The following is a 114,135-nucleotide window of genomic DNA, read 5'->3' as shown; positions in this document are numbered from 1 at the left end:
AGACTCGTGGTTCATTTGAGCGTCCATGCTCGCCCTGAACTCCGGGCACACTATAAGTGATGTCGGTGACCCAGACCTGATTGGCCCGGACAACGATAAACTGCCGCTGTACGCGATTAGGGGCAACCACCGAAGGTCGGCCGGCGATACGCCGTGGTGCTTTATAGCCCCGCACGGCTATAATCCGGTTCAGTTGCATAATACGGCCCACCCGGTTTTTGCCGCAGGTTTCCCCGATTTCGTTCAGATCGCCATGAACCCGCCGGTAACCGTATAGGCCTCCGCTCAGTGAATATGAATCATGGATAAGCGTCAGCAGACGCCGGTTATCTTTATCACGCGCCTATAGAGGCTGTGTGCAGAAACACTCAAACGGTCAGATACTTCGGCAACGGAATAACCGCGTTCCGTTATCTGACGGACAGCTTCTTCCTTAAATTCAGGTGTAAATCGTGGTGTGCCCATACGCTCCTCCTATGCTCCAACTATAGGGCAGGATCGTCTACCGGGGTGGGGTCAGTCAAGTTAATAATTAATTATCTCTTGACATCAAAACCACAAGGATAAATTCAACTTTACTGATAAAAAAACCAGATATGGCTCCATCTTTTAATCACCAGAAATTTAATTACGTTGCCTATATAGTAAGGCTCTAATTTATATCTCCATCCATCAAATAATTCAGATATTCTTCAACTTCCATTTTTTTCAAACCAGCATTAAACCTTATCCGCACCATTGTCTCTTGGGTGAGGAAATTGCTAACATCTAAATAACCCCCCCCTTTAACTTCCACAGCATTTTTAATACCTTCTCCAAACAAAAGCCAAGAAAAATTTACATTTAATGCATGGGCAAGTTTTATGATCGCTTTGCCACGGGGCTTGTGCTTACCTGACTCATAACGAGAGATCTGAGTCGAGGCTATTCCTGTAGCCTTAGCTAATTGCTCTTGGGATAGTCCAAGTTCTGCTCTGCGCTCAATCATTCGCATTGCCAAACTATTATCTTTAATCACAAATCCTTCCCGAATATTTTCAATACACTTGATAACTTATTGGTTATTCATACAGCCATCAGAAAATAAAAATCTTCAACTAATGATAGATGATTAAGAAATTTAGGCATTAGCATACGTCTAATTGGATAATATCCCTATTAAATCTGCACCAATCATAGCATACGCAAGATCCGGTTCAGCAGCGGCCCCAGCACTTTGAACGACGCCGGCGAAACGATATCGACATGCGCGCAGTCGAGCTCGTGCGCCTGCAGCGCATCGACGTACTGCGACCAGGTCTGCTGCACGTCCATCCCTGCCTGCAACGTGCGTTTGGCGACGAACAGCGTCGCCTGGCCGTGGAAGCGGGCGGTTCGTGTGTGCGACAGCAACCGCACCGAATCGGCGTAGTTGGCTTCGATGTTGTCGAACATCAGGGTGCGCGTCTCGCCCAGCGCCGGATCGAGCGTATCCTGCGACACCGCCAGGAACTGTTCGCGCTCGCGCTGCACTTCCTTCAACACGTTGTCGTCCAGCATCACGTCCCAGTTTTGGGTCTCCGGCGGATAGGTATCCAGCAGGCCGAGGAACGCCACCTGCTCGCCGCGCGCCTGCAGCCGGGCGGCGATGCCCTGGGCCAGCGTGCCGCCCAGCGAGTAGCCGATGAAGTGGTACGGCCCGTGCGGCTGCACCTGCAACACCGTCTGCAGGTGGGCATCCACCACCTGATCCATATCTTCGCTCAGCGCCAGCGGGCCGTCCGGCCGCGGCGACTGGATACCGACCAGCGACCAGTGCTGATCGAGATAGCGCGGCAATACGCTGAACTGCCAGGAGAAACCGGACGCCGGGTGCAGACAGAACAGCGTCGGCCCCTCGGTGACGCGCAGCGGCAATACGCTGTCGAAGCCGCTGCGATCGGCCTCTTCCTGCGTGCGATCTTCCGCCAGCAAGGCGGCCAGCTGCTCCACGCGCGACGCCATCATCACCTGGCCGACGGACACCGCCTTGCCCAGATCGCGGCGCAGCTCTGCCGCCAGACGCATCGCCAGCAGCGAATGGCCGCCGAGCGCGAAGAAATCGTCGTCGGCGAACACCTGCTCGCGCTGCAGCAAGCGGGCGAACACCGCCGCGATCTCGCTTTCCAGCCCGGCCTGCGGCGGCCGCCCTGCCTTGCGTTCACCGCCCTGCGGTTGCGGCAAGGCCTTGCGATCCAGCTTGCCGTTGGCGCTCAGCGGCAAATCGCTCATTTCCACCAGCGCCACCGGCACCATGTGCGGCGGCAGACGGTCGGCCAGCGCCGCGCGCAGGGCTTCCGCATCCCAGTTCGCGCCAGGCTGCATCACCAGATAACCCACCAGTTGGCGCGCATCGCCGCCGGCGTCCACCGGCGTGCCCTGCAGCACCCGCGCGTGCGTCACCGCCTGGCGTACGCCCGGCAGCGACAGCAAGGCGTGGTCGATTTCGCTCAGCTCGATACGCTGCCCGCGGATCTTCAGCTGATCGTCGCTGCGGCCCAAATATTCCACCGCGCCGTCCGGCAGCCAGCGCGCCACGTCGCCGGTGCGGTACATGCGCCCGCCCTCGCCGAACGGATCGGCGACAAAGCGGCTGGCGGTCAGATCCGGCCGGCCAAGGTAGCCGTGCGCCAGCTGCACGCCGGTCAGATACAGATCGCCCGCCACGCCCGGCGGCACCGGCCGCAGGCGCGCGTCAAGAATGCGCAGCCCGGTGTTCCACACCGGCAGGCCGATCGGCACGTTGGCGCCGGTCACCTTCGCCAGCGCGTCGCCGTAGGCCGGATGCCAGGTCACATCCACCGCCGCTTCGGTCGGGCCGTAGAGGTTGTGCAACGGCACCGCCGTGCGGCTTTGCCACAGGCGGCACAGCTCCGCCGGCAGCGCTTCGCCGCTGCAGAACACCTGGCGCAGCGCGGCGCAGCTCGCCACCGCCGCGTCGTCGTCCAGGGCGGCCACAAAAGCCGCCAGCATCGACGGCACGAAGTGCAGCGTGGTAATGCGATGTTGCGCGATCAGCTGTTGCAGCTGCTGCGGGTCGCGATGCGCCTCCGGCGGCGCCATCACCAGCCGGGCGCCGACCATCAGCGGCCAGAAGAATTCCCACACCGAGACGTCGAAACTGCACGGCGTTTTCTGCAGCACCGCGTCGTCCGCCCCCAGCGGATACTGGTGCTGCATCCACAGCAGGCGGTTGACGATCGCCTGATGGCCGACCAGCACGCCTTTCGGACGCCCGGTGGAGCCGGAGGTAAAGATAATATAGGCCGCATGGTCCGGCGTCGGGCCCGCAATCGCCACCCCGGCGGCGTGATCGGCCGCCAGCGGCGCGTCATACAGCAAGATTTCGCCCTTGTCGGCGAAACGCGCCTGCTGCGCCGGGTTGGTGATGACCAGCCGCGGCGCGGCGTCTTCCAGCATCATCGCCAGCCGCTCGTCCGGATAACCGGTGTCCAGCGGCAGATAGGCGGCGCCCGCTTCCACGATCGCCATCAACGCCAGCGACAGGAACACCGAACGCGGCAGCGCCACTGCCACAATGTCGCCCGGCCGCACGCCCTGCGCCACCAGCTCGCGCGCCAGCGCCGTGACCTGCTCGCGCGTTTCGCGGTAGGTAAAGCTGAAATGCGCATCCGCCAGCGCCGGTGCGTCCGGCGTGGTTTGCGCCTGCTGCGCCAGCAGCTGGCTCAGCGTGGTCGCCGGCACCGGGTGCACCGTGTCGTTGACCCGCGCCAGCAGCGCGTGATCGTCGGCGGTCAGCATATCGGCTTCGCCGATCGGCAACGTTGCCTGCGCGGCGAACTGCGCCAGCAGCAGCGGCAGCCGCTGCAGGTGCGCCTGCAGTTCCTGGCGGCTGTATCGCTCGGCGTTGGCCAGCAGTTCCACCTTCAGCTGATGGTGCTCGTCGATAAACAGCGCAATCTCCAGATCGCGCACCGGTCCGGAGGCCAGATCGTGGGTGATGCCTTCGATACCGGCGAAGTCCAGCTGGTAATCGAACATTTTGAAGTTGAAGACCGTGCCGTACAGCGGTTCGCCGTCGCCGATGCGCCCCAGATCGCGCTGCACCTGTTCGGCGTCGTAGCGCTGATGGCGGCGCACCGTTTTCAGCTCGCGGCTGATGCGTGCGGCGGCCTCATACAGCGTGGCCTGCGGCTCGAGATGCATCTCCATCGGCAGCACGTTGATCACCGGGCCGGCGGCGCACAAGGCGGCCGAGCCGGTACGGCGCATGAAGATAAAACCGGCGCTGAAGCTCGGTTGGCCGCTCAGGCGCGAGACCCACAGCGCCACCAGCGCCACCGCCATATCGGCGGCGTTCAGCTTCTGCTGCGCGCCGCACTGCACCAGTTCGGCGAAGGCCTGCGGATCGCAGCGCTGTTCCAGCCGGTGGATGCGCGGCGTGGGGGTTTGCCCGGCCAGCGGCTGCGGACAAAGGGTCGCCGGCGGCGGCAGCTGCTGCGCTTTTTCGAGCCAGAAATCGGCGTCGCGCTGCCAGGCCGGCGCCTCCCGGTAAGCCTGGTATTCCGCCACCACGTCGCTGAACGCCGTGAAAGGCGTCGGTTCCAGCGCGTCGCCGCGGCAAAGATGGGTGTAAATCGCCGCCACGCGGCGAGCGATGGCGGTGAAGCTGAAACCGTCCACCAGCAGATGGTGATAGCGCTGATACCAGAACCAGCGGTCATCCGCCAAACGCATCACCACATGGCGATACAGCGGCGCGCCGCTGCCGGCGCGCAGATCGCTCGCGAGATCGATATCCATCAGCGCGCGCGCGGCGGCGTCGGGGTCCGGCGACGTCGTCAGATCGACGAGTTCCGGCTCGTGCACCGCCAGCGCGTCGTCCAGCCATTGCACCGGCACGCCGTCGCGTTCCGCAAAACGCAGGCGCAGCATGTCCACCTCGCCCAGGCCCTGGGTAATGGCCTGCAGCAGAGGCTCTACGGCAATGGGGCCGTTGAGTTCGATGGCGTGGGCCACCGCGTAGGCATTGCGATGCGGGGAAATTTGATCGGCGACCCAGATGCCGGGTTGCGCCGCGACCAGCGGCCATTCGCCCGCAAGCACCGGGCCGCTGAGAGAGTTAGGGGTATGTGGCACTGATACTTACTCCTGTGATTATCTAGCATCCATTCAAGTTTTTAACTTCCATAGCGCATATTCTTACCCATAAAAATACATCCCAAGCATGCGCTGCTTATTTGCTTATTGCTGTTGTTATGACCTCACACAATACAAATGATAATGATTTTTATTTGCATTGCAATGTATCTTAGTGAATCAAATTTCATAATAAAATAATTAGCAGGGTAATAATATAGGGTTCCATAAACATCCCCTACAAGCGCCGCCGCTCAGCATGAAAGTCCGCTTACCCCTACTTAGTTGTTCAATGGGCTCTTAACAACCATTGCAATCCACAAATGATATTGGTAATAGTAATCATTCTTATTTGTATTTATCTTTTATCGGTCCGCGACGTGGAGAGGGATTTTCTCATGCGTATTATGTTTATAGGTCCGCCACTGTATGGGCTGTTGTATCCAGTTCTATCTCTGGCACAGGCCTTCCGTGTTAATGGTCACCAAGTACTGATTGCCAGCAGTGGGAAATTTGCACAGAAAGCGGCAGAAGCGGGGCTTGTTGTGTTTGATGCGGCGCCCGGCTTCGATTCTGAAGCCGACTATCGCCGCCGGGAGGCATTACGAAAAGAAAGTAACATCGGGACTAAAATGGGAAACTTCTCATTCTTCAGCGAAGAGATGGCTGATGACCTGATTGAATTCTCAAGGCAATGGCGACCCGACCTTATCGTTTACCCGCCTCTTGGTGTTGTCGGGCCTCTGATTGCCGCGAAGTATGACATTCCAGTGGTGATGCAAACTGTCGGTTTCGGCCACACACCATGGCACATCAAAGGGGTCACAAAATCACTCTCTGATGCCTATCAGCGCCACGGGGTCAGCGCCCCACCACAGGATCTGGCGTGGATAGATGTCACCCCACCGAGCATGAGTATCCTACAAAACGACGGCGAGCCAGTCATTCCCATGCAATACGTTCCGTATAACGGCGGCGCGGTATGGGAGAAGTGGTGGGAGCGCACACCTGGTCGCAAGCGGCTGCTGGTGAGCCTTGGTACCGTCAAACCTATGGTTGATGGCCTAGATCTGATCTCCTGGGTGATGGACTCCGCTAACGAAGTTGATGCCGAGATAATTCTGCACCTTTCAGCAAACGCTCGCTCGGATTTACGCTCTCTACCGTCGAATGTCCATCTGGTCGATTGGATCCCGATGGGGGCCTTTCTCAACGGCGCCGACGGTTTTATCCACCACGGCGGCGCGGGCAATACACTGACGGCGCTGCATGCCGGTATTCCGCAAATCGTCTTTGGTGAGGGTGCCGACAGGCCGGTCAATGCCCGCGCCGTGGTTGAGAGAGGATGCGGCATTATTCCCGGCAAGAACGGGTTAACGAGCAGCATGATCAATGACTTCCTTAGCGATCGTGCGCTTCGCAACGCGTCGCAGGAGGTGGCTGCGGAAATGGCCGCGCAACCATGCCCAACCAAAGTAGCCAGCCAACTTATCGCCACACTACAAAAAGGCTAACCACTGCAGTTAAGTCACGAGATTAAATCACGCGATGGCGGCAAAGATCAGCCGCAACCGTGATCGCTAATTGTTCACAGATGAAGGAGGCGTAATGCCTGCGACTCACTCCCCGATACCCGCTCGCGCCTGGATAGTTCGCCTTGCTCGCGTGTGTTGGGAACGCAAAAAACTAAGCACCATTGTCATTGTGGCATCGGTATCGACCATTCTGCTGGCCGCCCTAACGCCGCTGCTGACGCGTCAGGCGATCAACGATGCCATGGCTGGCGAGCCGACACGGCTGCCGTGGCTCGCCAGCGGCCTGCTGCTGATTGCCCTGTTTGATTTTATCGGAAACTACGTACGCCGGGGTTATGCTGGCGAACTCTCACTTTGGGTGCAACACACCCTGCGCAGTCGGGCGTTCGACAGTGTCCAGAAGCTCGATGGCTTAGGCCAGGATACCTTGCGCACCGGGCAGGTCATTTCACGGACCAACAGCGATCTGCAGCAGGTACATACCCTGCTGCAAATGTGTCCAGTGCCTCTCGCAGTATTTACTTATTATATTGCTGGGATCGCGGTGATGCTGTGGATGTCACCATCGATGACGCTCATCGTCGTTGGCGTGCTGGTGACGCTGGCTATCACCGCCCTGCGCGCCCGCCGCCGCGTGTTCGCACAAACTGGGCTCGCCTCTGACAGGCTGGCGCAGATGACGGAACACATGCGCGAAGTACTGGAGCAAATCTCAGTGGTGAAATCCTGCGTGGCAGAGTTGCGTGAAACGCGCTGGCTCGACCGTCAGTCGCGGCAGATGGTGCGCGTGCGCATCGGCGCGGCTATTTCGCAGGCGATACCGGGCGCAACGATGCTAGCGCTACCAGTGCTGGGGCAAATCGTCCTGCTATGCTACGGCGGCTGGTCGGTGATGAACGGGCGCATCGATCTCGGGACCTTCGTCGCTTTCGCCAGCTTCCTCGCCATGCTAACCGGCCCAACACGCGTACTGGCATCATTCTTGGTGATCGCCCAGCGCACTCAGGCCTCGGTGGAACGAGTCTTCACGCTAATCGACACCCGCTCGCTAATGGAAGACGGCACCGAGCCGGTCAAAGGCCAAGTTATCGGCCTGAAAGTAGATAATCTAAGCTTCCACTACAGCAGCGGCCGCCGCATCCTCGATGATGTCTCGTTTTCCATGCACGCCGGTGAAACAGTGGCGGTGGTTGGTGCGTCCGGCTCCGGTAAATCGACGCTGTTGATGCTGTTAGCACGTTTTTACGATCCCTCCACAGGAGGTGTGTGGCTTAACACGACAGGCGGACAGCAGAATATTCGCGACCTGCAGCTGGCAGCGCTACGTCGCAAGGTTGGGGTAGTGTTTGAAGATGCCTTTCTGTTTGCCGGTACCATCGCGGAAAATATCGCCTATGGGCATCCGCAGGCAAGTCAGAACGATATCCGCCGCGCTGCCGATGCCGCGGGCGCCAGTAACTTCATCAACGCTCTACCGCAGGGGTTCAACACCCGTCTAACAGAACGCGGCAGCAACCTCTCTGGAGGGCAACGTCAGCGCATTGCGCTTGCCCGGGCGTTAATTACCACGCCGGAGCTGCTCATTCTCGATGATACCACCTCTGCGGTTGACGCCGGTACCGAAGCGGAAATCAACACCGCCCTTGAGCGCTATGCCGATGATCAACATATGCTGTTGGTGATTGCACGCCGTCGTTCCACACTGCAGCTTGCCACCCGGATTGTGGTGCTGGAGAAAGGCCGCGTGGTGGATAGCGGAACTCACGCGGAACTGGAAGCGCGCTGCCCGGCGTTCCTTGCGCTGATGAGCGGCAACGGTGACTTCCTCGAGCCCACTCCCGCCGGGCAGCACGAGCTTTGGCCGGACTCTACAGCTTCACAGGGTGAGGACGTAAATGCGCAAGATATACCTGTCGGGAAAGGCTTTATCGAGCGGATGACCCGCGTGCCGGAAAGCGCTGTCGACATGGCTCTCGCAGGCAAAGGGCAGCGTGTCTCATCGCTGCTGACTCCAGTTGCCTGGATGTTCATCATCGCCGCACTGCTTATTGCCCTCGATTCTGCCGCAGGCGTCGGTGTGCTGGTGCTTTTACAACGCGGTATCGACGCCGGTGTTGCCGCCGGGGATATGGCGACCATCGGCATTTGCGCCCTGTTTTCCCTGTGCCTGATAGTTATCAGTTGGTGTTGCTATGCACTGCAAACGGTCTTTGCCGCCCGTGCGGCGGAGTCGGTTCAGCATACGGTGCGACTACGCAGTTTCGGTCACTTGCTGTGTCTAGGTCTACCGTGGCATGAGAAGAACGTCGATTCGCGTCTGACCCGCATGACTGTCGATGTCGATTCCCTCGCCCGTTTTCTACAGAACGGTCTTGCCGGGGCACTCACCAGCATAGTGACGATGATCGCTATCGCCGCTGCTATGTTCTGGCTTGAACCTGTCCTTGCGCTTACTGCGCTCAGCGCCGTACCGGTGGTAGTACTGGCGACGTGGATTTACCGCCGCCTGAGCTCCCCGGCATACGCGCAAGCGCGTCTCGAGATTGGCAAGGTTAATAGCACGCTACAGGAGAAAGTTTCCGGCCTTCGGGTGGTGCAGTCCCACGGTCAGCAGGAGCAGGAAGCCGCCAGAATGCGAGCGTTATCCGACAAATTCCGCGCTACCCGCGTGCGGGCACAGAAATACCTGGCCGTCTACTTCCCGTTCCTCACTTTTTGCACTGAGGCCGCGTATGCCGCAGTACTTTTGGTGGGGGCATCGAGAGTGGCCGAAGGCGAGATGACCGCCGGGGTGTTAGCGGCGTTCTTCCTGCTGTTAGGGCAGTTCTATGGCCCGGTGCAGCAGCTGTCAGGCATTGTTGATTCTTGGCAGCAGGCGACCGCCAGCGGTAAACATATTAATGAACTTCTGGCAACCGAGGGCGAGGAGAGTGTCGAACCATCGGCGATCGCGCCAGTCAGCGGCGCACTGCACCTCGAGAAGCTTACCTTCCGATACCCTGAAAGCACACAGCCAGCGATTGATAACCTTTCACTTACAATTCCGGAAGGAACGGTCGTCGCAGTGGTCGGGCGAAGCGGCGCAGGCAAATCGACACTTATCAAGCTGCTGGCGGGGCTCTACTCTCCCACCGGGGGGCAAATCCGCATCGGCGAGGGCGTCATTGATGGTGCATCGCTCATCGATTATCGCCGCCAGACGGGCCTGGTCTCTCAGGATGTGGCGCTGTTCAGCAGTGATATAGCTGAGAATATTCGCTATGCGCGTCCCACCAGCAGCAACGCGGAGGTAGAAACCGCGGCGCGGCGAGCTGGCTTGCTTGAAACGGTGCAAAATCTCCCGAATGGCTTTCGTACCCCGGTGAACAACGGCGGTGCTGATCTGTCCGCCGGCCAGCGTCAGTTGATTGCCCTTGCCCGCGCTCAGCTGGCGCAGGCGCACGTGCTCCTGCTCGACGAAGCGACAGCTAGACTGGATCGCACCTCTGAGGAACGGTTAATGACCTCGCTTGCCGAAGTAGCGCACAGCGAAAAACGCACCGCGCTTATCGTCGCCCACCGACTGACAACCGCCTGCCGCTGCGATTACATTGCTGTGGTCGACAACGGGCGCCTCGCCGAATACGGCAGCCATGACGAGCTAATAGCCGCATGTGGCCTGTACTCACGCCTGTGGCAGGACAGCCGCGCACACGCCCCCCAAGGAGAGATCGTGAGATAATTTTCATCAACAACATTATATGATAAGAATACCTGCCGGCGGCTGTTCCCTCGAACAGCCGCTTTAGCTTTTTATACTGATAAACAAAATATCAATGAGATGGTATGTCAAGAATGAGACTGAGTCCGCCCGTAAACCCCATTGCCCTGAGGACTGCCGCACGCATTCGCGATCAGCTTGTCGCTGGAACCCCAATTGACACCGCACGTTTCTGGGGGGACGTTAAGTCAATCTCAGCGCCGCTAGTGAGCGTGATTGAGGGCAAGAATGACGAGCGGGAGGTCACTTTTCTGTGGCGCGCTGCTTACCCGTTGCTGAGAGTTTATTTGTGCCTAAACCGCATCACCGACAAAAACAACGTGGCGAAAGGGATGATGGAGTGTCTCCCCGGAACGGATATCTGGCACTTGACGCTAAGCTTACCCGCCTCCTACTGCGGCTCCTACACTATGGTGGAAATCCCGTTAGGCACTGCTGAAGAGACAATTTCACTGCTGGGAAGCCGCTTCGCGACCCTCATCGGAAAGGCGGATCCACTGAACCAGACGCCGAGAATCAACGTCCGGGGGGATACGCTGGAGTCTGTACTGATGCTGGATAGTGCCCCCGCACAGGATGAATGGGCAGATAACCACGCCTGTAACGGGCAATTTTTCACCTCAGAACATCGGCTCGCCGGGCAATCTCGACGGGTGCGGCTGTATATTCCCGCGGTTCCGGTCTCACAACCTCTGGGCCTATTGGTACTGACAGATGGCGAAACCTGGTTCAACAACGTTGGTGTGTGTGCCGCCATCGACGCGGCTATCCGACGTGGGCGAATCCCGCCGCTTGCCGTGCTCGGCGTAGACAACTTGGATGAGCGCGAGCGCACCGCGATACTCGGAGGCCGCCGCGAGCTGGTGTGCGATATCGCCGAGCGTTTGCTGCCAGCCATCCACACTGAATACCAGGAGCGGCAGTGGGTCGGCCGTTCGCTGACAGTGCTGGCCGGACAAAGCCTGGGGGGCGTGACTGCGCTGATGGCCGCCCGTCATGCGCCAGATAGTTTTAGCTTGGTACTTAGCCACTCGCCATCGATGTGGTGGACGCCGGACAGTAACAGTCGCCCGAGCCACTTCGGAGATAACGATGTCTCCTGGGTGAGCGAACATGTGCTTTATGCCCCTTCGCCCAGTGTGCGCACACATTTGTGCGTCGGTTCATTAGAAGGCTCCACGGTGTCGCAGGTGCAGTTGTTGCATCAACAGCTTCTTGCCGCCGGAGTAGAAAGTCACTGCTGCATCTATACCGGAGGACACGATTATGCGTGGTGGCGCGGCGCACTGATTGATGGTCTTAGTATGCTGAATAAATAAAGATATCACCTGCGAATAAGGAATAATCATTTGATGTCTGGTCGTGAGCAACACAAAAAGCGTCGCAGCACGGCGTTATTTTCCGCCAGTTTGTGCTACGTACTCAGCTACAGCACGGCAAGTTTTGCCAAACCGGATATGCAACCATTAGGCCCGAATATAGCCGATAAAGGCTCTGAATATTACCATTTCAGGGTCAATGACTTTGATTCTGTTGATGGCGCAAGACATTACCGGGTATGGACAGCCATACCCAAAAAAAACGCGCCTGCTTCAGGATACCCAGTTCTGTATATGCTCGACGGTAATGCAGTAATGGATCGCCTACCAGAAACGCTGCTCAAACAGTTAACCGAGTACTCGCCGCCGGTGATTGTGGCGCTAGGCTATCAGACCAACCTGCCGTTCGATCTCAACGGCAGAGCCTATGACTATACACCTGTACTCAAGACCGCAAGCGCCGGTAATGAGAATAATCCGCGTTTTACCCGTAAAACCGGCGGCAGCCCTGAATTTCATCAGCTTTTGGAAACCATCATCGCCCCACAGGTAGAGCAAGGACTGGCGATAAATCCCGAGCGGCGCGGGATATGGGGTCACTCCTACGGGGGGCTGTTTGTCCTCGGTGCGTGGCTGTCGTCATCGTTCTTTCATCAGTATTACAGCGCCAGCCCATCGCTTAGCAGAGATAACTTTGCTCTTTTAACCCGTATGACGGCGGTCAATCCGGTGCAGTACTGCCATAAAAACCTCGTTATAGCGGAAGGCTCGACCACTACCAGTGACAGCAGGCAAAATCAGATGGTCGAGATACTGTACAAAATCCATTCCACCGTCACTACTCTTGAGAGTAAGGGCGTGAACACCGCTTTTCAAGATTATCCGGGCCTCGGACATGGGCCAATGTTTAAAGTCTCATTCCGCGACGCGCTACTCGATATCAGCCGTGAAGCGGTGCCTCAAAACGCAGCTTGTCCTTAATTCAGTAGCATAATAAATGCCCGCCAATGGCGGGCATACACCATCAGAATGAAGCCGTCACCCCGGCATAATAAGCCCGCCCCGGTTCGTTATAAGTGTTTGCCCCTTCGGAGGAGCGATAAATCTGTTTATCGAAGATATTGCTAATACCCACGTTGAGGCGTAGGTTCTTATTGAGATCGTAATTAAAGTTGGTACCAACCAGCGAATATGCGCCTAACTCTTTGCCGGAGAGTCCCCCTGTATCTTCGCTACGCGACTCCGCGTGGGTACGCGGTTTCTGCTTGCCGTATAACGTCCAGTTGACGTTCGCGGAAAACGCGCTGGTGATGTTCCAGTCGAGGGAGGTATTCACCGTATATTTCGGGATGATTGATAACGGGTTCCCAGTGTCTTTCTGTTCGGAAGTTATCATGTAGGTGGCATTGGTATTCCAGCTCAGACGTTCCTCTACCAGCGGAATAGCCATGCTGGCCTCCAAACCTTCAATCAGCGCTTTCCCGCCGTTCTGCCACTGCAGAATATAAGCACCTGACGACGTTTTACCAATAATGTTGTCACCGGCGACAATCTTATTTTGATAATCGTTACGGAAATACGTCAGGCTGGCGTGGTAGTCGTCTACGGTTAATTCCAACCCGATCTCTTTATTGATACTGATTTCCGGATCAAGGTTTTTATTCCCGATCAAGTAGCAGCCACCCGAGGTAATATCTTTCGGGCACCCGTTACCTTTTGAGAAGAGCAGATACCCTTCGCTGGTCTGATAAAGGTTCGGTGCTTTAAAGGCACGTGCGATGCCCGCCTTCACCTTGAAGAATTCTCCTAACTCCTGAGACAGATTAAGGCTGGGGCTAAAGTTACCTCCTGACTCGCTCAGGTAGTCAAAACGTAGGCCTGGAATAACGTTGGTTCCGGCTAGCGGTTCGATATTATCTTCCACATACAACGCGCTGATTTCCGACTTATTTTTACTGCTTCGGTTGTCCGCCGAACCGGAGATCCCTGCGATGTTGTTATCTTTCACCGTTAGCCCTGTCGAAGCAGGATCATTAAGTTCATCGCGGTTCCACTCGGCGCCGACGGTGAGTGTTTGCTCGAACAGCATCATCATCGGGAAATTCACTTCGCCACTGGTGCGATACGAGGTAAGACGGTTAGTGGTGAATTTCTGATCGTTGTTGATGCGTCCCTCACCGCCACCGGACAGCCCCTCATCCATGCGGGTATTGTTGGTTTTTTCATAGTAGAATCCAAGACGGCTCTGACCCCAGTCCCAGATACCGTTATGGGTAAGACCATAATTCTGCCGATACAGGCGGTTGGTCTCCTGCCCCGACTGTGCCAGATTTTTGGTGACTGCGCTTGAGGAGCTGTTCTGAGTATCGCCCGCATAGATATTTCCCTGACGGCTGTATCCCGCTTCAAAATCAAATATCTGCTGCGGGGTCAATTTCCATGAGAAGATACCGTTAATATCTTTATTTATGACCCCTTCACGCCCGGCGGCATTTTTGCTCCCGGCGGAGGAGTTAATATCCCAACTGTCAGCGTCTGTTCTGTTCAGGTTACCGTACAGGCGCATCGTCAACGCCTCGCCAACCAGCGGGCCGCTGAGGCTGAAATTACCGCGTCGGGTATCGCCCTCTTTGCTGTTTTCCGGCTGGTTGCTGTATAGAGACAGCGAACCGTGCCAGTCTTTGGTTGGGCGTTTGGTAATTATATTCACCACCCCGCCTGCGGCGCCGGAGCCGTAGCGTGCGGCGGCCGGCCCGCGGATAACTTCGATACGTTCTACCTGTTCGGGCGGCACCCAGTTAGTATCACCACGGGTGTCGCGCTCCCCACGCCAGCTGTAGCGTAGCGAGTTGCGTGACGTGACCGGCACACCGTCAATCAGCACTAAAGTGTTTTCTGGCCCCATGCCACGAATATCAATCTGGCGGTTATTGCCGCGCGTGCCCGAGGCGCTGTTGCCGGTGAGGTTAATCCCCGGCATCTTGCGAATGATCTCAGAGAGATCGTTAACCGGCGGGTTCTTTTCAATATCTTCGCGGGTAATAACAGAAACCCCTGGCTGTTGTTTTAATACTTGCGCAGCGGTGGATTCAACTACTATCGTTTCATTGTCGTCATCTTCGGCGGATTTAGCCAGCGATGATGAAATATTAAAAAGCACTAATACTAAGGTTATTGGCCAAGCAGCCTGGTTAACTCTCATAATCATTCCCTATAAAACGCTAATATTCGTTCGTTATCCGTTAGCACACATTTCAACCAGATCTTATAGTTTATAATAATGAAAATTATTATCATTTAAAAGCGGAAAAGACAATCGCAGAGATTTAAAAGTTCACTAAAACCTCCCTCTGTAGGCTCCAATTAATTTTTAACTGATTGAATAAACAGTGATTTTTAAAATATCGGCGATGGTAAACTCATTGTCCGCATTTTCTGACGGAGCAGCACATGAGCCCATTTAAAGAACACCATTTTCAGTACAACGTTATCTTGCAGGAAGTACGCTCGTACTGCCAATATGGCATCATCTACTTGGGCTTCAGTAGATACTGGTCGAGTATGGTGTAAATGCTGACTAAGCCACCATTTACCGCTGGGTTCACCGTTAAGTGGCAGAAATGGAGAAACGGCTACGCTGGGTACTGGCAAAAACTTCAGGCTTGTGCCCCTGAAATCTCGATGGAACTTATAGCAAAGTAAATGGCAGATGGGCTTATTTGTACCAAGCCGTAAAACAAATTTGCATATCAATTTCTGAGAAAGATTTTGAACAGCGTGTAAGACCGGCAATTCCCTGCGTCATCAACACCGACAAACCTTCACCTATGGTCGTGCGCTGGCATTGTTGAAATGAAAAGGCCAATGTCCGTCTGATAGTTAGCATCAGATAATAAAATACTGGAACAACGTGATTGAGTAAGATAACTGAAAATTGGAACCGATAAACAGCCCACGCTGGGGTTTATAACCATGAAGATGGCGTATAACGCCATTCATTAATGCATGCAGGAACTATATAAAGAGTAGGTCTCAGCTTATCGTCATAGTCCCCCAGTTGAGATGTACCTGGGAAGCAGAGTTATTGAAGTGTAATACATTTCGATAAGAAGAAAGACTACTAATCGCGAATTTTGCAACAACACGCCCCTTTATTAATTTAATTGTCATCGAGAAAGGCCAAATTAACTTGGCCCAAAGGCGTATTTTTCTCTTCACCGTATGAGGAGAAAAATTATTAATACGGATATAGGATTCCAATATATCGATATCTCTTTATTTCTTATTGCGAATGACTAAAACGGACTGTGTATCAGTGTCTAAGATTGTCGAAAATGTCTCCGGTGCCTTTTTATCACAATCAAGCATGTGTCGTGAAGATTCGGCGTACTCAGATAAAAATGGAGTTTTAGGATTTGTGTAACCACTAGTCTTTCTCGCCTTTTCCAATTTTGTCAATGAGTTACAAGGATGCTCTAATCCTTTAATTATTTTATGCCTATGTGATAAATTGGAAAAAATGAAAGGTGCCATCTTATAAACGAAACACGAGATTGGAAAGTCATACATAAGATCATATTGACAATGATATTTTTTTATTAATGGATTCTCTTTTGTGACAACCCCTTGTAACATCGTTTCTGTGATGAAATCCTTAGATTTTTTTACATCTATCTTTATCAGCTTGTTTCCTCGCTTGATATAATATTCGATATCCAATATGGAAACTGAGACATCTTCGACTAATGAACAGCCCCCAATTAATGCTTCCTTCAGAGTTTGATCTTTCCCATTACAAAGACGTACTGACACTCTTCCTTTGGGATCTTTGATTATTCCTTTTGCATAAGCCTCATAAATATTCTTTCCAGTAACGGATTCAATAGCGGCAGAAGTTGCTGCATCTTGGACGGCCAGTGACGGGATAAAATAAAAAGGATCGGCGAAGGAAGAATAAGCATTCAATCCCCCAGAAAACAGCATACAAAGAACATAACATAGTATTCTACTGAAAACGAACATAGGCTCACTCCTTGAAGATCTGTATGAATAAACAGGGAATTCAATTCTACTTCCGCCGCCCATCCCTGTCAATGAATGAAAACTATTATCATTAACGGTGGATTATGCCGTGTGGTGAAGTTTGGGAAAAAACGGAGCGGGAACGCTTTTAAGCGGTTATTAGACACAACAATCAACATACAAAACAGTAAGTTATTGCATCAAGACTAGGAATCGTTAGTTATTCTATTATGTATCACTCACAATACATTAAATGACAGTCATTATCTGTAGTCACTCCTATTTATTGGTAATGATTTATCGTCAGATAATGCCCAATGACTTTGCCGTGCAGTTCAACCGATTTTGAGAACGACAACAACTTACAGCCAAGCCCTGCCAGGTGCTGTCTCCGATTCAGGTTATGCAACTCAATTCGCGGCGTGTTACGCTTGCTGATAACGTGAAATTTTCCCTTCAGGCGCGACTCATACAGCGGCCATCAATCCTTCACCCATACCATCACTTCAAATGGCTACAACGGCCTCAGAAGTCGCTCTGTCGAGTATATCACCAGTCAGGAACGGACGGGCATTGAAGCGCATCCGCCACAAGTCCTGCGCGGCTCCCCGGGCAACACCCGCATGCTGATAGACTCCCTGGCATTCGAGCACCGGTACACCTCCGGGATGCTGTCGTTTGTGCTATCTCCACGCCGACCATCACGAGCTGCACTTCTTCACGCCTCGCGAGGAGCTGAGCACTGGCAAGAGCCTGAACATTCGGCCGCCGGGGGAGATGGCCAAACAGACCTTCGATGGCCTGCGCAGCGAAATAAGCGCGAAATACGGCCTCAGCGCCCCCAAAGACCTGTCAAGGGTAAAAGACGTGGCTACGTGTAGTGACGCCTGACCACATCCAGAGAATTGCCGCAGAAGACCGTAAGAGGTTATCGGGTCGCGCAGGGGAACTTCCCTCCTGCGCAACCCGATAACCCCAACTATAGCATTACGGCCTGCTAATCTTTTCTCACATTATGTAAATGATAACTACTATCATCCATTGACAGTCCATAGATAAGCGCGTAACTTTCTTTATTGCTGTATGCATATACAGTACTTATTATTGAAATCAAGAAGGAGTTTAACGATGGCTAAATCAGGATTGGCAGACAGTGACGGCCTTGAATGGAAAAAAATGCTTGAGCTTGGGTATGAATGGAACGGTGAGTCGTGGGGCTGGCCGACAACGGGCGTCGATACGCCGCCCGGCATAGGAGATACGGAACCAGGGATGACTGTTTGGCCTTCAGGGAGTACTCCCCCAAGCGGTTACACCAACCTCAACGGATATGGCACCAACTACGTCGCCGGACGTCCTGACTCATTGGGGGTTGCGGCCAATGCCAAAAAGGCAGCGCAGTTCGAACAGGATCTAATGTTCTTTCAGAACGTGGAATCCGACGCGTCACAGAAACTCGAGGCAGCGCGTCAGCGCATGCGAGTCCTCAGCGATGAGGCCAGCCGCTTAACCGGTGCGGATAAGCTCAGGAAGGAAGCAGAGCAGGCAGTTGCCTCGGTGGATGAAATGGCGCAGGAAATTACGCTTGATGAAGCCAAAGCCAACAAACTGAATGCCGACTTTGAAGTCTCTTTCGCCCGCTGGCGGGAGAATCCGCGTGATGTTCGTCTCGATGGCGACCGGCAGAAACGGCTGATGGACGAGCGTGACGCACTGCGGAACGGTATTCCGGTGAAACAGAGTGAAAAAGACCTGCGCGTGGCCCGCCTCAACAAGCTGATGGCGGACGTTGCGGCGCTGGATGCGGGGCAGGATGTACGAGAGGTGAATGCCGCGCGTGAACTGGAAGACGTTCGCAATCAGGCTAACGCCCTGGAGCAAGAGCGGCAGCGTCTGGAGGGGGAGGTCAGTAGCAAAAACGCCCAAGCCGCCCATGAGCGAGAAGAAGAAGCCAGGAATCTGGCGCTGAAGGAAAAAATTGTTACGCCTGGCGATGCGTTGAGTCTGGAGCAACGCAAGTGGGAAGAAGACCGATGGAACGACGCGCAGAGAAACAAGGCGGAAGCCGAACGGCTCTCGGGAGAAGCGGCAGCCAGTCAGGGCGCACTGAATGATGTGAATCGCCGGTTGGGCGAAGCACGGAGTCAGGAAAGTCAGAAACAGCAACAGCTGAACGATGTTCAGGCGCAAATCGCGGCGGAAAAGGCCGAAGCGGCTCGACGTCAGGAAGAGCAACGTCAGCGTGAAGAGGCTGCCCGTAAAGCCAGGGAAGAAGCTGAGAAATTAGCTCGAGAGGCAAAAGAAAGGGAGGAGAAAGAAATACAAGATGCTGTTAAATTTACTGCGGATTTTTATAAGGAAGTTTTCAAGGTTTACGGAGAAAAAGCTGAAAAGCTTGCTAAATTATTAGCAGATCAGGCTAAAGGAAAAAACGTTCGCAATGTAAACGATGCGCTGAAAGCCTATGATAAATACAAGGCAAACATTAACAAAAAAATCAATAAGAAAGATCGCGAAGCTATTGCAAAAGCTTTGGAATCGGTTGACGTTAAGCAAGCGGCTAGGAATATAAGTAAATTTGGTAAAGGGTTAGGCTATACTAGCCTTGCTATCGATGCTGCAGAATGGGCCGGAGCTTTAAAAGAGGCAATAGAAACTGATAACTGGCGCCCGTTTTTTGTCAAAACAGAAGCTATTGCGGCAGGCATGGCCGCCTCTGCGGTTACGGGTTTTGCGTTTAGTATTATCCTAGGAGGACCAGTAGGGCTATTGGGCTATAGTCTAATAATGGCAGGAGTTGGTGCGTTAATAGATGATGATGCAATGGAACAAGTGAATAAATTTATCGGCATTTGAGTTGTAATTATAGAAAAGGCTGCTTACTTGCTAAGTAGCCTTTTCATAAAAATAACAAAAACAAATATCGTTATTATTGGCATTGATAATAAAAAAACAGTTCCATAGTAAATCGCCAGTCCGCCCATTTTCCCAGGCGTATCCATAAACAAACCTCTATTCCAAAATTCTTTTGTCGTGAAGGTCAATATAAAACTTTCCACTATCCATTTTGAAACGGGATAAAACACCAATCCAAAAATGCTCACCGATAATAATATATATTTATAATTAAATTCACCTCCCCAAGACAAGTAAAAAAAACATAAAAACATAAAGCATCCAAAAGGCATATTTCGGATATAGTATTTCTTATTCATTTACCCTCCACGGAGCTAGCTATTTAAATTGAACGTCAATGCAATCACCAGAAGTATCCTTTCGCTCTATTAAAGTAGTAAACGCCATTCCATCTCCATTAAACACAAAGTGTGGGTTGATATAATAAAACTCTTTTCTGAGGGTCTTTGCAATAATTTTGCTAGTTTCTAGTTCGGGGTGTTACGCCGGAACCCCAAGTAGGGGGCAGTTTGGCCATCATGGATGCCACACTCCAGGGCGTAAAAAACTGCCCACGGTGTCTATCACCAAGTTCCAGATTCATGAAAGCCATGCCAAAAAATCACAAGGTTTAGCGGCCAGTGCTATTCGTACCAGAGCAAGTAAGTGCGCCAGGCGTTCGACATCCTCACGTTCATACCCTTTGATGAGCGACATGTACTGCTTCTCCAGCGCGTCGTCCGGACAAAAGCGGTTGTGCATTGCTATCGCGCCGCACTGAACAAAGTCAGAAAAGACCTTGTACCGGTGATGGTAGCGTGCCGTTTGGCCAAAGAGGCCGATGAATTGGTTTTGTGCTTCAGTAAACGTCAGCATGGTGAACTCCATTAATAAGGGAGTTCACTCGCCGAGGGAGAACTCCCCCACGGGAAAAAAAGGCCACCGGGATACCGGTGGCCATAGGTTAGTGCTTCAGCAAAAAACGGTGATTAGCCAGCTGCTGCATTCGGTGACAAGGGAATAGAATCCTTGTCGGCGTAGGTCAGGTGGATCACCTCACCTGTCCCACCTTCAGCCGCTATTCGTCCACCATCAACATGCTCACCACGGTCGTAGCGATCGTAGCCGCTGCGTTCCGCATCGGACATATACCAGGCATGCTCCACCTGGCAGCTGAACAATTCCGACACTCTCCCGATAACCTCGCCGGCCGGCGGGTACCACGGAGAATCAAAGTGCACTGTCAACGTGTTAATGCCATCCCGTACGCAGCCGACATTATGGCCTGCCGGCCATTCGACGCCGTACTGTCGACCATAGAGCTCGACAGTGGTCGGCACATCACGCAGCAGTCCACCAGAGCCATTCAGTTCGGTCGCCAGACGCGTCGGGATCAGCATCAGCATATCGCACGGTGCGGTATATTCAGGCATCATCCCCAAACGTTCCCAGCAGATGCCGGCATCGATATCAGGGCTAACCCCCACCAGACCGAACCAGTCCGCATACTGGCGCGACAGTACATCCGCCATATGCGCCTTCGCGACGTTGGGGATGTTCTCCCATTTCACCGCATCGATACCCGACTGGCGGTAGAGTCGCTCTATCAGGCGAATGTTCTCGCCCGTTAACGGTACATCTGCCTTCAGCAACCCAAACCAGTGTTCAAAGGCCAGATTCTGAGGCGATGCAATCCCCGGTTGCGTTAACAGTGCCGGGTAAGGCACGTAAACACCGGGTTTTATCGTCGCCGGCTTCAGTATGCCGGCACACCCGGCCAGGAACAGCCGGCAGCTTTGTTGAACCGCATGACGGTAGTCAGGAATCACATGGCCATTGACCCATTGCTGCAGTTCATCCACAAAAACGGATTGGCCAGTGATCACTAAACGGTTATTGCACCAGTTCGACATGGTCGTTCTCCTCTTCTTACAAGAAAAAAGAGGGAGCTTTCCCCAGCGGGGGAAAGTCTCCCCCGTTGGGTTAGGTGTTACCTCATGATGGCCAGGACGCTGCTCCTGTCCTTAGTGGGCGTGCTCGCACTAGTGAGCCCGGTATACCTGATGTTCGTCGCCATTAGCGACCAATCCCAGCTGTACCAATATTCCGCGCTCCCTCGAGCCCGGACGTCGGCTACCATCGGCGATACTCGCCAGAATGTAATGGATCAGGCCCTCGACATTCTCAAGCTGAACAGCGGCGCCACAGGTCTGCTGAAGCTTCAGCATGTAGGCCAGCTCGCGGGCAATCTCAGGATCAACGGTTATCTGCAGCCCCTTGTTGGTGGCTTTAGTCATTGGTTATCTCCTGTTCTGTTTCACCGATCACGCCCAGCTCTTCCACCTGGCGCAGATACGGTGATGATGAGGTAAAGGGATTGGCGCCGAGGCGTACCAGGTGGTATTTATCCACCAGGTTGTTGATCGCCTCAAACGGCCGTACTCCCGCTTCCTGTAAAGCCATCACGCACTCCGCCTCACACAGATCGGTATCGTTTAACGCCAGGCCAAAATATTTGGCCAGTAACCTGCCGGCAATGGTCTGCCAGTAACGTTGTTCAATCGTCATCACCAGACTCCTCATGCCGCAACGGCTGGATCGGTTGTCACCGGGTCCGCCAGAGGCTTCAGCAAAAATTCTGATGCCTCACGGGCCTGTTTGGCCGCACGAAACAGCGCGCGCTTATCTTCACGCAACACCCTGAGCCAGTGCTCAAGGTAGCTGTCGTGCTGGATGTCACCAAAGACGCCAAGCTGCGCGCACATAAAGGCGCTGCCCAGCTCGGCCACCAGTTCCTCGAACGCATACACCGGGTCGCCGAACCGACGGGAGGAAGACGTGATGCCCTCACGGTTGAGCCGTGTTGCATGACCGGTGCTGTGCACCAGTTCATGCAACAACGTCGACCAGTAATCCGCCTCAGTCCGAAATTGCTGAGCCTGTGGCAGGACAATCTGGTCCCGGAGCGGGGAGTAAAACGCCCTGTCCTGGTAAACCTGTTCAATCCGAACGCCGCAGGCCTCAACGAGGGTGTTAACCTGAGCCTGCGTTTTCGCATCAACCGACGCATCACCCTCATCCGTCTCGGTTACCGGCATAACGCCGACAACGGTTTCCGGGAGGTTGTTGCATTGGGCAACGTTAAACAGGTACAGCGGCTTCAGCATAGGTATTCGCGTTTTCAGCGGTTTCCCCTCTTCGTCAAACAGCTGCCGGCCATCAGCGTCCTCCACCTGCTTATCCCAGGGTTTGAATACCACGGCCAGGGTTGCCGTCTCGCCGGCACGTACATGGCCACCGACGGCTTCCGCCTGCTTATAAGTCAGCCAGCGATTGGAGTGAAAACCGCGTTCTTCCGCAGCTATCCACAACAGCAGCACATTTACGCTGCTGTAGTGGTAACCCGTCGTTCCGTTCTGCGGCATGACAGACCCGGTATAAATCCGGTTCCGGTCAGTCCGCCAGGGCTTGCGCCAGGGTAAGGTGCCACGCTCGATGGCGCCGATGATGTTGTCCGTGACCTGTTGGTACAGGTCTGGTCGTTCGCGACGGGCTTTTGCTGGCCGGCGTGATGGTGATGTTTTCTTCATGGAATGCTCCTCAATGAAAAAGGCGCATTCCTCCCCTGGCGGCGAAGAATACGCCCCAGGGGACAGGAAAAGTGGTTAGAGCGCGGGGTAACGCAGCGCCCCTTTCGGATTCACTGTGTCAACACGCTGTTTAAGCCGTTCGAACAGAGCCAGGTAATCGTCTCGATCGGCGGGTTTTGCCCGTTTGCAATCGGTATGACAGGCCGTGGCCAGCAGGTTGATGGCGCGCTCACGCCAGTGTTTAAACTCATCCTGGCTGACGCAGACCGAGTAATGGACCTCGGCCAGCTGCAGCATGCACGCGGTCACCCGGCGATAATCGGCGACACACACCCAGTTAACCGTGGCAACGTGCATATAGACCGTTTCGGGTAACAGATGTATCCAGAGCTCATGGCCTTGCGACAGTATTCGTTCGATACAACTGTCGTTCAGCACCAGCTCCTCGCCAAAGTCGTCGCCGCCGGCAAGATGCCGGGACGTTTCATACCAGGCCTCATCCTTGTCAGGATGACACCCGTCGGCATACGCCAGGTGTTTGATACGGCCGGTGGCGTTTCGTTCGCCCACGGCCGGCATCAGATAGACGCCATTATCCTTGGCCAACACCAACGCACACTGATTGGCGCGGACTTCAGCCACGACGGCGCGCAGCTCTGCAGGGTTAAAATGCAACATGATAAGTCTCCTGAGTTGCGGAGACGGACTTCCCCGGGAGGGAAAGCCCCTCCAGGGAAATGAAACGTTATGGTCAGTGGGTGGTATTACCACGAAGCCCGGAAGTAAAGGTGGTCCCGACTGAAATCAAAACCGGCAAGAACGTTGTTAACGTACGCCTTCAGTAAATCGACCTGCGTCCAGTAAATACCGTCGTAGTCACGAGATTCAGAAGGAAACTCTTCATGGCAGTTCGCTTCATTCAGCCGCGACAGACACAAATCCAGCATCTGGACGTCGTTGCGGTCGAACGCCATCAGTTCACCGCTTGTGACGTCCCCGACACTGTTTTCCACCCAATACATCAACGCAGTAAACCCGCGAAAATGACAGGTGTGAACCAGCAGCGGCGGATGGTAGTGGTTACACGTTTTGTGGTTGTATCTTCGCGGCGCCTGCGCACAATCACCGCCGTCCTCCAGCCACGCTGGTGAACACGGCACCCAGTCACCGATGGGTGTCCAGTCGCCGTTTACCGGCAACATCGGATAGTCAGCCTTACGCTGACGGAAAAAGTTGATATCAAGCCCCATGGGTCACTCCTCTTGGTATACGGACAGGAGCTCCCCTGCAGGGAAGCCCTGCCGGGTGAATCAAAAAATCGCGACTATGCCGCCGAATGCGCCTGATTCAGACGCACCGCCAGCACTTCATCCATGCCGACAATAGCGCGCCAGCGACAAAGCAATTCATCGGGATCATCGTTATGACTGTTATACCCTTCCAAATGGTAAAGAATGGAGTCATCAGCCAGTGCCGCCTCATCCACTTCACCCGGAGCAAGAAGTTCCGGGCGTTTAAGGTGGTGGCGCAACCAGAGTAGTGGCAACTCCCATCCTGGATTTTTGGAAAGTCTGGAGTCGTTCCGCTCTATCCGTACAGAGCCAGGGCACAGGTTATGAATCAGTATCAGAACCAGTCGGTGAAAAAAATCAGGGCGCTGAAAGAACCCCACACGTTCTTCGACGTAAGGCATCGGTTGCATCGGGATATTTTCCTCTGCTCCCGGTGATACACGTAGACCGGCCGTTTCGAAGATCATGCCATCAAACAGCTGACCGGCTTCCGTGATACCTTCTGGCCGGGCCTCTTCAGGCAACAACCAGAACACCTCGGTCACCGCCAGGGTGAAATCAATCCACGCGTCCTGGGATGGTGATGCGACAAAATAAACGTTCATACTCACGATAAATCCTCCGGTAACAAAAAATTGGGGGGATTTATCCCCCGGACGGGAATAAATCCCCGTCAGGGTGTGTGTCTGTCAGGCGGCCGTACCGATCACCAAACCTCGAGCTCGCCAATCGCAATGTCGGCTTCGACATCGCGCTTGCCTTGCTCCACGGCCTGAGCCCAATATGACGCGTGAATATCTTTGCTCAGAGTATCCAGGCGAGCCATAAGCGCTTGCCCGTTAGCGGAAAGTGTCGATATATAGCCGTACTGCATGACGAGCAGGAAACCACCAAAGGCCTCACCCGCATTGATAACGGCATTTTCCACATCATTCAGCTCAGTGGAATTTTCACGTTCAAGACCCAGTCCCAGACGCTGGCAAGCCCGGATACTCATGAGCTTGCCTTCAACCAGGCAAAGGAAATGAAACGCATCAAGCGCGGTTTTCACGTCAAGTACGTTGGGTAACGGGGTATGCATCGATAAATCCTCCATAAAATGCCGAGGGATTTATCCCCATAACGGGTGTAAATCCCCGTCAGGGTATTAAGTGGGTAAACCGACCGCTCTAAAAGCGGTAACGCAGTCTGGCCAAATGCTCAGCATGTTGGCTGGCGAGTCGGTAAGCTTTTCTGCGCTCGGTATGCTTGCAAGACAGCACAACGTGGGTGCTTGCGTAGGTATATTCGCCTTTGTACCAACCTTTGCGCAGCGTCAGTAACGCGCTGACCGAACCCTCATCACTGCAGATAACATGCGCGCGAACGGCAAAATTACCTGCTGCATTGACGTACCAGTCAGTAAAACGCGGCGGCGCCATGCAAAAAGGTATTCGCTGGACAGCCGATTTGACACGGTGCAGGGTTGAGAAGAAATCAGGAACAACTGAAGAAGTAAAAACAGACATGGTGTTTCTCCTGTAAAAAAGGGAACACCGCTCCCAGGGGAAAGGTGTTTCCCCGGGGGATCAGATTGCAGCAACCGCAGTCGTTATGACATCGGTCAATACCTTCATCACCGTTAAGTGATCCCTGTTCTCAAAGGTTAAACAGGGTTACCGCCACTGGGGCTTCCTCTTTCAGGCTACGAGGATATTCGCAGTCGCCCGAAGGCGTTTCTCACAGACCGCTGAAACTTTGGTTGGCACTCACCCGAAGGCGCTTCTCACAGAGTGCTGAAGCATTGGCTGGTTGTCCGAAGACAACGAGTAAGCATGTTTATTTTCCGAGCAAATCGCTGATCTGTCAAGAGGCCATGCGCACCTGTTTTTGGAATAATATTTCCTGATATCCTAATAACGTAACGTCTCAGTACCATTATGATTTTGAGGTCGCAGCCCTGTGAGAGCTGCGACCGTTATGTACGAACCATCATATTCACGTATACAGTTGAGAAAATTTTAAATTAATAAAACCACGCGCACTTAAAGAAATTAATCCGTTACTCCACATCACCTTTGAAATAGACTTGCTTAATATAACGACCTCGGCCATCCCCATGTCCCAAATCCATCGATACCAATGCCTCCGCTTCTACACGACTCATTCCATTTTTAACATGATGAGTCACCGCATCGCGTGAATAAGCGTATCGCAAACTATGGGGAGCATCTTTCCCTGTCATTCCTGCTTCACGAACAATATTTCGATAACGTTCTATTGCTGTATGCAATGAAGGTTTATCAATCAATTTTCCATTGTGGTCATCACAATGCTTTATTGCAGCATCTAAAATAGATAAAACCTTCTCACGATTAAAAATAGTTGTATCGCGAGGGCGACCTCCTTTCGTACCAAAAATAACTCGTACACGCTCGTCGCCATTAATTAAAGCCTGCCGCCATGTTTTTAATGACTTTGCTGACTGAACAGTTTCTTCCGTTCGCAAACCTACATAGCGAGACAACTGAACACCCAATGCTACCCCTGCATCTTTTTTTAAGACGTGATTTATGACAGCAGTTAACTTCTCATCCGAAATAGGAGCTTTTGTTCCATCACGGTTAGCACCTGAAATCCCTAAAGCCTGGTTGCTCAATTTCTCATGGTTGGGATCGGCCAGTTTATTTCGCCCAGCAGCGGACATGACTGAACGCACGACTGCCATCTCGTTTTGCAATGTGCGAAGCGATATGTTCTCAGCCTGCCGGCTACGAATGTACTTTTCGATATGGGTCGTTTTAATGTGTTTTACATCCCTGATTTGAATATTCAACTTTGCCAGACGTTCAGAAAAACGGTCTGCAATTCTGGAACGGTCAGCAACGGTTTTAAAACTCCCTCGTCCCTGACGAGCTAGCGTGACAAGTTGTTTTCCCAGCTGTTTACCGAATCTGGACATCTTAATACCTCCAATGGGATACACGTCCTTCTGCTTTTAAAGAAGCAGACGGATCTGTACCTCAGTAATTTCAACCCCGACGACACGGTTGCTTTTGCGCTTCCTGCGTCTCGACTGGTATCTGTGCATCGGGGCGGCGAAATGTTGAGTTCTTGCGAGGCACCCCAGATCTCTGATCTGTTTGCTGCTTATGCAGAGCTGACTTTCGTCAAGCTGCCTCCAACACTACTGTTCGTAGTGTCGCCATCGATACCGAGTCGATTTCCTCCTTTTTAGATAGTGAAACGTTCAAAACGGATTTCCCGTCGTAATTACGTTGAAGTGAATGAGTGTTTAAGACCGTACTGACACGGACTACATGTTGGTCAGATGGTAGTAAAACGTTGAAAGCCACGTCGTGCGTGGGTTGAGACGTTATGCGCTACGCGCGTCACTTGGTAGTGTCTTCGCCACTTCACAAGTGACGCGCGCTCCTCTGCTCCTAATGAGACTCACGTAAGCGGCCAAATGTACCCAATGGCCTTATACGTGCGTTCAAAAGTCGCATCGTTAGCAACTCGTCATAAAAGATAAGAGAATCAAACCGTTGAAGCGTAGAACATCGCCATAGCGAGCTCTATAGCTGAAAAACGTAATACATACGTTATTGGTGAAAGGAACCGTACCAGGACTGGCGCGGTTGAGTCGCAAATGAACCTTCATCACTGCCGTGATCTCCGTTCTCAAAGGGTAAACGGAGGTACCGCCACATGGGCATCCTCTTCCAGGCTACGAGGATATTGTGACCACCCGAAGGCGTTTCTCACAGGTCACATGAAACATTGGATGGCACTCACCCGAAGGCGTCTCTCACAGAGCGCTGAGACATTGGATGGTCGTCCGAAGACGACGATACAACTCGAGTAGGGTAAGCGATCCTATCGAATCCCGTCAATCACTTGACTTGATTTCGTTCGCTGGTTACGGTGTATTACACTACATAAAATTGCATTACACAAAAAAGAAAATAACATGAAAGTACCTTCATCCTTTCGTTTCCCTGAACGATTAATGAATAGTTTAAAGGCTCGTACAGAGTCACGAAATAAATCGCTGACTGAACATGTTCAGACTGTCCTGGAAGCAAGCTTGGACAACGAAGACTTTGAGAAGAAACATTACTTTGAACTTATGGAGAATCCAGATAAAAGCATTTCCGACATTTACATAAAACTCTTCAGTACAATAAACACACAGGCAACGCGCTTAAGCCTGTCTGAGCTAAAGTTCATTATACACCACTGCCATCAGGCCTATCTCTTTCACAGTCATGCTGTTAGTAATGATTATATCAAGGTAATTATTGACATATCATTAGACCTGGTTACTGTTTCAGCACGTGAAAATATTACCTTTGATAAACATTATGTCTACCGTTGTTTTGACCTATCAGATGAAAACCTAGATGAAACTATCAGCAGTATAAAATCAGTTATTAATAAATGCATCGATGGCACCTACGCCGAATATTTAACCCGCCCATTGGAAAGTGGAGCATTTAACTTTGCGCAGTACCCAAAAGAAACTATAGATTTAATATTTACCAAAGCAAGATTACAAAAATTATTCCCTCTTGTTACACGCGGAATCATTCAAAAAAACAAAGAGAAATGGAGGGTAAAAGAACTTGCTCAAAACATCCCTTCGCATAGAGTGGATTTTTGCGTCGATGATTTAAATTTTTCTATAGTTTGCCATGGCAGCGAACTAAGATATGATGACCCTGCATCCGTTTTCTTGGTTATCGAAGGAAAGCACTTTATCAAGCCATACTCATTAAAGCACCTACTTGCGATCATTCGCTTAATAAACCGGGACGAATTAGACGCTTTTTCCAGATCGTATAATGACTCTGATAAAGTAACCATCTGGCCACCGCACTCCACTGATAATAACGGAACGATAGACATAGATTCACTCAGGTTAATATACGTATCAGAACTCTATAATGAATTTAAAGAGAAGTTTCTGAAGGCCATCGGGGACGAAAAAATGTCAGTTATAATTAACGCAATGAAGATAATGCATGGGGATATTTGACCTTGCTATTTAGGGCGCAGTCAGCGCCCTTACTTTTATCGATATACGCACCTTTAATTTTAGTATATAAGTACATTTAGTTACCCCACTGCCGATAAGTGATCTCGACGCATCTCACTGTCAGTTTTAGAGCGCTGTATTTTTCCTGCAAAGCATATAGAACCATTGATGAATAGATTGATAAAAATGCATAAAGAGTATCCATCCAGATTATTAATATAAACGAATCATTTTTCCAAAAAGAGTCTATTCGTAGAGTTGGTGTAAAGAATTTTATCATCAAAATTATTTTTTATGTTGGAGATAAAAACCAACGCAGCACCATGATCTCCTCCTTCTATTTTAAATATTTTCTCTAGTTCGCTCTCAAAATAGTTCATCCTCCCTTTAGCAGGATCCACAACTTGAAACCACCCATCTTTATAACCTGTATACACAATGAAATGCCCTCCGTTTGTACTGGTTTTCAAGATGGCTGGTGATTTTAATCTTTTTAACTCATTCAGTTTGATTTTTAATCCAACCGTTACAATATTAAATGTGTTAGCGGTTTTCTTCAAATCCCCCAACGAATATTCAGGCTTTAAACCAATAAAGAAAAATAGATTTTTCTCCGAAGTGCTTTTGTCATAGTACTTATTCAGAACAAAAGCCAATGATGCAATTCCGCATGAATTGTCAAACAGTTGTCTTTCTATATTCTTTGTCTTTGCTTCAGAAAAGTACTCCTTCACTTTATCTCGAGGCCTTTCAATGGCAAAAGCCTCACTATACAATCCTAATACTAGAGAAAAACCCAATATAAACACGAATCTTTTTTCATTCATATGTATCCTTTAAACAATTTAACAACTAACCAATAAACCACCTAACTAAGCAAACAGTTAAAAATGCAGGTATAATTGAATATATTGCGTTTAACCACTTATATTTACCACTCAAAATTTTAAATAAAAAAAACCACATGACATAAATAAAAACGATATAAATAAAGTTCATGATAGCCCCTTTAATGACAAGCCGTACATCTTTGTTTCATTAACTTATTCCATGAAGCAGGATCGTCCACAGCTTTCTGCATTGCTTCTTTGTAGCGGCCTCCACTAAGACCAGGCATATTTTTAAAATGACTATCACCCCAGTTAGGATCATTCAAAATTTTGTTTAAATCCGCTTGAGACGGAACAGAATCTAGAGCAGGCCCAACCTTATTTTTATTTTTCCCTAGATATTCACCAGCCAAGCCACCAAATAACAATCCACCAGCTTCAGTGAGTAAAAATTTATCAGCCATTAATGGGGCGCCGCCCACAGCGCCAATACCTGCGCCAACAGCCGCTGCAGCTAGTGCTTCATTGAATTTCACTTCATTTCCAGCTCCAATTGTTTGCGCTAGATAAGCGCTTAAGTTTACAGTGGCTCCTTGAGCTGCTGCCCATAAGATAGGTACAAGTACAACCGGAATGGCTTTTCCTTTCGTACTATTCAACTCCGCATCAGTCATAACTTGATAAGGTTTATATTCAAGATCATCGATCTTTTGTACAGTTGAAGCTGTGGAATTAAAGTTTAGTAGACATAATGAAAGAATTAAATATTTAAAAGTTTTCATTCTTATTTCCATAATTATACCCTCCATGAAAAGTCGATAGAAAATGTGTTTGAATCCATGCCACCTAGTTCATGATCGATGCTAAAATCAGCAGTAAAATCCTTCCAGCTATTGAAGGTGATGCCGGTTATTAATGAACTAGCTGTATCCCAAGATGGAGAGTGAGGCTTCTTTTTTTTCATGCTGTAAATATCTTTAGAGGCACCAAACTTAATGTCTATATCATTATTTAAAGCAACACTTATAATTCCTGTAGTTGAGAAATAGCGGTATTTAACATCATCTTTCCTATTAGATATACCATCGATATATGAAGGATATAAAGTAAGCACAACGGGATCCAAAATCCAACTAAAAGAGGATGATAATGTGTAATTATTAAGGCTACCAGCCTTAAACCCCGTACCAGCGCTCACCACTGTAAGTGGATAAAAATTCTCTATCCGATATGAAACCCCAAAGTTATAGTTGTCAACACTATGTTTGTTTTCAGTGTTAAGCTTAAATTGCTCGTCGGTAGTGTCTTTTTTCGTGTATTTTCCAATAACTGTTCCACGAAGTGATAAATTATTGCTAACGCCATATTGAAAAGAAGTATATCAGGAAAGTTGCTTTGTATTAGTGGTAATTATAGAGACGGAGTTGTCTATAAAAAAAGAACCTAATGAGGTGATGTTTAGTGAGTACTGCGGTGATGTGTTAGTTTTAGTATTTTCATAAATTGAAATGCCAGAACTTATTGTCCACTTATTTTCCTCTGGTAGGAAGTCTTCAACTTTGTAGATACCTCCTGCACCAACGACAAGATTAGGTATATTTTCTGCATAAGCAAGCTTTGTGACAAAGCACAATGCTAACATTGTAAAAGGAGCTAGTTTTTGCTTCATATCTGAACAACGTCCATTGTTGATAATGATTATCGTTATCTTTGTGTGGATTTTGCCATATACATACAGATTGTCAATAAGTGAAAGCAAAGGTTTCTTAACGATACGATTTGACAGCCTAAGTTAAGGCAAAGAACAAGAGACACACCGCACAGCTCTAAGCTGTGGGTGTGTCCGACAGATCCTTAAACCAAGAAAAATAGTTTAAAATTATATAGTTATTATTATATCGTTCGTTTTAGTTCCATCCCCCCCCCCGAACACAAAAAAGCCTAGCTGCTTACGGCCTGATGAGCCAAGTAGTCATTGATTATTATTTAAGCTACAATTGAAGTCTGGTTATCATCTGGCTAAAAAGTGAAAATGTGATGATGAACAAAACAAGACAGTACCACGCCTATCGGCGTGGGGTACGTATGGCAAGCCTGTGGAAACGTCTTCAAGATACGATTTTGAAATGGGACTCGTTCTGGCTGACAAAGGCTCGTAATTACAACCTACCAGCTTGGTTAGGCCATATGCCTGTCGCCGTCGCATTACTGGGATCACTCACCATTATGTTGGTAGGTGGCGCGATCATTACGGGCGCTCTGCTTTTCATCTGGGCGATCGCGTTCATATTACAGAGTATTGCCTCTCAAGCTTTTGATGACAGCGATTCCAATAAGCAGGCAACCTCAGAGTATAGAAACGGAGATCAGGGCTTTGGATTATATTCTGGCCCTGATAGTTTGATTACGTCACATAGAATGGATAATGAAGAAGACTAAGGAGATGAAGATACATCTCCTTAAATAGGAACGACTATAATTTGACAGTTTTTTTCAAAGTATCTACCGCATCCCCACCTGTGCTTTCAGCCTTCTTAGAGCCGGTGCTGATAGCATTACCAATTGCTTGACCCACACTTACTCCAGCCCAAGACAGCGCTCCTAACCATAAGGCTGGTAGGACAATAAACATACAGCCCATCACCAGATTCATAATCAGGTCATCGGCACTATTCTGGAACCCGGCCACATTCCAGCGGCTGTGCGAGTCCGAACTGTACAATGCCTCCAGTAACCAGCTGTCCAGCCAGCGCGCCAGTTCCCACCAGAATGTCAGGAAATTCAGCGCAAACACCACGAACGTCACCGTAATCACCGTCTTGTACTCGTAGGCAGCGAACGCCAGGATAAGCGGCACCATGATGTAGACGGCCATCAGCAGCACCGCCTGCACCATCGGCAGTGCCTGACGCATCGCATCAAATGCCGGGTACGCCGCCAGGCTCCCCAGCGCGGTTCCGCCCAGCGACGCGAGCCGGTTAACCGAGTTGTCCAGGGTAAAGTCTGCATTGCCTCCGTAACCGGCATAAGCGCGTCCGCCCTGGGAGACCGTCAGGTTATCCGGACTGACCAGGCGGCGCACCACCGCCTCTTTATAGTCCGCATCAGGTTGCCCCATCATCTTCAGCGCGGCAGACATCCGCAGCATGACGCCCGGATCGACCTGTTTCACCACGCGGGCTTCCAGCCCCGTTTCGCCAGATGACCACCACTCGCTGCAGGTTGGATATCCCCCTCGTCCAGTGTTTGGCTGGCCGCTGTCCCGCCCCTCATTCCAGGGGAAACTGGTACGCGGAGTTTTGGACTGCAGGTTGTTGTAGTACCCGCCGTTCAGGAAGGTTTTCGACCCCAGCCACTCGATGTCACGCAGGGTGGCTTTGTCCGTCGTCTGGCCCTGGTCGCGGTTCTGCCAAGTATATAATGCCAGCGCGTAGCAGTCGTTGGTGAAGTCCTGCAGTTCCTTCGCCAGCGCCGGGTTGTTGACCCGACTGTGTTGGACTTCAAAACGGACCTGCCGCAGATCTGGCCTGCACGGAATGGTGGCTACGGCCGCCGACGTGATCCCCTTCGACAGCTTATGCATCAATAACCACCACACCGGCACCTTCGCCGTCTGGCCATTCAGGCTCGACATGATGTTGGCGTAGCCCGTTTCATCCGGCTTCTTCGGCGTCCAGGTGCCACAGGTCGCCGCCCGGCTGCTGTCGTACTTGATGGTGTCGAGGCTGACATTCATCAGCGGCAGGCAGCAGGCTAGCATCACAAAAAATGCCCCGTAGAGCAGGTTTTCGATGCGTGGCAGAGACAGCATCCCTTTGTTGCCCTCATCCTCCCCTTCCTCACGCACCCTCAGCCAGATGGCCACTACCTTGAATAGCAACGGCAGCACAAACAGCCCCGTACTGACCAGCAGCTCCCACAGGCCATTGTTAATCAGCCAGCCAAGCAACGTCAGGAAATACTCCAGATAGCTATTGGTCATCATAACGACAGCCCTCCACCAAAGAGGCTGTATTCACAGGCCAGGGAAAATACCGCGCAGGCGATGGCCATGCGTTTGAGGGGTTGCCGGTATTCTGGTTTGCAGCCCGGCGCATGCCAGACTTTCCAGAACCCCCAGGCCAGCGCCGCGTAAAGCGCCAGGCGCCAGCTCAGCCAGCCATAACGGGTGCTGTGCACCCAGTCACGCAGCGCGGCACTCTCTCCCGGGTGATTGACACCCCAGTGAGCCATGCCCAGCGCGACTATCATCGCTATCACCAGCATGCCCAACATCTGCAGAACACGCTTTGCCCGCAGACCAAACCGGCGCCTCCTGGTAGGCGTCACCGCTTTTTTCTCTGTTCCGGTCATTGATTCATCCTCACAATTACTGGTCGCTTTCCGGCACGGCCAGCTGGTTGAATTTAGTATCCGGGCTGTCAACCGACTGACGCTGCGGGTTGGTTTCCGCCCGGTTGTTCTCCCTGTCGATGATGGTCAGCACCGCGTTACGCGCAATCTCACGCTTCATCTCCATCTCGTTCTTGAGCGCCGTGATCTCACGATCCAGCGCCTCGATACGCCGATCGCCTTCTTCAATCGCGACTTTCTGCGCAGAGGCGTTCGGCTCAGACATCCCAGTGGTGATCATGCGCCGCATGATAAAGGCTGTTTCGATGGTATCCGCCATCGCCAGTTCACTGGCCAGACGCCCAACCAGAGCGGCATTATCCGGATCGCGCTGCAGTGCCTTGATAACGCCGGCGGTCACTGCCAGACTGCCCGTTTTGAGTTTGGCCAGGTTGCCCGCGGTGGGTTTTTCTGCCCCGTTGACCAGTCTGGCCAACTGTTCGTTATTCGCCTTGGTTGCCTCTTCCAGCATCGGCGCAAAACCTGTACCGGCTACGGTGCTGCCTGGCTGTTCGGTCCCTTCGCCACTGGTGCATTGCGCTGCGTCCTTGCAGGTGCGCAGCGAGGTGTCGCCCAACACCTTCACCACAGCGGCTGCCGCTTCTTCACTGCTGGCATATTTGGTACAGGCTCCGCCGGTACAGCTGCTGCCGAATACGTTGGAGGTACTGGTGACCGGCAACGCATTCATCATGTTGTAGCCGGCTGCAGCCAGATCGTGCGTCGGTTTGATGGCCGGCTGACCGGCGCCGCCGCGCTTCTGTCCACCGATCCAGGTCTGGCCGGATTGTCCGGTCACTTTCTCGGTGGCGTTCATCGATCGGATCGCATCCGCATCCCCGTTGTTGACCAGGCTTTTGGCCTCCTCCATCGCCGCCGCCTGGCTCCAGCCGCCGGTATCCACCATATCCATCATCCGTTTGGAGAGGTTCTGGCAATTGAGCTGGGCTTTGTCGAATGCCACGTTGGCCTGCAATACCCCGTTTGTCAGCATTTCATACAAGCCAGGGTTAGCACGCTGGATAGCCATCGCCGGCAGACTGGCTACCGCACCGGTAGCACCCTGAATAACGTTACCCATCAGGCTCTTGAACCCGTCCGTCACGCCATTGAGCTGGTTACCGATGGTGCTCTTCAGGTCGAAGTTGCCGCACATCAAATCCGAGCTCCAGCCCAGGTTCATCCCCAGGCGCTGCATATTGCCACGCGTCGCCGGCTGCGATATCACCGAGCCTCCGCCCAGGGAATAGAACAGCTTGTCCGAGACCGCGCCGCTGGCGTTCTTCCCGTAACCGATATTGCTGTCATTCACCTGGGGCAGTGAAATACCAAACAGGGTGCCGTTATCGTCATTGTCGTCAGCGTGTGCGCTCACACCGGCCATCGCCAGGCTGCCGGCAATCAGCAGAGACAGCAGGCTGCGCCGTCCCCAGAGAGATTTATTCATCGTGTTTTTCATCATTTATGCCTCAGAAATCTGTGCTGTAGAGGAAACGCTGCCCGCGGCGCTGGCAGCAGCTGTAGGGTTGCCACAGGGCAAAGGCAGCGTTCGCATCCGCAGCCGGCGTATGGTCACCGTCCGGGAATACCGCGCAGGACTGGCTGAGCTGCGGCGCAAGGCGTTGCCATTTGTGGTTGCTGGTTCCGGTATTTTCCTGAACTGCACCTGGTGGCCAGTACCCTTCCGAGCGCTGGCCCATCAGGGGCTGGTAGACGTGCGGCTGACCAGAGCGAGTGATGATGTCCGCCACACGCTGTGCCACCAGAGCACCCGCCTTGTCGTCATCGACCTGGGTCACAAATCCCGAACGGGGATAGACGTTGCCCCACATATTCGCGGCCGCCTGACTGCCGACCTCACGCTGACCAGGCACCAATGCTTCGGGATAGAGGGATTCCGGCATACCAGTACGCCATGCCAGGCTGTCCAGCGTACTGAGGAAATACGGCACGAAGGGGGTCGCGGCACTGCGGCACGAATAGCCGGCAATGCTGCCGCCAATCAGGGTCGTCGCCGGATGACCAATGGCATCGGCATACTTGAAGTGAAGGTTGGTTTTACGCTGCCCGGGGGTTTTCAGCTCATTGTTGCCACCGCCGGCTGCAACGCCGCCCAGTGCGCTGGTGATACTGCTCTCGAGTCCGCCGGCGGCCTGACTGACCATCGACATCTCACACCACGGGTTGCCTCCCGGAGTGTTATACGCCGACACCACCGCCTCCGGGATGAAATGGCTAACTTTGACCGAAGTTCGGACAGTGCAGCCGCCCCAACTGCAGAACAACCAGTAGCAGATACCGCTGACGCGCCAGCTGATGCAGGACTGCGACACCGCACTGGCAACAATCTGTGCGCTGTTGAGCGCGGCATTCGCCGCCGGCACGCCGGCCGCAGACAGCATCATGGCTACACCGAGGGATTTAAGGGTCAGCCGGGGTTGTCCGGAAGACGCCAACTGCAAGGGAAATCGTTGCATGTCACTGGCCCTCCAGTGACTTCGCGCGCAACGCGGTGGCCCGGGCGATATCAGCGGTGCCATACACCACATCCCGATCGTCAAACACGACCGCGGGGACTTTTTTGACGCCCAGTTCCCAGGTGCGCACCACCGCACGGTAAACCGTCTCCAGCTCCTGTTCATGCGCCTGCCATTGTGGTGACTGAAGTACGGCTTGCGCCTGCCGCTGCGCTTCATCCGGGTTCGACGACAGTGCGCCGAAGAGCTGCGTCTGCAACTGCTCCGGACCGTCAAGATAAATCACGGTCACGGAAGCATCATTATTCGTCGGAGGATGGTGGGAATCGGTATACAGTACCGTGCCGGCAAGCACCGATGCCGGCATCAGCAGAGGAAACAACGTCAGCAACGTGTTGATTTTCATGGCGTGCACTCCTGCGTGGATAGAATCCACACAGGGTGCTATGGAGCGCTCAGAAAGACAGCAAAGAAGTCTTTATTGGATTGCGATAATTTTACTACGCTAACGCTGAATCTATGCTGCAAGAATTTATGCAATTGAGTAGACCTTGTTATATGATTTTGGTCGACGGTATGACAAATCGCTTATGAGGGTATAAATGGATATTTCACTGCTTACAGGGCAACGGACTAACGCCTGGTCAGCAACCATGATTAATCTGGAAGCTCGAAAACTCATTAATACCGCGAATACCGTTGCGTCTCACCATCTTCAGGATGGGCTCACAAAAATCAAGTTCATGGAAGATATTAAATCCTTCATATCACAGCAATTTTATCTTGCTCGTCAGGCAAAATCTGAAGAGGAAGGAATTTCCTATTTAAAGAACTTAAGAGCAGAAAATGAAAATCTTCTCGAGCAAGATCGCTTACTCAGAACAAAAGCCGCCAAACTGTATGCAAAGGTAGAATTTATCAAGGAAAACAACAACGTCGTGGGTTATGCCATCACGGCAGTTAACGTCGTCTTGGCCGGTCTGGAAGTTGTAGGTGGATTTGCAATAGCAGCGACAGGAACCCCTATCGGCGTCATGGCGGGAGTAATACTTATCGCTGATGGCTTCAATACGCTTTCGCGAGAATTCGATCAGCAAGTACAAAGTAAACCTGATTCTGAAGGGATCCTCGCTAATGGTGTCATGGCAACCGCTGAGTTTATGGGATTCAGCCGAGATAGTGGTCTCGGTGCTTTTAAAGCAGTAACCCTCACAGCTAACGCTTACAGCATATTCGGATTACTCAGAAGACCTGGAACATGGCGGCTGTTCCACTATCTACCGACTGATTTTTATCGCAAGGTCGAAACCATGAACAGACCTATGTTGACAATGAAAATAGTAGGCTATGGACTTAAGGCAAAAGTTGTATTCGATTTAATGACAACGACAACAGACTCAGCTCATTGAGCCCGTTTTCTGAAACGCCAGGATTTATATGCCAAGCCAGCCGGAACAGTTAACCAACCGATGGCTAAAACGAATAAACCGGCAAACACACCAGATAATGCGCTGTCAACAGACCCCAGAATCAGCGCTATCAAACACACCAAAACAACCCCAAACGTCACCCAGACATTGATCAAGAACCGCTTCGCTAGGTCTGAAACAATGACATCTACAGTTGAACCATAATTGGCACTGTTATTTCGGAGCTTCTGTATATCTTTCGTCGTAAAACCTGACTTCGATAATGCTTCTTCAGTTATCGCCACGTCATCTCCTCCTGTAATAGCGAATAGTATACCGCTATCCGGATAAAAAAAAACCGGCCAGAAGGCCGGTGATCTAGTGAAAACATACTCTCAAAAATTGGCTCAGATACCAGATAGTATGAAGTGTTCGTTAACTTCTACTGTGTTATCAGTTAACCCTAAATCGCTCACACAGCTCGCTCAGGTGGAGCAACAGATACACCACATCGGCCGCATCCGGCACTGTGACATACCAGCGTGGATGCCGGTATTCGTCCGACTGAGGCCACAGCGTGTTACCGGCCACGGTGATAAGAACATCGATGCAACGCCCCAGGTGCCCCTCAAGATGCAATGCTACGCTGGTACGACTCCCGATGCGATGTGGATGAGCGGTAAGTCGAACTGGCCCTGACAACCGAGCCCGAATAGCCGTACAGAACGTGTCGAGTCCCAGCGCATCTGTTGCGCTCAGGGTAGCTACCCCCTGCGGGGGAAGGGTAAACAACGCCGGTTCTCTAATGACCTGGTCTTGAGAACGAACAACCGGTTCAGGGTATTTCAGGGTCATCATGCTACCGCTGCCTCCCCGTTAGCCGCCAGGCCGCGCAGGCGGTCAAGCTTTTGCGCCACCTTGCGCGCCGCCTCGAGCTCGCTGCAGCCAAATTCCTGCATCAGCGCGCGGCGTTCGGCCTTCTCTTCTTTTTCGGTCATCCCCAGCGCCAGGTACAGGCTCGGCGGTACTGCACGGAACAGCGCCTCGAGTTTTTTCGACAGCACCACACCTTCGGTATAACAGCCGGAGAGTTTGCTGGCCGACAGCAGCACCGCCTTTTGCTCCTCGGTCAGCGCCTTGAAGCGCGCAATGTCGTTGACCTCCTCCGGCGGCATCGTCAGACAAACCCACCACTCCGCCATATTCAACATTTTCTCGGCAATATCCGGGAAGTCTTTCAGGTTCTGCGTGGCCAGCCACAGCCAGGCGCCGAGCTTACGCCACATTTTGACGATTTTGGTCATGTACGGCGCCAACAGCGGGTTCACCGTCACGATGTGCGCCTCATCCACCGCGAACACGATATCCCGCTCCGAGTACTGGTCCCGTTCGGCAATGTTGTTGATGGTGTTGGTCAGGCTCACCATCGTCAGCGCCATCTGCGCCTCATAGCCTTCACGTGCCAGATGCCCAAGGTCAATCAGGGTCACATCCGCCTCTGGCCACAGGCTGCCTTCGCGGTTAAACAGCTCCGCTTCAAAACTGCCGGCCTGGGTAAACATCCCGAGCGACTCAGCCATTTCCGCCGCTTTGGCCCGGCGCTGCTCATTACGGATATCACTCCCTTCGTCTTTGGATATGGCATACAGCGCCTTCTGCAGGTCTGCCGGCAACATCTGCCGCCCTTCGTCATAGGTCTGCCGCGCAGCCATCAGCAACGCCTCGCGGATCATCGCGCGGTCGGCGCGTTTCAGTTCATGTTCTTCCTTCGCATCGCCGCCGGTGATCATCATGCGCGCCGAGATCTCCATTTCCCCCAGGTAATCGCGCTTGTCCTCATCCTCGTCGTCATCGGCATCGATGTCCGGCAGGTCATTTTCATCCAGGGCCAGCGTCGTTAATTCGTCTTCGACCAGCTTGTGCGCGTAGGAAAACGGCGGCAACGAGACGCCACTGCCCGGCTTGATGCTCACCTTGTTGACGCTGAGCCCCTGGCTCTCGAAGTAATCGGCGAGCAGTCCGAACGAGTTCCCCGCTTCGGCAATAAACAGCCGCGGTCGGTGTATTGCCATCAGCTGCGACAGGGTCGCACACAGCGTCGCAGATTTCCCCGCGCCGGTCGGACCAAAATACAGCATGTGCGCATTCTGACTCCGGTCGTGCTTGTTGAGCGGATCAAACGTCAGCGTATCCCCACCGCGGTTGAAGAAGCTCATGCCGGGGTGACCGGTCCCGGTTTCGCGGCCAGTCACCGGTAACAGGCCGGCCAGATGCTGTACCCAGGTCAGGCGGGTGTACCAGTGTTTCTTGTCCGTCTCCGGGTTAAAACACATCGGCAACGCCCGCAGATAGGTATTGAGCGGCGCCACATCAAACTCCGGGCGAACCGGCTGCAGGCCGGCGCCAAGCAACACGTTGGTGAGCTCGACACGTTTGTGATTGAGCGTGGTCAGATCGCCGGCGCGCAGCAGGAAGGTGATACCGGCACGGTACAGTTTGTGGCGATTGCCCAGGTACTCTTTCACCTGCGCCACGTCCTGGCGCACGCGGCCAGATTCAGTATTTTCACCGACGGCATTTTTGGCAAGCCGGTTAAAATCGTTTTCCAGCGTGTCTTGAGGCTGCACCACAATCGTCATGCACACCATCGTCCCCTCCGGGAACAGATCCATCAGCGCATTGATTTTCTTTTCTCCGCGTTTCATTTCACCTGTGATTGTGCCCGGCTCCGGCGGACGGCGCAGTTTCTCGACCGGAATGGCGCAATGCGCCTGGGTATCGAACCACCATACGCCGTGATCAGGATCGGATACGGGCGGGGTGAACAGCAGGGTTTCGGCAAAATCATTCTGCACCGGCATCGCACCTTCCGGCGTGACACGGCTGTCAAAATAGGCGGCATCGCGGTACAGCGTCTCTTTATCCACCCACTCCGGGCTGGGGTTAAAATGACGCAGCAACCAGTCATGGACCTGCGCCCCGTTCTGGCGCACGCAGGCAACGCCGGCACCGGCCAGGGCACCGGTCACGCGCTCACAGGTCTGATTCAGCATGGCAATCGGTGGCATCGGATCATGATTGCTCTTACCAATCCAGCGATAGACCACCATGCGGGTCCGTCGCTGCTGCCCACGCCACGGCTGGTCTGTTATCAGCGTATCTTTGAACAGGCCTTCCGGACGGGCAATCCCGCGCAGATGGCGCTCGGTCTCTTTCAGCCAGTCTTCAGTAAACGCACTGCCCTGCGCGTGGGGTTTGACATACTGTCGCAGCCTGTCGATATACGCCTCGACATTGTTCTCGTCCTGGCAGAAGAACTGCACGATCCAGGGGTTTTCATCATGTTCGTCAAACGAGTCCTGCAGAGCATCCTCCACCGTGTCACGCATCTGCTCCAGGCGATCGTCCGTCCGCCCTTCGGTCGCCACCGGCGTGATGTCAAACACAGCGCCGACAGATATGCCGTCATCGAGCAAGATACACTGCTCACGGTCGAGAAACTCCGCCCAGGGCAGGTAATCAACGATGGACGGATTGGCGTGATACACCTGCTGCTCATCCTTTACCGTCATCTTGCCCTGGCGCCGTAATGGCTCACGGCCGTCGACAGACAGTGGCACACCGTCCTCGGTCACGTTCAGTGCGTCCTGGGCAGCAGCCGCCGACTTTTTACGCGTCAGGCGCTTTTTATCAAACAGGGAAAACCGCATCAGTAGGCCTCCGTCCGTTCACCCGGCATCGCATACTGCACCTGGCTGTAGAAGGGAAACACGGTGCTGTACCCCGGCACCGGCGCGTTGCCACCCGCCAGGTGCGGGAACACGTACATCACAAGATCGGGATTCGGCAGGCGCGGGAACTGCTGGCTGATTTCGCTTTCCTGCGTGCGGCTGTAGCTGCGATCGCTCGCGGCTGTTGCCTGGCTTTCGCTCTCGGTGAGCGGCCGGCGCAGGCTGTCGCGCGCTGCCACCGCATTGCGCGCCGTTCCGCCGCCATCCTCACCCTGCCACAATTCCAGCATCGAGCTGTCCCCCGGTGGCAGCATTTCCTCTTTCGACGTCGAACAGCCGGCCAACGCCATGACGCTGACAATGACAGTGATCGCCATAACTCGATTAAACAGATTTTTCCGCATGATTATCATTCTCTTATAAGCAAACACAGCAGGAGCAGCACACCCAGCCAAAACGCGCAGCAGGACAGCAAAACCAGCGCCCAACCCTGTGGGCGATTCATCCTTTCGCATTGACGCCACAGCATGCCTTTTCTCCTCCGAATGACGCGTTAATCCAGCCCGCCGGTGTTGCCGTCTTCGCCAGGCAGGCTGAAGTCGTCGTAACGCACCTTGCGCCCTTTGGTCTCAAAGTCGATCGCCAGCTGGCGAGTAATGTGCACGGCCAGCTTCTGGCCCGGCGGAACGTACACGGCGTCGAACATCATGCCGTAGCGCTCACGCACCCAGTCGGCGGTCTCTTTCATCCCGCCTGACAGCGCCTTGCCTAGCACGGCCTGGCCGGCATTACCGGTCATGGTCGAGGTGATGCCATTCACATTGTTTTGCGTGGTGTATTGCCCCTGACTGATCCCTTCCCCGGCGGCGCTGGCGGCCGACAAGGCGGCGATCGTCGGCAGATAGGTCGAGGCATTGGACTTACGCTCTCCACCGATGCACGGGATACCGTTGTCATCGGAGATCCAGCCGATGCCGGCGGTGGTGCTGACCTCCTTCGCATTACTGCCGGCATTATTGTTACTGCCGTTGGCATTCATGTTGGTGTTGGGTTTTGGCAGGGTGCGGACCGTCCCGTCCGCAAACACGAAGGTGATGCTGTTGACCTGGCCGCGCACGCACGACAACGTCCAGTCCCCGCTGGCGGTCCCCGAGACAATCGCACCCTCGACGTCCGGCAACTCGATGCCGTTCGCCGTCAGGTTGTCTTTGCCAATCATCAGCTTGAACGGGTACGGGTCAGTCACCGTGCCGTTGATCGGCACGCGGCCCAGCAGCGCCGTCATGGCGCGGCTGCCCACCAGGGTGGAATTCTCAGGCAGGGTAAACACCGGCTCGGCGTTCTCCTCCGCCCCTTTTTCATTGGTATGTCCTTTAACCTGCTGCTCATAGGCAGCTTTTTGGCGTGTGATCGCATTGTCCGACAGGAACGACGTCGGGAACTGCGGGCCGTCTTTGACGCTGTTCGGATTACGCGGGTCGGGTTCTTTCATGTCTTTCGGACCGACCCACATCAAGCCATCCTGACCAGGAGCGGCCCCACCGTCCCCGGCACCCAAGCCATCCAGTCCCAGCCCCAGCGGAATATCACTGTCGCTTTTTGCCTTGTCCTTGTTCGCACTCAACTGCTCGGTCAGCGTCTGGATTTTTCCCATCAGCATTTGCTGCTCTTGCTGAAGCTGCTGCTGGCGCTGCTGTGCTTGTTTTTGGAAGCCGGCCACGGCCTCATTGACCTGACCGGACACATTGGTATTGCGCTTGCGAAGTTCTTCGTTTTCTTTCAGCACTTTATCAATGTTTTTCTGCAACTCGGCCTGCTGGGTTCGGGTAGTACGTAGGGTGCCCACCAGGGTACGCAGCGTATCTTCTGGAGTATCCCCCTCTACACCCAGCGCCCGCAGCTCTTCCGGCGACATGCTGGCCAGCACGTTATGCGCCTGCTGAGTCTCCTCCTGTGCTTTACCGCCGCTGCAGGCCTTAAGCCCGACGATGATCGCGGTGGCCAGCACGCCGAACACAATGACCTTCGGCAGCATGTTGGATTTCACCTCAGCCATGATTAGCCCCCTTCTTCACCGCTTTTACGGCTTTGCGAACCGCCGATGGTTCCGCGACAAACGCCCCGTCCGGGCGACCGGCGGTAACCAGGTACAGCGTGGTGGTGTCTTCCGGAGTCCCCACCGGGCCAAGATAGCGGTGCTGGAACGTCGCCGTCACAAACTGCCCCTGCAGTACCCGGGGATCGAGCGTGATTTTGCGGCTGGCGGTGTTTTGCACCTTCAGCGCTACCACGTTGCGGCTGCCAACACCCCAGCCGCCCAGCGGCGTGATGGTCACCGGCTCTGACGGGTACAGTGTGGTGATACGTTTCGGCAGGTGCGGGTTGACCGGATGAATGCCGGGCACCGCTTCAACCGTACGCACCGGGCCGTACAGGCTTTGTGCTGCGTAACGCGTCAGGACAACCGGCAGCGGCGCGTTGTATTTGACTTTTTTACGCTTCGCCTGGGTACCGTTATCCGCCCCAGGCGCCGCGTTGTTTCCCCCTGAAGCAGCTGACGCGTCACTGCTGCTAACTGAGGTCACGTCACCGCTGTAGACAATACGCACCGGTTCGGCCGAGCCTTTGTCCGATGCCGTCACATCAAGGAGAATAACCTCCCCGTTTTCCACGTCCTGCAGCTGCAGACGCGTTGGCGGGAAAGCGGCATCCGCTTTCAGATAAACCGCACCGCCACTGCTTTGCACTCGCAGCTTACCGTTCAGCGCCGGCGGGAAGCCGACGCGGACATTTTTATCGGCAAACAACACCCGCTCCTTGCCGACGGCCAGCGGGATTTGCAACGGGATACGCTCCCATTTCATCAGCTCTTCCGCCTGCGTAACCGGCACGATAAACGTCGCCGCCAGGGGAAGTACACTCAGGGAAAGCGCCAGAACACGTGCTTTCATCATTGGAATACTCCTTTTTTCTCAGGCGCGGGTTCCGCCGGCGCCGCAGCAAGACGCTGTGGCATGCTGTCGTAACAATCCAGTGCCAGACCAAACTCATTACGTTCCGGATCCCCTTCTGCGCGCACCACTTTCAGCGGGTAACGTGTCAGTGCGCGTTTCACCGGTTCGCCGGCAAAGGACTCGTCCGCCACCAGATCAAGGCGTACCACCCAGTTATCACGGCCTTTGACCGTCACCGGGCTCTGGTTATAACGGCCGTTGTAACCATGCTCAGGGATTTCGAATACCACGCGCGTCCTGCCGGCAAGTTCACCGCTTTCGCTACGCTTTTTGGCGTCCGCCTTCAGGAAACGTGCGCAGGAGTCGGTCAGATAAGGAGACAGCGCGGCAATTTTGGCCGGGTAATCGACATCACCGTTCTTAGGCCAGGCATTGAGTTGCTGGAAGATATAAAAACCGAAGCTGTAGACCGTGGACGGTGGTACCTCCCACCAGGCGCGGGTAGAGCCGCTGCGCAGGTCTGGCGGGTTATGGATGGTCAAATTGTCTGGCGCCCGCATCCAGCCGATGCTGGCTACCAGAAGGAAAACGACCAGCACGCCACAGGCAACACGCAACGTGAGAATATGCTGATCGCGGTTTTTAACCGCATGTCTGAAACGGCTCATGTGGACCTCTTAACAACGCGGCTGCGACGCAACGACCAGCCCTGTTTGTCGATAATCAGGGTGGGATCCCCCCACCCCATGCGACGTTTACGCGCCTCGAGACGCTGCCAGATATAATTCTCCGGTTTACCGCGCTTCAGACGCGTCAACCGGCTGCCCCCAAACCAGATGACGAGAAGCGGCGTCACCAGCATGCCGGTGGGTATCACGACCCAACCGGCAAGGGGAAGAAACGGCAACGACACGAGCAGACCCAGCCCTACGCCCGCCAACGCCGCCAGTCCCATCTCCGGGGTGGTGAACCCCCGGAAGACGACTGGCTCTGCGTTAAGACGGTCAGGTAAGAATCGGATAGTCTGCATGGCCGGCCACCTTAGAACAGGATTTCGGCGGACTTGCCAACCAGCCAAATAACGGTGACCAGCAGCACCACACCAACCAGCACGATGGCGCCGAACTTGGCCCAGGTCGCCTTCTGATCACGGACCTCGGCAAAGGTATGGATCGCAGCGTTGGCGACAATCAGGAAAGCCACCGCAGCGGCGACCAGACCGATAATAACGATCCCGTCCTGGAAATAGCCTTTGATGGTATCCATCAGACTACCGCCACCACCGGAGGACGGGGGCTCAACCGACGGCAGAGCCGCCTGCACCGGCTGGCTGGTGACATACGCCAGGGAAGTGGCTACCGCGGCACGCGCGCAGAGTTGACGGAAAAGACGAACTGCAGCATTCATAAAAAATTCCTTATGGGTGTGTGAAAATAACATCGTGAAATACGGTCCAGCGCCTCTTGCGCCTCTTACAGGTCAGCTGGCAAACATCCAGATTGAAACAACCAGCAACAGCACGGTTTTGATGACGAAGTGAACCAACGCCCCATTGCGTACTTTTTCGTTGCTCCAGCCCTGGTAAACATCAACCAAAGCCCAGGCCGCCCAGACAAACAGCACCGCCAGTAACCCACCGATGCAAATCAGCGACAGAATATTGACTTCAACACCGCCGCTGGCCGCCTTGAAGGCCTGCTCCTGCGCACCGGTCATGGCCATCAGGGGCGCTCCCGACGGTAGTTGCCGGCCACCGCACTGCCATCACGTGGTTGGGCACGCGAGGGTTCCAGATAGCGGTCAATGCCGGCATTGATGGTTTTGAGATCGGCGGTAGCGCGGGCATAGTCGAAGAAGAAACGACCGCGCTCCGACGGGTCAGCCTGAACGGCGGCAACACGCGCACGTTCAAGTGCTGCCTGCACCTGAATCAGCATGCGCTGGGCAGAGGCCAGCTCATCTTTTTCAGCGGCAAAGGCAGGCAGTGCGGTCAGCAAAGTCAGCCCCAGCAAACAGCCGGCACCGAGACCACGAACAACGGGGATAGGCATACACAAGCACTCCTTGATGATTTAGGGTGCTCTCAGGGTGCGACAGATGGGGCGGGAGGTCAGCGGATAACTCTTTATAGAATTTTGATAATTTTTAGCCAGGGGAAGCGCATGAAGCTAAATAAGCGGTCTGCAGACACTATTGTTGTAAAAAGGCCTATTTTGTACATCAGCAGCAATAAGAGAAGGGGGTATCAGTTTGCACCGTTGGTAACACCAACGGCAGTAATACCAGTATCAGAATCAGCCCGACCTCATAAATGCATCACGACACTGAAAAGGAACATAGATCCCCCAATACACAAGATCGCAAGTACTTGCAGGACACGTAACCAACGTTGAACACGGTTTTCCGGAGGGGCTTTCTCTAAAATAGGTTTAAGCAGTGTGGCTAGAATAACAGCCTCAAGAGCAATAACAGCGCAAATATACAGATTCATTCAACACCTCGTTTTCGATTAAATTGCAGAGCCACAAAAATATTTAGGGGACATTCAGAGGACAATAAATGGTTCGAACAAGAAGGACAGCAGGTAACTCGTTATGAAGTTTTGATGGTTTTTAAGCCTGGAAATACTGCCGCGCCGCACAGCGGCTTGTCTGCTGACGGCAGCGCACAAAAGCCAGTTTTGTACGCCGCCGTCCAGCTCGAGTTTTCGCTCTAGAGATACTTTTTAAAGGAGGCTGTCGTTACCGTTACCGCAATGCCGAGCAGAATAGCAGCCGGCAACAACAGCAGATTGGGGTATACCGCCGTTGGCCATGACAGGTACAGCATGCAGGGGATATACACCGCCGGCTTCACCATCCGCTTGGCATGGTGGTACACAAAACTCGACTCATAGCCGGCACCGTAGCGCCGAATATCACGTCGCCCCAGCCCCTCGGTCAGCGCGACCAGCATCACCAGGATAAACAGCGGGATGGACAGCACCAAAATGGTCACACGTACCAGGGTGATGACGGTGACGTACACCGTCGCCATCAGGTACTCTTTAAGCGTGGTAGCCAGCCAACCACTCCAGCTGTTCAGTTCCCTGGCAACCGCATTCTGACTGTGTACCTGGGTGTCATACGCCTGCTTAATCCAGTCCAAAAAGCCACTGTCCACGAAGGTCCATTGATACGCCATCATAATCCAACGGGTGACGGTCACTGACGGTTCAGACAGCAGCAGACTGCGTGTAAACTCAGAGGACAGGTACCCCAACTCGGTGTTCATCACCGCTTCACTGTGCGATGCGCCAAGCTCTGGCCAGAAGAAGGCCATCCCGACATATTCGATCACCAGGCTCACCAAAAGCGAAGCTAGGAACATCCCGATCAGCATCCAGGGCCAGCCCCACAGCACGTTGTAAAACAGCCCATGCTTACGGGGTTGTACGGGCTGCTGAGGTTGATTATTCACCGCTTGCGACATTCAGCCCCCCTTTGATGGCAACATCCGGCATTACCGTGCTGGCAGACCACCAGGACTCGCTGGTACGGTAGTTGCGCTGCATCTCCTCGGCAATCTTCTGCAGGTTGGCAGGCATCAAAGCATCATCCCTGTCACCGCTGGGCAGTGGCATCCGAATTTTCCACAGTTGACCACCTTCCAGTAGCGCGAACGCCTGCCCTTTCGGGAGGTTAATCACGTCCGCCGGGGCAAGCAGAGGGGCTTTCACAGTACCGACACGGTCCTGGGTATTGGAAGTAAAATCCTGTCCCTTCTCCACATCGGCCGTATCGGCATGCCCTGATACCAGGGTTTTGGTGTAAATATCGACCTCCGGGAGCTGTGTTGTCAGCAACTGTGCGGTCCGGTTCTCACGCACACGCAGCATAATCAGGGTATTGAAGTTACCTGTCACCTGAGCCGCCTTCGCGGTACTGCCGATGCGCGCCTCGATATCTGACTCGGTTTGCGTGTAGGCCGTCACCTGCATACCGGCGCCGCCGCCTTTGTTGATAAGCGGGATAAATTCGTCCCCCATGAGCTCGTTGAACTCGTCACAATGCAGGTTGATCGGCAGTTTACCGTCTGCCCGGGTCGGCAACCCGCCGTGCATACCGTGTTTATAGATATGACCGGCAACCGACACCAGGTCAGCAAACATGCTGTTGCCGACGGCAGAGGCGACCACCCCGTCCGACAAGGCATCCAACCCCACGTAGACAATACCGCGCTTGCGGATAACCTGCTCCCAGTCAAAAATGGGCCTCGGGTCGCTCATATCCATATAGTTCGGCGCCAGGAGCTCGGCGGTCTTGCCGGTGGTGAGTTTTTCCAGCAGCGGTAACAGGGACGCCACAATTTTATCGAAGTAGGTACGGTCATAACGGACGGCTGACCGCAGACCATCGAGAATGGGGTCATACAGTTGCTTGCCGGCCTCGGAACTCAGAGCCATTTCCACCGCCATGATTTTTATCGCGTTCGGCTGGCCCTGCATATTTCGCGGGACATCGTCCTCCGTCAGCACCTGCAGGCTGTTATCGATTTGTTGCTGCAGCGCTGGCATACGCGCTTCAATCACTTTCTTTGCGTAGGTCTCATACAGCTCGCTGATGTTGTTCACGTAACGTGTGATCAACTGATAGTCCGGACGCTGACCCAGCGCGACCAGGGCACGCGCCACAATATTGACGAATCGCCAGGCAAACTCACGGAACGCCGCACTATTGCCCTCTCCGCTCAGTTGCCCGGAAATACGCCCGGCCACTTCGGACACACGCTCAAAGCGCCCGACGGCGTTATAGCGTGCCGAGATATCCGGCCAGCCCAGGTGGAAGATGAACAGCTCATCCCCACGGCCGGCACGGTGGGCTTCAGCCCAAACACGCCGCAGCAGGTCAGCATCCCCTTTTGGATCAAACACAATGGTGATGTCACCGCGGCGTATATCCTGGGTGATAAGCAGCTCTGCCAGGCGGGTCTTGCCTACGCGGGTAGTGCCCAGCACCAGGCTGTGGCCCACACGTTCGCCCAGCGCCATCGAGACATCAAGCTCATCGGGTTCAATGCCGTGAATGGCCGGGTTTCCTCCAACCGGTGGCAACGGCCGCACCGGGTTCAGCGGGGAGTCCTTGCGCAGCAGTTGGGACAACCACGGCAGGGTATATTCGGTTTTAAGCTCCAGTCGGCGCGCCACCTGGTACATTTTTGGCGGCTGAACATATTTCTCAACCTCTGGACGGCGGGTATCCATCAAACGCTGGGTGTGCTTTTGCTGCCAGCGGAACCCCCGCCCCAAGAACAGCCGCTGCCGGCTAACCGGGATCTGTGCGCTTGTCATGACATAGCGCGGCAACCGGCGAAGGTTACGGCGATAGCGGATCACACGCATGCCCTGGCGGGTACGAATGGCAGACAACACCGCAAAGCTGCCGGCGGTGACATAGTTCACCTCTGGTGCCAGCGCCACCGACCAGGGCGCTACCGCACAAACCACAGCGGCGGCCCCTGACACAATCGCCGTATTGAGCTCCACTGCAGGGCGCAGCAAGGCTTCCATCACGTGTCGGTTACTCATTGCGACCTTCCTTATTATTCGCGGGTTTGTCATATTGGAAGAGCATGCTGCGCTCCCCTTTTGCATTGATAGATCCGTAGTAAACAGCGTTCCGACTCATCTGGCGGCGCCTGATCAGCAAAGAAAGCAGTTCGACCAACAATCCCAATGCGACCAACCCACTCCCGATGACGATAATCAGATGCCGTTCCTTCGCAGCAACCTCTGCAAACGACTGCGGATAAGGTTTACAGTCCCGTTTTTTAATCGGCACCGCCGACGATTCAGTCAACGGTTTTACGTCAGGGGCATCTGGATACGGACAAGGCTTAACCATAACCATCCCCTCGGGGGCTGCACGGTAATTTTGCGCAATGTTGGCCATGCGTGAGGCAGCCTTCTGCCCGCCGGAATCACCGAGCGTTGAGACAAAAAACATGAAGCCTATAACAGCCAGCACAACGCCAGGCCAGACCAACAAGACTCTGAGAACCGCAGACAGAAAGTGGATAGCCACAACAACATAATTAGGCTGATGAAACATTTGAGGCACTCCGTTTGGTTACCGTGCTCCCAGGCAGAAATGACAACCACTCCGCATTGCCGGCAAGCAACGCCAGCAGCTTCTGGCCACTGACCAGATGAACGTGAGGATGGTTCTGCAGCAAAGCACGGCTCAGCTGGCCGGTACGGCCGGTATGAATGAAAAAACCCTGACAGTGGTGATGCCGCAGCAACGCACCAAAACGCGTAATATGGGACGGTGTGATAGCCCGGCCGTAACGCTTGGCCTGGATGAGGTATTTTTGGTCACCGATGATGACCTGACCATCCAGACCACCGTCACCGCTGTATGAGGTATTGCGGATAACCGCATACCCCTGACGCTCGAACGCCAGGAGCAGCAGCTCTTCAAAAACGTAGGGATTGATTTTGCGCAGATAGGCCAGACGCTGACCATTGCCGCCCAACTGGGGCAGTCGCTGCAGAACACGGGCAGCAGCCGCACGGTAACGCCGGTGGCGGCGTACGGAGGCCGACTCACGGCCACGCAGATTCAACCCGGCCATCACCGCAATAAACAGCCCTGTCAGCAGGACGGCCAGCACCGGATTCGCCATCAGCGCGATACCGACATGCTGCGGAGACATCATGGTGTGACCTGCTGGGACAAACCGGTATCAGTGATGAGTACCGGGTAATTCGACAGCTGCAGCCGGCGCGCCAACTCACTGCCGGAGGCTGGCGCCATCGGCACACCCGGCGCCAGCTCACGCAGCGCCTTCAGGGCAGGCAGGTTGCTGACGTTAACGATGAGACCTGCAGCATGCAGGGATTTGAGTTGTTCCGCATTCGCCTGCAGCCAGAGACGACTGGCATCGTCATCCCCCACAATAAACAACGAACCAATCCCAGGCAGTTGCAGTGGGCGCGCCGCTACCACACCCGGCGTCAGCTCCGGTGTCGTCACCGGCAATACGGTCACTTCAACTTCATCAGCAGAGGCAGGGGCTTGCGGCATGGCCGGCGGCGCTTCCGCATCACTCTGCCGATTAATCCCCTCAAAATAAGGTGATGCGTCATCGCCACCGACATCGGCGATCACGTTCAGGTTGGCCAGCGCAGTGGTGGTCACCAGACTCAGGCCGAACAGCAGAAAAGTCATTTTTTTCATGATTATGGGTTCCGTGGTTCAATCCAGGTCAGCGCCACCGTTTGTGCCGGTAACACCGTAGCCGTGGGGGTTGTACTGGTCACCTGGAGCGGGGCGGAACCCCTACCGTTCAGGCGTGCCAGCTTGCCGCTCACAATGGATTTATACCGGGCTGCAGGCGCACCGCCGGCGGGATGGTGATAACACCCGGCGGCAACCAGCCAGCTCCCAGGGTTGCGGTCATAGCATTCCCGCAGGATGGCCGCTGCCGCGTTGAGGTTGGTGTAAGGGTCAAACGCCTCCCAGGTCGACGTGAAATGATGGCCGTTCCAGCCCAGATTGACCTGGGCAATCCCGACATCGATGCGCTTGCGAGGATGTGTTTTCAAAAAACGCTGCAGTGCTTCCCAGGCCTGCAGGCGGCTGGCGTAACGATACCCTTTGCCGGCCACGTTAATGGTCCAGGGCCAGGGACGTTCCACATCTGGGGCCGGGCCAGCCCCGCGAGTCACCGAGATGATGCTTTTCGGCGCCATCGATGTCTCGGCCAGTGCCACCGAGTACAGGGACTCCGGCGGCACCCCGTGGCGCAGCGCCACCTCCCGATAACCGGAAGGAACCTGTTGGGTGGCGGCGTGAACGACGCCACCGCTCACAACGGTGAGGAGGGCAAACAGGGGCAACAGCCCCCGGGTCAGAATGCGGCGAGTGTCCATCCGTTCTCCCCTTGTTGCAGCACCACTGGCATCAGGCCGTTGCCGAATTTCATCCAGCGGCCACCATCATGATTCAGCGTGATTTGACGTGCGCGCACCTTGTCGACGGGAATGTGATGCGCCCGAGCCCACTCGCGCAGCAGACTGTCATTACCCTTGCTGTCAACAAGGTAAATGTCGACCGGCCGGTTATCTGCCAACACCGCCGCCAGGCGTGCATCGCACTGCCCGCAGTCCTTCGCTTTCACGAACAGCGCCAGTCGCCCGCCGGTGTCATGTGCGATACCGGCCGCATTCCCCATGTTCACCGGCAACACACCAAGGCGCTGCCAGGCCGCATCCACCTCACGCTGGAACTTGAGTTCTTTCTCTGTACGGGCGAACTCCTGCTTTACCCACAGCTGCGCGTACTTTTTACGCTCGGCATCGCTCTGTGCCTCGATGCCAAGGGCAGTTAGCGGATCAAGCCCCGGAGACTGCATCCCACGAGGGCCATCCATCAACTGCTGATAACGCTGGTACTCTTCCCCACTGAGGCCCCACTGCCTGCCCTGCTGCGCCGTCTTGTTCGCCTGGCTCTGCTGAATCTCGCTCAGGGTTGACTGGCTGTTATCGATGGCCGTCTGCTGCGCCGCCTGTGATAACGGGCTCAGCAGCATCAGGGAAATTACGCTGTATTTCAGTTTCATCACGCTCTCCTTATTGGGCGCTGACGGTCTGCAGGCGACCGTTCACACGAAACGTCGCCTGCCCGTAGCCGGCACTGACCAGGATCCAGCCGGCGACCGACTCCCCTTCCCCGATTAACCGCACCTGCGACAAATCACTGAACCCCTGCGGCGCCACAGCCGCAAAGGCCGACGTCCCGCGCTGCTCCACCCCGGTCAGCACGAATGGCGCTTTGCGCGCCGTACCAGGTACCGCATTACGCGGGGAGGATTTAATTGGCGTGGGCTTGTGCTTTGGGATGATTTTGGCGGTGGCTGACGGTGCAGCGGGTACGTCCGTTGAGGGTGCCACTGCCGGTACAGGCTTTTCAGTCGCTGACTTTTTCACGGACTCAATGCTGTCTTTCAGCGCATTCAACTCAACCTGTTGCGCCTGCAACTGCTGCGCAAGTTTTTCCGGTAACCCATTGGTTAGCGTCAGCGCACCAATCTGCCGCATGAGCGAGTCCTGGCGTTCAGCCAGGCTTTTAAGCTGTTTAGCCTGCGCCTGCAGCTCATCGGCCATAGAGTTCATGCCATCCTGCGGCGCCAATGCTTTCTGTGCCTGCTCAAGCAGGGCAATACGCTGGTCGACATGCCTGATAGTCCCTGAGCCGGCGAGGCCTGCAACCAGGACAACAACGACGCCGACCGTTGCCCCCCAGAAGGTCTTGCTCCGCAGCAACCCTTTTTTTGCCGGTGTCATCGGCACCATTTCGTCATTATGCTCAGTCATTTTTTCAGCCACCCGCCGGTTGTCGGTACCGCGTTAACGGGCGGAGGTGCAATGACCGTCGCAGCAGGATGCGCTGAAACCGGTGCTGAAACCGCCCTGGCCGGCGCCACCGTCACCAGCGGCAGCTGTGTCGCCGGCAACTGATACCCGTCACGCAGGCTGTGGCAGACAACACGTTGCACGTCGTCTACCTCAAGCTGCCACGCGGGGCCTGCCAGTACCTGCAGCGCGGTACGCAAACGCATCGGTCCCAGTTGGTACTGCACCGCCGGCAGCGCCTGGCGGTACAGCACGCCGTTTGCCGATCCGGTCGCGCACAGTGAATAGCCCGACTGGCGCAGCGCATAACGCAGCGCGTCAGCCACCGTCGGTTTTACTGATGCCGGAATACGGATATCGATGATTTGCGAGAGCGGATCACGCTGAACGGCCGCCGGGTCGGTGCTGACCAGTAAATAACGGTCGTAGCGCACGACCTCAGGCACCTGCCCGTAAGCATCAGGGCTGACCGGTTGAACGTTGCGGGTGACGGTAACCGAAGGCGTGACAGGGGAAATATCGCGTTGCTGCAGTGGCTGCTGAGTAACGCACCCGGTCAGCATGAGTGCAGCCAGGGAAGAGAAGAGAATTGTTTTTTTCATCCGGAAGATTTCCTGTTCAGTGACAATTGGCAGGTGTCACTGTGCGGTTACCGTCCGGGAGGCTCAATTAACAACTCTTTATTGCTATTCAAAAAAAAACGCTAACCCGAAGGTTAGCGTTTAGTGTCAGATGACGAGGAACAACATCAAGGTAATGAAGGTGTACGAGTAATACCTTTCGCCCCCATCAGCAACCCTTCCGTACTTAAGTCCTCATCCAGATCTGGCCAGTGTATACCCATTCCAGCCCCGCAGAGCTCCCAGTTTTCCCGTTGTGCAGGCGTACCAGCCGCAAGCCGGGGATACCAGGCTAACGGTGCCGAAATAGTTCGGCCATCCATCAAATCAACCGACAAACGGTCATCATCGATGCGGACATTCATTACACGCAGATCATTTTCATTGCGTAAAGTAAGCATCCCAGGCCTCCTGTAAAAGTGTCCGATGTTCAGTCACCAGACGCTGCAGTATGCGCAGTTCATGTGATGCAAATCCCACACTACGCGCAATACTGACATCATGTAACCATATTTTAGCGGTTGCATTGCCCTTATCAATATGGACATGCGCCGGTTCATTAGGTTCATGACTGTAAAAGTAAAAGCGAAAACCACCTACTCTAAGAATTGTCGGCATAATGTCTCCCGACAATCACAGAGCGTAAATGGCTGATTTTGCGATACCGTAACCAAACCCAAGGAACGGTATGTCATCGTCAAAATCCATCGGCGCGGCATTTCCACCCGATTGAGCTGGCTGGGGTTGCTGAGCCGGCGTACCGCTGTGCGAAGGTTGCGGTTGCTGAGGTTTCCCCCAACTGCCCTGGCCTGATTGTCCTGCGTTGGCAGGTTGCGAACGCCCCCCCAACATCTGCAGAGTGCCGCCAATGTTGACGACGATTTCAGTCGTATATTTTTCAACACCGGCCTGATCGGTCCATTTGCGTGTCTGCAGGGAGCCTTCTATGTAAACCTGCGAGCCTTTACGCAAATATTCACCGGCAATTTCAGCAAGCTTGCCGAACAACACAACACGGTGCCATTCGGTTTTTTCTTTCTGCTCACCGGTTGCTTTATCGCGCCAGCTCTCAGAGGTCGCCAGGGTAATGTTAGCAACCGCACCGCCATTTGGCATGTAACGGACTTCCGGATCCTGGCCGAGATGGCCGACAAGTATGACTTTGTTTACGCCGCGAGACGCCATAATCGAATCCTCATAGGGAATAGAATTAGAAAGGGAAAAACGCCCCGAAAAATCGAGGCGTAGAGGGCGTTATCAGAAAGAATTTTCCGCGTATTGTTGCTGTGCGGAACCTTGCTGAGGCGGCATAGAGTCGGATTTCTCAGCCTGGAAGACCTTTTCCTGACCGATCTTAATCCAATCGACCTTGATAAGGCGGGCTTTGAGGCTGACGCGCTGTTCACCGGCATGTTCGCCGCTGTTGAGGGTGAAGATGTCCGTTTTGGGATTGCTGAGCACAAAACCAATCAGAACCTTTTTGTCTTCATCAACCGACTTTTGACAGCGGTTGATCAGGCTGCTGGCTTCTTTACCGGCGACCGTCACATCGAAACGCGTGTAACTGGCGTTATCGGTAGGACCGGATAGTCCATTGATGACACAGCTGATAAAGGTGCCATTCGGGCCATTAACTTGACGAATGTTGCTGAGGTACCCCATCCCTTTGATAGTCAGGTTGAAGTATTCAGTTTTGGTGGATGCTTGCTGAGATCGGGTAGACATGATGTTTTCTCCAGGAGTAAAGATTCGGTGACGGAGAAATACACCTTCCCCGACGGGAAAAGTATTTCCCGTCGGGAGCCAGGTATGGGTATACGCCATAACCTGACAGTCTGATCAGATTGAATAAGCCTTAATCGTTACGCAAAGTCGCGCTCACTATCAACGATATCTACTCTCAAAGGCGGGCAGATGTACCACGCAGCTAAGCTACGTACTCCCTCTCAGGCTAAGGAAGCGTTCTTTTGTTACCACCCGAAGGCGATCCTCACAGGTAACGGGATCATTAGTGGCTGTCAATTAACAGCAGGGTCACCCGAAGGCGCTCATCACAGACCCACTGAGCATTGGTGGTTGTCCGAAGACAACAAGTAAGCCTGTTCATTTTTAGTTCAGGTGCTGCTGCTGTCAACCAGGAATATCAATTTTGTGAATTGAGAAAACAAAAACGGCACAGTCAAAGACTGCGCCGCGGAGTTTGCACCATAACTGGTAGTAGATCTCATCTGACTTCGAGGAGAGATAGTAAACTCCTGGCGCGCTTTTCACGAAGTCGCATGCGCTTAATCAATCAACCTGAGTGTGGAGGCCATCGATACGGGCTGAAGCAGAATTGTCCATGCATTAAACTTTCCTGCCATCCGCAGCCACGGGGTGCTCTGCATCAAAGCTCGCCCACATTAGCAAAACTTTCAGCTATGTACACCAGACAATCTCTTACTCCGCTCCGATTGTTTTATTTTTAGCCGGTGATTTTGCTTTATAGCGCTTAGCCTTACGACCACCTTTTGCATCAATGTTGATGATACCCTGGCAAGTGGGATAATTACTGCAGCCCCAGAAGGCACCGCTACCTTTCTTACCTGCACGCCGGCGCATCGTCCCACCACATGTCGGACACGGCGGTGAAGGTGGTGCAGTGAACTTCACCGCCTGCGTCTTCCCCTTCTCCACCAGATGGCCCGTCCACTGTGCCTGACGGCTCATGAACGTATCGAGTGTCATCTGGCCCTGGGCAATCTCGTCCAGCGCCTGCTCCCACAGCGCCGTCATCCCGGGGTTGGTCAGCGCGGTCGGTAACGCATCTATCAGTTCGCCGGCAATCGGCGTGGAGAGCAGGATTTTTCCCTTCTTCTCCAGATAGCCGCGTTTAAACAGCGTTTCCAGGATACCGGCGCGTGTCGCTTCAGTACCCAGTCCCGCATTCTCTTTCAGCACCTTCTTCAGTTGCGGGTCACTGACGAACGCCGCAGCATTTTTCATGGCGGCGATCAGTGTCCCGTCAGTGAAATGCCCAGGGGGCTTCGTCTGCAGCGTTTTAAGCTCCGCGCCGGCAACCGCGACGGATTCATCTTTTACCAGCGCCGGCAGCCGGACATCATCCGTGTCGGCCGACTCCTCTTTCGCCTCGCTCACGTCATGCTGGAACAGTGCTTTCCAGCCTACCACCGCCTCGACCTTGCCACGGGTTCGGAACAATTGTCCGCCGATATTAAAGGTAGCCTCAGTTACATCCACTTCATGTAACGGCAGGAACTGTGCCAGGTAATGCTGACGGATCAGCTGATAAACCTTCAGCTCATCGACAGACAGCTTGCTCAAATCGAACGGCTGCTTGGTCGGGATAATCCCATGGTGCGCCGTGATTTTTTTGTCGTTCCAGATGCGGGAAACAAAGGCCCTGTCGAGCCTGGCCACGTTTTCGCTCTGCGTTGGATCCGTGCGGGTAACCGCACTCAGCACATCGGCAACCTCTTCCCGCATCGATGTCGGCAGATAGCCGCAATCCGTCCGGGGATATGTGGTCGCTTTGTGCGTTTCATACAGCGACTGCGCGATACTCAGCACCTGGTTTGCGCTCATCCCCCACTTGCGTGAGCAAGCCTGCTGCAGCGTTCCCAGGTCAAAGGCCAGCGGCGCGGATTCTTTCTTGCGATCGGTCCCTACCTCAAGCACAACGGCATGACCTGTTTGCTGACACAGCTGCACGACGGCCTGCGCCACATTCTGCTGAATACAACGCTTCTCGTCATCACAGTAGTTAGCGGCCGGCACCCAGTTCGCAGGAAAAGTAATGCCATCCTTTTGCAGGTTCGCCCTGACTTGCCAGTAGGGTTTGGAAATAAAGTTGGCGATTTCGCGGTCACGGTTCACGACCAGCGCCAGCGTGGGGGTCTGTACCCGCCCGATCGACAACACCTCGCCATATCCCTGCTCACGGGCCTTGAGCGTGTAAAGTCGGGTTAAATTCATCCCCGTCATCCAGTCAGCCCGGGCGCGTGCCAGGCCGGCCTCATAAAGAGGAGCGGTCTTCTCGCCAGGGAGTTTGTTTGCCAGAGCATGCCGGATACTGGCCTCGTCCAGCGCAGACAACCAGAGCCGTTGGACCGGGCCGGTAAAGTGGCAATGCTCCAGTAATTCGCGTGCGATCACTTCCCCCTCACGATCCGCATCGGTCGCAATCACTACAGAATCAACCTGTTTGAGCAACCCACGGATGACCGCAAACTGATCGGCAGTGTCTTTTTTTACCGTCATTTTCCACTGAGCAGGCACGATAGGCAGCACAGACTCCCGCCAGGGGTTACCGAATTGTTCACCGTAGGTCTCCGGCTGAGCCTGCTCCAGCAGGTGCCCGATAGCCCAGGTAACGATGACGCCGGCGCCCGCCAGATAGCCCTGCTTACGCTGGGTCGCCCCGAGAATGGCGCCGATATCTTTACCCTGGCTGGGTTTCTCACACAGGTAGAGCTGCATCAGATAACCTCCCTCAGCCCTGACCTTTGGCAACCTGCTGCAACTGCGTCATCAGTCTCCCAAGGTAAGCATCGGTCAGGTGTGACGCATCCGGTGAGCTGTATGTCACTTTCAGACGGCTGCCAACGCCGGACTTGACCACTTCGAGCTCAAGGCGATCATTGCCTTTCCATTCCTGCCCCATCTTGTAATAACTGCCCCGATTTGCTGACCAGACCGGACGTGCTTCATCAATGGAGCTCGCACTCCAGTCACCGTGCTGATCACGCTGGCGCAGACTTTCAAGCTCCTCGGAGGAGATGAACTGATAATGACTTTTCAGCCGCGCCGCCGCGGTATCAACATCCACCGGGAGGCTATACGTATGTTGCACGTCCTGCCGGGGCCCCGAAATACCGGCCCGGGTCATCCAGGGCATGCTACCCTCACTGGAGCCGCCGCTGCCACCGGTTGCCAGCGAATGGGCAGCGTCACTGATTTTTTTGTTCCATTCACCCAATTCGGTGCCTGCGCACCCCGTTAACAATAACGCGGTGCAGAGTACACCTGGCATCAAAAAAGACGTTACCTGTCGATTCATACTCATGATTTAGCTCCTTTTTTAGAGGAAATTAATGCAGAGGTCTTGAGTGGTGGAGAGAAAGAGGAGCGTATTGCGCCCGACATAATATCTTCGTCAGGCATACCCAAACGGGTGATCGCATCCTTACCTGCGGGCGTTTCGAGACGAATATCATCTCGAGTCACCTTCACGGGACGATAGTGTTGGACGACACCGTATACGCTACGGATCCAATGCCCCCCTCGGTCCAATAGAGTGTCGCGTTCCGAACGTGATATAAGCCCATAGTGCCAGGCTTGAAAGGCTTTCATCGCAAGCTGGTCATAACCGACCAGAAGGAAAACACAGCGATATCCCACAGGAGTGCGACTAAATACACCAATATTTAAAGGAGACACGGAAGCAACATCTGAAAGAGAAATTTGTGCAGGGATGTTTGCCAGTGTTTTGTCCAGCTCGGCAACAGCCTGTTGAAGTAACTGCGTACCTTTATTTAAGGTCTCTTCCAGGGCGACCATTGCAGCATCGGCATAAGGGTTATCTTCACCAGAAGCCTCATTGATCTGCCCTGCTCGTAGAATAAAACGGGGCATACTATAAATATCAGGGCGTCGCTTCCCCGACGTTTCAGGATCAGCGTTTTGGCTACGTCGCCCTTCCCATAAACGAATGGCATAGAGGGTATGAAGCTCTACGGTAAGAGTGGATTTTAATGCACCAGCGCGTGCAGCCGCCGGTTTTTGTTCGTTATTCTTTGCTGATTCAACCATTAGAAGCATCCTTCCGGGAATGTGTGTGGCTTGAAATAGTCTCGGCAGACACCATTAGCAGCAATCCAAAACTCTTTTTCATTTCCAAAGGAAAAGTGATGACATAAATTTTGCTCATTTTTTAGCCACTGCTGGCAGTGCCAACAGTGGTCGCTTTTTAATCACACAAGTTTTCATCTGAGAGTGTCGAAAATTCTGGATACATACCCAGACCTTAGGCTGTTTATTTTTTAAGCGGTGTTGGCAGCACCAACACTGTGTATTTTTTAAACAACTCTTCCTGTTCAGATTTATGACTTATTTTTTGCACGTGCCATTCCCAAACGTAGCTTCGCAACTATGTCGCTGACATGCTCCCGCGACGCCAGGTGTTGACGAACCGGACCTGTTGGTTTTGCTGGCGACGCAAAGCAAGGTATTTGGCGTCGCGGTACAGACCTGGCAGGTTCTGGGGATTTGGCACTCGCATACAATTCACCGTTTCTGGCGCGCTTGATGACCGCCAGCAGCCAGCCAGTGGGATTATTCAGGTTGCCTTTGGCCATTGCCTGCTCAAGACTCTCCAGCACCTGACGGGAAACCTCTGCAGGCAATGCCTTAAGCTGGACACCAATCTGTCGCTGATCATCCATCGCGATGATGTTCTGCAGTTCGGCCGACAACTCAGGTACGTACGTTGTTTTATTCACACTCTGTGTGAAAGAACGTACGTTACAGTTCGGTTTCGTTGATGCACCGTAAGTAACTGATTTCACCATGAGTTCGGAAAACGAACCCGGTGTTTTGCCTCCCTGTTTTACACTGAGTTCGGTATCCGAACCGGGCTTAATTTGACTTAGTTCGGTATCCGAACCCGGGGATTTTTTACTGAGTTCGGCGTCCGAACTGGGGATATTTCCCTGTCGTTGAGACACTCTGACGGCCATCTGTTGCGGGGTTTGTGGCGACCCCAGCCGTTCAGCAATCGCCGCCATCTGGGAATGCTGATGACGCATTGTCGGGTCATGTTGAATATCGGTCAGTACCGACCAGGCCGTCTGGCTGACGGTGCGGTTTTTATGCGCGCAGCCCATGGCGACCGTATCCAGCCAGGTCGGATCCAATGTTTCCGCATCACGGGCCGAGAGTGGTTCATCGTGTTGGGCATAGATGTTGCCCTTCACCCGCCCCTTGTCGTCACGCACACGCCGGCACAAACTGAGCCAGCCGGTCAGGCGTAACATCAGCAGCACGCGGCTGACGGTCTCGCGGGACGCCTTACCGTTAAACGGCGAGGCCAGCTGCAGCTGCAGTTCGTCATAGGTCGGGAACACGGCGCCCTGGTTCTGTTGTGCGTACAGGCGGATCATTATCCACGCGGTTTTATCAAGCGGTGACAGGCGGGTGTCCAGAAGCAACCGGCGGGGAATGGAGTCATGCACATTGCCCATGTACAGCAGGCCGCTGCGCAGATTCGTGACATCGGGACTCCCCGCGTGCTTTTCCGCGCCTATTCGTTCCGCCAGGCGGGCATTCATTTGTTCGAGCGTAAAGGTGATCAGGCTGTCATCAGGGGTTTTATTTATGCTCATCGATTTTGCGCATCCTTTTACGCTGCCTCCGCCTACAGGGCGAAGACATCAAGCGATTGTTGGCCCAACGGCACTCAGGCCTGTACCCGATACCAGGTACAGGGTGAATGTCATCACTTCCACAGTTCGTTGTTGTAGCGTTCATGGGTCAACAGCTCCCAGTCATCACCACTGTTTCGGCTGAGCAGTCGCCAGCTAGTATCGATATCAATCTTCATCCAGGTTCGCCCGGGGGCGTGCTTGCCTTTGACATGAAGGTGCTTGTAGTTAAGTTCCCCGCGGCGGAAACGCCTGACCTGCTCCTTCGCCTTTCTCTGGCAGGATGGTGGCGCCGAACGGGGGACCTGCAACCCCGGCATTAACATCACAGGCTTCATGCCAACCTCCTTGTATTTTCTCCCGGCGTAGCGCGTGGCGTACGCACGGCCTGAATGGCTTTTCTGGCCGTCGCAGTCTGAGGGGCATCGAAGCTGCGAACTGCATGCCAGACAGCCGTCAGAGAAACATCCATCTGTTCAGCGGCCAGCATCATGACGTCCAGTCCATCCGCACTGGAGGCGTCATCGATGTCGGCTTTTTGCCACTGGCGCCACAATGCCGCATTCTCGTCGTCGCTGAGCGCTGCACAGCGCCCCTGGCGAATACTGATACCGGTCATGCGCCGGCGGGCGGCAACTTCAACGGTGGAAAGACCAAAATAATGCTGCATCATTTCGATAGAGCCCCCCAACGCCAGTGCACGATCAATCCGCTGCATGCGCTGCTGCTCACGGCGCGCATGTTGCAGCATCAGGGAGAAATTCTCGTGATGGATTTGAAAGGTCAGCACCGATACAGAGCTGTTCATCAGGTAATGCAGGTCTTCAATGGTCAAACCGTGCAGCAGCTGCATCTCCTCCGTGGTCAGCCCCAGAGATTCACAGCGGCGGATATAGCCTGATTTAAGCTCCATCACGAGCTGAGTGAGCAGGCTGTTCGTCGCCTGAGACAAGCTATTACTCATAGTGCCCCCCCTGGATTTTGGAAAAATATCTCGAAAAAACAGCAAACAAGCATGCCAGCAACACCATGGAAACGAACAGGAATGGCAACGCTGAAATGAAGTTTTTGCCCTTGTCCTTAAACCACGTTCTGGGATCAGGAACGTCGCGTATAAACAGGAACCAAAAAATGAAGGACAGCATTGTGATAAGGAATAGATAAAGGTTCATGAATTGCGCCCTCCCTGATAACCAATACCAGTGGTCACAGCCCCCTGAACACCCTGGTGTAAACGGGCATTCTGGCCTGCTTCGAATCCACGTAAACGGGCAATGTCATCACCGCGGCAGGTTTTCGGGGCGCGCGTCTGCAACTCCCCCATCTTTTGGCTTTCCAGCCAGGTTCCCATCAGCTCGCATTCCTGTTCAGTAACGGTAAACGTCGTGATGACTCTCCGGACGCCGGCAACCCAGCCGGCACGAAACTGCTCTGCTCGGGCGCGGCGCGTGCTCATTTTCAGGCGCTTATTCTGGGTTTTCAGGTAGTCTGCAGTCGCATCTTTCAACTGCCGGCTCAGCACATCGAACGCATAAGCCGCAACGGCCGGCCGCTCACTGAAGCCGTAGAACGTCACGTTGCGGCGCGGGCCCGACGCGGTATCCCGCCAGGAAAAATACAAACGGCATCCAAAGGCGCGGGCAATCGCCCACGCCAGCCCGGACATCCATTCAGGCAGTTTTTGTTTCGCTTCGGAAGGCGCTCCCCGGCTCGGTGCCGTCTGAATAGAGGAAAGGCTGGCTTCCAGCTCGCTGATACCGTATTTCTCCATCAGTTTTTGCGCCCGGGCTAACGCCAGCCCTGCCTCATGCGCATTGCTGTTGCTGCGGGCCAGCTCAAGCAGTTTGCGCACCAGTTTCACCAGGCGTGCCTGTCGTTGTGAATGGCTCATCAGGCTGTCTCCTCTGTTGCAGATAAGTCACGCTGCAGTTCACGCAGACGGCGTAAGACGCGAATAAGGCGCATCAATTTCACGGCATGAATATCGTCAAGCAAAGGCCAGTCAGCCGCATTTTCCGACCCGATGAGGGCTTCATTGAGCGAGCTGGATGAGGCGCCGTCCGGGTTGTTGCCGGCAAGGGTCAGGAGTAACGCGGTAAAGCGAGAGGGACGTTCGGCAGTCAATGCGTAGCCGGCAGCCTGCAAGTCGGCTTTATCGGCTTTGATTTCCGCCTCGCAGCCCGCCACTTCGGCCAGTTCGAATGCCAATCGGAAGGTGATCACCTGCAGGTGCTCGATATCATCCTGCAGGGCAGAAATAGCCCAAATGGAGGAGACCGGCTCAAGTCCTACCTCGGCAAAAGGCACCTCTGCAACAGGGGCTACACCTTGCTTTGGCTGTGTCACGGTATTACTGCGAGGGACTATCGACTCATGAGGGTCCGGCAGGGGGACGGTGGTATTCTCACCATCTAAAACCGTTTCAACGTCACCCGACAACATCGGAGGCGCGCCATATAAGTCAGGCTGAGTTTCAACACGGCGTTCAGTTTGAGTTGCAGGCGTTTCCTCTTCATGAGCGTTCTGTGATTCATCATCGGCATCTCTCGTTGATTCATGCAACGCGCTGTCCAGCACCAAAGAAGAGCCTTCTCCCTGTACTTCAGGTACCGTCGGTCCGCCGGTATTTCCCTGCTGCAGTGCTGGCGCCAGTTCGACAGTATTGCCTTCGCCTGACAGCTCAGGCGTTAATGCCGGCTCAGGCTCACCGAGGTGCTTGCGCCGGTTTTGCTCTTTGGGATCGAGCTCCAGTAGCCAGCGGTCATAATTGAGCAACGGGTGTGGCAACGCGTTGATGAGCGCACCAATCAACTCATCACGAAACATATCCAGAGAGTAGATTTCGGGGTCATCAAATTGGCTACAAACTTTGCCAAAGACGCTATCAAACGGTTCTTGAACCTCGACAGTAACACTATGTTCCTCCCAAGTTTTTTCAGCCTCAGCTCGTAAAGCAAGCAATTGACGAATTTGGGGGGCTCCCAATCCCGATTTAAGAAGAGATGGCATGAATGGATATAGGTATTTCACCGTATCTTCCATACGGCTGATACTGGAGAAATGCACCGGATATCCATCAGCACTCATTAAACTTGAGAGCTCACGGAGAGAAACAGCTTTACCCAATTTTTCTTCATACAGGGCACGGGCATCCCGGATCCCCAGCGCTTTTTCGATAAACGCCAGATCTCCCCGTTGTTCGTTCTCGGCCAGATGGCCAAGAAGACAGGACAAACGACCGGGCCATGGCTTGAAAACACAAGAAATGCGGTAAAACCGTTCATCCCCTGTTTCTTGCCATAATTCTTGCAAGATTGAATAACGGGTGTTGCCACCATCACTGAAAAAATAACCCAGTTCGGGTTGTTCAGGATCAAGGGTAACTAATGGCACAGTTCTCAGGCCGCGAACCCTAATCCCCGCCTTGATTTCATCATATTCAGGATTCCTCGAGATTCGCGGGTTGTACGGCGATACGCTTAGCTGGTCGAGAGTAAGCACCAAGGGCATATCACTCACTGGCAGTGCAGATGATGCCGAAGTTTCTGCATGAGTGCCTGCAGCTGTTTTTCCCTGCTGGAGCAAAGCACTGTTCAGATCGAGGATCTTGTTTTTAGTACGCGACATGATTACGCCCTCCCCGAGTATTGGTCATACTGACCCTCGTGGAAGTCACTGAACGCGGTGAATTGTCCTTCAAACTTGACGCGAACGGTGCCCGTTGCCCCCTGACGCTGCTTACCAATGATAATTTCTGCCGTGCCGGCATCATCAGAGTCAGCGTAATAGACCTCATCCCGGTAGATGAAGGCGATCACATCGGCATCCTGCTCCAGCGCACCGGAGTCTCGCAGGTCACCATTAAAGGGGCGTTTGTCAGCACGGCTTTCCAACTGACGGTTCAGCTGAGATAGCGCCACAACGGGACAATCAAGTTCTTTGGCCAGCGCTTTCAGACTGCGGGAAATTTCTGAAATTTCCTGGGTGCGATTTTCCTGTCCAGGGCAACGCATCAGCTGCAGGTAATCGACCATGATTAAACCCGGATTACCATACAACCGGGTATAGCGCCGTGCCCTGGAACGCAGTAGTGCGGGGGTCAAATACGATTCATCGTCAATAATCAGGCGGTTTTCCAATGGCAACAACCGCTCCATCGCTTTGGAAATACGCGCCCAGTCTTCATCATCCAACTGGCCGCTGCGCAGCCTTGAAAGTTCAACCCGCACGTCAACAGCAATAAGGCGTTGGAGCAACTGCTCGCGCGGCATTTCCAGACTAAAGAAGAATGCAGGTTTCTCCGTGCCACGAAGCGCGCCGGTGTAAGCACTCAACGCAAAGGCGGTTTTACCCATCGATGGCCGTGCCGCAACCAAAACCAAATCCCCCGGTTGCAAACCACACGTCATCACATCGAGCTCAGAGAAGCCGGTCGGGGTGCCGGTGATACCATTACCGCCATTCACCGTTTCCAGATAGGTCACGACAGCATTCAGCCCATCGGTCAGGCTGACATTCTGCTGTGACTGTGTTTGTTCAGAGAGCTGGAACAATTGCTGCTCTGCCCTTTCGGTCAGGGCGGCAGAATCTGCGCGGGGATGAGCAGCATCTGCGCTCAATTCACGCCCGATCTGCAACAGGCTACGCAGTCGACTTCGTTCAGCGACAATCCCGGCATAGGCGACAATATTGGCTGCGCTCGGTGTGTTTTTAGACAACTCCGCCAGATAGGCAAAACCGCCGACCTGCTCGAGCTCACCATTTTGTTCCAATGACTCATGGAGCGTAATCAGATCAATCGGCTGCTGAACAGCCATCAGGCGAGCCATAGCCTGGAAAATGCGACGATGTACCGCCAGATAAAAATCACGATCTCCAACTAATGGAAGAATGTCATCCCAACGCTCGTTATCCAACATCAAGCCACCGAGAACGGCCTGCTCGGCATCTGAAGAATAAGGTATATGCATATCAACCTTCATTGATTTGCCTCCTGACGCAGAACGTCGAAGTCGGCAACCCAGTGAGGGAACAACTCGCAGGCCAGCTCATACATAGTGTCAGCAGCAGCGAGCGTTGATGTACGGGTGGTGGTTCTTTCGAGACGATGAACAGGTTGGCCGGAAGCATGCCCCATTTTGTAAATTTCAAGCTTGGGGATGATGGTGTCGAGAAGGGAGACGTCGAAGGTATCTGCACGCAGATACTGCCCGTTTGCGATAATGCCGCGCAGACTGTTCAGGGTCTGCCAATCCAGATTCGTATACTCCATGCAGTTCGTCAGAATACGGATACGCGGTAACGCAATACCGTAGCTGGTCAGCGGCAATAATCCCTCCATCAACCCCAATGTGCCACGCAGAAACTCACGCGTATCCGGCAATATAGGCTTGATAACACCGACGGCGAACTCCGTACTGGCAACAAGAATGAGTTCGAGCATCACAGACGCTGCACCTTTGGAGTCAATAACGATAACGTCGTACTCGTTGAACAAAGGGTGCTGCAGAACATTCTTCAGCCGCATACGACCATCAGGGGCATGCAACATGGCAGAGGATAAACGGTCGTGGGGATCGTTGGAAACGATGATGTCTAAATTTGGGATAACAGAACGGGAGATGATTTCTTCGGGGTGATTGAGATCGACTGTCTTCATCAACAGTTCATACAAACCGTTGGGGGCTTCATATTCCAGGGAGAAAATGCTGCTTGCGGTGGGTTGGGAGTAGTCACCATCGATGAGGAGAGTTTTTTTACCTGCATCGGCAAGGAAGCCGGCAAGGTTGGCGCTTTGAGTGGATTTACCTTCGCCCCCTTTGGTTGAGACCATAGGGATAACGCGAGGTGCCGGGTGGCTAACACCCATAGATGTGGATTTAGCTAATTTATGCATGTTTTACACTCGAATTTATCAATTCGCGTGTAAACGGTTAAATTATATATACTTTAACAATTTTGCAACAAGCACAGGGATTGAAAATCCCCGTGTCCTTGGTTCGATTCCGAGTCCGGGCACCATATTTAGAGAACCCAGCCTATGGCTGGGTTTTTCGCTTTCTGGAGTACGGACTCTCCATCGAACTACGTTCGATTATTCGGCCCAAAGTCCTCACCCTGCGGGCCAGCGCTAAAGCGCTGTTCAACCCGGCGCAGGCGCCCGTTGTCCGAGTCCGGTCGCCCTATTTAGAGAACCCAGCCTATGGCTGGGTTTTTGCTTTTCAGGAACAGGACTCTCCATCGAACTGCGTTCGATTATTCGGCCAAAGGCCTCACCCTGCGGACCAGCGCTGAAGCGCTGTTCAACGCGGCGCAGGCGCCGGTTGTCCGAGTCCGGGCACCCTATTTAGAAGAACCCGCCTATGGCTGGGTTTTTGCTTTCTGAGATACGGACTCTCCATCGAACTACGTTCGATTATTCGGTCTGAAGACCTCACCCTGCGGGCCAGCGCTAAAGCGCTGTTCAACCCAGCGCAGGCGCCGGTTGTCCGAGTCCGGGCACCCTATTTAGAAGAACCCGCCTATGGCGGGTTTTTCGTTTTCTGGGATACGGACTCTCCATCGAACTACGTTCGATTATTCGGTCTGAAGGCCTCACCCTGCGGGCCAGCGCTAAAGCGCTGTTCAACCCGGCGCAGGCGCCCGTTGTCCGAGTCCGGGCACCATATTCAGAATAACCCGCCTATGGCGGTTTTTTCGTTTTCTGGGATACGGACTCTCCATCGAACTACGTTCGATGATGCGGCCAAGGGCCTCGCTCGGAAGAAGGCAAAGTGCAGCGCGTGGTCGATCTGCGGCCGCGCTGAGGCGCAGTACATACATAGCGGGACATCAGCAACGTCCTAAGCTCGAGGATTGGCTCAATGGCTGAGTGTCTAAAAGCATCCGCTGCAATGCTCTCGTGCAGAACTATTCCTACAAAACGGACTCCGGCATTGATCGCGACCAGAGCCGAGAAGAACTATATAGTTAATGAACGTATACCGAATAACTGTTTGAGCTGAAAATCAACGGCTGGAAGAACCGGTGAAAATAAATGACGAGTGGTTTTATACGGAAAAATTTTTCCCTGGTTTACTATGTGGTCTCTGATTTTTAACGGGCAGAAGGGCTCACCATTATTCCAGTCGTGTACTCTCACGCGTACATCAGTATAATCAAGCAATATACAAGGAAGGTACATTAGCCCAAGATTATTGGCCACACGATATCGATGGTTGCCATCCATAATGATCCCCGTGTGCTTTTCAATGGGAACGGGTGTTATCCATTTTTGGCAACGCGCTATCTCCTCTGTTAATGCTATAACATGTTCCATATTGACCTCTTCAGAGGGACGGATCAAGGCAACTGGGTGTAATATTACCTCATACTGCATGTTCACCTCACCTGAAATTTTCAAGGGCATTAAGTAAGATATCTATCTCATCTTCACTGTTATACGCATGAACGGATGCACGAACGACTGACTCCAGCCCACGATTTCGCATGTCAATGAATGTCGAACTAAATCGAGAACATGAGACATTAATTCGACGTGGTTGAGCCGATAGGTATTCCTTAACAGATTCAGCTGTTTTATTTTTAACTGTAAATGTAACTATTCCTGATAGATTATCTCCTTTATCCTGTAACTGAACGTGCGTTATACATTTCAGGCCTAAGCGAAGTTGCTTAGCCAACTTAAAAATTCTTTGCGTTACTTTATCCTGCCCTAACGAAAGCGCATATTTCGCGGCAGCCCCCAGGCCAAGCCTGTCAGCGATATTTGCCTCCCAGCATTCGAATCGTCGGGCTCCCTCGCTAATATGATAACTCTGCTCATCTATAAGTCTTGCAGCATGGTGATCAAGCCACACCGGTTCAATATTCGAACTCAGGGTGCTGTCCATCCATAAAAAACCCGTACCGCGTGGAGCTCGCAGGTATTTACGCCCTGAGGCTGTTAACACGTGGCACCCAATTTTTTGGACATCAAGTTGTAAATGTCCAATACCCTGGCAAGCATCAAGGAAAAACCACACGCCAGCATCACGAGCAAGGGCGCCCATTTTTTCTACCGGCTGTATTGGTCCCCCATGAGTTCCCAGTATTGGGAGGCTGATTAATCTGACCCGAGGGTTGCCAAGGGCATGTTGTAATTGCTTCAGACAAACAGCCCCCTCCTCATCCGCTTCCAGAATGTTGATCTGAATGCCATCACGTTTTTGTCGTTGCAGGTAAGGTATATAATTACCTGCATATTCAGTGGTCGAAGTCAGGATGATATCTCCAGGGCGCAAGGGAAGAGAGTAGAATGCGATGTCCCAGGCCCGGGTAGCATTTTCCACAAGCGCGATATCTGCAGGCTTTGCCTGGATCATTTTCGCCAGATAACCATATATATCACTAAGCCATTGGCGCTCACTCTCTGCGGCTTCATACCCACCGAGGGTAATTTCTTTTAAATAGTGTTCATGCACAGCCTGTATAACCGGGACAGGCATTAAGCTTGCTCCTGCATTGTTAAAATGAATAACATGCTCAGTCCCTGGCGTGTCAGCGCGGAGTTGTGCCAGACTTAACGTCATGGTTATTCTCCTCTTTTTTCAGGCTTACCATATACCCGGATTGATACGGAACGGGAAGAAATTCCTGATGCATACGACGGAATGTGTCATCAGGGGCCAGGTCCGCGAATAATTGTGGATGTATCCATCTGGCGAGTTGCTGGATGGCAATAACGTCATACGGGCTGTTGTAGAACTGATGCCAGATGGCGAAAAATGCGCTATTACGGCGGGCAGTGCTATCTGCATAAGCTGGACGGGTGGTGAACCATGCCAGCTTACGCCTGGACTCCTCGATATTGACGCCCGGTCCGAGAGGGATCCACCTTCCGCCAGGAACGAAGGCCTGAAAATTCCCGCTGGTGAGTATGACGACATCAGGATTTGCAGCTATCACCTTTTCAGGATTTAGCGTAAAAAATGAACCGGGAGCAAGATTGGCTGCGATATTGTCTCCTCCGGCTAATTTAACAAAACGCCCAAAACTCCCCTTGCCAAAGGTCATACAGCATTCTTCTGAATAACCTCCAAGACGTTCTAAAAATACCTTTGGCAATGGCTTCTGTAATTTTAAAGTCCTGGATATGACGCGTTGTAACTCACTATCGCGAAACTTTAAATAGGCTTCAGAGCGTTCCGATTGACCAAATAACTCGCCAAATAATTTCACTGTAGGAGGAATATGTGCAATAGGGTCATACCGAAAATCCACATAGACAATTGGGATACCCGCACTGGCAAGTGCGGCTTCATACCCTGAGTCAACAATGGCATTTCGCGCATCCATATTCATGATGATGACGTCAGGTTTCAAATTAATAGCCTGTTCGATATCGAAGGTCCCTTGCTCGCTGCCTCCAAATGTCGGGATTTTCTCCAGTTGTGGAAACTGTTGCCGGTACTGCTGCCATGTTGCCGGATCTGACTGTATTAAATCTTTCCGCCAGGCCACTATCCTCTTGGCAGGATTTTCTTTATCAAGCATTGCGACCAGATACAGTTGGCGCCCTTCCCCAAGGATGACACGCTGTACCGGTAATTTGATGTTAACGGTTCGGCCAAGGAGATCGGTTACAGGCGTCACCGTCTGTTCAGCATGAGCAACTGATGAGGTTAACAATACAATAAAGAGCACAAGTCGTAATATCATTTTTCATAACCTATTTTCTTGTTGAATTCCCTTGAAGAACGGCTGATTTTTAACGTAATCATTAAAGTCATGGAATACATGACCACAACGCAAAGAAACAACGCTGACAACCCCGGCCAGAGAAGGACTACGCCCCCCAAAGCAATACCTATGATGGAGGCGAACTGGCTGATGCTCTGGACCACCCCCAATATATACCCTTGCATACCTTCGGCTGTTGTGCGCGAAATTAATGCGGTAAGCACAGGCGTGGTTGCGCCAAGGAGAATTCCCCATAAAAAATAAAGCCCGATAAACCAGCTGGTTTCCCTTACTGTAGCCAGCAGCAGTGTTACCAGGATACATCCCATGATGATCCCCACCATTCGGTAGAGCGTGCTGGCTATATCGTGCGCTTCAAACCATCTTGCCCAGAGAGACGCTGATACAATCACTCCCGTAGCCTGTAATCCATAAGCTAATCCTGTTAGCCAATTAGGGGCATTGAACACCGTGCTGACATAAAGAGAAAAAGGCGTTTGCGTAATCATGCGGCTCATTAATAACAAGCCAAGAACCGTCAGTAAGCCAACAATGACGCCATTGTTGATTCCAGTTGGAGTCCTTTTCTTATCTTTTGAATGAACAGCTGAAGTAGACGAGACTCCATGAGGAGCATCAGCAGGTAATATGAAAAGAACAATCAGTGCACATAGCGTACAAATAATGAATGCGCTGACGTTTATCCAGAAGAAACTCAGTAGATCGAGAATGGCTCCCCCGATAATCGCCCCTGCCAAAGAGCCTGCGTTGGTCGACACCTGCAACCAGGCAAAAAGTCTCGTACGCTGTGCCGCTGGCACCATTGCAATACCATAGGCCTGCGCCGGCGCAATATAACCCGCACAGGTACCCTGTAAAAAACGTAAAATAAGTACCAGCCAGACGTCATTGGCGAAAGCAAGCCCAAGTTGCGTTAATGCCAGGCCCATCAGTGCGCGGATCATCATGACTTTATTGCCCGTTTTGTCGCCTACCCGCCCCCAGAATGTGCTGGTTAGCATAACGCCAAGCATCGGTGCTATATACACCCCTGTGCCAGCGATGCTCAATAGTTCTGTGGACGTCATGCTTTCGATATGAAGCGGCCAAAAAGGGCCGCTCATTTCCATCGCTCCCATCGAAAGCAGTTGCACGATAAACAGAAACTGGACAATAAAAGTCACACTGCCCGTTACGCGCATCCTCATTCCCTCCTTATCGTTGGCCAATCGGCGGGGATCGGGGAGCGGGCAATCTTCCCTCCCATATACTCGCAACACCAGTAATAGATTTCTTCTATATATGGTGTTGGCACCTTGAGCCTCTGGCCGATTAAAACCAGCAGGCTTAAACCGCAGCCAATATCTTCCCGAAAGACCCGATGGTTTTTGTCAAAAATAAAAGTGTCGGATCGCCCTTCGCGGATCAGAGGCAGCGGGATCCCCTCATAGGCCTTATTCGTTCGTAAAATACTGAGGAGTGTTCTGGGGTCAGAAATTGAGTCACCGTATGCCTCGACTATTTCCTGCTGCAATGGCTGCACAGAGCTGAGATCGATACCCAGTGAAAGTTCGGCAGCTTTACATAAGGCCTGATTTTCCTCATCACAGCGAGCAAGGAAATAAGCACCGAGTTCAGGGCAATCACTCCACCAACACGGAATATGATTGAAAGCATGCCCGTGCCACTGCCCCCATGGGCCGATGAGGCCATAAATGACGGAGCTGTGCATGATTGGATTTCCTGGTGTAAGGGTAATCTCCAGATAATTAGAAAGCAGAGTGACGGGAGCCTCATAAAGCTGCCTCAGATAATCAAGCAGAATATCGGTATTCTCAGGTGTTTCCCGGCGATGAACAGCCACGTACAACTGTGATTTCTCCCCCCCTATCCTGACACTTTTTCCGGGTACAAGATCAAACGCAATATGGGGGACATCTTTCATGCCCCATATAACAATATTCGATAAGCCTCCAAATGCTTTTTCTGCCAGCCAGTCAAATCCGCCAAAACCGGGAATGGCTCCGACGAAGACCTGCTTATGCCGGGGCAGCGCTGGCGCGATGCTTTGAAGCACGCTTTCGCGTACATGGCTTGGGGCAGTAATGATAATGAGATCTGCAGCGGCGCAGGCTTCATCGACTGACGCCGTCATCCTGACGGCAGAGGCTTTTATGACATTTGCGTCAGGCATGATCGCATGCAACTGAGCGCCACTGCCTTGATATGCGGTGACAGTTTCTGGCCGGCTAGTGTAAAGAGTTACTGCAACTGCGGGATTTTGACTGAATAAAATGGCAGCAAGGTGGCCCGTACGGCCGGCCCCACATATTGTTACCCTTAACTTCTCGCCTGAGAACATTATTCTCCCTCCTGAACAGAAGAGAGTGCAAACCAGCCATCAAGTTTCTCCCAGACTTGCTCGGAGAGAAGATCCCGTTCTTTGAGCCACTCCTCATTGAAGATCGTATTTAGATATTTTTCACCGCCATCTGCAATAACGAGAGCCACATTCCCCCGAATCGTTCCATTATTGATAAATTCCAACGCTTTATATATTGCACCACCGGTAGAACCGCCAACAAGCAGCCCGAAACGGCGCGCAAGATAGCGTGCAGTTTCAAAAGCGCAGACGTCGGAAACCTGTTCACCATAATCAATGCAGCTGTAATCCAGAACTAATCCGACGGTGTCTCCTTCCGGTGTGCCGGTCCCTGATTGATAATAGGGTTTTCCTGGCTTGCCAAATACGATAGAGCCTTCTGGCTCTACCGCGATCGTAACTGTATCCGGATTATGAACCTTGAGACCATGCGCTATCCCTGTCATCGAACCGCCAGTGCCAACACATCCAATCCACGCGTCGACTTTGCCAATCTGGCAGATAATTTCACGCACCAGGTCTGCATATCCACCGGCATTGGCCGCATTATCTGATTGGTTCATGAAAACTGCGCCGGGTATTTCACCTGCAATTTCAGCCGCCATACGCTGTCGTTCCACAACCGCGACTTCATTTTCACCATAATTACCCTTAACGTAACGAATATCTGCTCCCAGAGCTCGCATGATGGTAATTTTATCCTGAGCGGCATGATGGTCCACCACTGCAATAAATTTAAGCCCAAATTCGATAGCCGCAATGGCCAGGCCGATCCCCGTATTTCCTGATGATGATTCAACAATCGTCCCACCTGGTTGGATCCGCCCTGATTTCAGCGCCGCAACAATCATATTTCTGGCCATGCGATCTTTCATGCTCCCGCCAGGATTGTTCTTCTCCACTTTGATATAAAGACGAGAGTCAGATTGCGCCAGCGGTAATTGAATGACGGGAGTATTGCCAATCAAATCAGTTACTTTTCTGAAGATCATTTTACAACTCCTTAATTGTCAACGGTAAAAATGAGGTTTTGGCGCGAGCTCATGACAGCGGTCAGTCTTGTGGGGAGCGGGTGCCGGTGGAACTGGTTTTCCAGTAAATCCATTTGGTAACCAGCGGTATTGGCAAATATCAGCAAGTCGCCCGGTTCAGGCAGGTGCTTGAATGCAATCAGACGGTTAGTTATAACGTCCTCGTCAAGGCAACTATGACCCGCAATCCATGCTTTCGCAGCAGGAGATGGCTCATGAGAATTCTGACGAATATGAAGCGGATCGCTTAAGAATTCAGAGTTAAACCACGTTTCGCATGCACTGAAGCTACTTCCCTCGACAAAAATAACGTATCCGGAATCACCGTGAGGCCGGACTCGACATACACGAAAAACACTTATGGCGCTCTGGTTGGCCAGACTTCTTCCGGGCTCGACACACAGCGTTAATCCTTCATCGATTAATGCATCGCAGACTCTTTTACCCACAGGGCCCGCGCCGCCAAGAAACTGAGTGAGCCAGTGCTCAGCGTTTATATCACCACCATAGGGATAGAAAGCATCCGGGACCCGTCGAGTACGATAATTTTCCTGCGTCTGTGAGGATAGCCATGCCTTATAGCAATTCCCCTCTACATACTGAACGGGCAACCCTCCCCCGATATCGATAATGCATGGGGAATGGCCAAGACTACGGGCGCAGGCAATCAACGGTAATGTGTCAAAAAAAGCGTTAACCCTGGATACGGGCGAGTAGCCACTAAGATGGAAATGGAAGCCATCGATTTTTAATGGATTACAGGTCTCGAGTTTCTGAAGCACGGCACTCACTTCACTGGATGACATACCAAAACGGCTGGTATGGCTGAACGCGGGGCGAAGGCGCAGTAGTATACTGATTCGGCCTGTCGGGCTTTTCCAGCATTTAGCTACTTCCATGAGATCGTCCATTTCCTCGACTGAATCCACGACAATCCGCGCCCCCTGCAGAATTAACTCCTGCAAAAAACGTATTGTTTTTGCAGGACCGGTGGCACACAAATCGGTGCCTCTGCATCCAGCGCGGATAGCATCGTTGAGCTCATGCAGGCTGGATACATCAGCCCCTGTTCCGGCAGCGACGGCAGCCTGTAATAACGACTGTGATTTATTGACTTTAACGCCATAATAAAATTTCGCTTCAATACCAAATCCCGCCGTAATAGCAGCCATCGCATTGAAATTATTCTCCACGGTATGCGGCCAAACAATATTGAGCGGAGAACCGTAAATTTCTGATAAGCGAACAAGAGTATCAGGGGACGTCTCTAACCATCGGGCAATAACAGGATCCACATAGGGGGGTAATTCTCTGGCAGGGCTTACCCGCCATGAAGTGGTTTCCCGGCAATAGGTATTTAACAGCGAAGCCATATTAAATCCTCTCAGAAATCAATGGTTACCGATGCAAGGAAGGTGCGTGGCGCTCCCTGCGCAATGGTGCTGTATGACGCCACGCCAGCCCAATAATGGCGATCTAACACGTTCTGAACATCAAAGCGGAAAGTTGCCGGTGTACCGTACACACGCGTTTTATAGGCAGCCCCCATATCTACCGTTGTCCAAGAACGGATAGACTGCGTATTCGCCTGATTGACGTACTGCTTCCCGCTGTAATTAACATGACTGTTCAGGGACAATCCCCGTAGGACAGGGAGGTCATATTCCACATCCGCGTTTGCTTGTACCGGGGAGACGCCAACGGGTTTGTTACCACGAACGCCGGTGGAGGGAGATTTGGTGAGCTCAGCATCAATCAGGGAAAGGCTTCCTGACATTCGCAAATTATCAAGAGGTTTATGGGAGATATTCAGTTCAATTCCTCGGTTCCGCTGCTCGCTATTGGAATTGAATGTATTGTTACTGTCGATTGCACCACTCGGCTTCGTGATCTGGAAAAGAGCAAGACTGTTTTGGATTCCCGCCTCATCGTATTTAATGCCCACTTCGTATTGACGCGATCGGTATGGACGCATCACCTGACCTGCGTTTTGTGCCGTACCAGGGGCAACATCACCTTTGCTGAGCCCCTCAATGTAGTTGGCATACAGCGAAACGGGTTTCCAGGGACGGTAAACCAGGCCAAGCATCGGAGTGACGGCAGAGTCATCATAGGTGGATGAACGATCGCCATTAGCGGCGAAGTTATCGGCACGAACCCTTTGGAGACGCACGCCTGGCGTGATGTCAACACGTCCATCCAGTACGGTCATTGTGTCTGCAAGCGCGAGACCACTTAACTGGCTGGAGGAGGTTTTTGATACTCTGGCTGGCGCAGAAGGCAGGGTGACATCAACGTCTGACGGGGAATAAATATTGGAATCTACCGTTTGCCCCCAAGTGCTGGCGATTGCGAGGCGATCATGGTAATAACTGACCTGCAGCGTCGCCTGATGATCAATGGAACCGGTTGAAAAATAACTTCTTGCGCCAGCTTCTAAAGTATAACGATTCACCTTAAAGCGGAAATTAGTAATCGTCGAGACGACATCCCCTTTGTCGTTAATAATATTAGGGGTTTGCTCTGATATGCGTGAAACCATCGAGCGCCCACCGCCTGCATTCGCAAAAACGGTCACGTTGTCATTAATATCGTATTCTGTGTGTAGCAATGCCCCCTGATCCCGGATTTTCCACCACATCCCCTTTTGTGCGATGTTTGTCTTACCATCAGGAGCATCCGGAACATCAATGCCTGCAGCGACAGTGAAGGGGCGATTTGGGGATTTGACTCGCTGATATTGATCAAGCAGGTCAAGGGAAGCCCTCACCCCTCCGTTCCCATAATCGAGAGCAAGCGCGCCTAATGCCGTATTTTTATAGGCATTGTCGAGTGCCAAATCGCCACCACTACCGCCACCGTTAAAACGGATTCCCCACACCTCACCGTCCGGGGTAACCCACAATTTACCGACATCGACGTATGCACCGAGTTGGTTGTTGGACTCCCAGGTGGTGGTGAGTCGTTTAATATCCTGAGCTGTAGCCCTTTTAGTCACTGCGTTGATGACACCGCCAACCCCTCCATTCGGGGACATCCCATAGAGCCCCGCGCCCGGCCCCTTCAGTAACTCTATTCGTTCGAGATATTGCGGCAATAATTGATAATTTGGTGCCACACCATAGACACCATTGAGTGCCACTTCACCGGTATTGCCTTCACCAATAGGGAATCCACGGATCATGAAAGAATCCAGGATCCCGCCTGAAGGAGAGGTAACCCGCACGGATGAATCATTTTTTATAACATCGCCGAGAGATTTAGCCTGCCTGTCTTCAATGTATCGCGAGGTATATCCCTTGATACTGAATGGCGTATCATGAATGACTTTACTTCCTAATAAGCCAATGTTGGCTTGTTTGGATAGTTCATCTTCAGTTTGTGTAACAGCACTGTCGGCGGTAACGACAACGGTATCTTCCGCGTTCGCAATATAAGGAATTAAAATTTCTACAACAGCCAAAACCAGAAACTTCTTTCTACGATTCATAACCATTATCTCGAGTCCCAGAGTTACCGGCGTATCAATCAGCTAAAGGATTATTAAGGCCGTGCTGAAGTCGATAATCAGTATATTGTTGTAAATGCATGCTCATTAATGAGCGGGTATACCAGGGATGGTTCATAAAATGCTCGCGTTCCTGATGCCAGAAGCTGTCATCTAGCCTTGGGTGAAGTTCTTTAAATACACGGTCAAGTTCTTCGCCAATAACTTTCCACATACGGTTATCTTGGATGCAATAGAAGTGAGTCAGGCAAAGGGCGATTTCATGTAAATGACTGACAAGGCAAGCATCCACGACGAAGGTTCTGACGGGTTCAATATCATCTTCAAACACCGTGGGTAAAATGCCAGGCCAGATATAAGGCTTGAGTTCGTAACCTTGCTTACGGAGTGCCGGGGCCCAGCTGCGGCCATCGCCGAAGTCACGGATAAGCATGGCCACAGCGCGGCCGGAATCATCAAATAAAACCTGCGTATTTTGTTGGTGTGCTTCAAGCGCCACGCCATAAATCAAATACATAGCCAAGACCGGTTTCAGTATGATCCGGGTGTAATGACGAAACCATGTCTCAGGCGTGTATCCTGACAAGGCAATCAGCTCACTGATAAGGGGATCGGATTTATGCGGGAGGGCGGTAAATAGCGATGCAACCGTGATAGCCAATGAATTATCGTTTCTTTTCCACGCATCCGTACTACGAAACACGACGGAGAGAAACTTACCCTCAGCGTCATCCATACGATCTTTATGACGGAAGTGCCATGCGGCATCTTCCCGGAAAAAGTCGAGTTTGCCGTCAAAACCCTGCTCCACATCCAGGATATCCTCAATAATCGTACTAATACGCGGCCCCATGTGAATGGATTTAGCCTGGAGGCTACGCATCTCACTGGTCATCCATATGGCAACGGGCAATTTTATAAAAGGCAATGCCGGGGCCGTCGGAAGCATAGTTCTGAACGACATTGAGGGTGCGGTTTCAATTTCGGGACCAAATGGCAAAAGAATGCCTTCGTCTATTTCTTTGGCGAAATGACCCAAGACCCAATGTTCAAGATGCCAGGGGTGAAGGGGAATGGGCAGCCATTCTTGAGGGTTGTGATGTTGACTTTCGAGCCAGGCGCACCATTCACTCCAGACGCCAGGAAAGGCCGATGACAGCCATTGATTGGTATCCTGAACATGAGGCATCTTCTCGCAATAAACCATGTCGGCCTGTATGGCTCCCATGCGAAGAATGACTCGGGCTCCAAATTCGGCGGACAGGGCCTCGATGTCTTCATCGTTTAATCCAGGCCGGGACTTCCAGGTAGGATAATAAGGGTGGCCTTCCAGAGATCCCCACTGGTCCAGGAGAGTCGCCCCCTCTCTCAAACTGTGATGGCGTCTTATCCATTTAACAAAATAAGACTCCCCCTCTTTCTCCATGTCTTTAGTAATGCTATTCCGCCATTTTGACCGATGCGCTCTGGCCAGCCGGTCATTATGGATACTGTTAGCAACATCTTTATTGAATTTAGCTATACCCTCAGCCGAAGGGCTGAAACTAAATTCATTTTTCAGGACGTCGATCAGTTGTTCATGTGACAGAATCGGTGTTTTGCTCCCGTCGGCTGCCTCGAGGATAATATCACCACGATTAATAACACTATTCGCCGGAAAAACCGCCGTTAGATTTAGCCGAAGGGTATATTCTCCATCAGAGAGGCGGTAATTAACCCTACTTTTATCATCGAAAATCTCAAGTTTCTTTTCATCAAGTAGTTTTTCCGAAAAAAGACAACGAATTATTCGAGAGAGTGCGTTACGAGCCGAAAAATCAGGTTGTGTTGAAAGTGCCTGTCTCGCAAAGCCATTCTCCTCTGCCAGCTCCATCATATTTTCTCCCAAAGTAAGAGGGTTGAAACGATTAGGCGTAAATTGAGAACCTTAAGATCAACGTGATATTTCATTGCTCTCTCAGGTTCCTTGAAAACTTTCAGTCACTACGCTACCATCAAAATAAATTCATGTAAATGATAATCAATATCATTCTCATAACTGTAATCCATGATGAGAGAATCAATTTATATCAATCACTTAGGCGGACAAGGTATGAGTATAGAGATTAGCTATTTGTTTATCCCTGCTAATAAAGAGGTAATGTTTTCGAAGGCGTTGGCCAGTGGTACCGATGCGATCATTATTGATCTTGAAGATGCTGTTCATCCGAACGAAAAGCCCCTTGGGCGCGATAACGTTCTGAGTTGGCTACATAAAATTAATAAGAGCAGCGTTAAAACCGGAATATATATCCGGATAAATCATCCAAACGACAAGGAATTTGATGACGACATCAGTTTACTCAATTCATTAAATAAGCCATTGATTACGGGTGTGATGGTGCCAAAACTGGAATGCAGTGAAACGATAAACCATTTGAAGTCGAGGCTTAATGCCGGAATATCAAGGCTACCCTTTATCGGCATCATAGAAACGGCGCGAGGATTGTATCACTGTGAGAGTATAGCCTGTAGCGGTGTGGTCAGATTAGCGTTCGGCTCTTTAGATTATTCGCACGATATTAATTGTCTGCAAACACCTGAGGCACTTCTCTATGCGAGAAGTCGTATCGTGGTGGCTTCACGGCTTGCCAACCTACCGCCCCCTATTGATTGCGTCACCCCCGAATTTTGTACGCCCGAAACGTTGTTAACGGATTGCTGCCATGCCCGATCTCTTGGATTCAGTGCGAAATTATGTATTCATCCGGATCAAGTCGATGTGGTTGCCAAAGCATTTAGCCCTACTGAGGAACAAATTAAATGGGCTGAAGAAGTGTTAAAACAGTCCAGAGAGAGTTATGCATTCCAGATCGGAGGTTCGATGGTAGATTTACCTTTAATAAAACAGGCGGCCCGTTTAATGGACAATAAATAAATCAGAATGGACATATTAGCAACCCACTCAAATAATATTAATCATAATTATTATTTGAGTGGTTATAGATAAACTCTCTCTATATATATTTAACCGTTCGATATCATTTAACGTCAGGCCAAAGCATTTGCCCCGGAGAGAGTGTCCGACAAGCAAAGAGTAGCCTTCCAGTAAGGAGCCCGAGTCTGCGATAGAGGCGCTGCATTTCGCACAAACCAGGCATGTTGTCACAACGCTCATTTTGGTAAGATTTTCTTATGAATTCATGATAGCATCGGGTAACACTATTACGCTGGCAAGGATGTCAGAGGGACTGAAATCATAGGGACGAAGATGCAGACTGCTATGCAAAGCAATCCCCCCGAAATTACACTATCAGCACTGAGCCATCTGGCCTTTTGTGCTCTTGTTGGGCTGGGTATTGCTCGCCAGGAAGGCGTTGCCAGTACGCCGTTGACTGAACATCTGTTTTTGGTTCGTTGGTTGGCTACGGCTCAAAAACAAAAGCGGTTTCCAAAATGTGTTGCCATTGATATTGCACTCCTGCTTGAGCAGGGACGGAGAAAAGGCCCCGCCAGCAAGCTGCGTGAAAAACTGCAATACCTGTGGCGATCCTGCACTGACCCCCTCATCACCCAATCGGACTTATTTCGACTCACCTATGTTACCGAGAAACTGAGAGAGCAAGGTTGGAAAAACTTCATCATGGACAGCCACATCTGGAAAGATGAACGCTTTTCTGCATCTTCTGCACCCAATGAGTTTTACACGGAAGAAAATACGTTAAGAGCAGCGTTCTCCGATAATGGTGAGTTAACCAATACTTTAGAGTTACGCATCATTGGAGATGTTGAATCACTCTTGGCGCTAATGGCCCAATCAGCTATTTCTGCAAAGCTGATTGAGAGAGGCGAGCTCTTCCATCGGGTCGTGCTGTTTCCCCAATAAGCACTTATATCCAATCACGCAGCCCTGCACGCTCGGCTGAGTCGTGCCACAGTGGCCAGCGCCAGTGTAAAGAAAATTAGCCGCCTTGCCGCCAATGATGCAGCAGCCGCTCGAGATAATGTGGAAAAAAGTCTATTACTACGGGAGGATCACGCAGGATAACAAACAGATTACCGAAGGAATGCTTTTTTCTTGCCGGGAGAATACAGGCAACCCACCTTGCGAAGTGGTCTATACTCCATAGACAAGTAAGCTTTTATTACCAAAGAGACATAACAAGAAGAGGCCCATTAAGAGGCCCTTGCAATCTTCAATTATGTTCCATCAACCCCATCCCATAGTGGATACATTATGGGATGCGTACCCTATTTTTTAGGCGCGGAACAAAGCCTCTCTGGCATCCTGCCGTTATACATGACAAGGTTGCCATCATCTAACTTTGCAAGTTTCAGCACATAGAGTCGTTTGTTAACACCCAGAAAAAATTTTTTCGCCTCGCCTAAGGAGAAGTTATCTCATCTAAGATAATTAGGCTATCGATTAAGAACCTCATAATCGCTCTATTAGACCCACTCTTAGTTCGGTACATAGCCGAAACATCAGCATCTTCCCATCCTTCTTGCCATTGATGGCATAGTAGCAAGTCAGGCCTTTATATCAGCGCAATCGCCTTACGCGGGGTAGCCGCTCCTCTTTGAGAGCCCATTGGCATTGAGTCGATGTTCACTAAACGCGCAACACATTTTGTATATGGCATGAACACTTCTTGTCCTATCACTTAACGCTCACAGGGGGCGAATTCTATTGATTCAGGATGAGAACGACGAAGTAAGGGAACCTCTTCCTCAGGCCCCCCCCTGCTCATTCACTCAACAAGCAGCTATGAACAAGCATTCAACCCATTGAATTAAAATGTAAAAAAAGAAGTATAATAAACTGATTTCATAATTTCACTTTTAATTTCATTTTTTCAAAATACCCCCTGATTCTAATATCACGTTATTTCACCTTCTCGGCGCCTATTTTAGGGTTATTCTAAGCAACGAACACCCGATCCCGGTAATGCAAAACGAACGCAGGCTGGCACATACACCAGAAAATCAGATGAGAACCCATACGATGGGTAGCCGCTTCAGGCGATCGTTTTCACGGCGTCGAGACTCAGGGGTATCGGATTTTTACGTAGGAATAATCATTAAAACCACATGCAAGCTTTCATAGGGATTTTCATGGAAAGAAATACGCCCGTAGCCTTTACCTGATGCGCTACCTAATTCTAAACGGGCATTTAAAAATTCGGTATTTCTGGCCCGTACACATTTTAATTAAATTTAATTCGTGAAGCTTACTTATAAGAAAAAGGCAGCCTGGTTGCTATAAGCCACCCTATCTGCAGCCGTATTTCTGGGTATTATTCTCATTATACTGGAGCTTATTAATGAATCAGCGTTTGGATATCATCGGCATTGGCCTTGGCCCGTCGAATCTTAGCCTGGCGGCCTTAGGAAGTGAAATAGAGGGGTTTACTGGGCAATTCCTGGAGCGCAAACCTCATTTCTCCTGGCACCCAGGGATGATCCTGGCGGATTGCAGCATGCAGACCAACTTTTTAAAAGACCTGGTGAGCGCAGTTGCCCCCACCAATCGCTACAGCTTTCTCAACTATCTGGTAAAAAAAAGAAAGTTCTATCGTTTTCTGACGACGGAACAGCGCACCGCATCGCGTGAAGAGTTCGCCGACTACCTCACCTGGGCCGCCGGCGGGATGGACTCGTTGGCGTTTAACCAAGACGTTCAGCGGATCGAGTTCGACGATCGGCAGCGCCAGTTCGTGGTGACCACCTCGAATAAGGTCTTCCACGCCAAACACGTCAGCATTGGTATAGGCAAGAAAATAAAGTTGCCGGATTGCGTGACGGCGCAAAGCGATCGCTGTTTCCACGCCAGCGAAATGATGCTGCGCAACCCCGATCTGACCGGCAAGCGCGTGGCGATCGTCGGCGGCGGCCAGAGCGGCGCCGATCTGTTCCTGAATATTTTTAAAGGGGAATGGGGGCAGCCGGAACAGCTCGACTGGATATCGCGCCGCAACAATTACAACGCGCTCGATGAAGCGGCCTTTGCCAACGAATACTTCACGCCCGATTACGTCGAGAGCTTTTACTCGCTGGATAGCGCGGCCAAGCGGCATATGCTGGCCGAACAGAAGATGACCTCAGACGGCATCACCAGTGAATCGCTGCTGGCGATTTATCGCGCCATGTACCACCGCTTCGATGTCCTGCGCGAGAAATTATGGGTGCGCCTGCTGCCCAGCCGTTCGCTGACGGCCGTGAAACACACGCTGGATAACGCCTACCAACTCGAAACGCGTCATCATCTCGATCACGGTGAAGAAGCCTTCAAGGCGGACGTGGTGATCTTTGCCACCGGTTATCAGACGGCCACGCCAGAGTTCCTTGAACCTTTGGCCCACCGCCTGCTGACCACTGCGGATGGCGAATACCGCATCGCCCCAGACTTTACCTTTGAGTGGGAAGGCCCGGCGGAGAACTGCTTATTCGCCATGAACGCCAGTATGCACAATCACGGCATCGCCGATCCGCAGTTGAGCCTGATGGCGTGGCGATCGGCCCGGATTCTTAATCGGGCGTTAGACCGCAAGCCATTTGATCTGGGAACCACGCCGACGGCCATTCAATGGCGCAGTGAAAGCGTACCACACGCGTTTTAAATACAAGAACGTCTTAATCATTGTCACTACGCTTTGATGGAATTACGGATATGAAAAGACAAGTCATTAAATTTATTACAAAGCAGCTGGCCGTATTGGCCCCCGAATTCAAGGCCAGATTGCTCTACAAAAAAGCATTTGGCAAACCGTTGAACTTGCAGGCGCCGTCCACCTGGAATGAAAAGATCAATCACCTGAAGTTGAATGGCTATAGCCACAATGCGTTGGTGAAGCAGTGTGCAGATAAATATGCGGTAAGACAGTACATCAAAGATCAAGGGTGCGAAGAGATCCTTAATGAATTGTACTTTGCCTGTGATTCAGTGAACGATATTCCGTGGGACGCATTACCGGATAAGTTTGTGATCAAAGGGAATCACGGTTCCGGGTATAACCTGATTTGCCAGAATAAAAAATTGCTGAATATCAAGAGCGCCAAAAAATTGATCGATGGCTGGATGAAAGACGATTATTGGAAAACCTATGTAGAGCTCAACTACAAAGGGATACAAAAAAAGATCATTGGGGAGAAATATATCGAATCGGCCAATGGTCACGGGCCTGAAGACTATAAAATCTATTGTTTCCGCGGTGTGCCCTACTGCACGTTGCTGTGTGTCGGCAGAGATACCGGGTCGCCGAAGTATTACTTCTTTGACAAAGATTTCAAGTTTCTGTGCTACAGCGATGACTGCCTGGCCTTGAGCCAGGAAGAAATAGACGCCTTCGTGAAGCCAGAAGGCTACGATGAGCTGTTTGACTACGCCTCACGCTTGTCCGCGCCCTTCGAGTTTGTTCGCGTTGATTTCTACATCTCCAAAGGCCAGATCATTTTCGGCGAATTGACCTTTACCCCCTCCGCCGGGCTGGATACGGATATCCTGCCGCCAACCGATGTTTTGCTTGGCGAGATGTTGACGTTGCAACAGCACTGATTTTCACCTGGCCCCACGGTGAAGCTCGGCCACGCCTGAGCAGAAATACCGGCCGGCACGTTTGCCGCCTGCCGGTCGGTATTGCCTTGAGGGTTATCTGGCCGAGGCTCTCGCCCGTTCTTCCGCCGTGACGGCAACATCTCCGCCTCCCGCCCTTGGCTATCCGCACCAGCCCCAAGGGCAATACCTCAGCCAGGCTGCATAACCATTTGAAAAACAATGGTATTGAGCGATTAATAAGAATCACTTACATATTTATAATAAAATGTTCTATATGTATAGGAAGCTATAATATAAGATACCGGAAAGTTTCCCTGGTGTTGTTGTGTGTCTTTGCCCTATTTTATAGGGCTTTTTTTGCTAAACATCGTTGATAACCGTGTGTTTTCACCCTTCTTCGCCGTTTGCTCACCCACAAAAATCATAATCATTTCTAATTAATTGTAATCCTTCTTATTCCTGACTTATCAATAATAACAAGGGGTTGCTATTAACCCGGCAAAGCAACTGGCGGCCCTCTCTGGGCTGCGGCCGCACTTCGCCGTCGGAATGCCCGCCCTAAAGGTAGGTTTTGCCGGCCCCGAACGGATGCTACTATCGGCTTTTTACAAGGATGTTGATCCACATGTTCTTGTCCAACCGGCATTTTATCTCCGCGCTTCTGGCGCTCGCCATCGGCCTTTGGCTGCCGGGCTCCGTGCTGGCCAGGCCCGACCTGGAACGCAAGATCGGCACTACCGTTGCCGATAGCGATTCTGCAGATTACCGTTTCAGCGATCTGCGCTTCACCTCCGCCGACGGCCAACGGCATTACCGCGTTCGCATCGCCCAGCCGCGCCAGGCCCCTGCGCCTGACGGCTATCCAACGGTTTATTTCCTCGACGGCAATGCGGTGCTGATGGGATTGACCCCCGCCTTGCTGGCCAAATTGGCGGCGGCGAAGCGGCCGCCGGTGCTGGTGATGATCGGCTATGACAACGATCTGCGCATCGATGCCGCCGGCCGCGCCTACGACTATACGCTCCCTCTGCCGGCGGGCCTGAAGCAACCGCCGCGGGGCGGCGGGGGCGCGGATGCGTTCCTGCAATTGATTGAAACTCGGATCAAACCGGCGATCGCCGCCAAACTGGCGGTCGATCCGCAGCGGCAAACGCTGTGGGGTCACTCCTATGGCGGGCTCTTCGTGCTGCACACATTGTTCACCCATCCCACCGCCTTCCAACGCTACATCGCCGTGGAACCCTCGCTGTGGTGGGGCAACGGCATGATCCTGCAAGAAGCGCAGCAGATGATGGCGCGACGCCCGGCGCCGGTGGCGAAGCTGCAACTGTGGGTTGGCCTGGCGGAACGCGATCGTGCGGCCCCGCCCGGCGTGAAGAGCCCCGCTCTGCCGGCGGACGCAACGCGTTTATTGGCCGAACACCTGGCGCAGCTCGACGGTCTCGCCGTCGGCTATCGGGAGTGGCCGGCCTTAGGACACGGCGCCATGCTGGATGCCGCCATCGAGCCGGCGCTGAGCAGCGTCATAACAGAGAACTAAATCAGCGGATCAGAAGGTATCGGCCACATTTTCATCTGCGGCGCATATCTTCTGATGAGAAGAGTGTTTAATATCTGAGACAGCGAGTGGCGGGCGCGGGTGGGCGCGTCAAAAAACAAAGTGGCTCCCCCGTCGGCAAGTGAGCTTGCTCTATCCGGTGGAGCCATACAGTACTGCAGTTTTCCCGGTGGGGCCCTGGTGAGGCGCAAGTAGGAAAAGATGGTGTAAGCAGGGCATTTCAGCGTTTTAATACCGCCTGTTTCACTATTTTCTTCTCCCTGTGACGCCTACTATAAGCGCCCCCTCACCCGGCGGAAAAGGGTGAAAACCACCCTTGAAATACATTAACGGAAGTGATATTAGAAGCGGTTGAGGCGAAAGTGCCTAGTTCAGTTTTGAATAATTAAATCAGGGAATTATATTAAAAATGAATATTAATATCACCGACAAACCCAACCCGCAGGATGAAGAGTTCGTTATCGACAGCCTCTGGGCTCACAACCATAAAACCCAGCCCGTAGACATTCACCCACTGTTTCTGACCGTCACCGACGACAACCAGCAGATCGTCGGCGGCCTGGTCGCACGTACCTGGTGGGGCGGCCTGGAAGTGCAGTATCTGTGGGTCGGCGATCGGTGTCGCAAGAGTGGTTACGGCCGCCAATTGATGCAGCTGGCCGAAGAAGAAGCCCGCAAGCGCGGTTGCCATATGGCCTATGTCGATACCTTCGATTTCCAGGCCCGGGGCTTCTACGAAAAACTGGGCTACCGGGTCTACGGCGAGCTGGGCGACTACGCGCATCGCCACACCCGCCATTACCTGGCTAAAAGCCTGTAACGCGGCCTGAGCGGCGCAGAGGTAGGTATGGGTTCATCGCATAAAAATAATGAATCTTATTTTAAGGGCCTCATCACCATGATGGAGCACCTGAGCGAGCCCTGGGGCATCAAAGACCAGCTGTCCCGCCACCTTTATATGAATCGCGCCGCTTATCTCTATACCAATACGCCGCTGAATTTCGACGTCGCCGGCAAATATGACCACGAATTCCCCGCCGACTGGGCCGACTCCGCCGCCGACTTTATCGAACATGACAAGATGACCGAAGCGGCGCGCGATCGGGTCACGGTCATAGAAACGCACTACTGGTACGGCAAAGACAGCCTGACGCCGTTTATCAGCGAAAAGCTGCCGGTGTACAACGATGACAAACAGGTGATTGGCGTGATCTGGAACGCCAAGCCGATGAACAGCCTGTCGCCGCTGAAATACATCAATCAGCAAAAGCCCAGCGTGTTGACCACCGAAGTCAATAACGAGCTGTTCACCCGTGCCGAACTCGATGTCATTTTTCTTATGCTTCAGCGATTTACGGTTAAAGAGATCGCAAAAATCTATAACGTCAGCAATAAGACCATCGAAAACCGCATTTATAACATTTACCAGAAGGCCAACGTGCATACTCAGCAGCAATTTGAGGAGTACTGCAAATACGCCAACCTGGATAACTACATTCCCGATCGCCTGATAACCAAAGGCATTCAGTTTATTTGAACCGCAAGGAAGATCTCACCGTGATAAAGATCGAAGATTATCCGCTCACCCGGGTGCCGCAGGATAAAAGAGTTTCGTTTTTAAGCGTGGCCATCGTGCATATGGGCATGTTGACCGCGCTGGACCAGTTCATGCTCGGCGCCGTGCTCGGTAACTCCATGACGCTGCTTGACGCCTTCACCGCCATTTTCGTCGGCAGCCTGATCTTCGGCGTGGTGACCTACGGCCTGGGGCTGGCGGGCATGCGCGAAGGGATTTCCGGCAGCCTGCTGGCGCGCTGGTGCGGCTTCGGCCGTCTGGGGTCGGTGCTGATCGGCGTGGTGGTGGCCGTCAGCCTGTTGGGTTGGTTCGGCATTCAGAACGCCATTTTCGCCAAGTCGCTCGACTTCGCACTCGGCAATAAGCTGGGCTTCGGCCTGGCCGCCGGGCTCTCGGGCACGCTGCTGACCATCCTGGTGGCATTCGGCTTCAAAGCGCTGCGCATCGCCGCCCGTATCGCGGTGCCGATGTTCATCATGCTGGTGGCCTATATATCGGTGACCGCACTGACCGGGCATAACCTGCAGGAGATCATCCAGCTGGCGCCGCCGGGTGAACCGCTGACCATCAGCGCCGGCATCACCATCGTCGTCGGCGGCGCCATCGTGGCTAGCCTGATGACGCCCGACCTGACCCGTTACTCCAAAAACGGCAAGCACGTGCTCGGCGTCACGATCTTCACCATCATCGCCGGCGAGTTCGTGGTGAACGGTCTGGCAATCCTGATCGCCAAAACCCTGGGCACCGCCGATGTGGTCACCATCATGTCGCAAGCAGCCGGCGGCGCCGGTTTGCTGGTCGTGGTGTTCTCCACCCTGCGCGTCAACGATCTCAACCTGTATTCCTCTTCGCTGGGCATCGTCAACGCGGTGGAAGGCATCACCGGCAAAAAGCTGAAGTACACCTACACCACTCTGGTGATCGGGATTCTGGGCACCACGCTGTCGGTGCTGGGCATTCTGGACCGCTTTGTCGACTTCCTGACGGTGCTTGGCGTAGTCTTCCCGCCGATTATCGGCATCATGCTGGTGGACTATTATCTGCTGCGCAGCCACCGCAAAATCCTGGACGAGAGCCGCCGCACGGGCCAGCTGCCAAACGAGACGCCAACCATCGGCTGGGCGGCGATCGTCGCCAGCATCGCCGGTGGCGCCGTGGGTCTGGCGACCGAATGGGGCGTACCGACCATCAACTCTCTGGTGGCCGCCAGCCTGCTGTATTGGGTGCTCAAACTGGCCTTCAGCCGGGCGCAAAAACCGCTGGCCTCACAGAAGTCGCTCTGATTTTCGCCCATGAGTTAATGCACTCCTCCGGTGACGGGGGAGTGTTTATGCTCAGGAAAGGTGGGCGTAACGGAAAAGAATGGGCCGATCGCGCGGACAAACGGCCATCGTGGTTAGGGTCCCTGGTGTCGGTAGCAAGCTATCTATTAGGCTCAGAGTGTGGCAGCGCCCCCTCTGAGTTTTTTATTATAAAATCGTTGGCTTCAGTGTTTTGATCATAAAGAAAAACTTCAGCTTGAATGAACAGTAGCTCATGAAATCGGCTTTGGTCAACATAAAAGTACACATAAAATTGGCTTTTGTGTTCACTTTTCCATAAGCAAAAGCTAATCAATTGATTTACACAGTTTTATCATCTTTGCAGGTCACCCCGATCGCCTGCGCTAACATCACTGCGCTAAACGGCTGACAAGAAACAATAATTACCACCAATAATCAGCCGGTTACCTCCCCCTCAGCGCCTTTTTATCTGGACAACGCCGACGCGTAAGATATAGTGAAGCCAGCGTAATGTTTGTAAGGACAGCCGATGAAAACCACCAACGCACAGCGCAAAATCAACATCATTAAAAATATTGAATATCTGATGCGTACCCGCGGTGAAACCAAGGCTTCCTTTTCCAACCGCAGCGGCCTGACGCGCACGACTCTCTACAAAATTCTTGACGGAAGAGTGAACAACGTTCAGCAATCCACCGTGAATCGGATTTCCGATTTCTTCGGGGTCTCCTGTGAAGAGATCGAAGACTACGATCTGGAAAAACTGGAGCTGCTCAACGAAACGCTGTCCACCGAGGGCAACAAGAACCCTTCCGCCATCCCGGTGATCCCGCAGTCGCGCTATCTGGCCGTCTCGCAGCGCAAGATCGGGCAGCTGGTCACCGAGTTTCCTCTGACTTATTTCTTCGGCGATGAGTCGAACATGTTGGCAATGAAAATAGAGACCGAAATTAAAGGGTCATTTATTCCCGGCGAAGTCATCATCATCAAACGCCCGCCGGTACTGATTTGCGATTCACCTTTGCTGTATCACTCGGGAAAAAGCGGCTTCTTTGTGGTTGACGACAAAGACAGCGAAAGCATGGACAAACGCCCTCAGGACACCGTGCAATTCCTGGGTTATATCGTTGGAGAAAGGTTATAAATGGAACCGAATCAGAAGTTCAAGCTGTTGGGCTTCACCCGACATGGCACCATCGCGGCCAATGTCATGGTATTGGCCACCGGCAAAACCATTACCATGGGGCTGAATGAGCTGGCCGACAGCGAAATATCAGAAGATCTGAGCCGGCACGAGCTGCAGGCGCTGTACCGCAAACTCTATGGCGACAACAAACAAAAAACCGCCTACGAGCTCAGCGATCGCCACGAACGCTCCTGGTACGCCTACCTGATTATTACCGTGGCGCTCAGCGTGATTTATATTTTCTCAACGCTGTGCGGCGTCAAGCCGATCCAAATCCCGGTGCTGAATCTCATCACGCCCCCGGCGATCTTCATCTACCCGCTCACGTTCATTCTGGTGGACATCCTCAACGAATTCTATGGATTACGGCTGGCCCGGCGCACGATTATCATCTCGTTTATCGCCAACCTGACCTTCGTCCTGGGGGTCTGGGTAACGACGCTGGTGCCGAGCATTCCGCAGTGGGAGTACAGCGAGACCTACAACGGCATCGTGCACAGCATCATGGCGGTGCTGGTGGCCTCGTCGGCGGCCTATCTGATCTCCGAGAACGTCAACTCCTACCTGCTTTGCAAAATCAAAGAGTTGACCAATTCCCGCTACCTGTTTGTGCGCGTGATCACCAGTACCGTTGTGGCTTCGGCCATCGACAGCGTGGTGTTCTGTACGCTGGCGTTCTACAACGTGCTGAGCTGGGACATCATCAAAACCATGATCCTGTCGCAGTTCCTGATCAAGGTGGTTTACGCCCTGCTGGGCGTTGGGCCAATCTACGCCACCCGCAGTCTGTTTAACCGCTACATCAATACCGAACAAGCAAAGGGCAATGAATATGCATATCCAAAAGCAAGATAAGATCACCCATCTTGGCGCGAACTCCGATTATCCGGATCAATATGCTCCCGCATTGCTCGAAGCCTTGCCGCGTGCGCGCGGCCGCGATCTGATCGGCGTGGACGAGCGGCAGTTGCCGTTCAGCGGCTTTGATCTGTGGACCGCCTTCGAGCTGTCCTGGCTCAACGCCAAGGGCAAGCCGGTGGTCGGCATCGGCGAATTTACCTTCCCGCATTCCTCGTCGAACCTGATCGAGTCCAAATCGTTCAAGCTGTATCTCAACAGCTTCAACCAAACGCGCTTTGACAGCGTGGAACAGGTGAGCGCCGCCATGCAGAAAGATCTGTCGCAGGCGGCCAACGGCCAGGTCACCGCCAAGCTCTATCCGGGGCTGGAAGGTTACCCGGCGCAGATCGACCGCCTGCCGGGCATCAACATCGACGATCTGGATATCGCGGTCGACGACTTCGCCTTCAAACCGGAATACCTGAGCGGCGCGGCCGAGAGAGGGGAACCGGTGTCGGAGACGCTGTCTTCCAACCTGCTGAAATCCAACTGCCTGGTCACCAACCAGCCGGACTGGGGCAGCGTCGTGATCCGCTATGAAGGCCGCAAAATCGACCGCGAAAGCCTGCTGCGCTACCTGATCTCCTTCCGCCAGCACAACGAATTCCACGAGCAGTGCGTCGAGCGTATTTTCAACGACATCAAGCAAAGCTGCCGTCCGGAAAAACTCAGCGTGTTCGCGCGCTACACCCGCCGCGGCGGCCTGGATATCAACCCCTTCCGCAGCGATTTCGAAACGGCGCCGGCGCTCGGCCGCCTGATCAGACAGTAAGCGTTATCCCCGCAGTGCTCCCGCCAGGGAGCATTGTTTCCCTCGCTTTCATCTCCCTGTTATTTTTCGCCATTATCGTCGTCAGCGGCTATCTTCAAAGCACACTGACGGAGATTAACGACGCATGCCTGACCTTTCACGCAGAGACATCCTGCGGGCTGCCGCCATCGGATCGGCGTTCTCGCTGTTGCCCGCCTCGATTCGCAAAGCGCTGGCCATTCCCGCCAACAACCGCACCGGCACCCTGCGCGACGTCGAACACGTGGTGATCCTGATGCAGGAGAACCGCTCTTTCGACCACTACTTCGGCACCCTGCCGGGCGTGCGCGGCTTCAGCGATCGTTTTACCATTCCATTGCCCGGCGATCGCCATGTCTGGCAACAGCAGGGCGCCGAGCGGTTGGTACTGCCCTACCACCTGGACAGCAAACGCGGCAACGCCCAGCGCGTCACCGGCACGCCGCATTCGTGGGTGGATGAGCAAGCCGCCTGGGATCACGGCCGCATGAGCGCCTGGCCCACCTACAAAACGCCGGCTTCAATGGGCTACTACCGCCAGCATGAGCTGCCGTTCCAGTTCGCGCTGGCCAACGCCTTTACCCTGTGCGACGCCTATCACTGCGCTATTCACGCCGGCACCAACACCAACCGGCTGTTCCACTGGACCGGAACCAACGGCCCGTCCGCCGCCGACGTGGCTGTGGTGGTCAACGAATGGGACAGCCCCGGCCCGGCGGAGATCGGCTACCAGTGGACAACCTATCCGGAACGGCTGGAGGCGAGCGGCGTCAGCTGGAAGGTGTATCAATTCCTGCCGGACAACTTTACCGACAACCCGTTGGCGGGCTTCCGCCAGTACCGCGCCGCCAGCATTCAGGTGGGCAATCCGGCGCGGCCGCCGAAAGACTTCAACGCCTTCGTGCCCTATCGCGATGCGCTCAACGAGGCCGCACCGCTGTACAAAGGCAACGGCAACACCCTGCCGGCCGCCGACGGCAACGATCTGGACGCCATGCTGGCCGGGTTCCGCTCCGACATACAGCAGGGCAAACTGCCGCAGGTCAGCTGGATCATCGCGCCGGCGGCCTATTCGGAACACCCCGATCCCTCCAGCCCGGTGCAGGGCGGCTGGTTCACCCAAGAGATCCTCAACGCGCTGACCGACAACCCAGAGGTGTGGAGTAAAACCGTCCTGCTGGTCAACTACGACGAAAACGACGGCTTTTTTGACCATATGCCTTCGCCTTCCGCGCCGTCGCTGCGCGAGGACGGCAGCTTCGCCGGTAAATCGACGGTGCCGTTCGACACCGAGATCTTCCAGCACGTGGCGCCGCCCGGTTCGCAGGATCAACCGCCGCCGGACGGCCGCATTTACGGCCCCGGCCCGCGGGTGCCGATGCTGGTGCTGTCGCCCTGGAGCCGCGGCGGCTGGGTCAATTCGCAGGTCTTCGATCACACCTCGGTGCTGCAATTCCTGGAAAAGCGCTTTCAGGTGCATGAACCCAACATCAGCGCCTGGCGCCGCGCCGTGTGCGGCGATCTCACCTCGGCGTTCAACTTCGTCGACCCTAACGGCGAAGCGCTGCCGAGCCTGCCCGCCACCAGCCGCCACGCCGCCGATGGCCTGCGCCAGCGCCAGGAACAGCTGCCGCAGGTACCGCTGCCATCGCCTGTCCACCAGCGTTTGCCCCACCAACGCCGCCTGGCGCGCCCTTCCCGCGCGCTGCCCTACCAGCTGCACGTCGAGGCCACCGTCGCGGCCGAACAGCGCCGCGTGACGCTGAACCTGTTCAACACCGGCGAGCAGGGCGCGGTGTTTCACGTCTACGATCGGCGAGATCTGGCGCAGATCCCGCGCCGTTTTACCGTCGAGGCGGGCAAGGCGGTCAGCGACGACTGGCAGACGGAGGATGAGTACCATCTGTGGCTGCTCGGCCCCAACGGCTTTCATCGTGAACTGCGCGGCGCCCTGAACCGGCCGCAGCCGGAGGTGCGTTTGCGCCCGACGGGCCGCAGCCTGCAGCTGCAGCTGAACAATCCGGGCACCGAAGCGATAGCGGTTACCCTCGAACGCTGCCCCTATACGCAGCAGGGCCCGTGGCACATCACGCTGCCGGCAGGCGGCAGCCACCAGCAAAGCTTTGATGCCCACGCCAGCGGCGGTTGGTATGACCTTACGCTGCAAAGCCCGGGAGGTTGGCTACGCCGCCTGGCGGGCCGGTTGGAGGATGGCGAGCACAGCGTCAGCGACCCGCTTATGGGCCAGGAGTAAAGCGTTGTAGATTGAAATCGCGGAAATTAAACCGCCAGCCTCTTTTTTGTGGCGCCCACAGACGTCGGTTCTCCCGCGGTGGGCGCATTCTCAAAACCTTCTCCCTGCCCCACCCCCGCTATTTTTTTGATCTCGCTCACGGTCGGATATTATTTCATTGCCTTGCTAAACCGGTTCTTCTATTTTAGCCACCCATCTGACAAGGCTAATAACAGGGATTAAGCATGATAAATCGCGTATGGGTACTGGGCGACGCCGTGATCGACCTGGTGCCGGAAAATGCCAACGGTTATCTCAAATGCCCCGGCGGCGCGCCGGCTAACGTGGCGGTGGGGATCGCCCGGCTTGGTGGCGACAGCGCCTTTATCGGGCGGGTGGGGCAAGACGGCTTCGGTGCCTTTCTGCAGCAGGTGCTGAGCGATGAAGGGGTGGATATCGGCCATATGCGGCCAGACCCCGAACACCACACCTCCACGGTCGTGGTGGATCTCGATCTGCAGGGTGAGCGCTCATTCACGTTTATGGTGCAGCCCAGTGCCGATCTGTTTTTGCAGCCTGACGATCTGCCGGATTTCCAACGGGGGGAATGGCTGCACCTCTGCTCCATCGCGCTCTCGCAGGAGCCCAGCCGCAGCGCGGCCTTTGCCGCGATGGAACGCATCCGGGCGGCCGGTGGCCGGGTCAGTTTCGATCCCAACATCCGCGAAGAGGTCTGGCGCCAGCCGGAAGCGCTGCGCCCCTGCCTGCAAAAGGCGCTGCTGCTGGCGGACGTGGTGAAACTGTCGCGCGAAGAGCTGGCTTTCATCAGCCATCTTGACGATCTGGAGAACGCCATTCGCTGGATGATGCAAACCTATCCGCTGCGCCTGCTGCTGGTGACGCTGGGCGGCGACGGCGTCTATGTGCATGACGGCCAACGGCTGCGTCATTTCCGCGCGGCGCCTGTCGTTCCGGTCGATACCACCGGCGCCGGCGATGCCTTCGTCGCCGGGCTGTTAGCGGCGCTGGCACGCCTTCACGAATTGCCGCAGGAAGCGCAGTGGCCGGCGGTTATCGCCCAGGCGCAGGCCTGCGGCGCGCTGGCCACCACCGCCAAAGGGGCCATGACCGCCCTGCCCCACGCCGACGAGCTGGCGGCTTTCCTCCGTTGATCCTCTGCATCCACGGCGATCCTCAGGTTCGCCGTGGTCTTTTGCCCACGATTTGCGCGCTCGATCACAATAGCTGAATCGGGTTAGCTAACTGAGTTGCCAGCTCGCCTCCCTCTCGTTATCTTTCGCCTTGAAAAACCGGTTTAGCAATTTAGCAAACAATAATAACAACCCTTACCCGGATGATAGACGATGATGAAAAAACTCAGCTATTTGGCGATAACAACAGGGCTTTTCCTCTCCGCTTCCAGCGCAGCGGCATCGGGCAGCGGCGGCATCGAGGCGCGCCTCAACGCCCTGGAACAACGTCTGGCGCAGGCGGAACGGCGCGCCGCACAGGCTGAAACCCGCGCGACGGCGGCGGAACGCCGGGCGCAACAGCTGGAACAGCGCACCGCCAACACCGAACGGCAAACCGCGCAGATTGCGCAGCATGCCGCTACGCCGATTGCCCCGACCGGCGCACTGAAACTGAACGGCTTCAACGATCTGAAGCTGTACGGCGACGTGGAGTTCAACCTGGACGGCGCTAGCCGCAGCGGCCAACTGACGTCGCTGAAAGGCAGCGACCACAAGGACTGGAAGCCCGGCAACAAAGAGCGTTGGGATATCAACGGCCGCATTCTGGTCGGGCTGGACGGCTACCGCCGCAATCAGGACGGCAACTTCTCCGGCTTCAGCGTGCAGCCGCTGGCGGACATGACCGGCAAAATGAACCTGGACGACGCCGCCTTCTTCTTCGGCAATGAAAAGAACTGGCAAACCAAAATCGGCCGCTTTGAAGCCTACGACATGTTCCCACTGAATCAGGACACCTTCATTCAATACTCCGGCAATACCGCCAACGATTTGTACGCCGACGGCTTCGGCTATATCTACATGATGAAAGAAGGCCGCGGCCGCAGCAGCAGCGGCGGCAACCTGATGTTGAGCAAATATGCCGGTGATGTCTATTTCGAGCTGAACACGCTGGTGGAGGACGGCACTTCGCTGTTCCAGGACAACAGCTACCACGGCAACGCCCTGAACAATAAGAAAAACGTCGCCTATTTGCGCCCGGTGATCGCCTGGAAAAAAGACGCCTTCAGCATCGCAGCGGCAATGGAAAGCAACGTGGTGAATAACGCCTACGGTTATCAGGACGGCCAGGGCCGCTTCGTCGATCAGTCCAAGCGCAACGGCTACGGCATGACGATGAGCTGGAACAACAGCGCCGCCGATCCGGACAACGGCGTGGTGGCCAACCTGAGCACCGCCTATCTGGATGCGTCAGGCGAGCAAGACTTCACCGCCGGCGTGAACGTGCTGTGGCGGCGCTTCGAACTGGGTTATATCTATGCCCATAACAATATCAAAGAGTTCAATACCGCCGGGATCGCCGCCGATATCCACAACCCGCTCAGCGAACCGGGCAACTACGACATCCACACCGTTCATGCGTCGTATCAGATACCTAACATTATGAATATGAAGAATTTCAATTTGTATTTGGGGGCCTATGTCTCGCTGCTGGAAGCCAACGCCGACAACAAGATAGCCAACGGCGACAACGACCAACGTTACGGCATGCGCGCCAGATTCAAGTATTTCTTCTGACATCGATTCACGTCGCTGCGCCGCAAACTGCGCAGCGGCATTTTTATTTAGCAAGGGGACAACATGGACATTACCGCAACCGCCAACGCGCTGTTGCCACTGCTCGGCGGTAAAGAGAATATCGCCAGCGCCGCCCACTGCGCCACGCGCCTGCGCCTGGTACTGGTGGACGACAGCAAAGTGGATAAAGAGGCCATCGGCAAACTGGACGGCGTCAAAGGCTGCTTCAGCAACGCCGGTCAGATCCAGGTGATCTTCGGCACCGGGCTGGTCAACAAGGTGCATGCGGAATTCATCAAGGCGGCGGGCGTCAGCGAATCCAGCAAGGCCGAAGCCGCCGATATTGCGGCGAAAAAGCTCAACCCGCTGCAGCGCATCGCCCGCCTGCTGTCGAACATCTTCGTGCCGATCATCCCGGCGATCGTCGCGTCCGGCCTGTTGATGGGGCTGCTCGGCATGGTGAAAACCTATGGCTGGGCCGATGCCAACAGCGCGCTGTTCATCATGCTGGATATGTTCAGCTCGGCGGCGTTCATTATCCTGCCGATTCTGATCGGCTTCACCGCCGCACGCGAATTCGGTGGCAACCCCTACCTGGGCGCCACGCTCGGCGGCATTCTGACGCATCCGGCGCTGACCAACGCCTGGGGCGTCGCCGGAGGGTTCCACACCATGAACTTCTTCGGTCTGGACATCGCCATGATCGGCTATCAGGGCACCGTGTTCCCGGTGCTGCTGACGGTGTGGTTCATGAGCGTGCTGGAAAAGCGGCTGCGCAAGGTGATCCCCAACGCGCTCGATCTGATCCTGACGCCGTTCCTGACGGTGGTCATCTCAGGCTTTGTCGCCCTGCTGTTTATCGGCCCCGCCGGCCGGGCGCTGGGCGACGGCATCTCCTTCGTGCTCAGCACGCTGATTGCCCATGCGGGGTGGTTCGCCGGGCTGCTGTTCGGCGGCCTCTATTCCGCTATCGTCATCACCGGCATTCACCACAGTTTTCATGCGGTAGAGGCCGGGCTGCTCGGCAACCCCAATATCGGCGTCAACTTCCTGCTGCCGATCTGGTCGATGGCCAACATCGCTCAGGGCGGCGCCTGCCTGGCGGTGTATTTCAAAACCCGCGACGCCAAAATCAAAGCCATCGCGGTGCCTTCGGCCTTTTCCGCCATGCTCGGCATCACCGAGGCGGCGCTGTTCGGCATCAACCTGCGCTTCGTGAAGCCTTTCCTGGCGGCGCTGGCGGGCGGCGCGCTCGGCGGCGCCTGGGTGGTGGCCAACCATGTTGGCATGAACGCGGTCGGACTGACGGCGATCCCCGGCATGGCGATCGTGCAGGCCAGTTCGCTGGTCAGCTATATCATCGGCCTGGCAATCGCTTTTGGCAGCGCCTTCGTGCTCTCCCTGCTGCTGAAATACAACACGGACGCGCAATGATGGAAGAACTCAGCTTAATCAAACAGGCACTGCAGGCGGTCATGAACGGCCAGCCACTCGCGCTGCGCGATCCGCACCGCCCGGCCTGGCATCTGGCGCCCAGCGTTGGCTTGCTGAACGATCCCAACGGCTTTATCCAGCACAACGGCGTTTATCACCTGTTCTATCAGTGGAATCCGCTGGGCTGCGATCATCGCAACAAGTGCTGGGGACACTGGCAGTCGATCGATTTAGTGCATTGGGAACATCAGCCGCTCGCCCTGGCACCGGGCGCCTGTTACGACAGCCACGGCTGTTACTCCGGCTCGGCGGTGGTGGCGGAAGACAAAATCACGCTGATCTATACCGGCAATGTGAAATTCCCCGACGGCTCACGCACCGCTTACCAATGCCTGGCTCAGGCAAGCGATCGGGGCGAATACCGCAAACTCGGGCCGGTGCTGCCGCTGCCGGAGGGCTACAGCGGCCACGTACGCGACCCGAAAGTGTGGCGTCATCAGGATGCCTGGTACATGGTGCTCGGCGCGCGTGACTTGCAGGATCGCGGCAAGGTGTTGCTGCTGCGTTCCAGCGATCTGCGCGACTGGCAAGCGCTGGGAGAGATCGCCGGTTCCGGCCTGAACGACCTGGGCGAATTCGGCTACATGTGGGAATGCCCGGATCTGTTCTCGCTGGACGGCGGCGACGTATTGATCTGCTGCCCGCAGGGGCTGGCGCCGCAGCCGGAACGCTATCTCAACCGTTATCAGGCCGGCTATCTGCTCGGCAAGCTGGATTACCGGCAGGCAGCCTTCAGCCACGGCGAATTTCACGAGCTGGACGCCGGCTTCGAGTTCTACGCGCCCCAGACAACGCTGGCGGAAGATGGCCGCCGCCTGCTGTTCGCCTGGATGGGCGTGCCCGAGCAAGATGAAGAAGCCCATCCGACGCGCCGTTATGGCTGGATCCATACCATGACCTGCCCACGCGAGCTGTCGCTGCGGCATGGCCGCCTCCACCAGCGCCCGGCGCGCGAGTTGCAACAGCTGCGCGGCGAGCGAGAAGACTGGCGAGGCCGCGCCGATGACGCCCCCGCCTATGCGCTGGGCGCCGCGGAGCTGCAGCTGACGCCGCAGGGCGCGTTCAGCGCCGCCTTTGGCGACGCGATGACACTGAGCTGGGACGGCGAGCGGCTGCAGCTGACGCGCGCCTCTCTGGACGACGGCCGGCCGGAGCACCGTTACTGGCGCGGCCCGGTCACGCATCTGCAGCTGCTGTTCGATCGCTCCAGCGTGGAAATCTTCATCAACCACGGCGAGGCGGTGATGAGCGCGCGCTACTTCCCGGCAGGTGAACCGCAACTGCGGCTGAACGGGAGCGCAGCGCTGGCGTTGGAATACTGGCCGCTGACGCCATGCATGCTAGAATGACGCATCCTCCGATGACTTCAGATGGCGTCAGTGAAAAAAAATAAACGCATTACCATCAGTGACATCGCCACGCTGGCCGGGGTGTCGAAATCGACCGCCAGCCTGGTGCTGAACGGCCGCAGCAAGGAATACCGGGTGTCCGACGACACCCGCGATCGCATTCTGGCGCTGGCGCACGAACACCATTATCAGCCCAGCATCCACGCCCGCTCTTTGCGCTCCAACCGCAGCCACACGCTGGGGCTGGTGGTACCGGAGATGACCAACTACGGCTTTGCGGTGATCTCGCGCGAGCTGGAAACGCTGTGCCGCGAAGCCGGTCTGCAGCTGTTGATCGCCTGCACAGATGAAAACCCGGCGCAGGAGATGATGGCGGTGAACAGTCTGGTGCAGCGGCAGGTCGACGGCCTGATCGTCGCCTCTAGCCAGCTGAACGACGCGGAATACCAGAAGATCAACGTCGCGCTGCCGGTGGTGCAGATGGATCGCCTGATCGCCGGTTCCGAACTGCCGCTGGTGATCACCGACTCGGTTAATGCGACCGCCGAGCTGGTGGAAAAGATCGCGCGCCAACATCCGGATGAGATCTATTTTCTCGGCGGGCAGCCGCGCATTTCACCGACCCGCGATCGGCTGGCCGGCTTCCAGCTTGGCCTGGAGCGCGCCGGCGTAACGTGCAAACCGGAATGGATCATCAACGGCAGTTACCACCCCAGCTCGGGTTACGAGATGTTCGCTCAGCTGTGCGCACAGCTGGGGCGTCCGCCCAAAGCGCTGTTCACCGCCGCCTGTGGCCTGCTGGAAGGGGTGTTGCGTTATCTGACGCAGCATCAGCTGATGGAGAGCGACATCCACCTGTGCAGCTTCGACGATCACTACCTGTTCGATTGCATGACGCTGAAGATAGACACGGTCGCGCAAGACTGCCGGGCGCTGGCGCAGCATAGCTTCGACCAGGTTACTGCGCTCATCGACGAGCGGCCGCTGGAACAGCATGCGCTTTATCTGCCGGGTCGCATCCACTGGCGCCATGCCGGTTCCCGGGCGTTGTTGGCCGGGGAGTGATATTTTTGAATCAATAAAAAAGGGCGCCTGAGCGCCCTTTATCGTTTTGCTGCCGCTACTTGGCGGCGCCTTCCATGCCCACCAGCCCCACTTTCAGGTAGCCGGCTTTACGCAGGGTGTCCATCACGCTCATCAGCGTTTCATAGTCCACGCTCTTGTCCGCCTGGAAGAAGATGGTGGTTTCTTTGTTCGCCTGAGTGCGTTGATCCAGCACCGAAGTCAGCTGATCGGCATTCACCGGCTGATCGCCAACGTAGAGCTGCTTGTCGGCCTTCACCGACAGGAACACCGGTTTTTCCGGCCGCGGCTGCGGTTTGGCGGAAGAAGCCGGTAGATCGACGCGAATATCTACCGTTGCCAACGGCGCGGCCACCATAAAGATGATCAACAGCACCAACATGACGTCGATAAACGGCGTCACGTTGATTTCATGCAGTTCGCCGCTGTCGTCCAGATCTTCATTTAAGCGCATCGCCATGACTCACCCCGCCCGCAGTTGGTGTGCGTGCTGTGAGCGCTTGGCTTCCGCCGTCGCGGCCAGATCCAGATCGCGGCCCTGCAGCAGCAAGACCTGCGCCGCCACGTCGCCCACCTGGGCGCGATGGCCGCTGATGACGCGGGCGAAGATGTTGTAGATAACGACGGCAGGGATCGCCGCCACCAGGCCCATCGCGGTCGCCAGCAGCGCCTCTGCGATGCCCGGCGCCACGACCGCCAGGTTGGTAGTCTGCGAATGGGCGATGCCGATGAAGCTGTTCATGATGCCCCAGACGGTGCCGAACAGGCCGACGAACGGCGAGATGGCGCCGATGGTGGCCAGGAAGCCGTTGCCGCGGCCCATGTTGCGGCTGTAGGCCGCCACGCGGCGTTCGAGGCGGAAACCGGTACGTTCTTTGATGCCGTTGTTGTCATTGGATTCCGCAGACAACTCCAGCTCATTTTGCGCATCGTTCAGCAAGACAGCACTGACGCTCTCCGGGGAGAAGTTTTGCGCCAGCTCGGAAGCCTCATCCAGCGAGCGCGCTTCGGCCAGCGCCAGCTGCTCGCGGCGCAGACGGCGCTTGGCGCGCAGCAGTTCGCTGCCTTTGGCGAACAGAATGGTCCAAGTCACGATAGACGCCAGCACCAGGCCGATCATCACCGCTTTCACCACCGCGTCGGCGTGCTGGTACATGCCCCAAATGGACAGGTCCATGCCGCGGGTTTCCGGTGGCTGGATCGTCGGTGCCGGGTTCACCGGCGTGATGCTTTCCGGCGCGGCGGCTGCAGGTGCCGGCGCGGTGGTCGGCGCAACGCTTTCGGTAACGGCCGGATTGGCCGCCGGCGCTGCCTGCGCGCTGCCGGCCAGCCCCACGACCAGCACCATAGAAGCCATCAGGCTGCGGCCAAAGACCTTGCCCCACTGCGCCCGGCCCTGGCCGAACGATCCTTGATTTAAATTCTTGCCAGCCGTTTTCACGCTGTGCCTCCACCCATTACCGATCAAAATTAAGGAATAATTCAGCGTGCGATCATATCAAACCAACCGGGGATTGATAGTAGTTCTCATTATTATTTACCAAATAAACGAGAAAATTTTAGCCAACCCTGCGGCAAAGCGCCAATCCGCGCCCGTTCACCGCTAAACGCCCCTTTTATGGGGTTATTTCGTTACTTTTCTCCCACAACGACGCAACAAGGCCACGCTGCCGAACGGCGTCTTGACCGAGGAATGGGCTTCTCTCTCGCACCACGGCAGAAGGATGAGGCGAGAAAGGCGCGCCCGGCAGCCAATTATAGCCGTTTCTGTATCTGGAAGTTAAAACGTCTGGATGGCTATATTAACTCATGCTAACGTAAGGGCTATCGCAAACGGGCACGTGCAGAGCAACCAGAGGTGAGCCAGGTACCATGACGTCAAAACACATCGAAACCACGCTGATCGGCGCCGGCCGCGGCAAACGCTACACCCAGGGCTCCGTCAATCCCGTTACGCAACGCGCCTCTTCCTTGGTCTTCGACTCCGTCGCCGCCAAAAAGCACGCCACTGCGCAACGCGCCCATGGCGAGCTGTTTTACGGCCGACGCGGCACGCTGACCCACTTCGCCCTGCAGGATGCAATGGTGGAACTGGAGGGCGGCGCCGGCTGCGTGCTGTACCCCTGCGGCGCAGCGGCGGTGGCCAATGCGATCCTGTCATTCGTCGGCGCCGGCGATCACCTGCTGGTCACGGGTTCGGCGTACGAACCGACCCAGGATTTCTGCACCCACATCCTCGGCCGCATGAACGTCAGCACCACCTATTTCGATCCGCTGATCGGCGCCGACATCGCCACGCTGATCCAACCCAATACCCGCGTGGTGTTCCTGGAATCCCCCGGCTCCATCACCCTGGAAGTGCAGGATATTCCGGCGATGGTGCAGGCCATTCGCGCCGTGGCGCCGGAGGTGGTGATCATGATCGACAATACCTGGGCGGCAGGCGTGCTGTTCAAGGCGTTGGATTTCGACATCGACATTTCCATTCAGGCCGGCACCAAATACCTGATCGGCCATTCCGATTACATGCTCGGCACCGCCGTCGCCAACGCGCGCTGTTGGGATCGGCTGCGCGAGTACTCCTACCTGATGGGGCAAATGGTGGATGCCGACACCGCCTACATGGCGAGCCGCGGCCTGCGCACCCTGAGCGTGCGCCTGAAGCAGCACGAACGCAGCAGCATCGAAGTCGCCCACTGGCTGGCGGCACGGCCGGAAGTGGCGACGGTCAATCACCCGGCCCTGCCCAGCTGCAAGGGCCACGAGTTCTACCGCCGCGACTTCAGCGGCTGCAACGGGCTGTTCTCCTTCGTGCTGAAAGAGCGGTTGGACGATGCGCAGTTGGCCACCTACCTGGACAACTTCAGCCACTTCAGCATGGCCTACTCCTGGGGCGGCTTCGAGTCGCTGATCCTGGCCAATCAGCCGGAAGAACTGGAAGCGATCCGTCCGGCAGGCGGCGTCGATTTTTCCGGCACGCTGGTGCGTTTGCATATCGGCCTGGAGAACGTCGAAGACCTGATCGCCGATCTGGCGGCCGGTTTCGATCGCCTCAACGGCGTGCGCTAAGGCGGATTCCGCTAATTTTCTTCGTCTCGTTTAATGTCGGCTTAAGCTATTAGCGGTACACTATCCGGGTAACTGTCAGATACGGTAACCGCCGCACCCTGGAGAACGTGACCCCGGGCGCAACCGGCATGCAACAGGACATAAAATGGATGTATTACGAGAGATTATTCATGCGCTTTGGCAGCAGGACTTTATTGCCCTCGCCGATCCAAGCGTAATTTGGGTGGTTTACGCCGTACTTTTCACCACTCTGTTTTTGGAAAACGGACTGCTGCCCGCCTCCTTCCTCCCCGGCGACAGCCTGCTGCTGCTGTCGGGTGCGCTGATCGCCAAAGGCGTGATGGGCTTTGCCCCCACCCTGCTGATTCTGACCGCCGCCGCCGGCCTCGGCTGCTGGCTGAGCTATATTCAGGGCCGCTGGCTGGGCCACACCAGCCTGGTGAAAGGCTGGCTGCTGCAGTTGCCTGCGCAATACCACCAGCGCGCGCATAGCCTGTTCAACCGCCACGGGCTGACGGCGCTGCTGATCGGCCGCTTCCTCGGCTTCGTGCGCACGCTGCTGCCGACCATGGCCGGCATTTCCGGGCTCAACAGCTCACGCTTCCAGGTGTTCAACTGGCTGAGCGCGGCGATCTGGGTTTGCGCGCTGGTGGGGCTCGGCTACGCTTTCAGCCAAATCCCGCTGGTGAAGCGCTACGAAAGCCAGGTGATGACCGGCCTGATGCTGCTGCCGCTGCTGCTGCTGTTCGTCGGCCTGCTGGGCGCCATGCTGGTCATTTGGCGTAAAAAGCGCGCCTCCTCCTGAGCCCGGCGCGCTACAGCGCCTTCTCGACCAACGCCAGACTGGCGGGCAACTTGCTCACCAGCGTATCCACCGCCAGCCGCACCTTCAGCGGCAGGTGAGGCGTGTGCGGCCACACCGCATGCGCTTCAAAGGCGGCGCCCGGCCGGTCGCGCAGCAAGCGCACCAGCGCCCCGCTCAACAGCTGCTCACGCACCAGCCAGCACGGCAGCCAGGCAATGCCGAACCCCGCCGTCGCCGCATCCGCAATCGCCTGCAGATCGTCCATTTGCAGCCGGTTAGTCGGCATCACTTCCTGCGGCTTGCCGTCGCTATCCAATACCAACCAGCTGCGCCGCGCACCGGCGCGCATATAAGTCACCGCCTCATGCTGCGCCAGCTGTTCGATGCTGTGCGGCTCGCCGCACCGCTGCAGATAGGCCGGCGAGGCGCACAGCGTCATGCGATGATCGCCGATGCGGCGCGCCACCAGCCCGCCGCTGTTGGCCAGCGTGCCGTTGCGGATCGCCATGTCGAAGCCGTCCTCAATCAGATCCACCACCCGATCGTTGAACGACAGCTCCAGCTCCAGGCCCGGGTGCTCGCGCGTCAGCTCGGTCAACAGCGGCGCAATGCACATGCGGCCAAACAGCACCGGCATCGATACCCGCAGCCGGCCGCTGACCTGTCGCTTGCCCGACTCCAGCAGCGTTTCCGCACTGCGGATCTCCTCCAGCGCTCGCAGGCAGCGCTCATAGAATAACGCGCCGTCGTCGGTCAGGCTCTGGCTGCGGGTAGTGCGATGAAACAGCCGCACGCCCAGCCGCTGTTCCAGCCGGGCGATGGTTTTCCCCACCGCCGAACGCGACAGGTGCAGCCGGCTGGCCGCCAACGCAAAACTGCCCGCCTCCACGGCGGTGACGAATACCGAAATGCCGCTCAATCGATCGCTCATGATTTGTCGCCCTGAAAGAAACAATCTTCGGAAATCTTATCGCCACTGGCGAACCTCCATCAACGATATTATCGACCGGTCGTTAATCGCTGACTTTGGAGAACATCATGACCGACACGATGCAACACTGGACGATGGACGCCCTGGGGCGTGAACACCTGCGGTTGACCGCCGACGCGATCCCGCAGCCGGGGCCACACGAAATCAGAGTGAAAGTGAAAGCGGTAGCGCTCAACTACCGCGACAAGCTGATGATCGAAAACGGCATGGGGCTGACGCTGCCGCAGCCGTTCACCCCCGCCTCGGACATGGCCGGCGAGGTCGACGCTATCGGCCCCGGCGTCAGCCGTTTCCAACCCGGCGCCAGGGTCATCTCCACCTTCAGCCCCGGCTGGCTCGACGGCCGGCAAAAACCGTACGGCAATGCGCGCCAGGTGCCTTACCACACCCTCGGCGGCTTCTATCAGGGCGTGCTGGCGGAATATGTGATTTTGCATGAGGACTGGCTGGTGGCGGCGCCGGCGTCGCTGGACGACGTGCAGGCCAGCACCCTGCCGTGCGCCGGGCTAACCGCCTGGTTTGCGCTGGTGGAGCAAGGCAAGCTGCATGCCGGCGAGACGGTGCTGGTGCAAGGCACCGGCGGGGTGGCGCTGTTCGCGCTGCAGATCGCCAAAGCGCACGGCGCCGAGGTGTATGTGACCTCCGGCAGCGATGAAAAGCTGGCGCGTGCTCAGGCGCTGGGCGCCAGTCACGGCATCAACCGGCTGAACGGCGATTGGGTGGAAGCAATTTATGCGCTGACGCAGGATCGCGGCATCGACCATGTGATCGACACCGTCGGCGGCCCAAATCTGGGCAACTCGGTACGCGCCGTGGCGGTGGGCGGCCGCATCTCGGTGATCGGCGTGCTGGCGGGCGCCGAGATTTCCGCCCCCGCCGGCCTGCTGCTGCTGAAATCGGCGGAGATCCAGGGCATCGGCGTCGGCCACCGCCGCGCGCTGGAAGATCTGGTGCGCGCCGTGGACGCCGTCAACCTGCAGCCGGTGATCGACCAGGTCTACCGTTTCGATCAGCTGCCGCAGGCGTTGGATCACCTCGATCGCGGGCCGTTCGGCAAGATCGTCCTGACCCCGTAAACGCGGTTCAGCCCTCCAGCAGCAGCGGGTTGGCGTCGCGCAGACGGGCGATTTCATCGCTCGGCGTCATGCCGAACAGGCGCTTGAATTCACGGCTGAACTGCGACGCGCTCTCGTAGCCGACGCGGATCGCCGCCGTGCTGGCCTTCAGGCCGTCATGCACCATCAACAGGCGCGCCTTATGCAGCCGGTACGACTTCACGTATTGCAGCGGCGAGGTGTTGGTCACCGCCTTGAAGTTGTGGTGGAACGCCGAGACGCTCATGTTGACCTCACTGGCCAACTGTTCGACGTTGAGGTTGTCGGCATATTGATTTTCTATGCGCCGCAGCGCCTTGGCGATCTGGCTGAAGTGGGTATGGCGGTTGACCAGCTCCTGCAGCGACGCGCCGCAGGTGCCGCGCAGCACGTAGTAGAGGATTTCGCGCACGATCTGCGGCCCCAGCACCCGGGCATCGAGCGGCTTGGCCATCACGTCCAGCAGGCGTTCGGTGGCGCACAGCAGCTCTTCCGTCAGCTCGGCCAGGTTCACCCCGTTGCTCTCCGCCCGCGGTTGCATCAGGTAGTCGTCATCGCCGATGTCGATCAGCAAGTCCTGCAGCATTTGGGTATCGATATTGACCGCCAACCCAACCAGCGGCAGTTCCGGGCTGGCGAAGGTTTCGCACTCGAACGGCAGCGGCACCGTCATCAGCAGGTAGTTGCGCGGATCGTACTGGAACATCTTGTTGCCGCAATAGCCCACCTTGTGCCCCTGAAAGACAATCACGATCCCCGGCTCGTACATCACCGGTTGGCGCGGGCTGTGGCGATCGACATACAGGATCTTTACCCGCGGCACCGGTGACGGCGTGTAGCCGTTGCCGGTGGCGATAGCCATCGCCTGGCGCGCCATGCGGCTGCGCTGCGCATCGATTTCAATCACGGAAACACCCTCTTACAGTCAGAACGATTCGGCATAAATAATAATTTAAAACTCGCCATTTCTACAGCGACTTGTAGGAATAGGCAAGAACCAAACAGGAATGTGCATTGTGCGTTGCCGCCAGGTTCCTGACAATACGAGCCAGAAACCTTTGCGCCACTTTGGCGCCCGCCTGACAGAAAGAGAGAAATCATCCATGCAAAACTTCATTCTGCATACCCCAACCAAAATCCTGTTCGGCAAGGACCAAATTGCCGAAGTGGCCGGCCAGATCCCGGCGGACGCACGCATCCTGATCACCTACGGTGGCGGCAGCGTGAAGAAGAACGGCGTGCTGGATCAGGTGTACAGCGCGCTGGCCGGCCGCGACGTGCGGGAGTTCTCCGGCATCGAGCCGAACCCGACCTACGAAACGCTGATGAAAGCGGTCGAGGTGGTGAAGGCGGAAAACATCGATTTCCTGCTGGCGGTCGGCGGTGGTTCGGTGGTTGACGGCACCAAGTTCATCGCCGCCGCCGCCCGTTACACCGCCGACGGCGACGCCTGGCATATCCTGCAGACCGTCGGCAGCCACATCGCCGACGCGGTGCCGATGGGCTGCGTGCTGACGCTGCCGGCCACCGGTTCCGAATCCAACAGCGGCGCGGTGATCACCCGTAAAAGCAGCGGCGACAAGCAGCACTTTTTCTCGCCGCTGGTGCAGCCGCGCTTCGCCGTACTGGATCCGGTGGTGACCTACTCGCTGCCGCCGCGCCAGATCGCCAACGGCGTGGTCGACGCCTTCGTGCACACCCTGGAGCAATACCTGACCTACCCGGTGGACGCCAAGGTGCAGGATCGCTTCGCCGAAGGCCTGCTGCTGACCCTGCTGGAAGACGGCCCGCGCGCGCTGGCCGAACCGGAAAACTATGGGGTGCGCGCCAACGTGATGTGGAGCGCCACCATGGCGCTGAACGGCCTGATCGGCGCCGGGGTGCCGCAGGACTGGGCGACCCACATGCTGGGCCACGAGCTGACCGCCATGCACGATCTCGACCACGCGCAAACGCTGGCCATCGTACTGCCGGCGCTGCTGCACGAGAAGAAAGCGCAGAAGCGCGAAAAACTGCTGCAGTACGCTGACCGCGTCTGGGGCCTGCGCGAAGGCAGCGAAGACAGCCGCATCGACGGCGCCATCGCCGCCACTCGCGCCTTCTTCGAGCAGATGGGCGTACCGACCCGCATGGCGGATTATCAGCTCGACGGCAGCAGCATTCCGGCGCTGCTCGACAAGCTGCATCAGCACGGCATGACCGCCCTGGGCGAGCATCAGGACATCACCCTGGACGTCAGCCGCCGCATTTACGAAGCGGCGCGTTAATCGCAAAACGGCGATTTTTTGCTAGGCTTTAGTCTCCGCCAGCCATTTTTCGCCGCATCCGGCGCCCGGCCGATCACCGGGTGCCGTCGGGCGCCTCCGCGCGCCGCCGATCGTTTCGCACCACCCGTCTTACCGCTCATTCGCAGGGAGAGCGGGGAAAAAGTCGCCCTCCCGCCACCGCTGAAATTAGGCTGGCAAACCCGGCAACCGCCCATTTTGCCAACTAGAATTTATCTATAGCCGTTTCGGTGCCGCAGGCGCCGCAATCCGTACACAAGGAGATGCGCATGACAACGTAACAACCCATCATCAAACTCCACGATGGTAATCTGATGCCGCAGTTGGGTCTCGGCGTTTGGCAGGCGAGTATTGAAGAGACCACCCGCGCGGTGAGCAAAGCGCTGGAGATCGGTTACCGCTCCATCGACACCGCCGCGATCTACAAGAACGAGGAAGGCGTCGGCGCCGCACTGCAGTCCAGTTCGCTGCCGCGCAGCGAGCTGTTCATCACCACCAAGCTGTGGAACGACGATCAGGGCGATCCACTGGCGGCGCTGGAAACCAGTTTGGAAAAACTCAGGCTGGACTATGTGGATCTGTACCTGATCCACTGGCCGCGCCCGCAGCAAGATCAATACGTCTCCGCCTGGCGCGAACTGATCAAGCTGCGCGATCAAGGCCTGGTCAAAAGCATCGGCGTATGCAACTTCCATACGCCGCACCTGCAGCGCCTGCTGGATGAAACCAACGTGGCGCCGGTCGTCAACCAGATAGAGCTACACCCGCTGCTGCAACAGCGCCAGCTGCGCGCCTGGAACGCCACGCACCATATCGCCACCGAATCCTGGAGCCCGCTGGCGCAGGGTGGTGAAGGGGTGTTCGACCAGCCGCTGATCAAGGCGCTGGCCGAGAAATACGAGAAAACCCCGGCGCAGATCGTGGTGCGCTGGCACCTGGACAGCGGCCTTATCGTGATCCCGAAATCGGTCACGCCGTCGCGCATCCGCGAAAACTTCGAGGTGTTTGATTTCAAACTCGATAAGGACGAACTGGGCGAGATCGCCAAGCTGGACGTCGGCAACCGCCTCGGGCCGGATCCGGATACCCTGTAACCCCTCCCCAAGCCCTCTCCCGTCGGAGGGGGCTTTTCCTTCCCGCGCATTGCTCCCTTGCGCCGCCTGACGTTATGATGACGACGCCGGAGGCCTCGCCCGCCGGTTAACGCCGTTAAAAAACAGACAAGCACGGAGCACCATGAAATTCTCTTTCTCACACGGGTTACGGCTGGGCATGCTTTGCGTCATGCTGGTGCTGGCGGGTTGCGCCGGCAAGAAACAGCGCGTCAGCTACGATCGCCACGCTTTCGATAGCGCCATTAAAGACGCCGCCAGCGAATACGGCGTGGACGCCAAGCTGATCACCGCCATGATCCAGGTGGAGTCCGGCTTCAACCCCGCGGCGGTGAGCAGGTCCAACGCTATCGGCCTGATGCAGCTGAAAGCCGATACCGCCGGCTGCGATGCCTACCGCTACAAAGGCAAACGCGGCTGCCCGGACGATGACGACCTGCGGGATCCCGACACCAATATCGATCTCGGCGCCGCCTACCTGGCCACCTTGCAAAAACAGCAGCTTAAAGGGATCGCGAATCCCGTCACGCTGCGCTACGCCACCATCATCGCCTACGTCAACGGCACCGGCGCGCTGCTGCGCACCTTCTCCAGCAACCGTCAGCAGGCCATCGCGATGATCAACAACCTGTCGCCGGAAGCCTTTAACTGGCACGTGCGCAAATACCACCCCGCTCCGCAGGCGCCGCGCCATTTGATGAAAGTGGAAGCCGCCTACGATAGTTTGTGATGAGCAAAAGTAAAAAGGAGAACCCGAGGGTTCTCCTTTTTGTTTGCGCATGCGGCGTGGCCGTTACGGCTTGGCTTTGCGAATCGGTTTGCGCGGCGGCCGGTTGGACGGCGTGCGCTGCCGATTGATATCGGTATGCTTGGTCAGCGCCGGCCGGGTATGGCGCTGCAGGCGTTTCGCTTCGCGCTGTTCGTCGATGCTCGGCGCTGGCACCAGACACTCGCGGCGGCTGCCGATCAGGTGCTTCAGCCCCATCTCTTCCAGCGCGGTGCGGATCAGCGCCCAGTTGGCCGGGTCGTGGTAACGCAGCAGCGCCTTATGCAGGCGACGCTGGCGATCGCCGCGCGGCACCACCACGTCTTCGCTCTTGTACCCCACCTTGCTCAGCGGGTTTTTGCCGCTGTAATACATGGTGGTGGAGTTGGCCATCGGCGAGGGATAGAAGTTCTGCACCTGATCGAGGCGGAAACGGTTCTTCTTCAGCCACAGCGCCAGGTTCACCATGTCTTCATCGCGGGTGCCCGGGTGCGACGAGATGAAGTACGGGATCAGATACTGTTCTTTGCCCGCCTGCTTCGAATAGTGATCAAACAGCTGCTTGAAGCGATCGTAGCTGCCCATGCCCGGCTTCATCATCTTCGACAGCGGCCCTTCTTCGGTGTGCTCCGGCGCGATCTTCAAGTAGCCGCCGACGTGGTGGGTCGCCAGCTCCTTGATATAACGCGGATCTTCCACCGCCAGATCGTAACGAACCCCGGAAGCGATCAGGATCTTCTTGATGCCCTCCAGCGAACGCGCACGGCGATACAGTTTGATGGTCGGCTCGTGGTTGGTGTCCATGTAGGTGCAAATCTCCGGATACACGCACGAG

105 protein-coding genes and 3 pseudogenes (1 of these 108 running past the window's edge) are annotated in these 114,135 nt (G+C 54.5%); 33 read left to right on the top strand and 75 right to left on the bottom strand.

Going from position 1 to position 114,135, the window contains the following annotated elements; translation table 11 throughout:
- From ACUXAC_RS20065 to ACUXAC_RS20055, 3 genes and pseudogenes are all read right to left on the bottom strand, one after another.
- A pseudogene (locus ACUXAC_RS20065) lies at window positions 1–465 on the bottom strand (IS3 family transposase); the annotation flags it as partial.
- 187 nt (window positions 466–652) lie between these two features.
- A complete protein-coding gene (locus ACUXAC_RS20060; RefSeq protein WP_342186901.1) occupies window positions 653–1,018 on the bottom strand; it encodes a helix-turn-helix domain-containing protein in 366 nt (121 codons plus the stop codon).
- 155 nt (window positions 1,019–1,173) lie between these two features.
- The gene (locus ACUXAC_RS20055) at window positions 1,174–5,118 is read right to left on the bottom strand and encodes an enterobactin synthase subunit F (RefSeq protein ID WP_342186902.1); all 3,945 of its coding nucleotides are present in this window, start codon (window positions 5,116–5,118) and stop codon (window positions 1,174–1,176) included.
- A gap of 398 nt (window positions 5,119–5,516) precedes the next feature.
- Here ACUXAC_RS20055 and iroB point away from each other — a divergent pair, with 398 nt between their 5' ends.
- The 4 genes from iroB (at window position 5,517) to ACUXAC_RS20035 (ending at window position 12,713) form a co-directional block, all read left to right on the top strand.
- A complete protein-coding gene (gene iroB, locus ACUXAC_RS20050; RefSeq protein WP_342186903.1) occupies window positions 5,517–6,632 on the top strand; it encodes a salmochelin biosynthesis C-glycosyltransferase IroB in 1,116 nt (371 codons plus the stop codon).
- Window positions 6,633–6,726: 94 nt separating this feature from the next.
- Window positions 6,727–10,374, top strand: coding sequence for a salmochelin/enterobactin export ABC transporter IroC (gene iroC / locus ACUXAC_RS20045; protein ID WP_342186904.1), 3,648 nt, complete (start codon window positions 6,727–6,729; stop codon window positions 10,372–10,374).
- 113 nt (window positions 10,375–10,487) lie between these two features.
- Window positions 10,488–11,732: an alpha/beta hydrolase-fold protein gene (locus ACUXAC_RS20040; RefSeq protein WP_342186953.1), complete on the top strand. Its 1,245-nt coding sequence runs from the start codon at window positions 10,488–10,490 to the stop codon at window positions 11,730–11,732.
- A gap of 33 nt (window positions 11,733–11,765) precedes the next feature.
- Window positions 11,766–12,713, top strand: coding sequence for an alpha/beta hydrolase (locus ACUXAC_RS20035; protein ID WP_342186905.1), 948 nt, complete (start codon window positions 11,766–11,768; stop codon window positions 12,711–12,713).
- Between the two features lie 43 nt (window positions 12,714–12,756).
- On the opposite strand, the gene ACUXAC_RS20030 is transcribed toward ACUXAC_RS20035, so the two are convergent.
- Window positions 12,757–14,934: a TonB-dependent siderophore receptor gene (locus ACUXAC_RS20030; protein ID WP_342186906.1), complete on the bottom strand. Its 2,178-nt coding sequence runs from the start codon at window positions 14,932–14,934 to the stop codon at window positions 12,757–12,759.
- A gap of 248 nt (window positions 14,935–15,182) precedes the next feature.
- Here ACUXAC_RS20030 and ACUXAC_RS20025 point away from each other — a divergent pair.
- Window positions 15,183–15,612: pseudogene (locus ACUXAC_RS20025) on the top strand (IS6 family transposase); the annotation flags it as partial.
- 395 nt (window positions 15,613–16,007) lie between these two features.
- Here ACUXAC_RS20025 and ACUXAC_RS20020 read toward each other — a convergent pair.
- Both ACUXAC_RS20020 and ACUXAC_RS20015 read right to left on the bottom strand, forming a co-directional pair.
- Window positions 16,008–16,754 carry a hypothetical protein gene (locus tag ACUXAC_RS20020; protein WP_342186907.1) on the bottom strand — a complete coding sequence of 249 codons (747 nt, stop codon included), beginning with the start codon at window positions 16,752–16,754 and terminating at the stop codon, window positions 16,008–16,010.
- A gap of 283 nt (window positions 16,755–17,037) precedes the next feature.
- A pseudogene (locus tag ACUXAC_RS20015) lies at window positions 17,038–17,265 on the bottom strand (IS1 family transposase); the annotation flags it as partial.
- A 167-nt stretch (window positions 17,266–17,432) separates the two neighbouring features.
- Here ACUXAC_RS20015 and ACUXAC_RS20010 point away from each other — a divergent pair.
- Window positions 17,433–17,645, top strand: coding sequence for a hypothetical protein (locus ACUXAC_RS20010; RefSeq protein WP_342186908.1), 213 nt, complete (start codon window positions 17,433–17,435; stop codon window positions 17,643–17,645).
- A gap of 237 nt (window positions 17,646–17,882) precedes the next feature.
- Window positions 17,883–19,610: a colicin-like pore-forming protein gene (locus ACUXAC_RS20005; protein WP_342186909.1), complete on the top strand. Its 1,728-nt coding sequence runs from the start codon at window positions 17,883–17,885 to the stop codon at window positions 19,608–19,610.
- A 23-nt stretch (window positions 19,611–19,633) separates the two neighbouring features.
- Here the strand turns inward: ACUXAC_RS20005 and ACUXAC_RS20000 are convergent, their stop codons facing one another.
- The 12 genes from ACUXAC_RS20000 to ACUXAC_RS19945 form a co-directional block, all read right to left on the bottom strand.
- On the bottom strand, window positions 19,634–19,969 hold the full coding sequence (locus ACUXAC_RS20000; protein WP_454266851.1) for a colicin E1 family microcin immunity protein: 336 nt from the start codon (window positions 19,967–19,969) through the stop codon (window positions 19,634–19,636).
- A 280-nt stretch (window positions 19,970–20,249) separates the two neighbouring features.
- A complete protein-coding gene (locus tag ACUXAC_RS19995; RefSeq protein WP_342186910.1) occupies window positions 20,250–20,525 on the bottom strand; it encodes a hypothetical protein in 276 nt (91 codons plus the stop codon).
- A 113-nt stretch (window positions 20,526–20,638) separates the two neighbouring features.
- Window positions 20,639–21,562, bottom strand: coding sequence for a DUF1281 domain-containing protein (locus ACUXAC_RS19990; RefSeq protein ID WP_342186911.1), 924 nt, complete (start codon window positions 21,560–21,562; stop codon window positions 20,639–20,641).
- Between the two features lie 129 nt (window positions 21,563–21,691).
- A complete protein-coding gene (locus tag ACUXAC_RS19985) occupies window positions 21,692–21,946 on the bottom strand; it encodes a hypothetical protein (protein ID WP_342186912.1) in 255 nt (84 codons plus the stop codon).
- The gene (locus tag ACUXAC_RS19980) at window positions 21,939–22,217 is read right to left on the bottom strand and encodes a TA system toxin CbtA family protein (protein ID WP_342186913.1); all 279 of its coding nucleotides are present in this window, start codon (window positions 22,215–22,217) and stop codon (window positions 21,939–21,941) included. Before ACUXAC_RS19980 ends, ACUXAC_RS19985 begins: the two co-directional genes overlap by 8 nt.
- Before the next feature lie 11 nt (window positions 22,218–22,228).
- Window positions 22,229–23,239: an ArdC family protein gene (locus ACUXAC_RS19975; protein ID WP_342186914.1), complete on the bottom strand. Its 1,011-nt coding sequence runs from the start codon at window positions 23,237–23,239 to the stop codon at window positions 22,229–22,231.
- A gap of 75 nt (window positions 23,240–23,314) precedes the next feature.
- A complete protein-coding gene (locus ACUXAC_RS19970) occupies window positions 23,315–23,917 on the bottom strand; it encodes a DUF3085 domain-containing protein (protein ID WP_342186915.1) in 603 nt (200 codons plus the stop codon).
- 86 nt (window positions 23,918–24,003) lie between these two features.
- Window positions 24,004–24,489: a hypothetical protein gene (locus tag ACUXAC_RS19965; RefSeq protein WP_342186916.1), complete on the bottom strand. Its 486-nt coding sequence runs from the start codon at window positions 24,487–24,489 to the stop codon at window positions 24,004–24,006.
- 74 nt (window positions 24,490–24,563) lie between these two features.
- The gene (locus ACUXAC_RS19960) at window positions 24,564–25,142 is read right to left on the bottom strand and encodes a hypothetical protein (protein WP_342186917.1); all 579 of its coding nucleotides are present in this window, start codon (window positions 25,140–25,142) and stop codon (window positions 24,564–24,566) included.
- 95 nt (window positions 25,143–25,237) lie between these two features.
- Window positions 25,238–25,612 (bottom strand): hypothetical protein, encoded by a 375-nt coding sequence (locus ACUXAC_RS19955; protein WP_342186918.1) that lies wholly within the window; start codon window positions 25,610–25,612, stop codon window positions 25,238–25,240.
- A gap of 88 nt (window positions 25,613–25,700) precedes the next feature.
- Window positions 25,701–26,039: a hypothetical protein gene (locus tag ACUXAC_RS19950; protein ID WP_342186919.1), complete on the bottom strand. Its 339-nt coding sequence runs from the start codon at window positions 26,037–26,039 to the stop codon at window positions 25,701–25,703.
- Window positions 26,040–26,572: 533 nt separating this feature from the next.
- Window positions 26,573–27,472: an integrase domain-containing protein gene (locus ACUXAC_RS19945; protein ID WP_342186921.1), complete on the bottom strand. Its 900-nt coding sequence runs from the start codon at window positions 27,470–27,472 to the stop codon at window positions 26,573–26,575.
- 1,011 nt (window positions 27,473–28,483) lie between these two features.
- On the opposite strand from ACUXAC_RS19945, the gene ACUXAC_RS19940 reads away from it, so the two are divergent.
- Window positions 28,484–29,551, top strand: coding sequence for a hypothetical protein (locus tag ACUXAC_RS19940; RefSeq protein ID WP_342186922.1), 1,068 nt, complete (start codon window positions 28,484–28,486; stop codon window positions 29,549–29,551).
- Window positions 29,552–29,778: 227 nt separating this feature from the next.
- Here ACUXAC_RS19940 and ACUXAC_RS19935 read toward each other — a convergent pair whose 3' ends face one another.
- The 4 genes from ACUXAC_RS19935 to ACUXAC_RS19920 all read right to left on the bottom strand — a co-directional run bounded on the left by ACUXAC_RS19935 (window position 29,779) and on the right by ACUXAC_RS19920 (window position 32,050).
- Entirely contained in the window at window positions 29,779–30,378 is a 600-nt protein-coding gene (locus tag ACUXAC_RS19935) for a C39 family peptidase (RefSeq protein ID WP_342186923.1), read from the bottom strand.
- A gap of 182 nt (window positions 30,379–30,560) precedes the next feature.
- Window positions 30,561–31,163 carry a hypothetical protein gene (locus ACUXAC_RS19930; protein WP_342186924.1) on the bottom strand — a complete coding sequence of 201 codons (603 nt, stop codon included), beginning with the start codon at window positions 31,161–31,163 and terminating at the stop codon, window positions 30,561–30,563.
- Between the two features lie 14 nt (window positions 31,164–31,177).
- On the bottom strand, window positions 31,178–31,495 hold the full coding sequence (locus tag ACUXAC_RS19925; RefSeq protein WP_342186925.1) for a hypothetical protein: 318 nt from the start codon (window positions 31,493–31,495) through the stop codon (window positions 31,178–31,180).
- Between the two features lie 267 nt (window positions 31,496–31,762).
- A complete protein-coding gene (locus ACUXAC_RS19920; protein ID WP_342186926.1) occupies window positions 31,763–32,050 on the bottom strand; it encodes a hypothetical protein in 288 nt (95 codons plus the stop codon).
- A 368-nt stretch (window positions 32,051–32,418) separates the two neighbouring features.
- Between ACUXAC_RS19920 and ACUXAC_RS19915 the strand changes: the two genes are divergently transcribed.
- Window positions 32,419–32,820 carry a hypothetical protein gene (locus ACUXAC_RS19915; protein ID WP_342186927.1) on the top strand — a complete coding sequence of 134 codons (402 nt, stop codon included), beginning with the start codon at window positions 32,419–32,421 and terminating at the stop codon, window positions 32,818–32,820.
- A 34-nt stretch (window positions 32,821–32,854) separates the two neighbouring features.
- Here the strand turns inward: ACUXAC_RS19915 and ACUXAC_RS19910 are convergent, their stop codons facing one another.
- The 5 genes from ACUXAC_RS19910 to ACUXAC_RS19890 are packed head-to-tail and all read right to left on the bottom strand — an operon-like array spanning window position 32,855 to window position 37,656.
- Window positions 32,855–34,366 (bottom strand): conjugal transfer protein TraG N-terminal domain-containing protein, encoded by a 1,512-nt coding sequence (locus tag ACUXAC_RS19910; RefSeq protein ID WP_454266850.1) that lies wholly within the window; start codon window positions 34,364–34,366, stop codon window positions 32,855–32,857.
- Complete coding sequence (locus ACUXAC_RS19905; protein WP_089181306.1) at window positions 34,363–34,734, bottom strand: hypothetical protein; 372 nt, start codon at window positions 34,732–34,734, stop codon at window positions 34,363–34,365. Before ACUXAC_RS19905 ends, ACUXAC_RS19910 begins: the two co-directional genes overlap by 4 nt.
- Window positions 34,735–34,750: 16 nt before the next feature.
- Window positions 34,751–36,232, bottom strand: a complete 1,482-nt coding sequence (locus ACUXAC_RS19900) for an integrating conjugative element protein (protein WP_454266853.1) — start codon at window positions 36,230–36,232, stop codon at window positions 34,751–34,753.
- A 10-nt stretch (window positions 36,233–36,242) separates the two neighbouring features.
- Window positions 36,243–37,250 carry a TIGR03756 family integrating conjugative element protein gene (locus ACUXAC_RS19895; protein ID WP_454266849.1) on the bottom strand — a complete coding sequence of 336 codons (1,008 nt, stop codon included), beginning with the start codon at window positions 37,248–37,250 and terminating at the stop codon, window positions 36,243–36,245.
- 1 nt (window position 37,251) lies between these two features.
- Window positions 37,252–37,656, bottom strand: coding sequence for a TIGR03757 family integrating conjugative element protein (locus tag ACUXAC_RS19890; RefSeq protein WP_454266847.1), 405 nt, complete (start codon window positions 37,654–37,656; stop codon window positions 37,252–37,254).
- A 196-nt stretch (window positions 37,657–37,852) separates the two neighbouring features.
- Here ACUXAC_RS19890 and ACUXAC_RS19885 point away from each other — a divergent pair, with 196 nt between their 5' ends.
- A complete protein-coding gene (locus ACUXAC_RS19885; RefSeq protein WP_180547777.1) occupies window positions 37,853–38,659 on the top strand; it encodes a DUF4225 domain-containing protein in 807 nt (268 codons plus the stop codon).
- Here the strand turns inward: ACUXAC_RS19885 and ACUXAC_RS19880 are convergent.
- The 43 genes from ACUXAC_RS19880 to ACUXAC_RS19670 form a co-directional block, all read right to left on the bottom strand.
- Window positions 38,653–38,964: a hypothetical protein gene (locus ACUXAC_RS19880; protein WP_157800472.1), complete on the bottom strand. Its 312-nt coding sequence runs from the start codon at window positions 38,962–38,964 to the stop codon at window positions 38,653–38,655. The genes ACUXAC_RS19885 and ACUXAC_RS19880 overlap by 7 nt on opposite strands.
- Before the next feature lie 148 nt (window positions 38,965–39,112).
- Entirely contained in the window at window positions 39,113–39,517 is a 405-nt protein-coding gene (locus ACUXAC_RS19875; protein ID WP_228011758.1) for an acetyltransferase, read from the bottom strand.
- The gene (locus ACUXAC_RS19870) at window positions 39,514–42,369 is read right to left on the bottom strand and encodes a conjugative transfer ATPase (RefSeq protein ID WP_454266846.1); all 2,856 of its coding nucleotides are present in this window, start codon (window positions 42,367–42,369) and stop codon (window positions 39,514–39,516) included. The genes ACUXAC_RS19875 and ACUXAC_RS19870 overlap by 4 nt, the downstream gene beginning before the upstream one ends.
- Window positions 42,369–42,794, bottom strand: a complete 426-nt coding sequence (locus ACUXAC_RS19865; protein ID WP_180547779.1) for a TIGR03751 family conjugal transfer lipoprotein — start codon at window positions 42,792–42,794, stop codon at window positions 42,369–42,371. The genes ACUXAC_RS19870 and ACUXAC_RS19865 overlap by 1 nt, the downstream gene beginning before the upstream one ends.
- Window positions 42,795–42,943: 149 nt before the next feature.
- Window positions 42,944–44,446 carry a TIGR03752 family integrating conjugative element protein gene (locus ACUXAC_RS19860; RefSeq protein ID WP_454266845.1) on the bottom strand — a complete coding sequence of 501 codons (1,503 nt, stop codon included), beginning with the start codon at window positions 44,444–44,446 and terminating at the stop codon, window positions 42,944–42,946.
- Window positions 44,439–45,344, bottom strand: a complete 906-nt coding sequence (locus ACUXAC_RS19855; protein ID WP_180547781.1) for a TIGR03749 family integrating conjugative element protein — start codon at window positions 45,342–45,344, stop codon at window positions 44,439–44,441. Before ACUXAC_RS19855 ends, ACUXAC_RS19860 begins: the two co-directional genes overlap by 8 nt.
- Complete coding sequence (locus tag ACUXAC_RS19850; RefSeq protein WP_127146359.1) at window positions 45,341–46,012, bottom strand: PFL_4703 family integrating conjugative element protein; 672 nt, start codon at window positions 46,010–46,012, stop codon at window positions 45,341–45,343. The genes ACUXAC_RS19855 and ACUXAC_RS19850 overlap by 4 nt, the downstream gene beginning before the upstream one ends.
- The gene (locus tag ACUXAC_RS19845) at window positions 46,009–46,374 is read right to left on the bottom strand and encodes a TIGR03750 family conjugal transfer protein (protein WP_086580534.1); all 366 of its coding nucleotides are present in this window, start codon (window positions 46,372–46,374) and stop codon (window positions 46,009–46,011) included. Before ACUXAC_RS19845 ends, ACUXAC_RS19850 begins: the two co-directional genes overlap by 4 nt.
- An 11-nt stretch (window positions 46,375–46,385) precedes the next feature.
- Entirely contained in the window at window positions 46,386–46,751 is a 366-nt protein-coding gene (locus ACUXAC_RS19840; protein WP_180547782.1) for a TIGR03745 family integrating conjugative element membrane protein, read from the bottom strand.
- A gap of 72 nt (window positions 46,752–46,823) precedes the next feature.
- Complete coding sequence (locus ACUXAC_RS19835) at window positions 46,824–47,066, bottom strand: TIGR03758 family integrating conjugative element protein (protein ID WP_084827549.1); 243 nt, start codon at window positions 47,064–47,066, stop codon at window positions 46,824–46,826.
- On the bottom strand, window positions 47,066–47,395 hold the full coding sequence (locus ACUXAC_RS19830; RefSeq protein ID WP_084827548.1) for an integrative conjugative element protein, RAQPRD family: 330 nt from the start codon (window positions 47,393–47,395) through the stop codon (window positions 47,066–47,068). The genes ACUXAC_RS19835 and ACUXAC_RS19830 overlap by 1 nt, the downstream gene beginning before the upstream one ends.
- 661 nt (window positions 47,396–48,056) lie before the next feature.
- Window positions 48,057–48,815 (bottom strand): TIGR03747 family integrating conjugative element membrane protein, encoded by a 759-nt coding sequence (locus ACUXAC_RS19825; RefSeq protein WP_086580538.1) that lies wholly within the window; start codon window positions 48,813–48,815, stop codon window positions 48,057–48,059.
- Window positions 48,796–50,910: a type IV conjugative transfer system coupling protein TraD gene (gene traD, locus ACUXAC_RS19820; protein ID WP_454266844.1), complete on the bottom strand. Its 2,115-nt coding sequence runs from the start codon at window positions 50,908–50,910 to the stop codon at window positions 48,796–48,798. Before traD ends, ACUXAC_RS19825 begins: the two co-directional genes overlap by 20 nt.
- A complete protein-coding gene (locus ACUXAC_RS19815; RefSeq protein ID WP_180547785.1) occupies window positions 50,903–51,433 on the bottom strand; it encodes a hypothetical protein in 531 nt (176 codons plus the stop codon). Before ACUXAC_RS19815 ends, traD begins: the two co-directional genes overlap by 8 nt.
- Window positions 51,417–52,043 (bottom strand): restriction endonuclease, encoded by a 627-nt coding sequence (locus ACUXAC_RS19810; RefSeq protein WP_454266843.1) that lies wholly within the window; start codon window positions 52,041–52,043, stop codon window positions 51,417–51,419. The genes ACUXAC_RS19815 and ACUXAC_RS19810 overlap by 17 nt, the downstream gene beginning before the upstream one ends.
- The gene (locus ACUXAC_RS19805; protein WP_180547787.1) at window positions 52,040–52,564 is read right to left on the bottom strand and encodes an integrating conjugative element protein; all 525 of its coding nucleotides are present in this window, start codon (window positions 52,562–52,564) and stop codon (window positions 52,040–52,042) included. Before ACUXAC_RS19805 ends, ACUXAC_RS19810 begins: the two co-directional genes overlap by 4 nt.
- Window positions 52,565–52,566: 2 nt before the next feature.
- Entirely contained in the window at window positions 52,567–53,259 is a 693-nt protein-coding gene (locus ACUXAC_RS19800; RefSeq protein WP_180547788.1) for a transglycosylase SLT domain-containing protein, read from the bottom strand.
- Window positions 53,238–53,948 (bottom strand): TIGR03759 family integrating conjugative element protein, encoded by a 711-nt coding sequence (locus ACUXAC_RS19795; protein WP_454266842.1) that lies wholly within the window; start codon window positions 53,946–53,948, stop codon window positions 53,238–53,240. Before ACUXAC_RS19795 ends, ACUXAC_RS19800 begins: the two co-directional genes overlap by 22 nt.
- A gap of 10 nt (window positions 53,949–53,958) precedes the next feature.
- Entirely contained in the window at window positions 53,959–54,702 is a 744-nt protein-coding gene (locus ACUXAC_RS19790) for a hypothetical protein (protein ID WP_454266841.1), read from the bottom strand.
- Entirely contained in the window at window positions 54,699–55,343 is a 645-nt protein-coding gene (pilL2, locus tag ACUXAC_RS19785) for a PFGI-1 class ICE element type IV pilus protein PilL2 (protein WP_180547791.1), read from the bottom strand. Before pilL2 ends, ACUXAC_RS19790 begins: the two co-directional genes overlap by 4 nt.
- Before the next feature lie 146 nt (window positions 55,344–55,489).
- Window positions 55,490–55,762 carry a DUF2442 domain-containing protein gene (locus ACUXAC_RS19780; RefSeq protein ID WP_099981562.1) on the bottom strand — a complete coding sequence of 91 codons (273 nt, stop codon included), beginning with the start codon at window positions 55,760–55,762 and terminating at the stop codon, window positions 55,490–55,492.
- Window positions 55,743–55,979, bottom strand: a complete 237-nt coding sequence (locus tag ACUXAC_RS19775; protein WP_012146806.1) for a DUF4160 domain-containing protein — start codon at window positions 55,977–55,979, stop codon at window positions 55,743–55,745. Before ACUXAC_RS19775 ends, ACUXAC_RS19780 begins: the two co-directional genes overlap by 20 nt.
- 15 nt (window positions 55,980–55,994) lie before the next feature.
- Entirely contained in the window at window positions 55,995–56,546 is a 552-nt protein-coding gene (locus tag ACUXAC_RS19770; protein ID WP_143778522.1) for a single-stranded DNA-binding protein, read from the bottom strand.
- A 72-nt stretch (window positions 56,547–56,618) separates the two neighbouring features.
- Complete coding sequence (locus ACUXAC_RS19765) at window positions 56,619–57,086, bottom strand: STY4534 family ICE replication protein (RefSeq protein ID WP_180547792.1); 468 nt, start codon at window positions 57,084–57,086, stop codon at window positions 56,619–56,621.
- 714 nt (window positions 57,087–57,800) lie between these two features.
- Complete coding sequence (locus tag ACUXAC_RS19760) at window positions 57,801–59,840, bottom strand: DNA topoisomerase III (RefSeq protein WP_180547793.1); 2,040 nt, start codon at window positions 59,838–59,840, stop codon at window positions 57,801–57,803.
- Window positions 59,841–59,853: 13 nt separating this feature from the next.
- On the bottom strand, window positions 59,854–60,426 hold the full coding sequence (locus tag ACUXAC_RS19755) for a hypothetical protein (RefSeq protein WP_089186708.1): 573 nt from the start codon (window positions 60,424–60,426) through the stop codon (window positions 59,854–59,856).
- Window positions 60,423–61,172, bottom strand: coding sequence for a PFL_4669 family integrating conjugative element protein (locus tag ACUXAC_RS19750; RefSeq protein WP_180547794.1), 750 nt, complete (start codon window positions 61,170–61,172; stop codon window positions 60,423–60,425). Before ACUXAC_RS19750 ends, ACUXAC_RS19755 begins: the two co-directional genes overlap by 4 nt.
- 290 nt (window positions 61,173–61,462) lie before the next feature.
- Window positions 61,463–62,743: an STY4528 family pathogenicity island replication protein gene (locus tag ACUXAC_RS19745; protein ID WP_454266840.1), complete on the bottom strand. Its 1,281-nt coding sequence runs from the start codon at window positions 62,741–62,743 to the stop codon at window positions 61,463–61,465.
- Window positions 62,744–62,856: 113 nt separating this feature from the next.
- Complete coding sequence (locus tag ACUXAC_RS19740) at window positions 62,857–63,120, bottom strand: ParE family toxin-like protein (protein WP_180547796.1); 264 nt, start codon at window positions 63,118–63,120, stop codon at window positions 62,857–62,859.
- Entirely contained in the window at window positions 63,117–63,746 is a 630-nt protein-coding gene (locus ACUXAC_RS19735; RefSeq protein WP_180547797.1) for a DUF2857 domain-containing protein, read from the bottom strand. The genes ACUXAC_RS19740 and ACUXAC_RS19735 overlap by 4 nt, the downstream gene beginning before the upstream one ends.
- 204 nt (window positions 63,747–63,950) lie before the next feature.
- Entirely contained in the window at window positions 63,951–64,673 is a 723-nt protein-coding gene (locus tag ACUXAC_RS19730) for a DUF2786 domain-containing protein (protein WP_143778516.1), read from the bottom strand.
- Entirely contained in the window at window positions 64,673–66,409 is a 1,737-nt protein-coding gene (locus ACUXAC_RS19725) for a ParB family protein (RefSeq protein ID WP_180547798.1), read from the bottom strand. Before ACUXAC_RS19725 ends, ACUXAC_RS19730 begins: the two co-directional genes overlap by 1 nt.
- Window positions 66,410–66,411: 2 nt before the next feature.
- Window positions 66,412–67,764, bottom strand: a complete 1,353-nt coding sequence (gene dnaB-PI, locus ACUXAC_RS19720) for an SPI-7-type island replicative DNA helicase (RefSeq protein WP_180547799.1) — start codon at window positions 67,762–67,764, stop codon at window positions 66,412–66,414.
- Window positions 67,761–68,678, bottom strand: coding sequence for a ParA family protein (locus ACUXAC_RS19715; protein ID WP_180547800.1), 918 nt, complete (start codon window positions 68,676–68,678; stop codon window positions 67,761–67,763). The genes dnaB-PI and ACUXAC_RS19715 overlap by 4 nt, the downstream gene beginning before the upstream one ends.
- A gap of 1,065 nt (window positions 68,679–69,743) precedes the next feature.
- A complete protein-coding gene (locus ACUXAC_RS19710) occupies window positions 69,744–70,160 on the bottom strand; it encodes a ParB N-terminal domain-containing protein (RefSeq protein ID WP_072265500.1) in 417 nt (138 codons plus the stop codon).
- A gap of 7 nt (window positions 70,161–70,167) precedes the next feature.
- Complete coding sequence (locus ACUXAC_RS19705; RefSeq protein ID WP_060441031.1) at window positions 70,168–71,352, bottom strand: aminotransferase class V-fold PLP-dependent enzyme; 1,185 nt, start codon at window positions 71,350–71,352, stop codon at window positions 70,168–70,170.
- Window positions 71,321–72,481: an ABC transporter substrate-binding protein gene (locus tag ACUXAC_RS19700; RefSeq protein WP_060422633.1), complete on the bottom strand. Its 1,161-nt coding sequence runs from the start codon at window positions 72,479–72,481 to the stop codon at window positions 71,321–71,323. The genes ACUXAC_RS19705 and ACUXAC_RS19700 overlap by 32 nt, the downstream gene beginning before the upstream one ends.
- Window positions 72,478–73,704 (bottom strand): MFS transporter, encoded by a 1,227-nt coding sequence (locus tag ACUXAC_RS19695; protein WP_060422630.1) that lies wholly within the window; start codon window positions 73,702–73,704, stop codon window positions 72,478–72,480. Before ACUXAC_RS19695 ends, ACUXAC_RS19700 begins: the two co-directional genes overlap by 4 nt.
- Window positions 73,705–73,706: 2 nt before the next feature.
- Window positions 73,707–74,864 (bottom strand): NAD/NADP-dependent octopine/nopaline dehydrogenase family protein, encoded by a 1,158-nt coding sequence (locus tag ACUXAC_RS19690; protein ID WP_060441029.1) that lies wholly within the window; start codon window positions 74,862–74,864, stop codon window positions 73,707–73,709.
- Window positions 74,864–75,877, bottom strand: a complete 1,014-nt coding sequence (locus ACUXAC_RS19685) for a PLP-dependent cysteine synthase family protein (protein WP_060422622.1) — start codon at window positions 75,875–75,877, stop codon at window positions 74,864–74,866. The genes ACUXAC_RS19690 and ACUXAC_RS19685 overlap by 1 nt, the downstream gene beginning before the upstream one ends.
- 11 nt (window positions 75,878–75,888) lie before the next feature.
- Window positions 75,889–77,289, bottom strand: a complete 1,401-nt coding sequence (locus tag ACUXAC_RS19680; protein WP_060422618.1) for a Y4yA family PLP-dependent enzyme — start codon at window positions 77,287–77,289, stop codon at window positions 75,889–75,891.
- A gap of 11 nt (window positions 77,290–77,300) precedes the next feature.
- Window positions 77,301–79,406 (bottom strand): TonB-dependent receptor, encoded by a 2,106-nt coding sequence (locus ACUXAC_RS19675; protein ID WP_454266839.1) that lies wholly within the window; start codon window positions 79,404–79,406, stop codon window positions 77,301–77,303.
- A 34-nt stretch (window positions 79,407–79,440) separates the two neighbouring features.
- Window positions 79,441–81,300 (bottom strand): IucA/IucC family protein, encoded by a 1,860-nt coding sequence (locus ACUXAC_RS19670; protein ID WP_454266838.1) that lies wholly within the window; start codon window positions 81,298–81,300, stop codon window positions 79,441–79,443.
- Between the two features lie 216 nt (window positions 81,301–81,516).
- On the opposite strand from ACUXAC_RS19670, the gene ACUXAC_RS19665 reads away from it, so the two are divergent.
- The 17 genes from ACUXAC_RS19665 (at window position 81,517) to ACUXAC_RS19585 (ending at window position 103,160) form a co-directional block, all read left to right on the top strand.
- Window positions 81,517–82,341 carry an HpcH/HpaI aldolase/citrate lyase family protein gene (locus ACUXAC_RS19665; protein ID WP_060423102.1) on the top strand — a complete coding sequence of 275 codons (825 nt, stop codon included), beginning with the start codon at window positions 81,517–81,519 and terminating at the stop codon, window positions 82,339–82,341.
- A 333-nt stretch (window positions 82,342–82,674) separates the two neighbouring features.
- Window positions 82,675–83,289, top strand: coding sequence for a DUF2913 family protein (locus tag ACUXAC_RS19660; protein WP_060422609.1), 615 nt, complete (start codon window positions 82,675–82,677; stop codon window positions 83,287–83,289).
- A 1,438-nt stretch (window positions 83,290–84,727) separates the two neighbouring features.
- Window positions 84,728–86,023 carry a lysine N(6)-hydroxylase/L-ornithine N(5)-oxygenase family protein gene (locus ACUXAC_RS19655; protein ID WP_454266837.1) on the top strand — a complete coding sequence of 432 codons (1,296 nt, stop codon included), beginning with the start codon at window positions 84,728–84,730 and terminating at the stop codon, window positions 86,021–86,023.
- A 50-nt stretch (window positions 86,024–86,073) separates the two neighbouring features.
- Window positions 86,074–86,958 (top strand): ATP-grasp fold amidoligase family protein, encoded by an 885-nt coding sequence (locus ACUXAC_RS19650; RefSeq protein WP_102985294.1) that lies wholly within the window; start codon window positions 86,074–86,076, stop codon window positions 86,956–86,958.
- Between the two features lie 625 nt (window positions 86,959–87,583).
- Window positions 87,584–88,498: an alpha/beta hydrolase gene (locus ACUXAC_RS19645; RefSeq protein ID WP_342120607.1), complete on the top strand. Its 915-nt coding sequence runs from the start codon at window positions 87,584–87,586 to the stop codon at window positions 88,496–88,498.
- A 427-nt stretch (window positions 88,499–88,925) separates the two neighbouring features.
- The gene (locus ACUXAC_RS19640; protein WP_060422598.1) at window positions 88,926–89,336 is read left to right on the top strand and encodes a GNAT family N-acetyltransferase; all 411 of its coding nucleotides are present in this window, start codon (window positions 88,926–88,928) and stop codon (window positions 89,334–89,336) included.
- A 27-nt stretch (window positions 89,337–89,363) separates the two neighbouring features.
- The gene (locus ACUXAC_RS19635) at window positions 89,364–90,053 is read left to right on the top strand and encodes a helix-turn-helix transcriptional regulator (protein WP_033636032.1); all 690 of its coding nucleotides are present in this window, start codon (window positions 89,364–89,366) and stop codon (window positions 90,051–90,053) included.
- A 20-nt stretch (window positions 90,054–90,073) separates the two neighbouring features.
- Window positions 90,074–91,375 carry a cytosine permease gene (locus tag ACUXAC_RS19630; RefSeq protein WP_049198549.1) on the top strand — a complete coding sequence of 434 codons (1,302 nt, stop codon included), beginning with the start codon at window positions 90,074–90,076 and terminating at the stop codon, window positions 91,373–91,375.
- A 529-nt stretch (window positions 91,376–91,904) separates the two neighbouring features.
- The gene (locus tag ACUXAC_RS19625; protein WP_004937341.1) at window positions 91,905–92,519 is read left to right on the top strand and encodes a helix-turn-helix domain-containing protein; all 615 of its coding nucleotides are present in this window, start codon (window positions 91,905–91,907) and stop codon (window positions 92,517–92,519) included.
- On the top strand, window positions 92,520–93,416 hold the full coding sequence (locus ACUXAC_RS19620; protein WP_019453032.1) for a queuosine precursor transporter: 897 nt from the start codon (window positions 92,520–92,522) through the stop codon (window positions 93,414–93,416).
- Window positions 93,394–94,233 carry an NADPH-dependent 7-cyano-7-deazaguanine reductase QueF gene (queF, locus tag ACUXAC_RS19615; protein WP_387445052.1) on the top strand — a complete coding sequence of 280 codons (840 nt, stop codon included), beginning with the start codon at window positions 93,394–93,396 and terminating at the stop codon, window positions 94,231–94,233. The genes ACUXAC_RS19620 and queF overlap by 23 nt, the downstream gene beginning before the upstream one ends.
- Window positions 94,234–94,357: 124 nt before the next feature.
- Window positions 94,358–96,505, top strand: a complete 2,148-nt coding sequence (locus ACUXAC_RS19610) for a phosphocholine-specific phospholipase C (RefSeq protein WP_060422592.1) — start codon at window positions 94,358–94,360, stop codon at window positions 96,503–96,505.
- A gap of 224 nt (window positions 96,506–96,729) precedes the next feature.
- Window positions 96,730–97,656, top strand: coding sequence for an aminoimidazole riboside kinase (locus ACUXAC_RS19605; RefSeq protein WP_038879399.1), 927 nt, complete (start codon window positions 96,730–96,732; stop codon window positions 97,654–97,656).
- A gap of 195 nt (window positions 97,657–97,851) precedes the next feature.
- Entirely contained in the window at window positions 97,852–99,252 is a 1,401-nt protein-coding gene (locus ACUXAC_RS19600) for a carbohydrate porin (protein WP_087763632.1), read from the top strand.
- Between the two features lie 63 nt (window positions 99,253–99,315).
- The gene (locus ACUXAC_RS19595) at window positions 99,316–100,686 is read left to right on the top strand and encodes a sucrose-specific PTS transporter subunit IIBC (RefSeq protein WP_049198446.1); all 1,371 of its coding nucleotides are present in this window, start codon (window positions 99,316–99,318) and stop codon (window positions 100,684–100,686) included.
- Window positions 100,686–102,095 carry a sucrose-6-phosphate hydrolase gene (locus ACUXAC_RS19590; RefSeq protein ID WP_343181531.1) on the top strand — a complete coding sequence of 470 codons (1,410 nt, stop codon included), beginning with the start codon at window positions 100,686–100,688 and terminating at the stop codon, window positions 102,093–102,095. Before ACUXAC_RS19595 ends, ACUXAC_RS19590 begins: the two co-directional genes overlap by 1 nt.
- A 21-nt stretch (window positions 102,096–102,116) precedes the next feature.
- The gene (locus ACUXAC_RS19585) at window positions 102,117–103,160 is read left to right on the top strand and encodes a substrate-binding domain-containing protein (RefSeq protein ID WP_159318634.1); all 1,044 of its coding nucleotides are present in this window, start codon (window positions 102,117–102,119) and stop codon (window positions 103,158–103,160) included.
- Between the two features lie 55 nt (window positions 103,161–103,215).
- Here ACUXAC_RS19585 and exbD read toward each other — a convergent pair whose 3' ends face one another.
- Both exbD and exbB read right to left on the bottom strand, forming a co-directional pair.
- The gene (gene exbD, locus ACUXAC_RS19580) at window positions 103,216–103,638 is read right to left on the bottom strand and encodes a TonB system transport protein ExbD (protein WP_004937307.1); all 423 of its coding nucleotides are present in this window, start codon (window positions 103,636–103,638) and stop codon (window positions 103,216–103,218) included.
- A gap of 3 nt (window positions 103,639–103,641) precedes the next feature.
- Window positions 103,642–104,619, bottom strand: coding sequence for a tol-pal system-associated acyl-CoA thioesterase (gene exbB, locus ACUXAC_RS19575; RefSeq protein WP_141972572.1), 978 nt, complete (start codon window positions 104,617–104,619; stop codon window positions 103,642–103,644).
- A gap of 431 nt (window positions 104,620–105,050) precedes the next feature.
- Between exbB and metC the strand changes: the two genes are divergently transcribed.
- On the top strand, window positions 105,051–106,247 hold the full coding sequence (gene metC / locus ACUXAC_RS19570; protein ID WP_342095931.1) for a cystathionine beta-lyase: 1,197 nt from the start codon (window positions 105,051–105,053) through the stop codon (window positions 106,245–106,247).
- A 145-nt stretch (window positions 106,248–106,392) separates the two neighbouring features.
- Window positions 106,393–107,052, top strand: a complete 660-nt coding sequence (locus tag ACUXAC_RS19565) for a DedA family protein (RefSeq protein WP_387444956.1) — start codon at window positions 106,393–106,395, stop codon at window positions 107,050–107,052.
- Window positions 107,053–107,062: 10 nt separating this feature from the next.
- On the opposite strand, the gene ACUXAC_RS19560 is transcribed toward ACUXAC_RS19565, so the two are convergent.
- A complete protein-coding gene (locus tag ACUXAC_RS19560; protein ID WP_100395899.1) occupies window positions 107,063–107,983 on the bottom strand; it encodes a LysR family transcriptional regulator in 921 nt (306 codons plus the stop codon).
- 107 nt (window positions 107,984–108,090) lie between these two features.
- Between ACUXAC_RS19560 and ACUXAC_RS19555 the strand changes: the two genes are divergently transcribed.
- Window positions 108,091–109,119 carry a zinc-dependent alcohol dehydrogenase family protein gene (locus ACUXAC_RS19555; RefSeq protein ID WP_387444958.1) on the top strand — a complete coding sequence of 343 codons (1,029 nt, stop codon included), beginning with the start codon at window positions 108,091–108,093 and terminating at the stop codon, window positions 109,117–109,119.
- Window positions 109,120–109,126: 7 nt separating this feature from the next.
- On the opposite strand, the gene ACUXAC_RS19550 is transcribed toward ACUXAC_RS19555, so the two are convergent.
- Window positions 109,127–110,014, bottom strand: a complete 888-nt coding sequence (locus tag ACUXAC_RS19550) for an AraC family transcriptional regulator (protein WP_194243114.1) — start codon at window positions 110,012–110,014, stop codon at window positions 109,127–109,129.
- Window positions 110,015–110,240: 226 nt separating this feature from the next.
- Here ACUXAC_RS19550 and yqhD point away from each other — a divergent pair, with 226 nt between their 5' ends.
- The 3 genes from yqhD (at window position 110,241) to ACUXAC_RS19535 (ending at window position 113,264) form a co-directional block, all read left to right on the top strand.
- The gene (gene yqhD / locus ACUXAC_RS19545) at window positions 110,241–111,404 is read left to right on the top strand and encodes an alcohol dehydrogenase (RefSeq protein WP_049196195.1); all 1,164 of its coding nucleotides are present in this window, start codon (window positions 110,241–110,243) and stop codon (window positions 111,402–111,404) included.
- 305 nt (window positions 111,405–111,709) lie between these two features.
- Window positions 111,710–112,516 (top strand): 2,5-didehydrogluconate reductase DkgA, encoded by an 807-nt coding sequence (dkgA, locus tag ACUXAC_RS19540; protein ID WP_454266852.1) that lies wholly within the window; start codon window positions 111,710–111,712, stop codon window positions 112,514–112,516.
- A gap of 142 nt (window positions 112,517–112,658) precedes the next feature.
- A complete protein-coding gene (locus ACUXAC_RS19535) occupies window positions 112,659–113,264 on the top strand; it encodes a transglycosylase SLT domain-containing protein (protein ID WP_089186466.1) in 606 nt (201 codons plus the stop codon).
- A 63-nt stretch (window positions 113,265–113,327) separates the two neighbouring features.
- On the opposite strand, the gene ACUXAC_RS19530 is transcribed toward ACUXAC_RS19535, so the two are convergent.
- A protein-coding gene (locus ACUXAC_RS19530) for a YgiQ family radical SAM protein (RefSeq protein WP_060424780.1) crosses the window boundary here: on the bottom strand, window positions 113,328–114,135 show its 3' end. It continues 1,361 nt past the right edge of the window; 808 of the gene's 2,169 nt are visible here — the last part of the coding sequence; its start codon lies off the right edge, out of view; it ends in the stop codon at window positions 113,328–113,330.

The sequence above is a fragment of the Serratia sp. 121840015-1 genome (assembly GCF_053627655.1).
Note: the sequence above shows the minus strand (reverse complement) of the source record. Positions and strands in the feature narration are given on the sequence as shown.

Excerpts from the sequence above, each read along its gene's own strand:
- ACUXAC_RS19950 (WP_342186919.1), bottom strand. The coding sequence starts at position 26,039 with ATGTCTGTTTTTACTTCTTCAGTTGTTCCTGATTTCTTCTCAACCCTG.
- ACUXAC_RS19650 (WP_102985294.1), top strand. The coding sequence starts at position 86,074 with ATGAAAAGACAAGTCATTAAATTTATTACAAAGCAGCTGGCCGTATTG.
- ACUXAC_RS19710 (WP_072265500.1), bottom strand. The coding sequence starts at position 70,160 with ATGCAGTATGAGGTAATATTACACCCAGTTGCCTTGATCCGTCCCTCT.
- ACUXAC_RS19955 (WP_342186918.1), bottom strand. The coding sequence starts at position 25,612 with ATGCATACCCCGTTACCCAACGTACTTGACGTGAAAACCGCGCTTGAT.
- ACUXAC_RS19985 (WP_342186912.1), bottom strand. The coding sequence starts at position 21,946 with ATGACTAAAGCCACCAACAAGGGGCTGCAGATAACCGTTGATCCTGAG.
- ACUXAC_RS19695 (WP_060422630.1), bottom strand. The coding sequence starts at position 73,704 with ATGCGCGTAACGGGCAGTGTGACTTTTATTGTCCAGTTTCTGTTTATC.
- ACUXAC_RS19795 (WP_454266842.1), bottom strand. The coding sequence starts at position 53,948 with ATGAAACTGAAATACAGCGTAATTTCCCTGATGCTGCTGAGCCCGTTA.
- ACUXAC_RS20035 (WP_342186905.1), top strand. The coding sequence starts at position 11,766 with ATGTCTGGTCGTGAGCAACACAAAAAGCGTCGCAGCACGGCGTTATTT.
- ACUXAC_RS19845 (WP_086580534.1), bottom strand. The coding sequence starts at position 46,374 with ATGCAGACTATCCGATTCTTACCTGACCGTCTTAACGCAGAGCCAGTC.
- ACUXAC_RS19740 (WP_180547796.1), bottom strand. The coding sequence starts at position 63,120 with ATGAAGCCTGTGATGTTAATGCCGGGGTTGCAGGTCCCCCGTTCGGCG.
- ACUXAC_RS19965 (WP_342186916.1), bottom strand. The coding sequence starts at position 24,489 with ATGGGGCTTGATATCAACTTTTTCCGTCAGCGTAAGGCTGACTATCCG.
- ACUXAC_RS19660 (WP_060422609.1), top strand. The coding sequence starts at position 82,675 with ATGCAGACTGCTATGCAAAGCAATCCCCCCGAAATTACACTATCAGCA.
- ACUXAC_RS19870 (WP_454266846.1), bottom strand. The coding sequence starts at position 42,369 with ATGCGGTTTTCCCTGTTTGATAAAAAGCGCCTGACGCGTAAAAAGTCG.
- pilL2 (WP_180547791.1), bottom strand. The coding sequence starts at position 55,343 with ATGAAAAAAACAATTCTCTTCTCTTCCCTGGCTGCACTCATGCTGACC.
- dnaB-PI (WP_180547799.1), bottom strand. The coding sequence starts at position 67,764 with ATGAAGGTTGATATGCATATACCTTATTCTTCAGATGCCGAGCAGGCC.
- ACUXAC_RS19830 (WP_084827548.1), bottom strand. The coding sequence starts at position 47,395 with ATGCCTATCCCCGTTGTTCGTGGTCTCGGTGCCGGCTGTTTGCTGGGG.
- ACUXAC_RS19745 (WP_454266840.1), bottom strand. The coding sequence starts at position 62,743 with ATGAGCATAAATAAAACCCCTGATGACAGCCTGATCACCTTTACGCTC.
- ACUXAC_RS19600 (WP_087763632.1), top strand. The coding sequence starts at position 97,852 with ATGAAAAAACTCAGCTATTTGGCGATAACAACAGGGCTTTTCCTCTCC.
- ACUXAC_RS19805 (WP_180547787.1), bottom strand. The coding sequence starts at position 52,564 with ATGAAAAAAATGACTTTTCTGCTGTTCGGCCTGAGTCTGGTGACCACC.
- ACUXAC_RS19760 (WP_180547793.1), bottom strand. The coding sequence starts at position 59,840 with ATGCAGCTCTACCTGTGTGAGAAACCCAGCCAGGGTAAAGATATCGGC.
- ACUXAC_RS20020 (WP_342186907.1), bottom strand. The coding sequence starts at position 16,754 with ATGTTCGTTTTCAGTAGAATACTATGTTATGTTCTTTGTATGCTGTTT.
- yqhD (WP_049196195.1), top strand. The coding sequence starts at position 110,241 with ATGCAAAACTTCATTCTGCATACCCCAACCAAAATCCTGTTCGGCAAG.
- ACUXAC_RS19815 (WP_180547785.1), bottom strand. The coding sequence starts at position 51,433 with ATGTTTCATCAGCCTAATTATGTTGTTGTGGCTATCCACTTTCTGTCT.
- ACUXAC_RS19875 (WP_228011758.1), bottom strand. The coding sequence starts at position 39,517 with ATGATGACCCTGAAATACCCTGAACCGGTTGTTCGTTCTCAAGACCAG.
- ACUXAC_RS19585 (WP_159318634.1), top strand. The coding sequence starts at position 102,117 with ATGGCGTCAGTGAAAAAAAATAAACGCATTACCATCAGTGACATCGCC.
- ACUXAC_RS19725 (WP_180547798.1), bottom strand. The coding sequence starts at position 66,409 with ATGTCGCGTACTAAAAACAAGATCCTCGATCTGAACAGTGCTTTGCTC.
- ACUXAC_RS19755 (WP_089186708.1), bottom strand. The coding sequence starts at position 60,426 with ATGAGTATGAATCGACAGGTAACGTCTTTTTTGATGCCAGGTGTACTC.
- ACUXAC_RS19940 (WP_342186922.1), top strand. The coding sequence starts at position 28,484 with ATGAAAGTACCTTCATCCTTTCGTTTCCCTGAACGATTAATGAATAGT.
- ACUXAC_RS19550 (WP_194243114.1), bottom strand. The coding sequence starts at position 110,014 with ATGGCGCGCCAGGCGATGGCTATCGCCACCGGCAACGGCTACACGCCG.
- ACUXAC_RS19980 (WP_342186913.1), bottom strand. The coding sequence starts at position 22,217 with ATGACGATTGAACAACGTTACTGGCAGACCATTGCCGGCAGGTTACTG.
- ACUXAC_RS19860 (WP_454266845.1), bottom strand. The coding sequence starts at position 44,446 with ATGGCTGAGGTGAAATCCAACATGCTGCCGAAGGTCATTGTGTTCGGC.
- ACUXAC_RS19655 (WP_454266837.1), top strand. The coding sequence starts at position 84,728 with ATGAATCAGCGTTTGGATATCATCGGCATTGGCCTTGGCCCGTCGAAT.
- ACUXAC_RS19850 (WP_127146359.1), bottom strand. The coding sequence starts at position 46,012 with ATGAGCCGTTTCAGACATGCGGTTAAAAACCGCGATCAGCATATTCTC.
- metC (WP_342095931.1), top strand. The coding sequence starts at position 105,051 with ATGACGTCAAAACACATCGAAACCACGCTGATCGGCGCCGGCCGCGGC.
- ACUXAC_RS19945 (WP_342186921.1), bottom strand. The coding sequence starts at position 27,472 with ATGTCCAGATTCGGTAAACAGCTGGGAAAACAACTTGTCACGCTAGCT.
- ACUXAC_RS19635 (WP_033636032.1), top strand. The coding sequence starts at position 89,364 with ATGGGTTCATCGCATAAAAATAATGAATCTTATTTTAAGGGCCTCATC.
- ACUXAC_RS19975 (WP_342186914.1), bottom strand. The coding sequence starts at position 23,239 with ATGAAGAAAACATCACCATCACGCCGGCCAGCAAAAGCCCGTCGCGAA.
- ACUXAC_RS19800 (WP_180547788.1), bottom strand. The coding sequence starts at position 53,259 with ATGGACACTCGCCGCATTCTGACCCGGGGGCTGTTGCCCCTGTTTGCC.
- ACUXAC_RS19665 (WP_060423102.1), top strand. The coding sequence starts at position 81,517 with ATGAGTATAGAGATTAGCTATTTGTTTATCCCTGCTAATAAAGAGGTA.
- ACUXAC_RS19835 (WP_084827549.1), bottom strand. The coding sequence starts at position 47,066 with ATGGCCATGACCGGTGCGCAGGAGCAGGCCTTCAAGGCGGCCAGCGGC.
- traD (WP_454266844.1), bottom strand. The coding sequence starts at position 50,910 with ATGAGTAACCGACACGTGATGGAAGCCTTGCTGCGCCCTGCAGTGGAG.
- ACUXAC_RS19900 (WP_454266853.1), bottom strand. The coding sequence starts at position 36,232 with ATGAAAAACACGATGAATAAATCTCTCTGGGGACGGCGCAGCCTGCTG.
- queF (WP_387445052.1), top strand. The coding sequence starts at position 93,394 with ATGCATATCCAAAAGCAAGATAAGATCACCCATCTTGGCGCGAACTCC.
- ACUXAC_RS19775 (WP_012146806.1), bottom strand. The coding sequence starts at position 55,979 with ATGCCGACAATTCTTAGAGTAGGTGGTTTTCGCTTTTACTTTTACAGT.
- ACUXAC_RS19770 (WP_143778522.1), bottom strand. The coding sequence starts at position 56,546 with ATGGCGTCTCGCGGCGTAAACAAAGTCATACTTGTCGGCCATCTCGGC.
- ACUXAC_RS19690 (WP_060441029.1), bottom strand. The coding sequence starts at position 74,864 with ATGTTCTCAGGCGAGAAGTTAAGGGTAACAATATGTGGGGCCGGCCGT.
- ACUXAC_RS19790 (WP_454266841.1), bottom strand. The coding sequence starts at position 54,702 with ATGACTGAGCATAATGACGAAATGGTGCCGATGACACCGGCAAAAAAA.
- ACUXAC_RS19700 (WP_060422633.1), bottom strand. The coding sequence starts at position 72,481 with ATGATATTACGACTTGTGCTCTTTATTGTATTGTTAACCTCATCAGTT.
- ACUXAC_RS19705 (WP_060441031.1), bottom strand. The coding sequence starts at position 71,352 with ATGACGTTAAGTCTGGCACAACTCCGCGCTGACACGCCAGGGACTGAG.
- exbD (WP_004937307.1), bottom strand. The coding sequence starts at position 103,638 with ATGGCGATGCGCTTAAATGAAGATCTGGACGACAGCGGCGAACTGCAT.
- ACUXAC_RS20040 (WP_342186953.1), top strand. The coding sequence starts at position 10,488 with ATGAGACTGAGTCCGCCCGTAAACCCCATTGCCCTGAGGACTGCCGCA.
- ACUXAC_RS19560 (WP_100395899.1), bottom strand. The coding sequence starts at position 107,983 with ATGAGCGATCGATTGAGCGGCATTTCGGTATTCGTCACCGCCGTGGAG.
- ACUXAC_RS19680 (WP_060422618.1), bottom strand. The coding sequence starts at position 77,289 with ATGGCTTCGCTGTTAAATACCTATTGCCGGGAAACCACTTCATGGCGG.
- ACUXAC_RS19620 (WP_019453032.1), top strand. The coding sequence starts at position 92,520 with ATGGAACCGAATCAGAAGTTCAAGCTGTTGGGCTTCACCCGACATGGC.
- ACUXAC_RS19910 (WP_454266850.1), bottom strand. The coding sequence starts at position 34,366 with ATGATGACCAATAGCTATCTGGAGTATTTCCTGACGTTGCTTGGCTGG.
- ACUXAC_RS19995 (WP_342186910.1), bottom strand. The coding sequence starts at position 20,525 with ATGCTGACGTTTACTGAAGCACAAAACCAATTCATCGGCCTCTTTGGC.
- ACUXAC_RS19905 (WP_089181306.1), bottom strand. The coding sequence starts at position 34,734 with ATGACCGGAACAGAGAAAAAAGCGGTGACGCCTACCAGGAGGCGCCGG.
- ACUXAC_RS19780 (WP_099981562.1), bottom strand. The coding sequence starts at position 55,762 with ATGCTTACTTTACGCAATGAAAATGATCTGCGTGTAATGAATGTCCGC.
- iroC (WP_342186904.1), top strand. The coding sequence starts at position 6,727 with ATGCCTGCGACTCACTCCCCGATACCCGCTCGCGCCTGGATAGTTCGC.
- ACUXAC_RS19565 (WP_387444956.1), top strand. The coding sequence starts at position 106,393 with ATGGATGTATTACGAGAGATTATTCATGCGCTTTGGCAGCAGGACTTT.
- ACUXAC_RS19735 (WP_180547797.1), bottom strand. The coding sequence starts at position 63,746 with ATGAGTAATAGCTTGTCTCAGGCGACGAACAGCCTGCTCACTCAGCTC.
- ACUXAC_RS19555 (WP_387444958.1), top strand. The coding sequence starts at position 108,091 with ATGACCGACACGATGCAACACTGGACGATGGACGCCCTGGGGCGTGAA.
- ACUXAC_RS19750 (WP_180547794.1), bottom strand. The coding sequence starts at position 61,172 with ATGGTTGAATCAGCAAAGAATAACGAACAAAAACCGGCGGCTGCACGC.
- ACUXAC_RS19855 (WP_180547781.1), bottom strand. The coding sequence starts at position 45,344 with ATGATGAAAGCACGTGTTCTGGCGCTTTCCCTGAGTGTACTTCCCCTG.
- ACUXAC_RS19715 (WP_180547800.1), bottom strand. The coding sequence starts at position 68,678 with ATGCATAAATTAGCTAAATCCACATCTATGGGTGTTAGCCACCCGGCA.
- ACUXAC_RS19990 (WP_342186911.1), bottom strand. The coding sequence starts at position 21,562 with ATGTCGAACTGGTGCAATAACCGTTTAGTGATCACTGGCCAATCCGTT.
- ACUXAC_RS20030 (WP_342186906.1), bottom strand. The coding sequence starts at position 14,934 with ATGAGAGTTAACCAGGCTGCTTGGCCAATAACCTTAGTATTAGTGCTT.
- ACUXAC_RS19535 (WP_089186466.1), top strand. The coding sequence starts at position 112,659 with ATGAAATTCTCTTTCTCACACGGGTTACGGCTGGGCATGCTTTGCGTC.
- ACUXAC_RS19685 (WP_060422622.1), bottom strand. The coding sequence starts at position 75,877 with ATGATCTTCAGAAAAGTAACTGATTTGATTGGCAATACTCCCGTCATT.
- ACUXAC_RS19765 (WP_180547792.1), bottom strand. The coding sequence starts at position 57,086 with ATGTCTACCCGATCTCAGCAAGCATCCACCAAAACTGAATACTTCAAC.
- ACUXAC_RS19605 (WP_038879399.1), top strand. The coding sequence starts at position 96,730 with ATGATAAATCGCGTATGGGTACTGGGCGACGCCGTGATCGACCTGGTG.
- ACUXAC_RS19640 (WP_060422598.1), top strand. The coding sequence starts at position 88,926 with ATGAATATTAATATCACCGACAAACCCAACCCGCAGGATGAAGAGTTC.
- ACUXAC_RS19590 (WP_343181531.1), top strand. The coding sequence starts at position 100,686 with ATGGAAGAACTCAGCTTAATCAAACAGGCACTGCAGGCGGTCATGAAC.
- ACUXAC_RS19840 (WP_180547782.1), bottom strand. The coding sequence starts at position 46,751 with ATGAATGCTGCAGTTCGTCTTTTCCGTCAACTCTGCGCGCGTGCCGCG.
- ACUXAC_RS19610 (WP_060422592.1), top strand. The coding sequence starts at position 94,358 with ATGCCTGACCTTTCACGCAGAGACATCCTGCGGGCTGCCGCCATCGGA.
- ACUXAC_RS20000 (WP_454266851.1), bottom strand. The coding sequence starts at position 19,969 with ATGAATAAGAAATACTATATCCGAAATATGCCTTTTGGATGCTTTATG.
- ACUXAC_RS19625 (WP_004937341.1), top strand. The coding sequence starts at position 91,905 with ATGAAAACCACCAACGCACAGCGCAAAATCAACATCATTAAAAATATT.
- ACUXAC_RS19885 (WP_180547777.1), top strand. The coding sequence starts at position 37,853 with ATGGATATTTCACTGCTTACAGGGCAACGGACTAACGCCTGGTCAGCA.
- iroB (WP_342186903.1), top strand. The coding sequence starts at position 5,517 with ATGCGTATTATGTTTATAGGTCCGCCACTGTATGGGCTGTTGTATCCA.
- ACUXAC_RS19670 (WP_454266838.1), bottom strand. The coding sequence starts at position 81,300 with ATGATGGAGCTGGCAGAGGAGAATGGCTTTGCGAGACAGGCACTTTCA.
- ACUXAC_RS19865 (WP_180547779.1), bottom strand. The coding sequence starts at position 42,794 with ATGCGGAAAAATCTGTTTAATCGAGTTATGGCGATCACTGTCATTGTC.
- ACUXAC_RS20005 (WP_342186909.1), top strand. The coding sequence starts at position 17,883 with ATGGCTAAATCAGGATTGGCAGACAGTGACGGCCTTGAATGGAAAAAA.
- ACUXAC_RS19935 (WP_342186923.1), bottom strand. The coding sequence starts at position 30,378 with ATGAATGAAAAAAGATTCGTGTTTATATTGGGTTTTTCTCTAGTATTA.
- ACUXAC_RS19730 (WP_143778516.1), bottom strand. The coding sequence starts at position 64,673 with ATGAGCCATTCACAACGACAGGCACGCCTGGTGAAACTGGTGCGCAAA.
- ACUXAC_RS19675 (WP_454266839.1), bottom strand. The coding sequence starts at position 79,406 with ATGAATCGTAGAAAGAAGTTTCTGGTTTTGGCTGTTGTAGAAATTTTA.
- ACUXAC_RS19595 (WP_049198446.1), top strand. The coding sequence starts at position 99,316 with ATGGACATTACCGCAACCGCCAACGCGCTGTTGCCACTGCTCGGCGGT.
- ACUXAC_RS19825 (WP_086580538.1), bottom strand. The coding sequence starts at position 48,815 with ATGTCGCAAGCGGTGAATAATCAACCTCAGCAGCCCGTACAACCCCGT.
- ACUXAC_RS19810 (WP_454266843.1), bottom strand. The coding sequence starts at position 52,043 with ATGATGTCTCCGCAGCATGTCGGTATCGCGCTGATGGCGAATCCGGTG.
- ACUXAC_RS19645 (WP_342120607.1), top strand. The coding sequence starts at position 87,584 with ATGTTCTTGTCCAACCGGCATTTTATCTCCGCGCTTCTGGCGCTCGCC.
- ACUXAC_RS19915 (WP_342186927.1), top strand. The coding sequence starts at position 32,419 with ATGATGAACAAAACAAGACAGTACCACGCCTATCGGCGTGGGGTACGT.
- ACUXAC_RS19970 (WP_342186915.1), bottom strand. The coding sequence starts at position 23,917 with ATGTTGCATTTTAACCCTGCAGAGCTGCGCGCCGTCGTGGCTGAAGTC.
- ACUXAC_RS19890 (WP_454266847.1), bottom strand. The coding sequence starts at position 37,656 with ATGAAAATCAACACGTTGCTGACGTTGTTTCCTCTGCTGATGCCGGCA.
- ACUXAC_RS19920 (WP_342186926.1), bottom strand. The coding sequence starts at position 32,050 with ATGAAGCAAAAACTAGCTCCTTTTACAATGTTAGCATTGTGCTTTGTC.
- ACUXAC_RS19930 (WP_342186924.1), bottom strand. The coding sequence starts at position 31,163 with ATGAAAACTTTTAAATATTTAATTCTTTCATTATGTCTACTAAACTTT.
- ACUXAC_RS19895 (WP_454266849.1), bottom strand. The coding sequence starts at position 37,250 with ATGCAACGATTTCCCTTGCAGTTGGCGTCTTCCGGACAACCCCGGCTG.